Origin of the sequence: Mesorhizobium sp. 2RAF45, from assembly GCF_052115225.1 — a bacterium.
Classification (GTDB): Bacteria; Pseudomonadota; Alphaproteobacteria; order Rhizobiales; family Rhizobiaceae; genus Mesorhizobium; species Mesorhizobium jarvisii.
In genome coordinates, this window is the sequence record NZ_JBFRGG010000021.1 from 1 (window position 1) to 82,680 (window position 82,680).

The 82,680-nt window shown below is 65.6% G+C and carries 87 protein-coding genes and 1 pseudogene; 46 read left to right on the forward strand and 42 right to left on the reverse strand.

Annotated features, from left to right (window positions below; genetic code table 11):
• Nucleotides 1-155 precede the first annotated feature (155 nt).
• Complete coding sequence (locus AB4Z43_RS31285; RefSeq protein ID WP_069092578.1) at nucleotides 156-911, reverse strand: pyridoxamine 5'-phosphate oxidase family protein; 756 nt, start codon at nucleotides 909-911, stop codon at nucleotides 156-158.
• A gap of 5 nt (nucleotides 912-916) precedes the next feature.
• On the opposite strand from AB4Z43_RS31285, the gene pdxR reads away from it, so the two are divergent.
• On the forward strand, nucleotides 917-2,359 hold the full coding sequence (pdxR, locus tag AB4Z43_RS31290) for a MocR-like pyridoxine biosynthesis transcription factor PdxR (protein ID WP_441940612.1): 1,443 nt from the start codon (nucleotides 917-919) through the stop codon (nucleotides 2,357-2,359).
• 4 nt (nucleotides 2,360-2,363) lie between these two features.
• Here the strand turns inward: pdxR and AB4Z43_RS31295 are convergent, their stop codons facing one another.
• The gene (locus tag AB4Z43_RS31295; protein WP_441940614.1) at nucleotides 2,364-2,861 is read right to left on the reverse strand and encodes a hypothetical protein; all 498 of its coding nucleotides are present in this window, start codon (nucleotides 2,859-2,861) and stop codon (nucleotides 2,364-2,366) included.
• Between the two features lie 106 nt (nucleotides 2,862-2,967).
• Here AB4Z43_RS31295 and AB4Z43_RS31300 point away from each other — a divergent pair, with 106 nt between their 5' ends.
• Nucleotides 2,968-3,561 (forward strand): DUF922 domain-containing protein, encoded by a 594-nt coding sequence (locus tag AB4Z43_RS31300; RefSeq protein ID WP_038652985.1) that lies wholly within the window; start codon nucleotides 2,968-2,970, stop codon nucleotides 3,559-3,561.
• 10 nt (nucleotides 3,562-3,571) lie between these two features.
• Here AB4Z43_RS31300 and AB4Z43_RS31305 read toward each other — a convergent pair whose 3' ends face one another.
• Entirely contained in the window at nucleotides 3,572-4,105 is a 534-nt protein-coding gene (locus tag AB4Z43_RS31305; RefSeq protein ID WP_441940616.1) for an RBBP9/YdeN family alpha/beta hydrolase, read from the reverse strand.
• A 109-nt stretch (nucleotides 4,106-4,214) separates the two neighbouring features.
• Between AB4Z43_RS31305 and AB4Z43_RS31310 the strand changes: the two genes are divergently transcribed.
• The 3 genes from AB4Z43_RS31310 (at nucleotide 4,215) to AB4Z43_RS31320 (ending at nucleotide 8,643) form a co-directional block, all read left to right on the forward strand.
• Entirely contained in the window at nucleotides 4,215-4,697 is a 483-nt protein-coding gene (locus tag AB4Z43_RS31310) for an Lrp/AsnC family transcriptional regulator (RefSeq protein ID WP_019859338.1), read from the forward strand.
• Between the two features lie 67 nt (nucleotides 4,698-4,764).
• Nucleotides 4,765-6,045 carry a cytochrome-c peroxidase gene (locus tag AB4Z43_RS31315; RefSeq protein WP_441940618.1) on the forward strand — a complete coding sequence of 427 codons (1,281 nt, stop codon included), beginning with the start codon at nucleotides 4,765-4,767 and terminating at the stop codon, nucleotides 6,043-6,045.
• A 162-nt stretch (nucleotides 6,046-6,207) separates the two neighbouring features.
• A complete protein-coding gene (locus AB4Z43_RS31320) occupies nucleotides 6,208-8,643 on the forward strand; it encodes a putative bifunctional diguanylate cyclase/phosphodiesterase (protein ID WP_441940620.1) in 2,436 nt (811 codons plus the stop codon).
• 39 nt (nucleotides 8,644-8,682) lie between these two features.
• On the opposite strand, the gene add is transcribed toward AB4Z43_RS31320, so the two are convergent.
• The gene (gene add / locus AB4Z43_RS31325) at nucleotides 8,683-9,675 is read right to left on the reverse strand and encodes an adenosine deaminase (protein ID WP_441940622.1); all 993 of its coding nucleotides are present in this window, start codon (nucleotides 9,673-9,675) and stop codon (nucleotides 8,683-8,685) included.
• Between the two features lie 112 nt (nucleotides 9,676-9,787).
• On the reverse strand, nucleotides 9,788-10,492 hold the full coding sequence (locus AB4Z43_RS31330; RefSeq protein ID WP_019859341.1) for an SDR family oxidoreductase: 705 nt from the start codon (nucleotides 10,490-10,492) through the stop codon (nucleotides 9,788-9,790).
• A 127-nt stretch (nucleotides 10,493-10,619) separates the two neighbouring features.
• Here AB4Z43_RS31330 and gcvA point away from each other — a divergent pair, with 127 nt between their 5' ends.
• On the forward strand, nucleotides 10,620-11,519 hold the full coding sequence (gene gcvA / locus AB4Z43_RS31335; protein ID WP_441940624.1) for a transcriptional regulator GcvA: 900 nt from the start codon (nucleotides 10,620-10,622) through the stop codon (nucleotides 11,517-11,519).
• A gap of 187 nt (nucleotides 11,520-11,706) precedes the next feature.
• Complete coding sequence (locus AB4Z43_RS31340) at nucleotides 11,707-12,216, forward strand: DUF2867 domain-containing protein (RefSeq protein WP_441940626.1); 510 nt, start codon at nucleotides 11,707-11,709, stop codon at nucleotides 12,214-12,216.
• 91 nt (nucleotides 12,217-12,307) lie between these two features.
• Here the strand turns inward: AB4Z43_RS31340 and AB4Z43_RS31345 are convergent, their stop codons facing one another.
• Entirely contained in the window at nucleotides 12,308-12,769 is a 462-nt protein-coding gene (locus tag AB4Z43_RS31345; protein WP_019859344.1) for an Lrp/AsnC ligand binding domain-containing protein, read from the reverse strand.
• A 131-nt stretch (nucleotides 12,770-12,900) separates the two neighbouring features.
• Here AB4Z43_RS31345 and AB4Z43_RS31350 point away from each other — a divergent pair, with 131 nt between their 5' ends.
• The 3 genes from AB4Z43_RS31350 to AB4Z43_RS31360 all read left to right on the forward strand — a co-directional run bounded on the left by AB4Z43_RS31350 (nucleotide 12,901) and on the right by AB4Z43_RS31360 (nucleotide 15,857).
• Complete coding sequence (locus tag AB4Z43_RS31350; protein ID WP_441940628.1) at nucleotides 12,901-13,896, forward strand: ornithine cyclodeaminase family protein; 996 nt, start codon at nucleotides 12,901-12,903, stop codon at nucleotides 13,894-13,896.
• 147 nt (nucleotides 13,897-14,043) lie between these two features.
• Entirely contained in the window at nucleotides 14,044-15,177 is a 1,134-nt protein-coding gene (locus AB4Z43_RS31355; protein ID WP_441940630.1) for an NAD(P)/FAD-dependent oxidoreductase, read from the forward strand.
• Entirely contained in the window at nucleotides 15,174-15,857 is a 684-nt protein-coding gene (locus AB4Z43_RS31360) for a YoaK family protein (protein ID WP_441940632.1), read from the forward strand. Before AB4Z43_RS31355 ends, AB4Z43_RS31360 begins: the two co-directional genes overlap by 4 nt.
• A gap of 3 nt (nucleotides 15,858-15,860) precedes the next feature.
• On the opposite strand, the gene AB4Z43_RS31365 is transcribed toward AB4Z43_RS31360, so the two are convergent.
• Complete coding sequence (locus AB4Z43_RS31365) at nucleotides 15,861-16,325, reverse strand: MarR family winged helix-turn-helix transcriptional regulator (protein WP_019859348.1); 465 nt, start codon at nucleotides 16,323-16,325, stop codon at nucleotides 15,861-15,863.
• 140 nt (nucleotides 16,326-16,465) lie between these two features.
• Here AB4Z43_RS31365 and AB4Z43_RS31370 point away from each other — a divergent pair, with 140 nt between their 5' ends.
• Together AB4Z43_RS31370 and AB4Z43_RS31375 are read left to right on the forward strand one after the other, a co-directional pair.
• Nucleotides 16,466-17,281: a p-hydroxycinnamoyl CoA hydratase/lyase gene (locus AB4Z43_RS31370; RefSeq protein ID WP_019859350.1), complete on the forward strand. Its 816-nt coding sequence runs from the start codon at nucleotides 16,466-16,468 to the stop codon at nucleotides 17,279-17,281.
• A 45-nt stretch (nucleotides 17,282-17,326) separates the two neighbouring features.
• Nucleotides 17,327-18,847, forward strand: a complete 1,521-nt coding sequence (locus AB4Z43_RS31375; protein ID WP_441940635.1) for an AMP-binding protein — start codon at nucleotides 17,327-17,329, stop codon at nucleotides 18,845-18,847.
• A gap of 13 nt (nucleotides 18,848-18,860) precedes the next feature.
• Here AB4Z43_RS31375 and AB4Z43_RS31380 read toward each other — a convergent pair whose 3' ends face one another.
• Nucleotides 18,861-19,586, reverse strand: coding sequence for a 3-keto-5-aminohexanoate cleavage protein (locus AB4Z43_RS31380; protein WP_441940637.1), 726 nt, complete (start codon nucleotides 19,584-19,586; stop codon nucleotides 18,861-18,863).
• 190 nt (nucleotides 19,587-19,776) lie between these two features.
• Here AB4Z43_RS31380 and AB4Z43_RS31385 point away from each other — a divergent pair, with 190 nt between their 5' ends.
• A complete protein-coding gene (locus AB4Z43_RS31385; protein ID WP_019859353.1) occupies nucleotides 19,777-19,968 on the forward strand; it encodes a hypothetical protein in 192 nt (63 codons plus the stop codon).
• Here AB4Z43_RS31385 and AB4Z43_RS31390 read toward each other — a convergent pair whose 3' ends face one another.
• Complete coding sequence (locus tag AB4Z43_RS31390; RefSeq protein ID WP_441940639.1) at nucleotides 19,969-22,068, reverse strand: EAL domain-containing protein; 2,100 nt, start codon at nucleotides 22,066-22,068, stop codon at nucleotides 19,969-19,971.
• Nucleotides 22,069-22,301: 233 nt separating this feature from the next.
• Between AB4Z43_RS31390 and AB4Z43_RS31395 the strand changes: the two genes are divergently transcribed.
• Together AB4Z43_RS31395 and AB4Z43_RS31400 are read left to right on the forward strand one after the other, a co-directional pair.
• A complete protein-coding gene (locus AB4Z43_RS31395) occupies nucleotides 22,302-22,751 on the forward strand; it encodes an ester cyclase (RefSeq protein ID WP_027047062.1) in 450 nt (149 codons plus the stop codon).
• A gap of 265 nt (nucleotides 22,752-23,016) precedes the next feature.
• On the forward strand, nucleotides 23,017-24,087 hold the full coding sequence (locus AB4Z43_RS31400) for a phosphatase PAP2 family protein (RefSeq protein ID WP_064981822.1): 1,071 nt from the start codon (nucleotides 23,017-23,019) through the stop codon (nucleotides 24,085-24,087).
• An 81-nt stretch (nucleotides 24,088-24,168) separates the two neighbouring features.
• Here the strand turns inward: AB4Z43_RS31400 and AB4Z43_RS31405 are convergent, their stop codons facing one another.
• Together AB4Z43_RS31405 and AB4Z43_RS31410 are read right to left on the reverse strand one after the other, a co-directional pair.
• The gene (locus AB4Z43_RS31405) at nucleotides 24,169-24,705 is read right to left on the reverse strand and encodes a hypothetical protein (RefSeq protein WP_171880376.1); all 537 of its coding nucleotides are present in this window, start codon (nucleotides 24,703-24,705) and stop codon (nucleotides 24,169-24,171) included.
• 121 nt (nucleotides 24,706-24,826) lie between these two features.
• Entirely contained in the window at nucleotides 24,827-25,153 is a 327-nt protein-coding gene (locus AB4Z43_RS31410; protein ID WP_027047064.1) for a DUF1330 domain-containing protein, read from the reverse strand.
• 176 nt (nucleotides 25,154-25,329) lie between these two features.
• Between AB4Z43_RS31410 and AB4Z43_RS31415 the strand changes: the two genes are divergently transcribed.
• The 5 genes from AB4Z43_RS31415 to AB4Z43_RS31435 all read left to right on the forward strand — a co-directional run bounded on the left by AB4Z43_RS31415 (nucleotide 25,330) and on the right by AB4Z43_RS31435 (nucleotide 29,323).
• Complete coding sequence (locus AB4Z43_RS31415; protein WP_064981824.1) at nucleotides 25,330-26,022, forward strand: winged helix-turn-helix transcriptional regulator; 693 nt, start codon at nucleotides 25,330-25,332, stop codon at nucleotides 26,020-26,022.
• A gap of 339 nt (nucleotides 26,023-26,361) precedes the next feature.
• Entirely contained in the window at nucleotides 26,362-27,489 is a 1,128-nt protein-coding gene (ada, locus tag AB4Z43_RS31420; RefSeq protein WP_064981825.1) for a bifunctional DNA-binding transcriptional regulator/O6-methylguanine-DNA methyltransferase Ada, read from the forward strand.
• Between the two features lie 18 nt (nucleotides 27,490-27,507).
• Nucleotides 27,508-27,717, forward strand: coding sequence for a hypothetical protein (locus AB4Z43_RS31425; protein WP_223217704.1), 210 nt, complete (start codon nucleotides 27,508-27,510; stop codon nucleotides 27,715-27,717).
• Between the two features lie 311 nt (nucleotides 27,718-28,028).
• Complete coding sequence (locus AB4Z43_RS31430) at nucleotides 28,029-28,583, forward strand: methylated-DNA--[protein]-cysteine S-methyltransferase (RefSeq protein ID WP_069092596.1); 555 nt, start codon at nucleotides 28,029-28,031, stop codon at nucleotides 28,581-28,583.
• On the forward strand, nucleotides 28,580-29,323 hold the full coding sequence (locus tag AB4Z43_RS31435; protein WP_019859364.1) for a 2OG-Fe(II) oxygenase: 744 nt from the start codon (nucleotides 28,580-28,582) through the stop codon (nucleotides 29,321-29,323). The genes AB4Z43_RS31430 and AB4Z43_RS31435 overlap by 4 nt, the downstream gene beginning before the upstream one ends.
• On the opposite strand, the gene AB4Z43_RS31440 is transcribed toward AB4Z43_RS31435, so the two are convergent.
• The 4 genes from AB4Z43_RS31440 to AB4Z43_RS31455 form a co-directional block, all read right to left on the reverse strand.
• Nucleotides 29,276-30,301: a sigma-70 family RNA polymerase sigma factor gene (locus AB4Z43_RS31440; RefSeq protein WP_223217703.1), complete on the reverse strand. Its 1,026-nt coding sequence runs from the start codon at nucleotides 30,299-30,301 to the stop codon at nucleotides 29,276-29,278. The genes AB4Z43_RS31435 and AB4Z43_RS31440 overlap by 48 nt on opposite strands.
• Before the next feature lie 88 nt (nucleotides 30,302-30,389).
• The gene (locus AB4Z43_RS31445) at nucleotides 30,390-31,343 is read right to left on the reverse strand and encodes an alpha/beta hydrolase (RefSeq protein ID WP_019859366.1); all 954 of its coding nucleotides are present in this window, start codon (nucleotides 31,341-31,343) and stop codon (nucleotides 30,390-30,392) included.
• 105 nt (nucleotides 31,344-31,448) lie between these two features.
• Complete coding sequence (locus tag AB4Z43_RS31450) at nucleotides 31,449-32,330, reverse strand: SDR family oxidoreductase (RefSeq protein ID WP_038647980.1); 882 nt, start codon at nucleotides 32,328-32,330, stop codon at nucleotides 31,449-31,451.
• 122 nt (nucleotides 32,331-32,452) lie between these two features.
• Nucleotides 32,453-33,040: a dihydrofolate reductase family protein gene (locus AB4Z43_RS31455; protein ID WP_064981831.1), complete on the reverse strand. Its 588-nt coding sequence runs from the start codon at nucleotides 33,038-33,040 to the stop codon at nucleotides 32,453-32,455.
• A gap of 111 nt (nucleotides 33,041-33,151) precedes the next feature.
• Between AB4Z43_RS31455 and AB4Z43_RS31460 the strand changes: the two genes are divergently transcribed.
• Nucleotides 33,152-33,574: a winged helix-turn-helix transcriptional regulator gene (locus tag AB4Z43_RS31460; protein ID WP_064981832.1), complete on the forward strand. Its 423-nt coding sequence runs from the start codon at nucleotides 33,152-33,154 to the stop codon at nucleotides 33,572-33,574.
• A 65-nt stretch (nucleotides 33,575-33,639) separates the two neighbouring features.
• Here the strand turns inward: AB4Z43_RS31460 and AB4Z43_RS31465 are convergent, their stop codons facing one another.
• On the reverse strand, nucleotides 33,640-34,350 hold the full coding sequence (locus AB4Z43_RS31465; RefSeq protein ID WP_064981975.1) for a DUF899 domain-containing protein: 711 nt from the start codon (nucleotides 34,348-34,350) through the stop codon (nucleotides 33,640-33,642).
• 207 nt (nucleotides 34,351-34,557) lie between these two features.
• Between AB4Z43_RS31465 and dinB the strand changes: the two genes are divergently transcribed.
• On the forward strand, nucleotides 34,558-35,805 hold the full coding sequence (gene dinB, locus AB4Z43_RS31470; RefSeq protein WP_202379920.1) for a DNA polymerase IV: 1,248 nt from the start codon (nucleotides 34,558-34,560) through the stop codon (nucleotides 35,803-35,805).
• A gap of 1 nt (nucleotide 35,806) precedes the next feature.
• Here the strand turns inward: dinB and AB4Z43_RS31475 are convergent, their stop codons facing one another.
• Nucleotides 35,807-36,139, reverse strand: a complete 333-nt coding sequence (locus AB4Z43_RS31475; protein WP_441940646.1) for an excalibur calcium-binding domain-containing protein — start codon at nucleotides 36,137-36,139, stop codon at nucleotides 35,807-35,809.
• 183 nt (nucleotides 36,140-36,322) lie between these two features.
• On the opposite strand from AB4Z43_RS31475, the gene rsgA reads away from it, so the two are divergent.
• Nucleotides 36,323-37,363, forward strand: coding sequence for a ribosome small subunit-dependent GTPase A (gene rsgA, locus AB4Z43_RS31480; protein ID WP_019859375.1), 1,041 nt, complete (start codon nucleotides 36,323-36,325; stop codon nucleotides 37,361-37,363).
• A gap of 26 nt (nucleotides 37,364-37,389) precedes the next feature.
• Here rsgA and AB4Z43_RS31485 read toward each other — a convergent pair whose 3' ends face one another.
• Nucleotides 37,390-37,920, reverse strand: coding sequence for a sterol desaturase family protein (locus AB4Z43_RS31485; protein ID WP_441940648.1), 531 nt, complete (start codon nucleotides 37,918-37,920; stop codon nucleotides 37,390-37,392).
• 186 nt (nucleotides 37,921-38,106) lie between these two features.
• Here AB4Z43_RS31485 and AB4Z43_RS31490 point away from each other — a divergent pair, with 186 nt between their 5' ends.
• Entirely contained in the window at nucleotides 38,107-38,577 is a 471-nt protein-coding gene (locus AB4Z43_RS31490) for an NUDIX domain-containing protein (RefSeq protein WP_027047067.1), read from the forward strand.
• Between the two features lie 48 nt (nucleotides 38,578-38,625).
• Here the strand turns inward: AB4Z43_RS31490 and AB4Z43_RS31495 are convergent, their stop codons facing one another.
• Entirely contained in the window at nucleotides 38,626-39,813 is a 1,188-nt protein-coding gene (locus AB4Z43_RS31495) for a Gfo/Idh/MocA family protein (protein WP_202379916.1), read from the reverse strand.
• Between the two features lie 158 nt (nucleotides 39,814-39,971).
• On the opposite strand from AB4Z43_RS31495, the gene AB4Z43_RS31500 reads away from it, so the two are divergent.
• The 9 genes from AB4Z43_RS31500 to AB4Z43_RS31540 all read left to right on the forward strand — a co-directional run bounded on the left by AB4Z43_RS31500 (nucleotide 39,972) and on the right by AB4Z43_RS31540 (nucleotide 50,475).
• Nucleotides 39,972-40,865 carry a MurR/RpiR family transcriptional regulator gene (locus AB4Z43_RS31500; protein WP_064981839.1) on the forward strand — a complete coding sequence of 298 codons (894 nt, stop codon included), beginning with the start codon at nucleotides 39,972-39,974 and terminating at the stop codon, nucleotides 40,863-40,865.
• 78 nt (nucleotides 40,866-40,943) lie between these two features.
• Entirely contained in the window at nucleotides 40,944-41,726 is a 783-nt protein-coding gene (locus tag AB4Z43_RS31505; RefSeq protein WP_441940651.1) for an SDR family oxidoreductase, read from the forward strand.
• Complete coding sequence (locus AB4Z43_RS31510) at nucleotides 41,723-43,258, forward strand: mannitol dehydrogenase family protein (RefSeq protein WP_441940653.1); 1,536 nt, start codon at nucleotides 41,723-41,725, stop codon at nucleotides 43,256-43,258. The genes AB4Z43_RS31505 and AB4Z43_RS31510 overlap by 4 nt, the downstream gene beginning before the upstream one ends.
• Nucleotides 43,259-43,302: 44 nt before the next feature.
• Complete coding sequence (locus tag AB4Z43_RS31515) at nucleotides 43,303-44,217, forward strand: sugar phosphate isomerase/epimerase family protein (protein WP_441940655.1); 915 nt, start codon at nucleotides 43,303-43,305, stop codon at nucleotides 44,215-44,217.
• A 119-nt stretch (nucleotides 44,218-44,336) separates the two neighbouring features.
• Entirely contained in the window at nucleotides 44,337-45,371 is a 1,035-nt protein-coding gene (locus tag AB4Z43_RS31520; RefSeq protein WP_441940657.1) for an ABC transporter substrate-binding protein, read from the forward strand.
• A gap of 239 nt (nucleotides 45,372-45,610) precedes the next feature.
• The gene (locus AB4Z43_RS31525; RefSeq protein WP_038648003.1) at nucleotides 45,611-47,152 is read left to right on the forward strand and encodes a sugar ABC transporter ATP-binding protein; all 1,542 of its coding nucleotides are present in this window, start codon (nucleotides 45,611-45,613) and stop codon (nucleotides 47,150-47,152) included.
• Nucleotides 47,149-48,120, forward strand: a complete 972-nt coding sequence (locus tag AB4Z43_RS31530) for an ABC transporter permease (RefSeq protein WP_019859386.1) — start codon at nucleotides 47,149-47,151, stop codon at nucleotides 48,118-48,120. The genes AB4Z43_RS31525 and AB4Z43_RS31530 overlap by 4 nt, the downstream gene beginning before the upstream one ends.
• A 247-nt stretch (nucleotides 48,121-48,367) precedes the next feature.
• A complete protein-coding gene (locus tag AB4Z43_RS31535) occupies nucleotides 48,368-49,354 on the forward strand; it encodes an ABC transporter permease (RefSeq protein WP_441940659.1) in 987 nt (328 codons plus the stop codon).
• Nucleotides 49,355-49,602: 248 nt separating this feature from the next.
• Entirely contained in the window at nucleotides 49,603-50,475 is an 873-nt protein-coding gene (locus AB4Z43_RS31540) for a hypothetical protein (protein ID WP_441940661.1), read from the forward strand.
• 257 nt (nucleotides 50,476-50,732) lie between these two features.
• Here the strand turns inward: AB4Z43_RS31540 and AB4Z43_RS31545 are convergent, their stop codons facing one another.
• Entirely contained in the window at nucleotides 50,733-52,265 is a 1,533-nt protein-coding gene (locus tag AB4Z43_RS31545) for an alpha/beta hydrolase (RefSeq protein ID WP_240564488.1), read from the reverse strand.
• A gap of 190 nt (nucleotides 52,266-52,455) precedes the next feature.
• Here AB4Z43_RS31545 and AB4Z43_RS31550 point away from each other — a divergent pair, with 190 nt between their 5' ends.
• Complete coding sequence (locus tag AB4Z43_RS31550; protein ID WP_019859390.1) at nucleotides 52,456-53,091, forward strand: class I SAM-dependent methyltransferase; 636 nt, start codon at nucleotides 52,456-52,458, stop codon at nucleotides 53,089-53,091.
• A gap of 66 nt (nucleotides 53,092-53,157) precedes the next feature.
• Here the strand turns inward: AB4Z43_RS31550 and AB4Z43_RS31555 are convergent, their stop codons facing one another.
• Nucleotides 53,158-54,660: an ATP-binding protein gene (locus tag AB4Z43_RS31555; RefSeq protein ID WP_027047069.1), complete on the reverse strand. Its 1,503-nt coding sequence runs from the start codon at nucleotides 54,658-54,660 to the stop codon at nucleotides 53,158-53,160.
• Between the two features lie 311 nt (nucleotides 54,661-54,971).
• A complete protein-coding gene (locus AB4Z43_RS31560) occupies nucleotides 54,972-55,625 on the reverse strand; it encodes a glutathione S-transferase family protein (protein WP_027047070.1) in 654 nt (217 codons plus the stop codon).
• A gap of 167 nt (nucleotides 55,626-55,792) precedes the next feature.
• Between AB4Z43_RS31560 and AB4Z43_RS31565 the strand changes: the two genes are divergently transcribed.
• Nucleotides 55,793-56,101, forward strand: a complete 309-nt coding sequence (locus AB4Z43_RS31565) for a hypothetical protein (protein WP_019859393.1) — start codon at nucleotides 55,793-55,795, stop codon at nucleotides 56,099-56,101.
• 192 nt (nucleotides 56,102-56,293) lie between these two features.
• On the opposite strand, the gene AB4Z43_RS31570 is transcribed toward AB4Z43_RS31565, so the two are convergent.
• The 4 genes from AB4Z43_RS31570 to AB4Z43_RS31585 all read right to left on the reverse strand — a co-directional run bounded on the left by AB4Z43_RS31570 (nucleotide 56,294) and on the right by AB4Z43_RS31585 (nucleotide 59,792).
• The gene (locus tag AB4Z43_RS31570) at nucleotides 56,294-56,617 is read right to left on the reverse strand and encodes an endonuclease domain-containing protein (RefSeq protein WP_019859394.1); all 324 of its coding nucleotides are present in this window, start codon (nucleotides 56,615-56,617) and stop codon (nucleotides 56,294-56,296) included.
• Nucleotides 56,618-56,779: 162 nt separating this feature from the next.
• A complete protein-coding gene (locus AB4Z43_RS31575) occupies nucleotides 56,780-57,610 on the reverse strand; it encodes an aldo/keto reductase (RefSeq protein WP_441940664.1) in 831 nt (276 codons plus the stop codon).
• A 140-nt stretch (nucleotides 57,611-57,750) separates the two neighbouring features.
• A complete protein-coding gene (locus AB4Z43_RS31580) occupies nucleotides 57,751-58,383 on the reverse strand; it encodes a Vgb family protein (protein ID WP_019859397.1) in 633 nt (210 codons plus the stop codon).
• 188 nt (nucleotides 58,384-58,571) lie between these two features.
• The gene (locus tag AB4Z43_RS31585; RefSeq protein WP_441940666.1) at nucleotides 58,572-59,792 is read right to left on the reverse strand and encodes a helix-turn-helix domain-containing protein; all 1,221 of its coding nucleotides are present in this window, start codon (nucleotides 59,790-59,792) and stop codon (nucleotides 58,572-58,574) included.
• A gap of 387 nt (nucleotides 59,793-60,179) precedes the next feature.
• Here AB4Z43_RS31585 and AB4Z43_RS31590 point away from each other — a divergent pair, with 387 nt between their 5' ends.
• From AB4Z43_RS31590 to AB4Z43_RS31600, 3 genes are all read left to right on the forward strand, one after another.
• Nucleotides 60,180-60,929, forward strand: coding sequence for a DUF899 domain-containing protein (locus tag AB4Z43_RS31590; protein WP_010910518.1), 750 nt, complete (start codon nucleotides 60,180-60,182; stop codon nucleotides 60,927-60,929).
• A 96-nt stretch (nucleotides 60,930-61,025) separates the two neighbouring features.
• On the forward strand, nucleotides 61,026-61,298 hold the full coding sequence (locus tag AB4Z43_RS31595) for a hypothetical protein (protein WP_064981861.1): 273 nt from the start codon (nucleotides 61,026-61,028) through the stop codon (nucleotides 61,296-61,298).
• A 45-nt stretch (nucleotides 61,299-61,343) separates the two neighbouring features.
• The gene (locus AB4Z43_RS31600; RefSeq protein ID WP_441940668.1) at nucleotides 61,344-62,348 is read left to right on the forward strand and encodes a zinc-dependent alcohol dehydrogenase family protein; all 1,005 of its coding nucleotides are present in this window, start codon (nucleotides 61,344-61,346) and stop codon (nucleotides 62,346-62,348) included.
• Between the two features lie 63 nt (nucleotides 62,349-62,411).
• On the opposite strand, the gene AB4Z43_RS31605 is transcribed toward AB4Z43_RS31600, so the two are convergent.
• The 7 genes from AB4Z43_RS31605 to AB4Z43_RS31635 all read right to left on the reverse strand — a co-directional run bounded on the left by AB4Z43_RS31605 (nucleotide 62,412) and on the right by AB4Z43_RS31635 (nucleotide 66,777).
• A complete protein-coding gene (locus AB4Z43_RS31605) occupies nucleotides 62,412-63,170 on the reverse strand; it encodes an ATP-binding cassette domain-containing protein (RefSeq protein ID WP_064981865.1) in 759 nt (252 codons plus the stop codon).
• Nucleotides 63,163-64,323, reverse strand: a complete 1,161-nt coding sequence (locus AB4Z43_RS31610) for a hypothetical protein (RefSeq protein ID WP_038648029.1) — start codon at nucleotides 64,321-64,323, stop codon at nucleotides 63,163-63,165. The genes AB4Z43_RS31605 and AB4Z43_RS31610 overlap by 8 nt, the downstream gene beginning before the upstream one ends.
• Before the next feature lie 81 nt (nucleotides 64,324-64,404).
• Nucleotides 64,405-64,773, reverse strand: coding sequence for a periplasmic heavy metal sensor (locus AB4Z43_RS31615; RefSeq protein ID WP_236951998.1), 369 nt, complete (start codon nucleotides 64,771-64,773; stop codon nucleotides 64,405-64,407).
• A gap of 29 nt (nucleotides 64,774-64,802) precedes the next feature.
• Nucleotides 64,803-65,234, reverse strand: coding sequence for a hypothetical protein (locus AB4Z43_RS31620; protein ID WP_038648032.1), 432 nt, complete (start codon nucleotides 65,232-65,234; stop codon nucleotides 64,803-64,805).
• On the reverse strand, nucleotides 65,231-65,827 hold the full coding sequence (locus AB4Z43_RS31625; RefSeq protein ID WP_038648034.1) for an RNA polymerase sigma factor: 597 nt from the start codon (nucleotides 65,825-65,827) through the stop codon (nucleotides 65,231-65,233). The genes AB4Z43_RS31620 and AB4Z43_RS31625 overlap by 4 nt, the downstream gene beginning before the upstream one ends.
• Nucleotides 65,828-65,918: 91 nt before the next feature.
• Nucleotides 65,919-66,302, reverse strand: a complete 384-nt coding sequence (locus AB4Z43_RS31630) for a hypothetical protein (protein ID WP_038648036.1) — start codon at nucleotides 66,300-66,302, stop codon at nucleotides 65,919-65,921.
• 40 nt (nucleotides 66,303-66,342) lie between these two features.
• Complete coding sequence (locus AB4Z43_RS31635) at nucleotides 66,343-66,777, reverse strand: EF-hand domain-containing protein (RefSeq protein WP_019859406.1); 435 nt, start codon at nucleotides 66,775-66,777, stop codon at nucleotides 66,343-66,345.
• A 253-nt stretch (nucleotides 66,778-67,030) separates the two neighbouring features.
• Between AB4Z43_RS31635 and AB4Z43_RS31640 the strand changes: the two genes are divergently transcribed.
• The 4 genes from AB4Z43_RS31640 (at nucleotide 67,031) to AB4Z43_RS31655 (ending at nucleotide 68,937) form a co-directional block, all read left to right on the forward strand.
• Nucleotides 67,031-67,456 carry an EF-hand domain-containing protein gene (locus tag AB4Z43_RS31640; protein WP_441940671.1) on the forward strand — a complete coding sequence of 142 codons (426 nt, stop codon included), beginning with the start codon at nucleotides 67,031-67,033 and terminating at the stop codon, nucleotides 67,454-67,456.
• A gap of 31 nt (nucleotides 67,457-67,487) precedes the next feature.
• On the forward strand, nucleotides 67,488-67,913 hold the full coding sequence (locus AB4Z43_RS31645; RefSeq protein WP_064981870.1) for a BA14K family protein: 426 nt from the start codon (nucleotides 67,488-67,490) through the stop codon (nucleotides 67,911-67,913).
• Between the two features lie 60 nt (nucleotides 67,914-67,973).
• A complete protein-coding gene (locus AB4Z43_RS31650; RefSeq protein WP_441940674.1) occupies nucleotides 67,974-68,414 on the forward strand; it encodes a VOC family protein in 441 nt (146 codons plus the stop codon).
• A gap of 250 nt (nucleotides 68,415-68,664) precedes the next feature.
• Complete coding sequence (locus AB4Z43_RS31655; RefSeq protein WP_019859410.1) at nucleotides 68,665-68,937, forward strand: hypothetical protein; 273 nt, start codon at nucleotides 68,665-68,667, stop codon at nucleotides 68,935-68,937.
• A gap of 19 nt (nucleotides 68,938-68,956) precedes the next feature.
• Here AB4Z43_RS31655 and AB4Z43_RS31660 read toward each other — a convergent pair whose 3' ends face one another.
• The 6 genes from AB4Z43_RS31660 to AB4Z43_RS31685 form a co-directional block, all read right to left on the reverse strand.
• Nucleotides 68,957-69,955 carry a bestrophin family protein gene (locus AB4Z43_RS31660; protein ID WP_441940676.1) on the reverse strand — a complete coding sequence of 333 codons (999 nt, stop codon included), beginning with the start codon at nucleotides 69,953-69,955 and terminating at the stop codon, nucleotides 68,957-68,959.
• A 128-nt stretch (nucleotides 69,956-70,083) separates the two neighbouring features.
• Nucleotides 70,084-71,232 (reverse strand): substrate-binding domain-containing protein, encoded by a 1,149-nt coding sequence (locus AB4Z43_RS31665; RefSeq protein WP_038648049.1) that lies wholly within the window; start codon nucleotides 71,230-71,232, stop codon nucleotides 70,084-70,086.
• Nucleotides 71,233-71,306: 74 nt separating this feature from the next.
• Nucleotides 71,307-72,293 carry an ABC transporter permease gene (locus AB4Z43_RS31670; protein WP_441940678.1) on the reverse strand — a complete coding sequence of 329 codons (987 nt, stop codon included), beginning with the start codon at nucleotides 72,291-72,293 and terminating at the stop codon, nucleotides 71,307-71,309.
• On the reverse strand, nucleotides 72,290-73,861 hold the full coding sequence (locus AB4Z43_RS31675) for a sugar ABC transporter ATP-binding protein (RefSeq protein ID WP_202362171.1): 1,572 nt from the start codon (nucleotides 73,859-73,861) through the stop codon (nucleotides 72,290-72,292). Before AB4Z43_RS31675 ends, AB4Z43_RS31670 begins: the two co-directional genes overlap by 4 nt.
• A 112-nt stretch (nucleotides 73,862-73,973) precedes the next feature.
• Nucleotides 73,974-74,717, reverse strand: a complete 744-nt coding sequence (locus AB4Z43_RS31680) for a DeoR/GlpR family DNA-binding transcription regulator (RefSeq protein ID WP_019859415.1) — start codon at nucleotides 74,715-74,717, stop codon at nucleotides 73,974-73,976.
• 148 nt (nucleotides 74,718-74,865) lie between these two features.
• Nucleotides 74,866-75,492: a TetR/AcrR family transcriptional regulator gene (locus AB4Z43_RS31685; protein WP_019859416.1), complete on the reverse strand. Its 627-nt coding sequence runs from the start codon at nucleotides 75,490-75,492 to the stop codon at nucleotides 74,866-74,868.
• Nucleotides 75,493-75,767: 275 nt separating this feature from the next.
• Between AB4Z43_RS31685 and AB4Z43_RS31690 the strand changes: the two genes are divergently transcribed.
• Genes AB4Z43_RS31690 through AB4Z43_RS31700 form a run of 3 tightly spaced genes read left to right on the forward strand, consistent with a single transcriptional unit; the run spans nucleotide 75,768 to nucleotide 79,530 of the window.
• Nucleotides 75,768-76,241, forward strand: a complete 474-nt coding sequence (locus AB4Z43_RS31690; RefSeq protein ID WP_081295939.1) for a (2Fe-2S)-binding protein — start codon at nucleotides 75,768-75,770, stop codon at nucleotides 76,239-76,241.
• Nucleotides 76,238-77,221, forward strand: a complete 984-nt coding sequence (locus AB4Z43_RS31695) for an FAD binding domain-containing protein (RefSeq protein WP_441940681.1) — start codon at nucleotides 76,238-76,240, stop codon at nucleotides 77,219-77,221. Before AB4Z43_RS31690 ends, AB4Z43_RS31695 begins: the two co-directional genes overlap by 4 nt.
• Nucleotides 77,218-79,530 (forward strand): xanthine dehydrogenase family protein molybdopterin-binding subunit, encoded by a 2,313-nt coding sequence (locus AB4Z43_RS31700; protein WP_441940683.1) that lies wholly within the window; start codon nucleotides 77,218-77,220, stop codon nucleotides 79,528-79,530. The genes AB4Z43_RS31695 and AB4Z43_RS31700 overlap by 4 nt, the downstream gene beginning before the upstream one ends.
• 58 nt (nucleotides 79,531-79,588) lie before the next feature.
• Here AB4Z43_RS31700 and AB4Z43_RS31705 read toward each other — a convergent pair whose 3' ends face one another.
• Nucleotides 79,589-80,599, reverse strand: a complete 1,011-nt coding sequence (locus tag AB4Z43_RS31705; protein ID WP_441940685.1) for a zinc-dependent alcohol dehydrogenase family protein — start codon at nucleotides 80,597-80,599, stop codon at nucleotides 79,589-79,591.
• A gap of 97 nt (nucleotides 80,600-80,696) precedes the next feature.
• On the opposite strand from AB4Z43_RS31705, the gene AB4Z43_RS31710 reads away from it, so the two are divergent.
• Nucleotides 80,697-81,626: a LysR family transcriptional regulator gene (locus tag AB4Z43_RS31710; protein WP_019859421.1), complete on the forward strand. Its 930-nt coding sequence runs from the start codon at nucleotides 80,697-80,699 to the stop codon at nucleotides 81,624-81,626.
• A 28-nt stretch (nucleotides 81,627-81,654) separates the two neighbouring features.
• Here the strand turns inward: AB4Z43_RS31710 and AB4Z43_RS31715 are convergent, their stop codons facing one another.
• A complete protein-coding gene (locus AB4Z43_RS31715; protein ID WP_441940687.1) occupies nucleotides 81,655-82,590 on the reverse strand; it encodes a hypothetical protein in 936 nt (311 codons plus the stop codon).
• Nucleotides 82,542-82,680 (reverse strand): annotated as a pseudogene (locus AB4Z43_RS31720) (IS630 family transposase); the annotation flags it as partial. The gene AB4Z43_RS31715 and the pseudogene AB4Z43_RS31720, both read right to left, overlap by 49 nt.

Sequence of the window (82,680 nt, forward strand, 5' to 3'; positions counted from 1 at the left end):
TGCGCTCGCCCGCAAGCTGCTCGTCATTCTCAATGCAAAAGCACGCGACGCGAGTGACGAATTCGCAAATGCAACTTGACACCTCAGATAGTCGCTCATCCGTCTCGGCGCTGCGCGCCGATCCACCTTCCCCACAAGGGGGGAAGGAAGAGGTGCTAACTAACCTCGCCCTCATACACCGCCTGCGCCTGCATCAACGCCGCGTCCAACCCTTCTCCTTCTGCATACCCAGCCAGATTCCCCGGCCGCTCGATGCCGGGCAGCAGCCTCGGACACGGCTCGGCCGCGCCGATCACGGTCCGCACCGGGATGATCCCGGCCCACACCGGGTGACCATAATCCTCCTCGTCGTCGGCGACGCCCTTGGCGCGCACTTTGGCCGATGCCTCCTCGATGCGCATGCCGATGACCATGGTCGCCTTGGCTTCCTGCGCCGAGATGGGCCGCAAGGTTTCGCTGCGGCCGGGGTAGAAGCGGTCGACGACGCCGGCCAGCGCCTTCATCTTCTCCTCCGGCTCGTCAACGATCCGCGCGGTGCCGAAGCACATCGCCGAGCGGTAGTTGGCCGAATGGTTGAAGCCGGTGCGCGCCAGCACCAGCCCGTCGAGATGCGACACGGTGAGACAGGCCGGCGTACCGCCGCGCAATTGGCGCAGCATGCGGCTGGCCGACGAGCCGTGCCAGTAGAGCATGTCACCCTCGCGCCAGTGGATGGTCGGCGTGCAGTAGGGCTGGCCGTCGAAGGTGTACGCGACGTGGCACAGCAGCCCGGCATCCAGCACCGCGAAGACGGCCGCATGGTCGTAGCTGCCGCGCTCATGCAGGCGCTTGACCCGGTTGCGGCTGGTGGTCGGAAAGCTGGCGGCAACGTCGTTCACGGCTTGCATCCTCGGCTGTTGTCTGCCAACCATGCGCCATGGCATTGGTCGAGAAAAGAACCAATCACAGCAACAAAAATCAGACCAATCCGCCGGATTGGTCGGCGCTGATCCCGGTTCTGCCCGGGGACGGACCGCGCAGCCGCGAGCTTTACGCCGCGCTCAGGCGGCTGATCGAGACCGGCGCGCTGGCTGCCGGCGCAAAGCTGCCGACCACCCGCGACCTTGCAAAGCGCTTCGGCCTGTCGCGTTCGGCGGCGGTCGCCTGTTTCGAGATGCTGATCTCGGAAGGCTTTGCCGTGGCCAAGGTCGGCGCCGGCACCTTCGTCGCTCCCGACGTGCCGTATTTGCCGACAACGCTGGTCAAGGCGCGCCCGCCGGAGATCGACGCCGCCATCTCGCTGCCTTGCGGCCTTGGCGTGGCGGTGTCCGACCCGCGCACGCTTGATGTGTTCCGCATCCTGCTGTCGCGCCACCTCGCCCGCCCCGGCCCCGAGCATTTCCGCTACGGCGATCCGCGCGGCGGCCTGCCGCTGCGAACCGCGATTGCCACGTATCTACGAACCGCGCGCGGCGTGCGCTGCGACGCCGGCCAGATCCTGCTGACCTCGGGCACGCAACAGGGGCTCGACCTCCTGGCGCGTGCGGCACTTCGCCCCGGCGACGCCGTGTGGCTGGAAAACCCCTGCTATCCCATGGCGCACGCAGTGCTGGCCGGCAGCGGCGCCAGGATTGTCGCCGTGCCGGTCGATAGCGAAGGGCTCGATCCCGAGATCGGCGAACGTCTCTGCCCAAAGGCGCGCGCGGCCTATGTCACGCCCTCGCATCAATATCCGCTCGGCGTGACGATGACGATGCGCCGGCGGCTTGCCTTGCTCGACTGGGCGCGGCGCAACGATGCCTGGATCATCGAGGACGATTACGACAGCGAGTTCCGCTATGCCGGCCCGCCACTGACCTCGCTGCAAGGCATGGATGGCGCGAACCGCGTCGCCTATCTCGGGACCTTCTCCAAAGTGCTCTTCCCCGGCCTGCGCATCGGCTATGTCGTGGTGCCGGAGCCGTTGCTCGATGCGGTCATGGCGATCAGGGCGCGCTCCGACCGTTACCCCTCGACGCTGGCCGAGGGCGCGCTGACCGACCTGTTGAACGAAGGCCACTTCGCCGCCCATCTCAGGCGCGTGCGCCGCCGCGTGCAAGCCGCGCGCGACGTGCTGGCCGCGGGCCTGCAGGCGCATTGCGGCGACAGGCTCGATGTGACGGCGCCCGAGCAGGGGCTGCATCTGATGGCGATGCTAAGGGGCAACGGGCCGGACACGGCCATTGTCGAAGCGGCGAAGGCCGTAGGGGTCGGCGCGCGGGCGCTGTCCGCGATGTTCATCGACGGCGCGCCCAAGCATGGGCTAGTGCTGGGCTTTTCCGGGTTTTCGGATGAGGAATTGAGGGCGGCGGCGGTAAGGTTGGGCGGGGTGATGCGGTAGCCGCTCAATCCGCATCAGCGGCAGGCTTCGCCTTCCCGCACTGCGCCAGCACCTTGCCGATGGCCCCCTTCGAACCCTTTAGCGCAAAACTGTTCGAACCATACTTGGCCGAACCGACAGACACATCGCCCTTCCCCCGCAACAGATCGAGCAGCGGATCGGCTTTCTCCAGGTCCACCACGAAGTAATTGTACATTGCCTCCAGCTGCAGGGTCTTGGTCACCGTCCTGCCGTCGGCCTTGAAATCGAACGCGCCGCTGAGGCCGGGCTCCAGCTGCTGGCCGCTCGCACCGAGGTCGTAGCTCAGCACCGGCTTGTCGAAACAGGCCAGCATCAGATACGCGTCGCCCTTCGGGCCGCCGCAGACCGAAGCGGTCAGCACGCTGCCGCCCTCGTCTTCCTCCATCTTCGCGCTCCAGCCGCTGCACGACGCGGCAAACGCCGGCTGCGCGGCCTGCAATGCGGCCACGGCACCGGCGACGACAAGATATCCAGCTTTCATGACTTCCCCCTGACAATTGCGGCACCCGCAACCAGCATATAGGAAAAGCGATCCCGTGACATTGCCCGTTGCGGCAAGGTCGTGTGGTCCGGGTTTGGAGAGCGTTGTGTCGAGAGTTCGTCTGTGTCTTCTGCTGGCCGCCCTGGTGGCCTTGCCTGTCACCGCCCATGCGCAGTGGAAGCCGGTCGAGAAGGTCGAAACCTATGCCATTTCGGGTCAGTCCGGGCCCGAACTCTATCGCTCGATCGGCGAGAACGGGCCGAATGTCGGCGTCGCCCGCGCCATCGCCCACACCAATTTCAAGCTGACCTGGACCAGGGACTATCAGGCACGGGCCGGCGCCTGCGTGCTGGTGTCGGCGAAGCCGAAATTGATCATCACCTACACCTTGCCCAGCCCCACTTCACCGCTGCCATCCGCTGTCCAGAAGAACTGGGAGGTTTTTCTCGCCGGCGTCAGTGCCCATGAAAAGGTCCATGGCGCCACCATTGTCGACATGGTGCGCAAGATCGAGGCGGCGACCGTCGGCCTGACGGTTGCCGACGACCCCAAATGCAGCAAGATCCGGAGCGAGATGACCAAGCGTCTGTCCGCACTCTCGCAGGCGCAGCGCCAGGCCAGCCGCGATTTCGACCGCGTCGAACTGGGCCCGGGCGGCAATCTGCAGAAGCTTATCCTCGCTTTGGTGAATGGCGGCTGAGCCACCACCTTCAAGCCTCGGACACCAGCCCGTCGAGAAGCGCAAAACCTTCCGGCCAGTCGCCCAGGCCGCTTTCGGCATTGATGTGGCCGAACGGCCCGATGACGACAATGCGGCTGCCCCATTGCGTCGCCCGCGCCTCGGCATACTCCGCCGAACCATAGGGGTCGTTGGTGCTGGTCACCACAAGCGAAGCAAAGCGCAGCTTGCCCTCGGGAAGTTTGGCGAAAGCCATACCGTATTCGGGAAAGACCGCCGACGCCGAATCGGGAACGCCGACCAGCAAGGCCGCCTTCACGGGCCTTTGCGAAATCTTCTGCCAGTGCGCGATAAGCAGGCAGGACAGGCTGTGCGCGACCAGCACCGGCGGCTCGGGCGCGGCGATCACCGCGGCCTCCAGAGCCGCCAGCCAGTCGGTGAAATCGGGCAGGTCCCAGCTTGAGGGCCGGAAGCGCCGCATCGCCGGATTGGCGTCTTCCCACCGCGATTGCCAATGCGCCGGGCCGGAACCGCCGCTCCCCGGCAGGATGATGAAATGTGTCATGTCGCCTTGCTCCTATCGATGATGGTGCATGGTGGCGTCTTGAATTGGCACGGGGAATGGGAAATCATCGGAAAGATCATGTCCTTGCCGATGGATTCAAAGTGACACCATGAGGACCAGCGATGAGCGCGCGCCGCTCGACCCGACCGACATCGCCATCATCGAGGCCATGCAGGAGAATGGCCGCATCGGCATATCGGAGCTCGGCCGGCGGGTCGGCCTGTCGCAGCCGGCCACCTCCGAGCGGGTCAAGCGGCTGGAGGAGCGCGGCGTCATTGCCGGCTACACCGCGGTGATCGACCCGGCCGCCCTTGGCCTCGGCATGATGGCCATCATCCGCGTGCGCACCACGCATGAGCACATCCGCCCCTGCCTGAAACAGTTCGCCGAAATGCCCGAGATTACCGAGGTTCACCGACTGACCGGCGAGGATTGCTTCATCCTGAAAGTGGTGGTGCCCTCGCCCGCCCACCTTGAAACCATCGTCGACGCCGTCGCGCGCCATGGCGCGGTCACCACGGCACTGGTGCTGCGCAGCGAGACGCCGAAGCCGATCGGCCGCGAACTGATCCGCGCGAACACGGTTTCGTGAGGGCCGAACCAGTCATCAATCCGTTGCAGTGCGAACCTAACTGCTGAGCGAAATGGACCTGGAACGCATGACGACAGGACGAGGCAAACGCCTGATGATCGCGGCCGCTGCCGCATCGTTGTTCGGCTTTGCCATCGCTTTGCCGGCAACTCTTGTTCGCGCCGGAACCGGCAGCGTCCAACCCGGCCCCCTATCGCGCGCCGACGCTTTTGCCCGGGCGCAAGCGCTGACCGCCCTTGGCCGCAAAATGTTCTTCGATCCCGCTCTCTCGGCTTCGGGCAAGCAGGCCTGCTCGTCCTGTCATGACCCGCGCCACGCCTTCGGTCCGGCGTCGGCAGATCCGGTCGAGATGGGCGGTCCAAACCTCGACCGACCGGGCGTGCGCGCCGTGCCGTCGCTGCGCTATCTCCAGGCGGCGCCCTCTTTCACCGAGCATTTCTACGATTCCGAGGACGAGGGCGACGAGAGCGTCGACAATGGTCCGACCGGCGGCCTGACCTGGGACGGCCGCGCCGACCATGGCAAGGACCAGGCGAAAATCCCCCTGCTCTCGCCCTTCGAGATGGCCAACAAGGATGAGGCCGCCGTCACCGCCGCCTTGCGCAAGGCCGCCTATGCCGATGAGTTCAAGGCGGCCTTCGGCGACGACGTGTTCGACCACGCGAGCGATGCCTTCGACGCCGCCGCCGAGGCGCTCGGCACGTTCGAGCAGAGCGCTGCTGACTTCTACCCCTATTCCAGCCGCTACGACGCCTTCCTCGCCGGCAAGGCTGAGCTGACGGCGCAGGAATTGCGCGGCCGCGCGCTGTTCGAGGACGAGACCAAGGGCAATTGCGCCAGTTGCCACTTGAGCGAACCGGCCAATGACGGCGAGCCGCCGCAATTCACCGATTTCGGCCTGATCGCCATCGCCGTGCCGCGCAACGCGGCGCTTCCCGCCAATGCCGACCCCGCCTATGCCGATCTCGGCCTGTGCGGCCCGCTGCGCACCGATTTCAAGGGACGGACTGAGTATTGCGGCCTGTTCAAGACGCCGACCCTGCGCAACGTCGCGCTGCGCAAGAGCTTCTTCCACAATGGCGCCTTGCACACGCTGCGCGACGCGGTCGCCTTCTATGCCAGCCGCGACACCGATCCGGGCCATTGGTATCCCAGGAATGCCGACGGCACGGTCAGGAAATATGACGACCTGCCAAAGGCTTACTGGGGAAACTTGAATCGGGATCCACCCTTCAACGGCAAAAAGCCCGGCGACAAACCGGCGCTCAACGACGCCGAAATCGACGACATCGTCGCCTTCCTGGGCACGCTTACCGACGCCGACCAGCAGGCGGGGCCAGCGAACTGAACCGCCCTAACCGGTTTGGCCTGTTCGCCGGTGAAAAGAAGGTGCCTCGATCTACCGGATCCGATGCGCCGCAACGCCTGGGACCGGTAAAGAAAGACACATCCCATTAGCGCTTCCTAAACCGCCTTGCGGTATTCCTCGTCACTCGATGGTGGGACGCAGATGAACGCATTCAGGCGAGCGGCCGGATTTGTTGTGATCCTGTTGACCGGGGCGGCGACGCTGGCGGCGTTGCATATCGATGCCCAGCGAAACTTCGCGCTGGCCAAGGAGCGCTATGTCGAGAACTCCCAGGCAGCTTCCAGAGCGACGGCCAAGACCGTCGAAGACGCCTTGCGGGCCGTCTACGAGAATGTGCGCACCCTGAGCTATCTGCCGAGCGTGCGCAACCTCGACCGGCATGGCACGAACCTTGGCGATGAGGGCCGCGCGACGATCCAGCAGATCTACAACAACCTCGCCAACAACGTCTCCATTTCCGAGGTTTACTTCCTGCCGGTGGATTTCAGCCCGGACCGCTTCGATGCCGCGACCGGCAAGCTCGAGGAGCCGATCCTCCAGTTCGACCAGTTGATCGTGAACGCCAAGGCGAGATCCGATGCCGCCGGCAGCGACAAACAGGCGAAGCTGGACGAGAATGCACTGACCCGCCCGCCGGAGGAGATCGAGACCTACGAATACCATGAGCTGGCCAAACAGCTCGCCTGGCTGAAGACGAACTATCCGAATTCGAGCGCCATCGACGGGTTGAACGTGCCGATCATCGGCACGAAGGAGCTCATCACCTGCGACAACACCGATTTCATCCATACCGGCAATGACGCCGATCGCTCAGGCTTCATCCTTTCGGTCCCGGTCTTCGGCCAGGATGGCAGCCTGCGCGGCTCCGTCTCGGCGATCATGCTTACCTCGGCGCTGCGGAAACTGTTGCCGGGCAGCGACTATGTCATCGTCAATTCAGGCTACGGTTTTGAATCCGACCAGCACAGGATGTCGACGGCCCTGGCGGCGGATTCCCGTGCCTTCACGGCGGCCGACCCCAATCTGATCTATTCCGAAGTCATTCCGCTCTCGCTCAACGATCCCAGGAGCGCATGGCGTCTTTGGGCCGGTTTCCCCAACAGCCGGTTCGACAACAACATGGACGTCCAGTCCGTAAGGGAATTCGAACTGGCCGGTTATGCGGCGGTCGCGTTGGTCACGCTGCTGGCGCTGGCATGCTGGTACGCTATCGGGCGCACGATGACGATGCAGGTCGAGGCCGCCGAGACCCTTGAGCGTCGGGTCGAGCAGCGCACCGCCCAGATCCAGCATCTGGCCACGCATGACATTCTCACCGGCCTGCCCAACCGAGGCCTCCTGGCCGACACGATGGACGAGGCATTGCGAAGCCTCAGGGACGACGAGAAGCTGGCCGTCCATTGCGTCGATCTCGACCGTTTCAAGCCGGTCAACGACACGCTCGGCCATCCGGTCGGCGATGAGCTTCTCGGCGCGGTGGCGAAGCGGTTGAAACACCATGCCGGCGAAACCGCCATGGTCGCCAGAATTGGCGGGGACGAGTTCGTCATCCTTCAGCTCCTGCTCGACGGCGACGACGAGGCCGGCGTGCTGGCAAGCCGTGTCATTCATGCCCTGTCCGACGAAGTCTCCATCCAGGGCCACAAGATCAACATCGGCGGCAGCATCGGCATCGCCGTCTTCCCCGACGACGGGCAAAGTTCGGAAACCCTTATCCGCAATGCCGACCTTGCCTTGTACAAGGCCAAGATGGAGGGGCGCGGGACCTGCAGGTCGTTCGAGCCGGGAATGGACGCAAGGCTGCAGGAGCGGCGCCAACTCGAGTCCGAACTGGCGCTCGGCGTGAAGAAAGAACAGTTCGTCCTGCATTATCAACCGCTGCACGATGCAAAGACCTCGCAGCTCACCGGCTTCGAAGCGCTGGTAAGATGGAACCATCCGCGCCTCGGCCTGCTGCCGCCGTCGGAGTTCATCCAATTGGCCGAGGAGACAGGCGCCATCGACGCGCTTGGCGAGTGGATCATGCGGCGTGCCTGCGCCGACGCCGTGAAATGGCCCCTCCCCGTCAAGGTCGCGGTCAATCTTTCGCCGGCCCAGTTCAAACAGCAGGGGCTGTCGCTTCAGGTTGCCGCGGCGCTCGCGGCTTCAGGCCTGCTGCCGTCACGGCTCGAACTGGAGATCACCGAGTCGGTGCTGTTGGCGAACAACGAAAACACGCTGAACACGCTGTACAGTCTGCGCGACCTCGGCATCTCCATAGCCATGGACGATTTCGGCACCGGCTACTCCTCGCTGAGCTATCTCAGGTCGTTCCCGTTCAACCGCATCAAGATCGACCGCAGCTTCGTCAGCCTGATGTGCGAGAGCAGCGAAAGCCGGGCGATCGTCAAGGCCGTCGCCGAACTCGGCACCACGCTTGGCATGACGACGACCGCCGAAGGCGTCGAGACAGAGGACCAGTACAGGCTGGTCAAGGAGAATGGCTGCACGGATGTCCAGGGCTGGTATTTTGGCCGCCCTATGCCGGTCTCCGAGCTTCATGCGCTATTCGACCAGCCGGAAGCCCTGACCGCGTAATCAGCCAGACGGCATGATGGCGAAAATCGGCAGCGGCCGCTACCTCCGCCAGGCCGCCAGATCGGTCAGGATCCGCGCCTTCAGCGCCGGATCGGCGTAGCTCGCCTGCACCGATGTCGCGGCGAGATGGCGGATGGTCTCGTCGTCCCAGCCGAAGGTCTCGGCGCAGGCGGCGTAGGAGGCTTCGAGCGTGGTGTCGAGCAGCGACGGGTCGTCGGTGTTGATCGAAACCGGGACGCCGGCCTTGCGTAAGGCATCGATCGGATGTTGTGCAAGCGAGGGGTAGACGCCGAGCGCCAGATTGGAGACCGGACAGATGCCCAGGAGGATCTGTTTGCGCGCCAGCAAGTCGACGAGTTCCGGGTCCTCGATCGCCCGCACCCCATGGTCGATGCGGTCGGCGCCCAGCAATTCGATGGCGTCGCGAACCCCTTCCGGGCCGCTCGACTCGCCGGCATGAACGGTGCGCCGCAAACCCGCCGCGCCGGCACGGCGAAACGCCTCGGCGAAGCGCGGGCCGGTGCGGCCGGCGGCCGCTTCGTTGCCGTCGATCGACAGGGCGACGACGCGCCTGTGCCTGATCCTGCTCAGCAACGCCACCAGCTCGAGTGATTCCGCCGCCGACTGGGTGCGCAGCAGGCTGACGCAAAGCCCGACCGGCGGGTGACCATCCTGTTCGGCGGCCGCGAAACCCGCATCGAACGCGTCGATCATCCCCGCAATGTCCTTATGCCAGTGCGGCCAGTGCGTCGGGTTGACGATGACGTCGGCGTAGCGCACGCCGCTCCGGCCCATGCGCTGCGCGAACTTGTAGGCCGTGGTGGCGAGCTGCTCGCGGGTACGAAAAGTCCCGCACAACCAGTCGAGCATTTCGAGGAAGCTCTTGAGGTCATGGGCTTCGAACAGCCTGTCGCGCGGCGCGCGTAGCGGAATGCCGGCTTGCTGGCAGTTCGCGATCACATCGTCGGCCTCGAAGCAGCCCTCGATGTGGATGTGCACTTCGGCTTTCGGCAGTCCGATGAAGTCGGTCAAAGACGTCTCCCCTCTTGGCCGGAAGCATCAAACCATGAAACGGCTGGTACCGATTTCAAGAAATGATTGAAAGAATTGCGCATGGGCCACCAGAGAGGCGAGCTCCGAAGCTTCACAGCGCCCGGATAACACCCCCATCCACGCGGATGTTCTGGCCGGTGATATAGCCCGCCCCCTCCGAAGCCAGGAACGCAATCGTCGCGGCGACCTCCTCTGATGTGCCGTAGCGCTGCATCGGCACGTTGTCGCGGCGTTCTTCGGTGGCCGGCAGGCTGTCGATCCAGCCCGGCAGCACATTGTTCATGCGCACATTGTCCGGTGCGTAAGTGTTGGCGAAGATCTTGGTGTAGGCGGTCACTCCGGCGCGGAACACGGCGGACGTCGGGAACATCGCGTTCGGCTCGGCCACCCAGGCCGTCGAGATGTTGATGATGGCGCCGCCCTTCTGCTTGATCATGTGCGGCGCCATGATGCGCACCGGCCGGATGACGTTCATCAGATAGACATCCATGCCGGTGCGCCACTGCTCGTCCGTGATCTCCAGGATCGGCGCGCGCGGCCCGTGGCCGCCGCTGTTGACCAGAACGTCGATGCGGCCAAAACGCTCCAGCGTCAGGTCGGCGAGGCGCTGCAGATCGTCATTCGATTGGTTGGAGCCGGTGACGCCGAGCCCGCCCAACTCCTTGGCCAGGGCCTCGCCCTTGCCCGAGGATGAGAGAATGGCGACCTTGAACCCATCCGCCGCCAGGCGCTTGGCCGCCGCCGCCCCCATGCCGCTGCCACCGGCCACGACAACAGCCACTTTTTCTACACTCATCGGATTTTCCTCTCAGGGTTGGCAGGCACCGCAACCGGTGTTTTCGGTATTTGGACGGTGATATAACTGGTCTTGTCACCCGATTCGAACCAGAATGCCTGAAATCAACCAGTAGAAAAACTCCTGCATGCCCGAAGCCTTCCTCAGCCTGCCGCCGCTGAATGCGCTGCGCGCCTTCGAGGCCTCGGCGCGCCATCTCAACTTCCGCATCGCCGCCGAGGAGTTGAACGTCACGCAAGGTGCGGTAGCCCAGCACATTCGCGGCCTGGAGACCCATCTCGGCGCGAAACTGTTCGAGCGGCTGCCGCGCGGCCTGGCGCTGACCGATCAGGGCCGCGCCTATGTGCCCAACATCCGCCGCGCCTTCGACCTGATCTCGGAGGCAACCCAGCTGTTGCGCCCCGAACCGGCACGTCTGACGATCAGCGTGACGCCGAGTTTCGCCACCAAATGGCTGATCCCCAGGCTGCAGGATTTCATGGCCGACAATCCGCTGGTCGACCTGCGCGTGCTGGCCAGCGAGAGCCTGTCGAGCTTCCAGGCCGACGGCGTCGACGTCGCGGTGCGGCAAGGCCGCCCGCCCTTCGGCGCCGGCCTGATCGTCGACCTGTTGTTTCCCCAGCAGATCATCGCAATCTGCAGCCCGGCTCTGCTGCCTATCGGGACCGCCGAAATCCCGGCGGCCGAAATCCAGCATCACGTGCTGCTGCACGACGCGCACAATCTGTGGCCGGAATTCATGGAAAAGGCGGTCGGCCTGAAGATGACGGCCGAGCTCAAGCGCATGCGCTTCAACCAGACCAGCCTCGCCATCGACGCGGCCATCGCCGGCCAGGGCATAGCGCTGGCCAGCCGCTTCCTCGTCGCAGCCGATCTCGCCGCCGGCCGCCTGGTCCAGCCGGTCAGCGGCGATATGCGCGGCACGCAGGATTTTTATGTCGTCATGCCGAGAAAGCAGCGCCATCCCGAACCGACACAGGCCGTGCGGCAATGGCTGCTGGATGCGGGGGAACGGCCGCTGGTCTAGGGCGTGTACTCATCAAGCGGCTTGCCGACTTATGTCCGCTCACCCCCAAGCTGCGGAAGAGCGGACGTTACCCGAGGTCGCGGAAGGGTCATCAGCAGAAGTTCCTCGACACGTTTGATGGAGAGCCCTTTCGTGCTATTGGAACGCACCACCTCTTCGCTTCCATTCAGTCCGGGGCGGAACATCTTTGACGCGCGTTGCTCGAGTCGATTTGCCGCAACATTCCGCGCTTAGGCCGCTCTACGCCGAGGCAGGCTTCGCTGACGCATTCGCGATCGATCTGCCAAGCAATGCGACCGGCGACGCCGAGCGCCTCGCCGCCCACATGCTTATGGGTCAGGCGCGGTGGGTTGGCTGGCTAATAGCTCTAAGGGACACTTTGGTTGCGGGGTTTGGTCTCAAGACATCGTCTGCGTTGCGCGATGACGTTGCGACCGACAGGATCGATTTCTTTCGGGCCTACGATCGGCGGCGTCACGAGATTATTCTTGGCGAGGACGATCGCCATCTCGACTTCCGTTTGTCCGTTTTGGTTGAAGAGTCCGCTTTGCGCCGTCGACTTGTCGCAACAACGGTCGTGACCTTCAATCATTTGGGAGGGCGGGCCTATATCGCGGGAATTGCGCCTTTCCATCGCCTGATCGTAAAATCGTCTTTGCGTCGAGCCGAGCGATCGGGCTGGCCATCTGAGCTGTGAGGTCGCGCGCCGCCGGCTGGACCAAATTCGGTACGTCTGCTTTCGGGCGTATAGCGTCCAGGCTACGGCTCGGCGCTAGCGAGTCCGCGTCCTAGATCGGAAGCAGCGCGTCCGGCTTCACATTGGCGATCGAGGCGTAGGTATGCGTCTCCCTGACGCCGGGCAGCGGCAGGATCACCCGCTGCAGGAAATCCTGGAACATCGCCATATCGGCGATGCGCGCCTTGACCAGATAGTCGAAGCCGCCGACCACCATGTGGCATTCGATGATCTCGGGCGCCCGCACAACCGCCTCGGCGAAGCGGTCGAAGACATGCGGCGCCGTATGATCGAGCCGCACCTCGATGAAGACGAGTTGTGCCTGCCCGATCCGGGCCGGGTCGAGAACGGCCCGCACCGCCCGGATGAAGCCTTCGGCGAACAGCCGCTTGATGCGTTGCGCCGCCCCGGTCGGCGACAGGCCGACGCGGCGGGCCAGATCGAGCGTCGTGCGACGGCCATCCTCCTGCAGCAAGCGCAACAGCGAGCGGTCGATACGGTCGAGATCGTCCATTTTTTGAATTCACACTTTCCAGCCACGGATAGCGCGATTATCACGCAAAAATCGCGAAAACAGCATATTTCATCACGCTGTCGAGTGGCAATACCGTTGGCGGGCAACGCAACCCGACCAAGGTAAATCCCATGACATCGACCATACGAACCACCCGCAGTGCCCAGACCAAGGGCGACACAGCTGTGCTCATCCTGAGCGAAGGCGAGGTGAAAACATGCATCGACCTGCGCCGGCTTCTCGATGCGTTGGCGGAGGGCTTCAAGGCATTGTCCCGCGGCGAGATCGTCAATCCGGCGCGGCCACAGCTCGACATTCCGCAAGCCGGCTATTCGCTGGCGATGCCGGCCTGGATGGCGGGCATGCATCTGACGGTGAAGATCGTCAACGTCTTCGAAGGCAACATCGCCCGCGCGATCCCCAGCCATCTCGCCACCATCCACCTGTTCGACCCGCAAACGGGCATGCCGGTCTGCGTCATGGACGGCACCTATATCACCGCCGTGCGCACCTCCGGCTCGGCCGTGCTCTCGGTGCGGGAACTGGCCCGCCGCGACGCCAGGGTGGCGACGGTGGTCGGCGCCGGCGTGCAGGCCCGTCAGCATTTGCACCTTCTGCCGCTGGTGCGGGACTTCACCGAAATCCGCGTTGCCTCGAAGGAGTTCGCGGACGCGCAGGCACTGGCAGCGCTGCATCCGGGCGTCGTCGCCGTCAGCGATCTGGAGGCCGCGGTGCGCTCGTCGGATGTCGTGTGCCTGGCCACGCATTCCTACCAGCCGGTGATCGCCACCGAATGGCTGCGGCCCGGCACGCATGTCTCGTCGGTGGGCGTCGCCCCGCCCGGGGGCGAACTGCCGGTCGAGCTTGTCGGCCGGGCCAGCCTGTTCGTCGAGACCAGGGACGCCTTCGCCCCTACCCCGGTCGGCTCTTGCGAACTCGATGGCATCGATCCGCAAACCGGAACCGAGCTTGGCGAGATGCTGCTTGGGCTGCGGCCGGGAAGGACCAGCGCCGACCAGATCACCGTCTACAAGGCCATGGGTGTTGCCATGGAGGACCTGGTGGCGGCCGACCTTGCTTATCGCGAGGCGGTTCGTCGAGGATTGGGGCGGGCTGTGACCTTGTAGAGGACGCTGCCGATCATCGGAGCCAGCGCTGCCCTCATTGCCCTGCCGGCCATTTCTCTCCTTGGAACGGGAAGAAATGGCTGCGCAAACGACCAAGGGCTGGTCGCACCGTTTGACTGGATACGAAATCATTTTTACGACTGCTGCATGCAGTCGAATCCTCCCCAAAAAATCGTCGTCATCGGTGGTGGCATTGCCGGCCTGTCGCTTGCGGCGGCCTTGCGGGATTGGGCTGAGGTCACCGTCCTCGAGCGCGAGCCACATCTTGGCTATCACGCCAGCGGCCGCTCCGCCGCTTTGTTCACCGAGACCTACGGCAACCGGCTGGTGCGCGCGCTGACGCTGGCCAGCCGGCAGGCAATCGTCGAAGGCGGCTTCATCGCCCATCGGCGCGGCGCGCTGCATGTCGGCTGGAAAGGCGACGGCGCCGCGATCGACAAGCTGGCCGATGAATTGCAGGCGCTGGTACCCAGCGTGCGCCGCCTGTCGTCGGCCGAACTCCACGCGCTGGTTCCCGCCATTGCCGCTGAAGCCACTTGCGGCGGCGCCTATGAGCCGGACGCCGTGGATATCGACACCGGCAAGATGCTGGCGGCCTGCGCCTCGGCGCTGAAGGCCGGCGGCGGCACAATCCGCACCGGCGAGGAGGTGCGCGCCATTTCGCAAGACGGCGGCGGCCTGCGCGTGGAAACGAGCGCCGGTGTCTATCCAGCCGACATCGTCGTCAACGCCGCCGGCGCCTGGGTCGATGTCGTCGCTGGCCTGGCGGGGCTTTCCGGCCTCGGCTTCCAGCCCAAGCGACGCACCGCCTTCCTGTTCGATCCGCCCGCCGGCACCGACATCGCCAGTTGGCCGCTGGTGGTCGACTTGCACGAACAATTCTACTTCAAGCCCGACGCCGGCAGGCTGATCGGCTCGCTCGCCGACGAGACCGATTCCGAGCCTTGCGACGCCTGGCCGGAAGATATCGATGTCGCCATCGCCGTCGACCGCATCGAGCAGGCGACGACGATGCGCATCGGCCGTCCGTCGACGCCATGGGCGGGCCTGCGCACCTTCGCGCCGGACCGCACGCCGGTCGCCGGCTTCGACCCGCGCCTGCCCGGCTTCTTCTGGCTCGGCGGCCAGGGCGGCTATGGTTTCCAGGTGTCGCTGACCTTGGCCAGGCTGAGCGCGGCGCTGATGCGCGGCGAGCCCCTGCCGGAGGATGTCACGGCACTCGGCGTCACCGCCGCGGCGCTGGCGCCCTACCGCTTCCTGGTTCCGGCGACGGCGCCATGAAGCCCACACTGCCGCTGCTGCTGAGCCTCAATGGCGGCTATGTCGACACGGCCGGCTTCCTGGCGCTGCAGGGCCTGTTCACCGCGCATGTGACGGGGAATTTCGTCACCCTCGGTGCTTCCCTTGTGCTCGGCATTTCGGGCGTTCTGGCAAAGCTGCTGGCGCTGCCGGTGTTCTGCATCGTCGTCATCCTGACCCGGCTGGCCGGCGAGCATTTGCGCCGGCGCGGACATCAGGCGCTCGGGGTCCTGTTAGGAACCAAACTGGCGCTGCTCGTCATCGGCGCCGCCCTGGCGATCCGCTTTGGCCCCTTTGCCAGCGGCGACAGCGCGGCCGCCATCGTAACCGGCATGGTGCTGGTCGCCGCCATGGCGATCCAGAACGCGGTGCACCGGGTCCACCTGGCGGCCGCCCCGCCCTCGACGCTGATGACCGGCACCACCACCCAGATCATGATCGACCTCGCCGACCTCATCGGGGGTCCGGTACCGGAGGGCCGCCCGGCACTCATTGCCCGCCTGCGGCGCATGGCGGCGGCGGTCGCCGTCTTCGCCGCCGGCTGCGCGGCCGCCGCCCTCGGCTATGCCTACGCCAATGTCTGGTGTTTTATCGTTCCGCCGGTGATCGCACTGCTCGCCCTGATGCTGCGGCTTTCCGCGCCGGACGAGGAAGCCAACTAGCCCTCACCCTTCCTCCGTCCAGATCAGGCGCAGCAGGCGCAGCAGCGTCGCCCGCTCCTTCTTCGTCAGCCTTTGCAGGAACCTGTCCTCGTGCCGGCGAACCTGTCGCCGCCAGCCAGGCATGGCCTGTCTGGCCGCCGGCGTCAGGGTCAGCATCCGCACGCGCCTGTCCTCGGCATGGTCGTCGCGCTCGACCAGCCCGCGCTCTTCCAGTTCGGCAAGCAGCGGCGCCATGTTGGCACTCTTCATGCCGAGAAGACGGCACAGTTCCGCGGCGCGGATGCCAGGCCGCTCGTCGATCAGCGCCAGCATGCCGTAGGTGACCGGGCGCAGGCCCGCTTCGGTCAGTTCGACCGCGAAATCATTGAGCGCGAAAGCCGAGGCCCGCTTGAGATTGTAGCCGACCTGCGCATCGAGCGCGTCGTCGGGCATCATTTCTGGCCCGGTGTGAGGCTGGGTTTCGTCCATGCCAACCGATCGCCGCGACGCCGGCTCTTGTCAAGCGAAAAAGACTATGCGACATAGCAATTGAGATCGCTATGCTCCATAGCAATTTCCATGACTATAGCAATTGCCCATGACTGTGATGGAGCGGGAGGAGACCGACCATGACCGACGAAACCGTGGCCTTCGACGTCGAGAACGGCATCGCCTGGGTGCGCTTCAACCGACCGGACAAGCGCAATTGCATGAATCCGGCGCTCAACCGACGCATGATGGAGGTTCTCGACGAACTCGAGTATCGCGCCGATGTCGGTGTGCTCGTGCTGTCGGGCGAAGGCAGCGCCTGGTCGGCGGGCATGGACCTCAAGGAGTATTTCCGCGAGACCGAAGCCAAGGGGCTCGGCGCCATCCGCAAGGCGCAATCCGAAGCCTATGGCTGGTGGCGGCGCCTGCGCTGGTACGGCAAGCCGACCATCGCCATGGTCAATGGCTGGTGTTTTGGCGGCGGCTATGGCCCGCTCTTCGCCTGCGACCTCGCCTTTGCCGCCGACGAGGCGCAGTTCGCTCTGTCCGAGATCAACTGGGGCATCCTGCCCGGCGGCGGCGCCACCAAGGTGGTGGTCGACCTGCTGTCGATGCGCGATGCCATGTACCACGCGCTGACCGGCGAACTCATCGATGGCAGGAAGGCCGCCGCCTGGAAGCTGGTCAATGAAAGCCTGCCGCTGGCGCGGTTGAAGGCGCGGGTCACCGAGGTCGCCAACATCCTTCTGAAGAAGAACCCGATCGCGCTGAAGGCCACCAAGGACGCCATCCGCCGCGTCGGCGAAATGACCTATGACAATGCCGAGGACTATCTGGTCCGCGCCCAGGAGGCGGCCAACTCGCACGACAATGAGGGCCGCAAGGAAGGCATCCGCCAGTTCATCGACGAGAAGAGCTACAAGCCGGGCCTCGGCACTTACGACAAGGCCAGATGACGCGACAAGCCAACGACGCGAGCCATCGACGCAATCTGGGAGGAGATGCGCATGCCGGCCTTGACGACTTCAGACCCGGTGGCCCTGCATGCCGGCGCGCAGCCAAACCGTGTTGGCTGCGTCGACCTGGCCTCCGGCCGGCGCTGGACCTATGCCGCGCTTGACGAAGCCATCCAGCGCACTGTGCGCGTTCTCGAAACCGGCTACGGCGTCAAGCCTGGGCAACGGATCGCCACGCTGGCCCGCAACAGCGCCGACCTCCTGATCCTGCAGCAGGCCGCAATGCGGCTCGGCGCCATCTTCGTGCCGGTCAACTGGCGCCTTGCAAGTGCCGAACAGCAGGCGATCCTTGCCGATTGCGATCCGGCGCTGCTGTTGCATGACGCCGTCCCGCAGGCGGCATTGCCCGGGCGCTGCATCCCTGTCGATGTCGCCGCCTTCGCGGTGGCGGTCGAGGCAGCGGCGCCGGCGCCGCGCCGTCCCCTGCCCGCCGACGATGCGCCCTCGATAATCCTCTACACATCGGGCACGTCGGGCCGGCCAAAGGGCGTCATCGTCACCGAGCGCAATGCCTTCGCCACGGCGGTCAATTTCGGCGTGCTGGGCCGGGTCGGCAATGCCAGCATCTTCCTCTGCGACGCGCCGATGTTCCATGTCATCGGCCTCATCACCAGCCTGCGCCCGACGCTGCTTCAGGGCGGCACCGTGCTGATCTCACCCGGCTTCGATGCCGGTGCCACCAATCGCCGCCTCGCCGATCCCGCCCTCGGCGTCACTCATTATTTCTGCGTGCCGCAGATGGCCAGGATGCTGCGTGACCACCCCGACTTCGCGCCGTCGCGCTGGACCTCGCTCACCGCCATCTTCACCGGCGGCGCGCCAAATCCGGCCACGGATATCCGCTGGTGGCTGGCCCAGGGCGTGCGCATGGCCGACGGCTTCGGCATGACCGAGGCAGGCACGGTGCTTGGCATGCCGGTCGAGGCCGGCCGCATCGCCGGCAAGGCAGGCTCGGCCGGCTTGCCGGCGCCGACGATCGGCCTGCGCCTCGTCGACGACGATGGCCGCGACGTCGCGGCCGGCGAGCCCGGCGAGATATGGCTGTCCGGCCCCTCGATCACGCCGGGCTATTGGAACCGGCCGGAAGAAACGCAGCGCGCCTTCACCGCCGATGGCTGGTTCCGCACCGGCGATATAGCGCGGCGCGACGGGGAAGGCTTCGTCACCCTCGTCGACCGCCGCAAGGACATGTTCATTTCCGGCGGCGAGAACGTCTATCCCGTCGAGATCGAAACCGTGCTGCTCGACCATCCCGGCATCGCCGAAGCCGCCGTGATCGGCATCGCCGATGCGCGCTGGGGCGAAGTCGGGCGCGCCTTCGTCGTGGTGAAACCCGGATGCGCCGTCGATCCGGCCGATCTGGCAAGCCATTGCGGCGCCCGCATCGCCCGCTACAAGGTGCCGAAAGAGTTCCTGCTCACCGATGCACTGCCGCGCACCGCATCCGGCAAGATCCAGAAACACATTTTGCGCAGCTGGACAGCACCTGTCCGCAAGCAGAGCTGAGGCAGACCGCCATTCAGCCGGCGGACGCGGAGCGGAAAACCGACGCCGCAGTCGCGACGATCTCCGCATTGTCCTTCGCCACCGTTCCATCCGCCAGCGTCCTGCCGTCTTCCAGCCCGACGCGCGTCGACCAGCGCTTTTGGCGGGCCAACTCGACGAACGGCCAGACGGTGGCGTCCACGCCGTGCAGCAGGGTCGGCCGCCGCACTTCGGCGCGCTCGAGCACGGCGGCGATGCCGCTTGCCTCGTCAAGTGCTGCGGCGAGGTCCTGTATGTCGATCTCGATCAGGATGCGCAGCACCCGGTCGTGATCGGCAAGCGCCACGAACCGCTCGGCATCGGCAACGGTGGCAAGCCCGGCCTCGATGCCGACGCCGCGCTGGCGCAGCAGCTCCATCACGGCGGGCGCATCGGCCTCGGAGAGGTTGACCGAGGCGTAGTCGGGCAGCTCCCGCCAGCCGGCGATCGCCGCGCGGGTGCGTGCGACATCGTTCTCGATCCAGGCGCCAGTCGACACGCCGACCAGCGTGCCCGGGCAGGCCCGGCGCACGGCCAGCACCGTTGCATCGACGGCGGCCAGGCTTTCGCGCCCGTCGGCGTCGCGCGGATGGATGTGCAGCTCGGCGGCACCGGCCGCGACGCAGGCAGCGGCATCGCTGGCCATGGCCTGCGCCGTCAGCGGCAGCTTCGGGTGAAAGTCGCGCGGACGCACGCCGTTGATGCAGGCCTGGACGATCATCAATGTCACCTCGGACAAGGGAAGCCGCAGTCTAGACGCACGACAAGGCAGGGCAAAGCGTTGCGCGCTGTCTCTCCTGACAGCGCGGCCATGATTCCTCGGCATTTGAATAAAACCCGCCTGTGGATATTTACCCCTCATTCCGCCGGAGCGGCCAAGATAAATTAGGGCGGGATCATGGAGGGAACCATTGACCAGCGATTTTTCAGCCGCCCGCATCCATCTCGAACGCGCTTATCATTATCTGCGCGGCAATGATGAGACGAGCCGCTCGGCATGCGAGGCCCTCGACCTCCTGATCGAGACGGTGGCGGAAGCCCAGCATAGGCGGCCCGAGACCGGCGTGCTGGAATTTCCGCAAGCGATGGTGCGGCAAATCTGACTAGGACGCCTTGCGGGCCGGCGCCGCGCTTGCCGTCCCGGTGGCGCGCGCGACGATCTGCTCCAGCGGCTCGGGCCGGTGCAGCAGGAAACCCTGGCCGAAATCGACGCCCATCGCCTGCAGGATGTCGAGCGTCTCGGCTTGCTCGATCTTCTCGGCCACGACGGCGCAGCCGACGCTGCGGGCAATGCCTGATATGGCCGAGACGATCTCGCGGTCGAAGCGGCTCTCGGCGATGTGCTCGATGAAGGAACCGTCGATCTTGATGGCATCGACCGGAAAGCGCCTGAGATATTCGAACGAGCTCATGCCGGCGCCGAAATCGTCGAGGCTGACCTTGCAGCGCCGCTCGCGCGCCTTGCGCACGAACGTCTCGGCGGCGTCGAAATTGGTGACGGCGGCGGTTTCGGTGATCTCGAAGCCGATGCCGGAATGCGGCGCCCCGGTCTCCTCGATGATGCTGTCGACGAAATCCCACAGTCCGGGATCGCTCAGTGTCTGCGCCGACAGGTTGAAGCCGAGCGTGATCGCGCCGGACTTCATCGCCGCGCCATGCCGCGACAGCGCGGTGCGGATGATCCAGCGATCGAGCCTGGCGGCGATGCCGAAGCGCTCCGCCGCCGGGATAAATTCGCTGGGCGGGATGAGTTTGCCGCCGCGTCCGGCGAGCCGCGCCAGCACCTCGACATGGCGGGTCTCCTGCCAAGGCCGGCCCAGCCGGTGGATCTCCTGGCCGAACAGTTTCAGCCGGCCGTCCTCCATGGCGTCGACCGTGTCGGCGGCGAGCCGCGCCGCGTTGAGGCCGCCGGTGGCGGCCTCGGCCGAAAACACCGCGAAGCGATCGCGCCCGGCGGCCTTGGCCGCGTAGCAGGCATCGTCGGCGCAGGCCAGCGCATCGGCGACCGTGGTCGCCCGGTCGTCGACAATGGCGATGCCGATGCTCGCCGCGAGCCGCCGCGCGGTCGCGGCAAGGCCGAGATCGGCGCCGCGCACGGCCGCCAGTATGGCTCCGGCCAGCCGCTCGGCCTGCGCGGGATCGCAATGGGGCACCAGCAGGGCGAACTCGTCGCCGCCGAGCCGCGCCGCATGCGCCGATGGCGGCAGGCAGCGGCTAATCCCCGCCGACACGCTCTTCAGCGCCAGATCGCCTGCGGCGTGGCCGGCGAAGTCGTTGAGCGCCTTGAAGTAGTCGAGATCGACGTAGAACACCGCCAGCGGCACGCCCGCGGCGATGTGGTCGGCCAGCAGCCTGTCGAAGGCGGCGCGGTTCCACAGGCCGGTCAGCGCATCGTGGCGGGCGGCGAACGCAAGCTCCTGTTCGCGCAGCTTGTCCTCGGTGATGTCGCGCACCGTGCCGAGGACCTGGCCGGCGGCACCCGCAGCTGCGACGAAGCGCACCAGCGATTCGACATGGCGGATCTCACCGTCACGCTTGATGATGCGGTATTGCCAGGCGGTGACCGCGTCCGAGCCCGGAGGCGGCAAATGCGCCCGCTCGGTGGCTTCCTTGTCGTCCGGGTGCAGAAAGCTGTGCCAAAGGTCGGCCGTCACCTCGTCGGTATCGGCAACGAGCCCGAATATGTCCCTGGTGCGGGCATCCCAATAGCTCTTGTGGGTGGCGATGTCGTGGTGCCAGATTCCGGTGCCGCTGGCGGCGAGTGCCAGGCGGAAGCGCATGGTGACCTGTTCGAGCGCGGCCTCGGCCGCCTTCTGCTTCGAAATATCGGTCTGCACGCCCATCAGCCGCAGCGGCCGCCCATCGGCGCCGCGTTCGACGATGCCGCCGCGGTCGAGCACCGACACCCAGTGGCCCTGCTTGTGCTTCAGCCGAAGTTCGGTCTCGATGGCATCGGTCAGCCCGGCAATGTGGCGGTCGCCGCTGGCCAGCGCCCGCTCGCGGTCGTCGGGATGGGTGAGCTGCAGCCACAGATCGCTGGTGTTGGCGAGTTCATCTTCCTCGTAGCCCAGCATTCGCGCCCAGGTCGGCGAATAGAAGCAGTCGCCGGTGCGAAGATCCCAATCCCAGACGCCAAGATGGGCCCGCTCCAGGGCCTTGGCCCAGAACGCTCCATTGCGACTTTTCTTGCCCTGACGCGCCATCGTCTGTTTTCGCCTGCTCCACCCGCGGGCAATCTGCGACAAAACCAGAGAAGAAACAGTTACCGGGCCCCGGCAGGCATGCCTTCCCGCCTGCAATATTTCGTGGCGCCTCGTCTTTCGATTGGCCGGCAAGAACCGGAGTTTTGCGCTCCCCCGATGGTCCTAGGGATGGCTCAGGTCATCAGCGACACTGGTACGCGGATGACCCAGCAAAACACGAAAGGACGCTCCCAATGACCAAACAGGAAGACAACAAGGCCGTCGTCGTCAGATGGTTCACCGACTTCTGGGGTGAAACCTGCGATCTGTCCGTCGTCGACGACATCGCCGCGCCCGACATGCTGCTCAAATATTCGCTGCATGAGCCACGCCGGGGCCGCGACGACATCAAGGCCTTCATGACCGATTTCCGCGCCGCCTTCCCGGATCTCAACTTCTGGGCCACCGCCGATCTCATCGCCGAGGGCGATTTTGTCGTCGGCCAGTGGGAGGGCGGCGGCACGCATACCGGCCCGGCTTTCGGCGATTTCCTCGCCGGTTCGCTGCCCGCCGCCACCGGCCGCGCCATGCGCTTCACCGGCACCACGGTGCTGAAGGTGATCGACGGCAGGATCGTTGAGGAGATCGGCCTCGACGACGGCGTCGCGGCGCTGACCCAACTCGGCCTGATCAGGGCCGCCTGATCCGCAGGGCCATCGCCGACCAGGCGATGGCCCGCTTCGACTGCGGCCGAAGCCCGGCAACCTTTCGGGTTTGGAAACCGCTCCGGCGCAGACACTACTTCTGCATTCAACGATGACATCTTCGTCAACGAATCCTTGACGGAAAGGGAAGAAATATAAGCATTCAATATTTGTATTTTTTATCCACCCCAAAGTGTAATCGAATAGTAATACTTCATCGACGAAATACCCCTGTTAATGCTTGGGCAGTTGGCGGGTTTCCTCAATGAGTGCGCACACCGCGCAGCGGAACGGCAAACGCCGCCCGCTTGGCGTTTTTGACCTGGACATCGCCGCGACCAGGAGCGGCTGGCTGCTGACCGCATTGTGCCTGGCCTATTCCCTGGCCGCGCTTTGCCTGCAGCCGGGCCGCTATATGCACCTGGCGCAATCCTACGCGGAGCCATTCGTCTTCTTCCTGCCGACGCTTCTTGCCGCCGGCCTCGGCGTCATGGCGCTGACATTTGCCAGGCATAGCCCGACACGGTTCATGCTCGACATGCTCAGGCAGCGCTGGCTTGGCGCCGCACCGGTGATCCTCCTGTCCTTTCTCGGCATAACCGCCTTTACCGCCTTCAAGATCGCCATCCCCGACATCGTGCCATTCTATGCCGACCGCATGCTGGTGGAGCTCGATGTTGGGCTGCATGGCGCCGATCCCTGGACATGGGCTCATCGCGTCGTTCCCGAATCCATTTCGGCTGTCATCTTCATCGCTTACGGATATGGCTGGCACGTGCAATGGTTCGGCACCTTGCTGTTCGTCGCCTTCTGGAACAGCCCGGCAGCGCGTCTGCGTTATCTCTGGGCGCTCGCGCTGACCACGATCCTGTGCGGCACCGTTCTGGCCATGGCGCTGTCTTCCGCCGGCCCGATATTTCACGACCAGTTCTACGGCGGCGACCGGTTTGCCGGATTGCGGACCGCCCTGGCGCGGAACGGCTACGCCGCGCCGGTCCGTATGTATGCCAGCTATCTGCTCACAGCCTACACAAGCGGCCGCCCCGATCTGGGCGGCGGCATCTCCGCCATGCCAAGCATGCATGTCGCCTTCGTCACGCTCAACGCGTTCTTCCTGAGCGGTTTCGGCCGCCGCTGGGCCGTCGCCGGCTGGTCTTTCGCGGCGCTCATCCTGTTCGGCTCGGTCTACACAGGCTGGCATTATGCCGTGGACGGCTACCTTTCGATCCTTGTCGTGTCCGTGATCTGGTACCTGACCGGCCGTTTCGTTCTGCCGCGGACGAGCCGCGACACCATCGGGATGCGCCTGCCTCTGCCCGAACCGGCGCCGCAATGACCGGGCCTGGCTGAGGCCGGGCGAACAACCCCACCGCCTTTCGGAAGGCCAGACGGCATTGGCGCCGCCTGACCTTGCCGGCTACTGGCTCGGCGCCATCGTGTGTTCGCACGACACTTTCGGGTTCATGTCGGCGAACGTGCCGGTCGGGTTGCCCTTCCAGGCCCAGACATGCAGCTCGTAGAATTCACCCAGGCCATAGCGATTGGGGGCGCTGTTGAAGTTGAACAGCTGGCCTTCCAGTGACGCCGGCCCCTTCGAGGTGATGTATTCGACCGCCACCAGCTTCAGCGTACCATCGGCCATCGGCTCGTACATCACGGCCTCGGGACGGGCGATGTCGATCTTGTCGTCCTTCAGATACTGGCCGTTGACGTAGTGGATGCCCATGGCGCCGCCGCTGATGCCGCTGGCGCAGGGAATGGGCGCGTAGCCCTCGGCCGTCGCCGCCTTGACGTCGAGGAACCGGCTGTTGGCCGCCCGTACCTTCTCGGCCAGCGGATTCGAACCCGTCTCGGTGCTGGCCGCTTCCTGATGCGCCTGTGCGAAGGTGGCGCAGACTGCCAGCATGGCCCCCGCCATGACGAGCCTGTTGCGAAGATTTGACATCATGTCCATTCCATTCTTCTTGAAAAAGCACAGCTGGCCGGCCGCCGGAAATACGGAGGCCCGGCAGGCAAGCGCTGTGGCTGTTGTTGCTTGGAGATCCCGAAATCGCTGAGAGGAATGCCGGGGAGGATCATCCCTTCGGCAGATACGGAATCGTTCCGGCCAGATCGGTATCGTCGATCAGCTGGAAGCGGCTGTCGCTGCCGCCCCGGCGCGCCGAAACGAAAGGCGCATAGGCCGGATCGTTGGTGAAGGCGCGCGCCGCCGCTTCCGACGGGAACGCCATCAGGGCGATCAGCGTGGTCTCGAGCGGCTTGCCTTCAAGCGTCTTCACATTGCCGCTGCGCGACAGATATTTGCCGCCATGCTTATGGACGATGTCGTGCACCGAGGCCGCGTAGGCCGGCACCCATTTCGGATCGTTCATCTTGATGTCCGCGATAACGTAGGCAGTCATGGTCGTCTCCTGGTTGCGGCGCACAGAGGTATCCCGTGCAACCGGCCAAAGGGCTCGCATGGCCGGCCCCTCGCCAACCAGTCCGCGATCTGTACTGGGGTGGTACAGTTTCCGTACTGGCCGCTTCATTCATGAAGGCCTAATGTTCGGCCAGCTTCGAGGAAGGAGCACCGATCATGGCCCAGCACGGATACAAGCAGTTCTGCCCGCTATCGATGGCCGCCGAGGTGCTGTGCACCCGCTGGACGATGGTGCTGATGCGCGAATTGGTGGCGGGTTCGACCCGCTTCAACGATTTGCGCCGCGGTGTCCCCAAAATGTCGCCGACCCTTCTGTCGCAACGGTTGAAGGAGCTCGAGCTGGCGGGGATCGTCGAGCGCAAGGAGGTGCCGGGCGAGAAAGGCATCTTCGACTACCGGCTGACCGAGGCCGGCCGCGATTTGCGCCCCGTCGTCGAAGCAATGGGGTTCTGGGGGCAGAAATGGGTCGAGTCCCGGCTGTCGCTCAAGAACCTCGATCCGTCGCTGCTGATGTGGGACATGCGCCGCAATCTGAACCCCTCGCCGCTCCCTGAAGGACGCACGGTGATACAATTTCTGTATCAGGATCTGCCGGCGTCCAAACGCTCATGGTGGCTGATCGTCGAAAAGCACGGCGAGGTCGATTTGTGCTGGTACGATCCGGGCTTTGATGTCGACCTTTACGTCGCGACGGACCTGCACACGATGACGGCAATCTGGATGGGGTTGCTGACCGTCGAGAAGGCCGGCGCGAAGGTTTCCCTGACCGGCGACCAGGCTATCGGCAAGAAAATGCAGACCTGGCTCGGGCTCAGCCCGTTCGCTGTGGAGCCCAAGCGGGCAGCGTAGGAGAACCGGTCCATGCCGCGAAAACAAAGGCTTACAGCGAGTCTTTGAATCCGGCTGGGACGCGACCCGTCATCGGGATCGGATGCCTCAATCAGGTAGCGCTTGTTCTCATATGTCTCGATCAGGGTCGCGAGAACATCGAAGCGGTCACCATCGAGCGAGCCGACCTCCGGCTCGTTATCGAAATATCTTGTGATTTCGACGATCGCCCAATCGTAATCGGCTTCGGTCTTAAGGGATCGAATGTTTTCCATCGCACCTTCTCCGGGTCGATCTTGTCATATTCTTTGTTGGCAGGAAACGGGTGGCGGGGCCGGCTTCCAGCGGCTCCAATGCGGCATGTTCATCACTCTCGCCAAAGACCTGAAATCCACGCCGCTGCCGGTCACCGACGACCCGCGCTGGGCGCGCATCGTGGCGCGCGACAAATCCGCGGACGGACAATTCTGGTATTCGGTGGCGACGACCGGCGTCTACTGCCGGCCCTCCTGCCCCTCGCGGCGCGCCAACCCTGCCAATGTGCAACTGCACGACACGCTGGCTCGGGCGAAGGCGACCGGCTTTCGCGCCTGCCGGCGCTGCAACCCGGATGGCCCTTCGCTGGAGGCCGGCAATGCCGCGATGGTCGCCGATGCCTGCCGCAGGATCGAACAGAGCGAGGAAGAGCCCTCGCTCGTTGAACTGGCTGATGCCGCCGGCCGCAGCGCCGGCTATTTCCACCGCGTATTCAAGGCAATCACCGGGCTGACGCCGAAGGACTATGCCGCCGCACACCGTGCCGCCCGGGTTCGCCAGGGCCTGGAAGACGGCGCCAGCGTCACAGTGGCGATCTACGATGCCGGCTTCAATTCGAGCGGGCGCTTCTACGAGAAATCCACCGGCATGCTCGGCATGACGCCGACGCGCTATCGTGCGGGCGGCGCCAATGAGGACATACGCTTTGCCGTCGGCGAGACCTCGCTCGGCGCCATACTGGTCGCGTCGAGCCGCAAGGGCGTCGCCTCGATCCTGCTCGGCGACGATCCGGACACGCTGGTGCGCGACCTGCAGGACCGTTTCCCCAAGGCGCGGCTGATCGGCGGCGACCAAGACTACGAGGCGCTGGTCGCCCGCGTCGTCGGCTTCGTCGAGGCCCCACAGCTCGGCCTCGACCTGCCGCTCGACGTGCGCGGCACCGCCTTCCAGCAGCGCGTCTGGCAGGCCTTGCAGGACATACCGGTCGGCAACACGGTTTCCTATGCAGAGATCGCCGAGCGCATCGGCGCTCCCAAGGCAACCCGCGCCATCGCCGCCGCCTGCGCCGCCAACGCCCATGCGGTCGCGATTCCCTGCCACCGCGTGATCCGCAAGGACGGCGCGCTGTCCGGCTACGCCTGGGGCGCCGAGCGCAAGCGCGCGCTGCTCGACCGCGAGGCCCACGGGTCGGCGAAGGCCGCCGACAGGGCCTACCGGTCTTCGCGGGCGTGACGACCGGCGATGCGCACGATGGCAAGGCCTTCCGCCGCCGGTGCGAACATCGAGATCGCCAACGGTGCTGCCATAGACGCGAAGACACAGGTCTTGGCCGCCATCGGCAGGCTTGTCGCCGATGGCAAGGCCGAGTGGAGCCGCACCGCGAGTGGCGAGGTTGAGCTGCGGTTGTTGAGTGGCGAGGTGTTCGTGCTGGGTGAGGTGTCCGTCACGCGTGTTGCCTGACATTCTCGGTGAAATGCGAAATAGTCCAAATCAGCGCTCTACGGCGCCCCCCTCTGTCCTGCCGGACATCTCCCCCACGAGGGGGGGAGATCGGCTGTGATCACGGCTTCGCCAATTTTCAACGTTGCAGCAAGGAGCGTGGCGCCAAAGCTGCCAATCTCCCCACCCGTGGGGGAGATGTCCGGCAGGACAGAGGGGGGCGCCGTAGGGTGCTTACCTCAAACCCGAGATTTGAATTTGAAAGCAAGCATCGGAGTGAGGGACGCAAGGCACACAGCTAGGGTTCAGCCACAGACACAGGAGTGAAGACAATGAACCCGATGCAAACCCACATGCCCGCGACAGCCAGCAACGCTGCCACCCTCGACGCCATCGCCTACGCCGTCGGCCAATCCGCGATCGGCAAGATCCTCGCGGCGCGCAGCGCGATCGGCGTCTGCGCCATCCTGATCGGCTCGGACGCCGACGCGCTGGAGCAGGACCTCGCCGACCGCTTTCCCGGCAAGGTGCTGGTCGAAGACAAGGGTGCCCTCCACGATGATCTCGCCGCGATTGCCCGCTTCATCGAAACGCCGGGCGCCGGCCTCGACCTGCCGTTCGACATACGCCACGGCACGCCATTCCAGCAAAGGGTGTGGGAGGTGCTGCGCGCCATCCCTTGCGGCGCCACCATCACCTACACCGCGCTTGCCCGGCGCCTTGGCCAGCCGTACGGCGCGCGCGCCGTGGCGACCGCCTGCGCCGCCAACGCCATCGCGCTCGGCATTCCCTGCCACCGCGTGGTCCGCGCCGACGGCACGCTGTCGGGCTACCGCTGGGGCATCGAACGCAAGCGCGCTCTGCTCGACAAGGAGGCCGCGATATGAACGCCCATGCCAAGGTTGCCACAGCGGCGGTGGAAGCCGCCGAAACACGCGTCGCCATTTACGACTGGCCAGCGCTGGCCGCCGAGCTCGACGGCTTCGGCTGCGCGGTGATGCAAAAACTGCTCTCGCCTGAGGAGTGCCGGCAGATCGCCGGCCTCTACATCAAGGAAGAGCATTTCCGCAGCCACATCCACATGGCCAGGCACGGTTTCGGCAAGGGCGAATACCGCTACTTCCGCTATCCCTTGCCCGACCTCGTCGGCGGCCTGCGCAGCGCGCTCTATCCCAGGCTGGCCGAGGTCGCCAACCGCTGGAACGAGCGCATGGCGATCCCCCTGCGCTACCCCGCCACGCATGCCGAATTTCTCGACCAGTGCCACGCCGCGGGCCAGGTCAGGCCGACGCCGCTTTTGCTGCAATATGTCCCCGGCGACTTCAACTGCCTGCACCAGGATCTCTATGGCGACCTCGCCTTTCCCCTGCAGGTGGCGATCCTGCTCTCCGAGCCGGGCAAGGATTTCACCGGCGGCGAATTCGTGCTGACCGAACAGCGGCCGCGCATGCAGAGCCGGGTCGAGGTGGTGCCCTTGCGCCAGGGCGACGCCGTGGCCTTCGCCGTCCACAACCGGCCGGTGCAGGGAACCAAGGGCAACTACCGCGTCAACCTGCGCCACGGTGTCAGCCGCCTGCGCTCAGGCATGCGCCACACGGTCGGCATTATCTTTCACGATGCGAAGTGAGCGTTTCTTACCTTCCCCCCCTTGTGGAGAAGGGAAAGCGCCGCCTCGTTCCGCGTCGCCGAAGACCATCTCCAGGATCCACGGGCACGCGTAATAATCGGCGATGCGGTCGATGACGCCGCCGTCGGCATGGACGCGCACGAAATAGGCTGGCCGCCAGAGCTCGCCATGGCGCCTGTCGACGACCAGCACGGCCTCCCCTTCGATCGTGTCTGGCCGCATGCGCCAGGGCTCGCCGTGCTCATACTCGACGAAATAGGGCGAGTCGGAGAGCAGGCCGTTGTAGCAGTCCGAAACCCGCAGCCGGGCGTCGGCGCTGGTCAGCGCCCGCACCCCGTCCCAGTCCCTGGCATTGAAGAGCTCGACATAGCGGCTAAGCAGCCGCTCCAGTTCGGGATCGTGCGCCGGCGCCGCGACCGGTTGCGCCGGCAAGGCGGCGAGCTTGGCCCGGCCGCGATTGAGTGCCGACTTGACGCCCCCCGATGTCGAACCGACCAGGCCGGCAATCTCCTCCAGCGAATGGTCGAAGACATCCTTGAGCAGCACGCAGGCGCGCTCCTTCGGCGGCAGGTGCACCACCAGCCTTTCGATGGCGCGGCCGGCGCCCGCACCGGCGGGTTCGACCGGCAGCACGATCTCATCGCTGGCATAGCCAGCTTCGGCCTTGAGCCGCGTGCGGCGGGTGCGGATGAAGTCGATGCACTTGTTATGTGCGATGCGGAACAGCCACGGCCGCAGCGCCTGTGTGTCGTCGAGCAGCCCGATCTTGCGATAGGCCTCGAACAGCGCCTCCTGCATGATGTCCTCGCCATCGAGGGCCGAGCCGGTCATGCGCGCGCAATAGCGGTGCAGACGGACGCGCAAATGCGAGACCGTCTCCAGGAACGCCCTGTAGCGCAGGTCGAACAGGCCTTCGGGGTCGAGGCGCGGCTCGATGCCTTGCCTCGTCTCAGGGGAATTGCGGATCTGCTGGTTCATCGCGGCACGTCGCTCAGCGTCACCGCAGCATTGCGCAAGCGCTGCGCATCCACAAGCCCGAAGTGCGACCCGATCGGCCCTCTCATGCCTACGCCGCCTTGCCGCCGGCGACCTTGCCGCTGACGGCATTGTCACCGGCATCCGGCAGCCCGAGCCTCGGCCGCACCCAGGCGGCGAGGCGGCCGATCGCGTCGTCGGCCTCCGGCGCCCGGCCGGCCATCATCTGGAAGGAGTGCAGCATGTCGTCGAAGACGTCGAGGCGCGTCTCGACGCCAGCCTGCCGCGCGCGCTCGGCGAACATGCGGCTTTCGTCGACCAGCGTCTCGTCGGCGCCGGCCTGCAGGAAGACCGGCGGAAAGCCACTCAAATCGGCATAGAGCGGGCTGACCTCCGGATCGAGCCGATCGTAGTCGCCGATGAAGTTGGTCACCAGCCAGTCGACGCCTCCCTTGGCGAAGAAGGGATCCTTTTCACGGTTGGTTTCGTAACTGGTGGCGGTCAGCGCCATGTCGAACCAGCCGGAGATGATCAGCGTGGCGGCCGGCAGCGGCCGCTCCCGCGCGCGCAGCCGCTGCAGGACGCCATAGGTCAGCACCGCGCCGCAGGAATCCGCGGCAAGCGCGATCCGCCTGGTATCGAAGTCCTGGTCGATGAGCCAGTCCCAGGCTGTCATCGCCGCCTCGAGCTGGGCCGGATACTTGGCCTGGTCGGCCAGCGGATAGCCATAGAGCAAGGCCCGGCAGCCGACGGCCTTGGCCAGATGGCCGACCAGCTTGCGATGGGTGTAGATCGAGCCGCCGACGAAGCCGCCGCCATGCGCATAAAACAGCACCCGCCGCTCGTCCGCGCCCTTCGGCACGACCCATAGCGCAGGCACGCCGCCGGCATCCACCTCGACATAGTCGACGCCGCCGGGTTCGCCGGTCAGCGCCGTCCAACTGGCATCGTTGAACTCGACGAATGCCTGCGGGCTCATTTTGCCGGCATTGGCGCCGATCGCCGCGTAGTGGTTCCTGTTTGCTTCGCTCTCGATGCTCGCCATGATGCTCTCCTGGGTTACGGATCGCGGACCGCGCGACCTTTCGAGAAGCAGAGACGGATGGGCCGACAAAAAGGATACGTCGCCGCGGACGATTTTCCGCCCCGGCTAGCCCTCACCCCGAAACATCGCGGCGTGGCGTTGGGCGAATTCGACGAACGGCGTCGGCCGCACACCGAACATGTCGTGCGTCACCAGATGCACCCGCGATTTCGGCCGTCGCAGCCGCTCGGCCAGTTGTTCGTCCAGCGCATCGGCAAAGCCGGCCGGGACGCCGCTGGCCAGCAGGTTGCGCCGCCGCTCTGCGGGGCTGACATCGATATAGCGAACCGGCTTGCCGATCGCCTGCGATATCAGTGCGGCGATATCGCTCATCGTCAGCGCCTGCGGCCCGGTCATATCGAGACTCTCGCCTTCATGGCCGCCATCGCGCAGCAGCCGGAAGGCCACCTTGGCGATATCCTCGACATCGACCGGCGACAGTTCGGTCTCGCCGAGCGCGAGATAGAAGGCGCCCTCGGCGGCAATGGTCGGTGCATCGCGCAGGTACACCTGCATGAACTGGCTGGGGCGCAGATGCGTCCATGCCATGCCGGCCCCCTCCAGATAGCGTTCGACCTCCTCATGCATGCGGGTGAAGCGGAACCTCTTCGCATCGTAGCCGATGTTGGATTCGGCGCCGGAGAACTTCACCACATGCGCGACGCCGGCCCGGCCGCAGGCATCGATGAAACGGCACTGCGTTTCCGTCATGTCGTCGGCGGCGGTCGAAATCATCAGCACGCGGTCGATGCCGTCGAGTGCCGCGCCAAGTGTGTCCGCCAGGCGCATGTCGCCCTCGACCAGTTCGACGCCGACAAGGCCGCCGAGCCCCGCCACTGACGCCCGGTCCGCATCGCGCACCAGCGCCCTCACCTCATGCCCCTGCCGCGCGAACTCGTGCACGATCGCCTTGCCGTTCAGCCCCGTGGCACCCGTCACCAGGATCATCGTCATCTCTCCGTCTGCAGTGAGGCGGCCGCCCCACCGGCGACCGCGCCTTGAAGACGAAGAGACGAGGGCAAAGGATTCTGCCCACACAGTTTTTTGACGGGAACCTTCGCCGTGCCCCCTCACCGCGCCGGGGCGTAGCGGTTGACCACCATGCCGCAGGCATAGGCTTTCGAGCCGAGCAGCCGGAGGTTACGAAAACCGCCCTGGTCGAAGATGCGGCGGCCGGCACCCAGCACGGCCGGATTGATGAACAGCTGGAACTCGTCGACCAGTCCGGCCGCGATCAGCGACGAGGCAAAGCCGGCGCCGCCGAAGACGATGATGTCGCCGCCCTCGCCTCCCTTCAGCGCCTCGACTTGGCGCGGCAGGTCGCCGCTCACCACCGCCGTGCGCTCCCAGCGCGAGGTTTTCAACCTGTCGCTCGGCACCACCTTCCGGACCTCCACGACGCGCCGGGCGAAGGCGTAGAACGGATCGCGTGGAAACTTCTTCGCCGCATTGCCCCAATGGCTGAGATAGCCCTCCTCGGCCATCTTGCGGCTGAGCAGGATGGTGTCGATGCCGGCGAAGACTGTGTTGAAATCCTGCTTCAGCTCCTGGTCCCAGCCGATGTCGTCGCCCCATTCCCAGAGCTGCCAGCGATGGTCGTCATTGGCGCCGACAAAACCGTCGACCGACATCTGCATCTGCAAGATAAGCTTCTTCATCGTCGTCTCCTCGTCTGTCCGGCTCAAAGAAAATTGCTTTACTTTTGGAACCATTGACGCAAGGCAAAAATGGGGTCAAGAGTAAAGTGATTTAAAAATGGAACCATAGACATGTCGACGCGCGAAAGGTCCGGCTGCCCGATCAGCCTGTCGCTGGAACTGCTCGGCGACCGTTGGACGCTGCTCATCATCCGCGATCTGGTCTTCGCCGGGAAAACGCATTTTCGCGAATTCCTGCAATCAGATGAAGGCATCTCCTCGCGCACGCTGGCCGAGCGGCTGCAGACCCTGCAGGACGAAGGCATCCTCACCCGCAGCGACGATCCGAGCCACGGGCTGAAGGCGATCTACCGGCTGACGGAAGCCGGCATCGACCTGTTGCCGGTGCTGGCCACGCTCGGCGCCTGGGGCAGCAAGCACCGCAAGGCCGACGATCAGCTCGCCCGCACCGCCGACGAACTGGCGGCCGGCGGCGAGCCGGCGCTGGAACGGATGAAGGCGGCGCTGCGGGCCGAACATCTGGCGAACACATGATCGCCGAAACTCTTGAAGGATGCCGCGAGGCCGAGGCGCCCCAACCGCGCGGCGATAACGGATCGTCAGCCATCATACTCGTCGTGAAGGCGAACCCAATCGCCCAGCGTATGTGACGGCCCGTTTTCATTGCGGCCGATTGGAGTGAGGTCGAGATAGCTATAGGTCCCGATCAGGTTCTCGCCGCCCCGGCTCCGCACCTGGAAAGTGCAGTAGATCGTGCCATCGTCATCCCTGTAGAAAACGGTCGCGCCGCCGCGATCCCTGCCTTTCATCGCGACCTCTTCGAAATTGAACAGCACCTTGCCCGACTTGATCTGGTCCTCGGTGAACGACACCTGGAAGTCGAAATTGAAATCGCTGCCGAATGACGAAACCCAATCGAACTGCCAATTCATCCGCGCCTTGAAATCCATGAACTCGGCCAGGGGAGCGCGCGCGCAGACGACCAGGGAGACGTCGTGATGCCTGAGATGCTGGTTGGCGGCGTCGATGTGGTCGCAAAGGAATGAACAGCCGGTGCAGCGATAGTCCGCATTGGGCGGAAACATGAAGTGATAAATGATCAACTGGCTGCGCCCCCCGAAGAGATCGGCCAGCGATTTCCTGCCCTGGGTCGTATCGAACTCGTAGAGCTTGTCGATGCGCAGCCACGGCAGCGCGCGCCGCTCCGCCGCGAGTTGTTGACGCTGTCGGGTCAACGCCTTCTCCTTTGCGAGATGCGATTTGTGCGCTTCAAACCAATCCGAGTAAGGCGCGATGATGTGGTCGGTCATGTCGTGCTCCTTCCGCATTCAGGCATGCTGACAGCCTCGTTGCCCGTCTTGAAGACGTAGTTGAAAACCGCGATCCGACATGGGCCGCGCAATTTTCGCGGGAAGAGAGCAGGCGATACAGCCGGACGCGGACATGCCGCTTGACAGATGTACATGTTATGTTCTCTATTCGTTCCGATCCATCAGCAACCGCGGATATGCAGCCGGATGGAAACGACAGCCACCATCCTGCATGCCGATCTCGATGCCTTCTATGCCTCGGTCGAGCAGTTGCTCGACCCGTCGCTACGCGGCAAGCCGATCGCGGTCGGCGGCGGCGTGGTGCTCGCCGCCTCCTATGAAGCGCGCGCCTTCGGCGTGCGCGGCGGCATGCCGGGGCGCAAGGCGCGCGAGCTTTGCCCGCAACTGATCTTCGTTGGCGGCAATTTCAGCCACTACCAGCGGCTGGGCGACGCGGCGATCAAGGTGCTCGACGATTTCACGCCGGTGGTCGAGCGCATTTCCATCGACGAGGCCTTCGCCGATGTCGCCGGCTGCACGCATCTGTTCGGGCAGCCGCAAGAGATCGCCACGGAGATCCGCCGCCGCGTGCGGGCCGAACTCGGCCTGCCGATCTCGATCGGCGTCGCCCGCACCAAGCATCTGGCCAAGATCGCCTCGCAGGTCGCCAAGCCCGACGGGCTGGTGGTGGTCGACCCCGGCAACGAACTCGCCTTCCTGCACGATTTGCCGGTCTCGTTGATGTGGGGCGTCGGTCCGGCGACCAAGGCGCGGCTGGCCGAAATCGGCATCGAGACCATCGGCGAGCTGGCCAGGACGCATAGCGGCGCGCTGACGCGGCTGCTCGGTCCCGCCGCCGGCGAAAAGCTCGCCGCTCTCGCATGGAACCGCGATCCGCGGAAACTGGAGACCGGGCGCCGGGCACACTCGGCCGGCGCGCAATCGGCGCTTGGGCAAAAGCCTGCCGTGGCGCAGGTGATCGTGCCGACGCTGCTGCATCTGGCCGACCGCGTCGCCAGCCGGCTACGCGCCAAGGCGCGGCCGGGCCGCACGGTGACGGTGCGCGTGCGCTTTGCCGATCTCAGCGCCGTCACGCGTTCGATCACGCTGGATCAGCCTATCTCGGCGACCACCATGCTGGCCGAGATCGCCGGCGACCTTGTGCGCGGCGTGCTCGCCGACCATTCACGCGAAAAGACCATCTCGCTGCTGGCGATCTCGGTCTCGCATCTGGAGGAAAGCGCGGAACTGCAGCTCGACCTGCCGCTTGGCCTCGCCGACGAGAAGCGCCGGCCCGGCAGCAAAAAAGGCCTCGCCCGCTTCGGCGCCGACCGCGCCATCGACAAGATCCGCGAACGCTTCGGCAAGCAGGCCGTCGGCTACGGCACGGTGGCGCTGGAAGCGGCGCGCTCCGTGCCCGACGAATTCAGGGAACTGGCGGAAAAGGAACTGTGAGCTATCTGCCGGTCCGCCAATAGCGATGCACGCTGACGCCGCTGCCGCTTCCCCCATGCCAAGGCTCACAGGCGATCCCGTCCTTGTCGGCATCATGCGTCGGCCAATAGCCCGGCTGTCCCCTGCGCGCGGGGGCAAGCCCGACGGCGCGGGCGGCCGCACAGTTGGGGAACGCGGCAAAGTGCCTTAAGGCGGCGAGCGGCGAGTCAATCTGGATGCCGACAAAGCCATAGGCGATGTAGCCGGACAAGAGGATGAACGGCGCGAAAAGAGCCAGATATTTCAGCCTGCCGTGGCGACGAGTTGCAGGCCAATGCAAGAATGGCAGAAGCATTCCCGGCGCGCCCCCTGCTTCAGACCCCGACACAAATCTATCTTCACCAGGCTGTTGCGACAACCGGCAACGCTTGCCAAACCCCGCCGTGCCGCCCATACAGCGGGACGGGCGGATCGCCCATCCCGAGAGGTCCGCGCCTCTCCCATCCTGCCGGGAACACTGTCCGATGTCAGCGACGCCGTGCCCTTGGTCGAAGCCGTGACGGCCTCTTCCCCCTCCCTTGCCGGCCTTGGATGGTCGGAATTTTTCGGCGACCAGCTTGAACCGGGCGATGCAGACCTCATCCCGACCCGCATTGCCATGGTCCATCGAGACCGGCTGAGCGGCCTGTCGCAGACGGGACAAACCGACCTGTCCCTGGCGCCGCAGGCCACCACCGGCGACTACGCCGTCGGCGACTGGGTGCTGGTCGAGCCGCACAGTCACCTTCTGCGGCGTCGCCTGACCCGCAAGACGGTTCTGGAGCGCCGCGTCCAGGGCGGCAGGGGGCCACAGCTGGCAGCGGCCAATGTCGACACGCTGTTCATCGTCACGTCCTGCAATGCCGACTTCAACATCGCCCGGCTCGAACGCTATCTGGCGCTGGCCAACGAGGCCGGAACGACACCCGTGATCCTGTTGACCAAGGCCGATACGGCCGAGGACGCCGAGGCGTACCAAAGCCAGGCCGCCGCGCTGCAGCGCGGATTGGCCGTGGTGACGCTGAACCCGCGCATCGCGGACGCCGCGGGCGCACTCGCGGCCTGGTGCGGCGCGGGGCAGACGGTGGCGCTGATCGGTTCCTCCGGCGTCGGCAAATCGACACTGGTCAACACGTTGGCCGGATCCGCGCAGCAATCACCGCAGCAGACCGGCGCCATTCGCGAACACGACGCCAAGGGACGCCACACCACCACGGCGCGGTCGCTGCATGCCATTGCCGGTGGCGGCTGGGTGATCGACACGCCGGGCATGCGCACGCTGCAGGTCAGCGACGTCGCCTACGGCATCGACACGCTGTTCGCCGAAATCACCGAGTTGGCGCCGCTGTGCAAGTTCCGCGACTGCACGCATATGCACGAGCCGGGCTGCGCGGTGCAGGCAGCGTCGAAGGCCGGCACGCTCGATCCGGAGCGCCTGGCCCGCTGGCGCAAACTGTCCGACGAAAACCAGAACAACACGCCGGTTCAGACGGGACCTCGCGGCGCCAAGTCACCCGCCGGCCGCGGCAAGCGACGTTGAACGGCTGCCCTACTGCCCTACTGCCCTCAAAGCCGGGCCGTGCCGAAAACCCGATCCCAGAACAGCGACGTCACGCCGAAATTGGCGTTGTCGTCGATATGGTGATGCACCGCGTGGCGGCGCTTGAGCGTGTAGAGATAGCTGGGATGGGCGGGATGCCAGTGGTGGATCATGTGGTGGACGCTGATGTACCAGAGATAGCCCAGCATCAGCCCGCAGCCGACCGCGCTGGCGGTCGCGAAATCCGAGAGCAACCAGATGGGCAGCGCGATCAACGCATGCACGCCCAGGCTGAGCCAGGTCGGCGTGCCCACCGGACTGCGCTCTTCGACGTGATGACGGTCGTGCAGTTCCCTGATGTAGGGAACATGATGCAGGACGAAGCGGTGCAGGACGTATTCGATCAACGTCCAAAGGCCGAGACAGATCACCACCGTGCCGATCCAGTCCGGCGCACTCTCCTCCCCGGCCTCGATCAGCCCAGCCACGCCCAGAAGGGCGATCACCAGCGGATAGACCACGAAATCGCTATAGTAGCCGATCAGACCGAGTTGCATTCCGGACGCCCCAACTGATTTCGACGCCGCCCCAGAATCGATGCTATCAGATTGCCGAACTCGCGGATGAGGTGCAATGCAGATGCATCTGACATAGCGTCGCAATTTCCCGGTGCAAGTTCAGCACGCATGATCGACTCAAGAATCGGCGGGCCTCGCACCGGCGCCGCAAACGGACATGCAAAAATGGCAAAACGCAGTGCGGGCCTGCTGATTTATCGTCGAAACGATGGGGATATCCAGGTGCTTCTGGTTCACCCGGGCGGCCCGTTCTGGGCAAAGAAGGACGACGGCGCCTGGTCGATCCCGAAAGGCCTCGTCGACGAGGACGAGGACGAACTGGCGGCAGCGCAACGCGAGACCGGGGAAGAGCTCGGCATCACAATCGACGGCCCCTTCGCGCGCCTCGGCGACTACAAGCAACCGGGCGGCAAGATCGTCATTGCCTGGTCGGTCGAGGCTAGCACCGAGATCGATGTCGCCACGATCAAGAGCAACAGCTTCACCATGGAATGGCCGCCGCGATCTGGGTCGATGAAAGAATTTCCGGAGGTCGACAGGGCCGGCTGGTTCAGCCTGCCGGAGGCGGAGGTAAAACTTCTGCAGGGCCAGCGCCCGATGCTGTCGGATCTGGCGAAGCGGCTGGGGATCGGGTGATTGCCGGCGGCAAAGCTGCCAATCTCCCTTCGTAGGGGAGATCGGCTGTCACCCCGCAAACCGCGCCGCAGTCCACGCGCCACCCGCCGCATTCGACTCCACCGCCGCCGCGACGAACTTCACGCCGCGCGCGCCATCGACAACGTCCGGCACCCGCGCCGCACGCGCGGCATCGACCACGCCACCGGAGCGATGCGCGCGGATGATGTCGGCGGCGTCGCGGTAGAAATTGGCGAAGGCCTCGATATAGCCTTCCGGATGCGCCGCCGGCATGCGCGAGACGCGCCGGCTTTCTTCGGTCGAACCATGGCCGCCGCGCACCAGCGTGCGGGTTTCCTCGCCATAGCGCGAGAAGCGCAGTTCCTCCGCCCGCCCGCCCGACCATTCGAGCCCGGCTTTGTCGCCATAGATGCGAACGGACAGATCGTTGTAGTGGCCGGGCGAGGTCTGGCTGGCCAGGATCGTGCCGCGTGCTCCATCCGCCCAGCGCACCATGACATGCGCATTGTCGTCGAGCCGGCGTCCGGGCACCGCGGTGAACAGGTCCGCCGACACCGCCTCGGCTTCGCAGCCTGAGATATAGCTCGCCAGATTGAAGGCATGCACACCGATATCGGCCAGCACCGCCGACTGCCCTGCCCGCGCCGGATCGGTGCGCCATTCCGCCTGCTTCTGGCCCTCGGCGTCGATCGGCTTGGTCAGCCAGTCCTGGATGTAGGCGCCATGCACCGACACGATCCGCCCGAGTTCGCCCGCCATCACCATTTCGCGCGCCTGCCGGACCATGGCGTAGCCGGTGTTGTTCAGCGTCACGACGAAGCGGCGTTTTTTGGCGCGCGCCAGCGTCACCAGCGCCTCGGCGTCGCTGAGCGTCGTCGACAGCGGCTTGTCGCAGATCACATCGATGCCCGCCTCGAGGAAGGCGGTGGCAATCGGTGCGTGCAGATGGTTGGGCGTGACGATGACGACCGCCTCGATGCCATCAGGGCGCCCGGCTTCCGCCAGCGCCATGGCGTGATAATCGGCATAGCTGCGCTCCGGCGCGATGCCGATCTCGGCGGCCGAGGCGGCGGCGTTCTCCGGGTCGGAGGACAGCGCACCGGCCACCAGCACGATCTGGTCGTCGAGTCGCATGGCGAGCCGATGCACGGCGCCGATGAAGGCATTGCGGCCGCCGCCGACCATGCCGACCCTCAGGCGCTTGCCCGCCGACCCATCCGATGTTGCGTAGACCATGTTTTCTCCTCCACCTATCACTTCGTCATCCTGGGGCGGAGCAAGGAGCGCAGCGACGCGGCGCAGACCCCAGGATGACGACGGTGAGGCCTAACACTTTCGAACACAATTTCCAATTTCCGTATTGTAATACGATTGTGCCACGCTAGCCTGCGATCATGAGTGGGGCGGGCAAATCTTCGGGACGATCTCATGCCGACGAGGCGGCGACGCGCAAGCGCGGGCGCTCGCTGGCGGCGTTGGGCTACATCAAGCCGCAGACCTATGAGGAACTGCGCGCCGTGCTCTCCTCCGGCACCGTGCATTTTCCCAAGCGGCTGCGCCAGGTGGCGATCTTCATGTGGCAGCATCCGAGCGATGTCGCACTCGGCACCATCGCCCAGGTGGCGGCACAGGCGGGCGTGCAGCCCTCGACGCTGGTGCGCTTTGCCCAGATCTTCGGCTATTCCGGCTTTTCCGATTTCCAGGGCCTGTTCAAGGAACACGTAAAGGGCTCCTGGCCGGAAGCGCGCGGCGAGCCGCGCGCCGAGGTCGAACCCAACGCCGCCATGCATTTCCTGCGCGGCATGGTCGGCGCCTCGCAGGCCTCGCTCGGCCGTATCGAGACCGGCTTCGACGTCGAGAGCTTCGAGAAGATGGTGACGCTGCTGGCGGCGGCCGAGCTGATCTATGTCATCGGCTCCAAGCGCGCCTTCCCGGTCACCGCCTATCTGTCGCTGACCTTGTCGCAGCAAGGCGTGCGCAATGTGCTGGTCGACAATGTCGGCTCCTCCGCGCTCGACCAGGTCGGCTGCATCGGCGGCCGAGATGCCGTGCTGGCCGTTTCCTTCAGCCCCTACAATTCGATCACGCCCGACCTTGTCGCGGTGGCGCATGAACGCAAGGCCCGCATCGTCACCATCACCGACAGCACCTTCAGCCCGCTGATCGCTTTGTCGGACAGTTGGCTGGAAGTCGTGGAATCCGACTTCGCCGGCTTCCGCTCGCTGGCGGCGTCTCTGGCGGTCGGCATGGCGCTGGTCCAAGGCGTCGCGGCAAAACGCGGCGCATGAGGCGCTGCTGGCACAATTGACTATCGGGAATTGCCGTTCCATATCTTAAAAAATAGAAACTTTGTTCCGGGAGGAGGAATGGAGCTTCATCTCCAAGGTAAGGTCGTGCTGGTCACCGGCGCGACGCAAGGCATCGGCCGCGCCATCGCCGAGGCGCTGGCGCACGCCGGCGCCGGCGGGCTGCTGATCACCGGACGCGACGGCAAGCGCGGCGACGCCGTGGCGGCGGAACTGTCGGCCATCGGGACGCCGACCGTCTTCGTCGCCGCCGACCTTGGAGACCCGCAGGCCCCTGTCCTGCTGGCGCAGGCCTGCATCGACCGCTTCGGCCGCATCGATGGCCTCGTCAACGCCGCCGGCCTGACCGACCGCGCTTCCTTCCTCGATGCCAGCCTCGACGACTGGGCTTCGCTGTTCGCCGTCAATGCGCGCGCGCCGTTCTTCCTGATGCAGGCGGCGATTGCCGACATGAGGAAGCGCGGGGGGCCCGGCGCCATCGTCAACATCCTGTCGGTCAACGCCCATTGCGGCTCCCCCGAACTCGCCGTCTATTCCGCCACCAAGGGTGCGCTTGCGACGCTGACCAAGAACGCCGCCAACGCCCACCGTTTCGACCGCATCCGCGTCAACGGCATCAATGTCGGGTGGACCGACACGCCGGCCGAACGCGTGATGCAGTCCGAGACGCTGGGCCACGGTCCGGGCTGGCTCGACGCCGCCAATGCCGCGCAGCCTTTCGGCAGGCTGCTCAAGCCGGACGATATCGCCAACCTTGCCGTCTTCCTGCTTTCCGACGCGGCCGGGCCGATGACCGGCGCCGTGATCGACCAGGAGCAGTCGGTGATCGGGGCGAACCGGTGAACGCCGCTTCGACAGCGCCGGAAACGCTCGGGCCGGCCTTGCTGGATCAGCTTCCGGCCGCTGTCCGGACGCCTGGATATGACCGGGCAACTCTTGCGCCTGGCATGGCGCATCTCGGCGTCGGCGCGTTCCACCGCTGCCACCAGGCCGAATACACCGATGATTTGCTGGCGCGCCAGTTCGACCGCTGGGGCGTTGTCGGCATCAATATCCGTCCGCCCACCCTTGCCGACACGCTCGGCCGGCAGAGCGGGCTCTACACAAGGCTGATTCGCGAAAACAGCCATATCGAGGCTCGCGTCATCGGCAGCATCGTGAAGGTGGTGGACAGCCAGGCAAGTGCCGCACCGGCACTCACGGTGCTGTCCTCGCGCGATATCGAACTGGTGACGATGACCGTGACGGAGAAAGGCTATTGCCACATCCCGTCGAGCGGCGCGCTCGATCTCGATCATCCCGACATCGTCCATGATCTCGCCAACCCTCATGCGCCGCGCAGCGTGCCCGGCATCCTCGCGCGGGCGCTGGAGCTGCGGCGGGCCACGCATGGCCGGCCCCTGACGCTGCTCTCCTGCGACAACATCGCGGCCAACGGCGTCATCCTGGAAACCGTCGTGCGGAGCTTTGCCGAACGGCGCGGCAATGGCCTTGCCGACTGGATCGCGGCCAATGCCGCCTTCCCGTCGGCCATGGTCGACCGCATCGCGCCGGCGGTGACGCAGGATGATATCGACAGTGTCGAGCAATGGTTCGGCTACCGCGACGCCGCCGTCGCCGTCGGCGAGCCGTTCCGGCAATGGGTGATCGAGCAGAAATTCGCCGGCCGCGTGCCGCGCTGGGACCTGGTCGGCGCGACCTTCGTCGACGACGTCACGCCGTTCGAGCATCTCAAGATGCGGGTGCTGAACGGCGCCCAGACGACGCTCGCCACGCTCGGCGTGCTGGCCGGGCTGGAGCATACATCGGATGCCATCGCCGACCCGCTGCTGTCGGCCTTCATCAGGCGCATGCTGGTCGAGCAGACGCTGCCGACGCTGATGCCGGTGCCCGGCATGGATCCACCGGCCTATGTCGAGCAGAGCCTCGGCCGGCTGAAGAACACGGCGATCCGCCACCGCAACCACCAGATCGCCACCGATGGCTCCCAGAAGATCGTGCAACGCCTGCTCAACCCGATCCGCGACCGGCTGCGCCAGGGCGCCTCCATCGGCTTGCTGTCGGTGCCGGTCGCCGGCTGGATGGCCTATCTGATCCAGGCCTCGGACCGCTTCGGCAAACGCTGGCCGGTGTCGGATCCCTATGCCGGCAAAGTCGCCAAGATCGCCGACGCCACTGGCCGCGATGCACCGGCTCTGGCTTCGGCCATCCTTGCCATCGACACGATCTTCGACCCTGGCCTTGCCGCGAACGCTGCGTTTCGCGCGGCCGTGACTTCGGCGCTGGGCGAGCTGCTTTCGGACGATCCGATGGCGGCTGTCCGGCACAGTCTCGAACATGATGAGGCCGCAAGGTTGAAACGATCCAAACAATAGGCATTATAAACATCGACCGTGAAGACACGGCCAGGGGAGGCACTATGAAACTTGGACTGCTCACCGCACCCTTCGCGGAGACGCCGCTTGCCGATGTCGCCGCCTGGGCCAGCTCTGCCGGCTTCGAGGCGCTGGAAATCGCCTGCTGGCCGAAAACCTCCGGTGCGACGCGGCGCTATGCCGGTACCAGCCATATCGACGCTGCCTCCACCTCGCCCGCAAAGGCGAAAGAAATCACCGCCTCGCTGGCGGAAAGGCACCTGACCATCTCAGGCCTCGGCTACTATCCCAATCCGCTGCATCCCGACGCCGCGCATCGCGAGGCGGTCATCGGCCATCTGAAGAAGGTGATCGTGCTGGCCGCCAATATGGGCGTGCCCGTCGTCAACACATTCTGCGGCGGCGATGCCGCCAAGACCGTCGACGTCAACTGGCAGGACGCGCTGAAAGTCTGGCCCGAAATCGTCGCTTTTGCGCGCGGCCATGGCATCAAGCTTGCCTTCGAGAATTGCCCGATGATCTTCAGCTATGACGAATGGCCGGGCGGGCACAACATCGCCTATTCGCCGCATGTCTGGCGCCGCATCCTGGAGACCTGGGGCGGCGATATCGGCATGAATTTCGACCCCTCGCACCTGGTCTGGCAGATGATCGACCAGGCCCGCTTCATCAGGGAATTCGGCCCCTACATGCTGCATGTCCACGCCAAGGATTTGATGATTGATCATGATGGTTTGTACGAGCGCGGAATCCTCTCGGCCGGGATAGGCTGGCAGGTGCCGCGCATGCCGGGGCTGGGCGATGTCGACTGGAGCGGCTTCTTCTCCGGCCTCTACCGCGCAGGCTATGACGGATCGGTCATCATCGAACATGAGGACAGGCGGTTTGAAGGCAGCGACGAGCAGGTGAAGCGGGGTTTTCTGCTCGCCCGCGACGTTCTGCGACCCTACGTCAAGTGAAAAGCATGCCGGTAACGACATGCGGAGAACAACGAGTTGAGCCGCCTGACTCTCTTTCTGAACGGCATGCCTCAACGACTTGGAACTGAAACTGAAAAACAATGTGGAGGAAGTCTGAAATGAAGAAAATCCTGACCATGGTCCCGCTCCTTGCGGGCGCTGCCTTGCTGGCCTCAATGGGCGTCTCGTCGGCCGCCGGCAAATACACGATCGGCATTTCCAACACCGTGCAGGGCAATGGCTGGCGCGAGGAGATGGTGTGCGCCATGAAGGCGCAGGCGCTGGCTTCCGGCGAAGTGGCGAAACTCAACATCGCCCACCGCAACACCGATGCCGCCGGCCAGTTGGAAGACATCCGCAACCTGATCAGCGCCAAGGTCGACGCCATCGTCGTCAACCCGGCCGATCCGGCCGGCATCAAGGCGGGCCTGGAAGAAGCCACCAAGGCCGGCATCGTCGTCGTTGCCGTCGACCAGGCCGTCACCGAGCGATCGGCCTACATCATCTCCAACAACCAGGAGGAATATGCCTATCTCGGCGCCAAGTGGCTGTTCCAGCAGATGGGTGGCAAGGGCGAGGTGTTTTACATGCGCGGCGCCGCCGGCGCTTCGGCCGATAGCGATCGCGACAAAGGCTTCAAGAAGGCGCTGGCCGAATTCCCCGACGTGAAGGTGGCGCAGGAAGTCTTCACCGGCTGGCAGCAGGACCAGGCCAAGCAGCAGATCCTCTCCTTCCTGTCGACGGGAACGCCGATCAACGGCATCTGGACGTCCGGCATCGACAACGTCATCGTCGACGCGCTGGTGGAATCGCAGGCGCCGCTGGTGCCGATCGTCGGTGCCGACAATGCCGGCTTCGTCGGCCAGCTGAGCTCGGTAAAGGGCCTCGTCGGCGCTGCCGTCACCAACCCCGGCTCGATCGGCGGCGCGGGCGTGACGCTGGCGCTGCAGATCCTCGACGGCAAGAAGCCGGCACAGCAGACCGTTCTGGTGCAGCCGCAGCTCTGGGAAAACGCCACCGAGGAAGGCAAGGCCAAGCTGAAGGCCGCCGCCGACCCGTCGCTCAGCCCCGAATGGCCGGTCTCGATCTCGATCCCGGACTGGACGACGTATACGAAGGACCAGATCGTCGCCTGCAAGGGGCCGGGCGAGTAAGGGCTGGACGCGCTTCTTCCTTCTCCCCTTGTGGGAGAAGGTGGCCTCGCGAAGCGAGGTCGGATGACGGGTGCTCCAGGGAATGCCGACGTCTCACTCCGCTGGAACACCCCTCATCCGTCTCGGCGCTACGCGCCGATCCACCTTCCCCCACAAGGGGGGAAGGAAAGTCGCCGCCTTCGGCCGACTTGCCGCACCGCCGCAGAGATCGAGAACCACACATTTTGACAACAAACCCGTTGCCGCAAAGCCCCCTCCTCGACGCCACTGGCGTCGCCAAGAACTACGGCGCGGTTGCCGCCCTTCGCAACGCGTCGCTCTCCGTCCTGCCGGGCGAAGTGCATGCGCTGATGGGCGCCAATGGCGCCGGCAAGTCGACGCTGGTGAAGATCCTGACCGGCGCGATATCGGCCAATGCCGGACGCATCCTGATCCGGGGCGAGGCGCGCGACATACGCTCGCCCGCCGCCGCCCGCCGCGCGGGCCTGCTGCCCGTCTACCAGGAGCCGTCGCTGATCCCCGATCTCGACGTTCTGTCCAATCTGCGGCTGACCGGCACGCCGGTCGAGCCGTTCCGCGCCTGGGTGCGCGAGCTCGGCATTGCGGACCTCGACCTGCGCGACACCGCGCGCGACATCCCGCTGGCCGTGCTGCGCGTGCTCGACCTCGCCCGTGCGCTCGCCGTCGAGCCCGACGTGCTGCTGCTCGACGAGATGACGGCGGCGCTGCCCGCCAACCTTGCCGAAAAAGTGCTGGAAGTGGTGCGCCGCCAGGGCGATGCCGGTCGCGCCGTCATCTTCATCTCGCACCGCTTCGTCGAGATCTCGGCGCTGTGCGACCGCGCCACCGTGCTGCGCGACGGCGAGACCGTCGGCGTCGTCGACATCGTGCCCGGCGTCGAGGAAAAGATCGTCGAGCTGATGCTCGGCACCCGCATCGTGAAAACCCATGTCGCCGCCCGCAGCGCCGCCGAGAAGGCGGCACCCACCCCTGCCCGGCCGCGGCTCTCCGTGCACAATCTGCGCGTCGGCGCCAAGCTCAACGACGTCTCCTTCGATCTCAGGGATGGCGAAGTCGCCGGCGTCGTGGCGCTCGAAGGCCAGGGCCAGGACGAATTGTTCGCAGCCCTTGCCGGCTCGATCCGCCCCTCGGGCGGCACGATCGAGGTCGATGGCAGCCCAGTGAAGTTTTCGCACCCGATCGACGCCATCCGCTCGGGCATCGCCTATGTGCCGGGCGACCGGTCCGAGGCGCTCGCCATGCAGCGCTCGGTGCGTGAAAACATCGCGCTGCCCTTCAGTGCGGCGCTGCGCAACTGGGGACCTATCCCCATGCGCCGCGAGCGCGCAAAGGTGCTCAGCGCCATCGAGCGGCTGCAGATCGACACCCGCGCGCAGGGCGAGGTGCAGCGCCTGTCGGGCGGCAACCAGCAGAAGGTGACCATCGCCCGCTGGATCGCGGCGGATGCCCGCACCATCCTGTGCTTCGACCCGACGCGCGGCATCGATGTCGGCACCAAGCAGGAGATCTACAAGCTGCTGCGCGAGCTCGCCGGCCACGGCAAGTCGGTGCTGTTCTACACCTCGGAACTGGAAGAGGTGCAGCGCGTCTGCGACCGCGTCATCGTCATCTTCGGCGGCCGTCTCGTCGACATTTTCGCCGTGGAGGAGGCCGACGAGCCGGCACTGATGCGCGCCGCCTACGGCCTGCCGCGCGGCGCCAAGGCCGATATCGGTATATTGGCCGATCCTCAGTCCCCGTCTTCGGGGACGGCGCCATGAGCCATTTCCTACGCCGCCAGGGCTGGGTCATCGGCCTGTTCGCCCTGCTCATCGTGCTGTTCATCGCCACCAGGATCATCCAGCCCGGCTATGGCAGCGGCGATTTCGGCTCGCTGGCGCGGGCCGTGCTGCCCTATGCCTTCGCCGTCGCGGCGCAGACGGTGGTGGTCATCGCCGGCGGCATCGACCTGTCGGTCGCCGCCATGATGGCGCTGACCAGCGTCACCGCCGCCTCGATGATGGCGGGCGCTAGCGAGGAATACGCGCTGTTCGTGGTGCCCTTCGTGCTCGCCATGGGTCTCGTCCTCGGCGCGCTCAACGGCCTCTTGATCGTCGTCACCCGCGTGCCCGACATCGTCGTCACGCTCGCCATGCTGTTCGTGCTGCAGGGCGCCGCCCTGCTGGTGCTCGACGCGCCGGGCGGCGCCGCCGCCGAATGGCTGAAGGCGCTGATCTCAGGCACCGTGCCGATCCCGGGCCTGCCCGACGCCATCGACGCCTGGGTCCCGAAGGCACTGCTGGTGCTGATCGTCTGCCTCTGCGTGATATGGATACCGCTCAGGCGCTCGCGCCTTGGCCTGTCCATCTATGCCATCGGCTCGAGCGAGCTGGCGGCGTTCCGCTCAGGCGTGCCGGTCAAGCGCACCCGCATCATCGCCTATGCGCTGTCGGGCCTGTTCGCCGCCTTTGGCGGCTTGGCGCTGACCATGAGCACCGGCATCGGCGCGCCCATCCCCGGCCCCTATCTCCTGGCCAGCGTTGCCGCCGTGGTGCTGGGCGGCGTGGCGCTCGGCGGCGGCAAGGGCGGCCTGCTCGGCCCCATCGTCGCCGTCTTCGTGCTGCGCCTGGTGCGCACCGACCTCACCCTGCTCGCCATCGACCCCAACGTCACCGCCATCATCGAAGGCGCCATCATGGTGGCCGTGGTGATGTTCGGGGCGTTTATTACGATGCGGGGGCGGCAATGAGGGGTGGGTATGAAATGAAGCGCTGCGCCCTACGACGCCCCCCTCTGTCCTGCCGGACATCTCCCCCACGAGGGGGGAGATCAGCAGCTTTGGCGCCCCACTCTTCTCAGCAACGTTGGAGATTGGCGAAAGCCGCGACAACAGCCGATCTCCCCACCCGTGGGGGAGATGGCCGGCAGGCCAGAGGGGGGCGCCGTAGGGCGCTAGCCTCGCAGAACATCACCCCATCGCGAACCGGACCCACCCCATGAGCACCACCGCGATTACGCCTCCCCCCGTCCCCCTCGGCCGCCGCATAAAACGCTTCATGGCCGACCGGCCGCTCGTCCCGCTGATCATCCTGCTCGTCATCCTGGTGGTGATCCTGCAGATCCTGCGCCCCGGCATCGTCAACGAGCGCTGGATCGCCAACACCATCAAATTCGCCATTCCGCTGGCGATCCTCGCCGGCTGCCAGACCATGACCATGCTGACCGGCGGCATCGACCTGTCGGTCGGCACGGTGGCGACGATGAGCGCCTTCATCATGGCCACGCAAATCGTCAACCAGGACCCGGCTGTCGCCTTCCTGCTGGCGATGATGCCGGCGGTGCTGATCGGCCTGGTCAACGGCATCGGCGTCGGCGTCTTCCGCGTCCACCCGCTGATCATGACGCTGGGCACCAGCCTGATCGGCACAGGCTGCCTGCAGGTCTACCAGCGCACGGTGATCGCCTCGGGCGCGAAAATCCCCGACTTCCTCGCCTGGCTCGGCACCGGCGTCACATCAGGCTTCCCCAACGCTCTGCTGCTGTTCGTGCCGCTGGCGGCACTCATCGTCTTCACGCTCGCCCGCACCGGCTTCGGCCGCCTGCTCTACGCCGTCGGCGACAATGAGCACGCGACGCGCCTCTCGGGTGTGCAATACTGGCAGGTCATCACGGCGCTCTACGTCACTTCCAGCCTGCTCGCCGGCATAACCGGCCTGCTCTATATCGGCCTGATCAAGGCCCCGTCCCTCTCACTCGCCGAACCGCTGGTCCTGCCCTCGGTCGCCGCCGCCGTCATCGGCGGCACCTCCATCTTCGGCGGCCGCGGCGGCTACACCGGCACCATCGTCGGCGCTCTGATCCTGACCGTGCTGACGACGCTGCTGACGATCCTGCAGATGCCGGAGGGGGCAAGGCGCATCCTGTTCGGGCTGATCGTGCTGTTCGTGACGGCGGCTTATTTGCGGATCGTGGAGGAGCGGTGACAGTAACCTTGAGCGGCAGGCCATGAATTTATCGCCTGCACGCGTCCAGATCTCGTCGCAATACAATCAGCTTCCAGAAAATCGTCGCTTCAGCGGATTTGCCAATTATATTAGTTGTCGTTGAATTATATTTGGCGAGCGCTACTGGTGTCAGAATAACTATTTCCTTCCGGCACTCACTTTCAACCCTTGCTTAACGGCCATGCTTCATTCTGCGAATCGCAGGCAAGGCATTCAAGGATTGCTCGATGCAGATCAGTTCCGACCTCACCGTTACGATACAGAAGCTGCTGTCGGCCAGGAGCGGCCTTGTTGGCACCAACCAGCAGACATTCGCCAAAGCGGGCACGGCGTTGCGGACCGAGGCCCCGGTCATTCGTCCGGGCGCGACCGGCGACGAGGATGGCACCGAATACGATCTGTTCGGCAGCTTCGGCCAGGCCCCCGATGTGCCGGCGGCTTCGTCCGCCTCCTCCACCACCACGGCGGACGACCCCTACATGCATGCCGGCAAGGCCAATTATGGCGAGCTCTATGCCGAGTATACGCGCTTCATCGCCTCGATGGTCGAGGCGGACCGCCAGCATAAGGACTCCACCGTCGAGCGCCACTTCATCCCTGCCGGCGAGACGCGGGAGACGGTGATGGCCATGGACGAACATGCCTATATGTGGGCCGTCCAGGACGAGATGGAGGCCGCCGCCGACCGCAGCCCGCAGGCGCAGGCCAACAAGACGATTGCCAACCAGGGCCTGAACTATGGCGACGCCACCAGGATGGCATCCGATGCCTTGATTAGCCTGCAAAAGGCGTTGCCGGCTCTGAACGACACGCTCGCGCGTCTGACCCCCAAGGCAGTTGAGGAGCGCATGCAAAGTGTCGGCGACGACCCGAAGCTGCAACGTCTGGCGCAACAGGTGGCCAAGAACGACATGCTTTCCGCCAGGAGCAGCCTTCGCTACGTCGACAGGATCGTCAGAAGCGTCGAGAGCGGCTCCAACAAGGTCGATGGCGCCATTCTGGTCAAGAACGGCCAGGGCCAGTACCAGCTTGGTGATTTCTCGATCTCATTCAACGGCCAAGTGATGTTGACCTTCAGGGATACTTTCAAGGCATTCTGAACGCCGCGCGTCGGCGGCTTCCCCGGCGTTGAGCACGAGACCCGCCGTCCGGCGTGAAATACTGGCAGGCCGTCACGGCGCTCCACGTCACCTCGAGCCTGCTCGTGGGCGGACTGCTCCTATCGGCCTGATCAAGGCCCGTCCCTGTCACTCGCCGAACCCCTGGTGCTGCCCTCGGCGGCGGGCGTCATCGCCGGCAACACCCATCATTGGCGAATTACGGTGACAGTGCACTTTTACATCGCCTTGCCGCCCCCTCACCCACCCCTTACCATCCCCCCAATCCCCTCCAACAACACCCCCTGCTCCCCCACCCAGAACCAGTGATCCTCCCCCTCCACCTCGACAAATCGTGCCCCCGCAATCTTCGCGGCCAGATACCGCCCGGCCTCGACCCGCACCGCCCGGTCACCCCTGCGGTGCAGCACCAGCGTCGGCGCCCTGACTTTTGACAACAGCGGGCGCACGTCGGCGTCGCGCAGCGCCTGCAGCAGGCCGGCGACGGCGCCGGGGCTGGAGGCGGCCCGGAGCAGGCCGGCCCACCAGGCGCGCGCCTGGCGGTCTTGGGCGACGCTCGGCGCGAAGGTTTCGATTTCCGCCGGGCCGCCCCAGCCGGCAAGCAGGCGCTGTTGCCAGAGGTCGTACTGCGCCGAGGTGAGCGCGAAGGGGTAGTCGGGCGCGCGGCTGCCCTTGGCGAGCGAGCCCCACAGGACCAGGCCGCTCAGCCGGTCGGGGTGGTCGACGGCAAAGCGGATGCAGCCCGGCCCGCCCTCCGAGGCGCCGACCAGCACGGCTTTGCGGCTGCCGGCCGCATCCATGACAGCCAATATGTCGCGCGCGGTCGCCTCGACGGTCGGGCGGGCGCCGACGCGGTCGGACAGGCCCATGCCGCGCCGGTCGAACAGGATCAGCCGGCCGAGCCGTGACACGGCGCTGAGCCAGGCGCGGCAGCTCCTGTCTTCCCAGATCCGCTCGACATGCGAGATGAAGCCCGGAACCAGCACGATATCGGCCGGGCCGCTGCCTATGGTCTGGTAGGCGATATGGATGCCGTCCACGGCGACATAGCGGGTTCTGGGCATCTCCGCTTCGGCGTCGCTGGCGCGCAGCAGAGCGAGCGTGGCGGGGTCGGGCGCCACGCCGAGTTCGTCGCGCAGCAGCCGCACGCAGGTCTCGCCCTGGCGCTCGGCCGCCGCCCGGTCGCCGGCCGCCAGATGGGCGCGGATCAAATGGCGGTGCGCGCTTTCGCTCAACGGGTCGAGGGCGGCGAGGCGCGTCGCGTGCAGCACGGCAGTCCGCGCAGCGCCGCCGGCGATCCTGGCTTCCACCAGCCGCTCCAGCGCCTGCACCAGCCGGCTCCGCAAGGCCTCGCGGCGAAAAAACACCCATTCCTCGAATTCGGGACAATCCGGCAGCGAAAAGCCGGCGAGGTAGTCGCCGCTGTAGAGGCCGGCGGCCTCGTCGAGACGCCCGGCGTCGCAGGCATGGTCGAAGGCGATGGCGTCGGCCTCGACTGCCGGGCGCAGGCTGAGCGATGCCGCGCTGGCTGATATGATCTCCTCGCCGAAGGCGACGCGGATCTTGTAGAGCGTGCGCCGCAGGCGGGCGCGGGCGGCTTCCGCGTCCGCCTCGGGCCACAGCAGCGTGGCGGCGACGTCGCGCGCCACCGGTCCGCCGGCCTCGGCGAGGTAGATGACGAGCGCGGCCGCCTTGCGCAAGGCGAGCTCTATCCGCCGCCCGTCCAGCCGGAACTCCGGAAAACCCAGAAGCCTGAGTTGTATCAGCTCCATCGATCCGCACGCGGCCGCGCAAGGAGAGGACGTTGAGGGGACGCCGGCCTTCTATCCATCCCCGCGAAATCGCGCCGATCCGGCCCGATCAACTCCCTTGGAGCGAGAAATGTCACCGGTCAATACATCAAGCCATCACACGCCAGAACGGCTTACCTTAGGCGCCAACACCAGACATGGAGGCTGAGCCATGTGCCAGACCTGCCTCTCCTGGTACGCGCGCTGCGTCGCGCCGTATTTCGTCCATGCCGGCTGTTCGGCCGGCGCCTTCACGCAAATGCGCAAGCGGGTCATCCCGCTTGCGCAAGGCGTCGTTGTGGAGGTCGGCTTCGGCTCGGGCCTCAACCTGCCCTATTACGACGCCGCCAGGGTCGAGCGGCTGGTCGGCATCGACCCCGACGGCACCATGCTCGGCCTCGCAGCACCCAAGAGCCGCGCCATGCCCTTCGCCGTCGAATGCATCCGCGCAGGTGGTGAAAGCCTGCCCCTGGCCGATGGCATCGCCGACACGGTGGTCGTCACCTATGCCTTCTGCACCATTCCGGACCCTCAGGCGGCGCTGAGCGAAATCCGCCGCGTCCTGAAGCCGACCGGCCGGCTGATCTTCATCGAGCACGGCCAGGCCGAGGGCCCGCGCTGCCGCCGCTGGCAGGAGCGGCTGAACCGGCTGTGGGGATCGATCGCCGGCGGCTGCCACCTCAACCGCGATCCGCTGCGGCTGATCGGCGGGGCCGGATTCCGCCTGCTCGAAGTGCAGCACGGCCGCTTCCCCCTGCCCCTATGGCAGCTGGGCAGCCACCACGCCGGCATTGCGGCGGCGGGCTGACCGGTCAGCCTTGTCTTGCCCCGTGCATCGATGTCGCACCAGGAGTCGCACGCGCCAACGCCCCCCTCACAGCGCCAGGCTCCCCTGCTCCGCCTCCTCGGCGTTGGGGTCGCCGGGGGCGGTGGCCCAGGCGAGTTCGACCAGCGTCACGGTGCGCTTGCCCGTGCCGTCGAGCTGGCAGACGATCAGGCCCTGCTCCTCGATATAGGTCAGGAGGCGGCGGGCGCGGCGCAGCGAGTGCGAACCATAGGCGCGCGCGATCGCGGCGTCGCTCGGGCACGGCCAGCCCTCCTTGGCCGCGCGCGCGATCATCATGAACACGCCCTGCATGTCGTCGGGCAGCAGCGAGGCGCGCACGGAAACGTCCCGCCACGCATCGTCCTGCGTCGTCTCGGAGCCGAGGCCGGCGCGGGCGCGCGTCAGCATGCGGCGGAATTCGGCGAGGTCCGGCACCACCGAGGCGAGGCCCTCGATGCGGCAGCGCACCACGAATTCCTGGTAGAGCACGCCAATGACGCGAAAACCCGCATCGGGCTGCGCCAGGATGGCGCGCAGCACGCGGTCGACCCGCTCGCGCCGCTCCGCCAGGTCCTCGGCGCTGATTTGCGGTTCCGCCGGTTCGGGGCGGATTTCCAGCGCCGCCGACTTTGCCGCCATCAGCTGGTCGAGCAGGTCGGGTGACGCCACCCGGCGCGGCGTGCGCACCGTCTCGGGCGGCGGCGCCGCCAGGATGATCGCGCGGGCGTCCTCCAGCGCCGCCTCCGGCATCGCCATCAGCCGCGGCGTGCCGTTGCGCGGGCTGGTGTCGGTCGGGCCGATGCGCAGGCCGAGCGGCCGCCGCGACAGCGCCGGCCCCAGCGCCATGAACTGCCCGCGCTCGAGGTCGCGAAACGCTTCCGCCTGGCGCCGCTCCATGCCCAAGAGGTCGGCGGCACGCGCCATGTCGATGTCGAGGAAGGTGCGGCCCATGAGGAAATTGGAGGCTTCGGCCGCGACATTCTTGGCGAGCTTGGCCAAACGCTGCGTGGCGATGATGCCGGCGAGCCCGCGTTTGCGGCCGCGGCACATCAGGTTGGTCATGGCGCCGAGCGAGAGCTTGCGCGCCTCGTCGGAAACCTCGCCGGCCACCGCCGGCGCGAACAGCTGCGCCTCGTCGACCACCACCAGCATCGGGTACCAGTGGTCGCGGGCAACCTCGAACAGCCCGCCGAGGAAGGCGGCGGCGCGCCGCATCTGGTTTTCGGCGTCGAGCCCTTCGAGGTTGAGCACGGTGGAGACACGGTGGATGCGCGCCCGCTCGCCGGCCGCCTGCAGGCCGCGCTCGGTGTGCTCCTCGGCATCGATCACCAGATGGCCGTAGCGCTCGCCGAGCGAGACGAAGTCGCCTTCGGGATCGACAATGGTCTGCTGCACCCAGGGCGCGCTCTGCTCGAGCAGGCGGCGCAGCAGATGCGACTTGCCGGAGCCCGAATTGCCCTGCACCAGAAGGCGGGTCGCCAGCAGTTCCTCGAGATCGAGGTTCGCTGGGGCGCCCGCCGTGGTGTGTCCCATCTCGATCGCAACGGTCATGTCTCGACTCAAAAAGGTCTCCTGCGCGGCATGGGGCTTAGCAACCCAGGCGCGGCCCGTCGAGCACCGATGGCCGGCAGCCCGGTGTTGCGCACAGTTGTGAGGGAAGGGTCGGCAGGAACGGCCGCCATCAGCCGCCCCTGTGGATAGTAACCAGCTGTTCACCATGGGCCGGCGTTGCGGTTGCGGAGGCCGGCCATCCGTTTAGCCTGACCTTGCATCGCGCCCCAACGAGATGCACCCCAACGCCCCAAATGGCGGCCGGCGTCTTCAAGTTTAGTTTCTGTATGCGCCGGTCGTCAGCCTACCCGTTACAGCGCCGCAGCTTGCCTCGGCACCGGTGCCAGGGGCGGTGCATCCAGGCCCTTGAACGGGTCGCGCCAGGCCTCGATGGCTTCGAGCCGGCGATACCAGCGGACGAGCGCGGGATAGTCGCCGAGCGGCAGGCCGGCGACATCGTTGAAGGGCAGGAAGGCCGCCATGCGGAAATCGGCATAGGAAAGCGACGTTCCGACCAGCCATTGCCGGTCGGCCAGTTCCGCCTCCAGGATCGCGGCTCCCTGGTGGAAGTCACGCAGCCCCTCTTTGACCTTGCCTTCATCGATCGGCCCGATGCCATAGCGCTGCTTGGTGCCGCGCTCGAAATGCACGGTGTCGCAGGCGCGCATGAAATTCTCCTTGCCCCAGCTCAGCCAGCGAATCATCTCGGGCTCGTCCTCGCCGGTGCGCCAGAAATCGGAACGCGCCGCGCGCGACAGCCGGCAGGCGATGGCGTCGGCCTCCCACAGGCTGCCGCCAGGCCATGCCAGGATGGGAATGGAGAGATTGGGATTGAGCGGCCGGAATCGCTCCGCTTGCCCCGGCGCAAAGGGTGAGGCGAATTCGAAAGTCACCTGCGCCTTGAGATGACGCGCCACCGCGACCGCCAGGCGCGGATTGGGATTGCGGCTGAAATAGAGTTTCATTCCGCCCGGCTTCGGCTCGACCTTGTCATTCATGAGTGTCACTCCTGGTCCTGGCGAACATGCCAGACCAAGGACGCGTCCGGCAGGTGCAATCCGACAAAGTGTGGGTTGACCACCATCGATGGCAAGGCGACACTTCATCTCGCACCAAAGCAGGAGGAATTGCGATGGACGAGCCCGAACGGTGGCGCCACATGTCGACGGCACCCAAGGACGGCAGCCGGATCCTGGTCACGGTCCGACCCTCCGAACAGGGGCCTGCGGAAGTCGACCTCGCCTACTGGTCGCGCGGCGACCAGTTCGCCGGTGAAGGCTGGCGCGCATCGGATTCCTCGCCCGGCCGCGTCGTCGAATATGCCGAACCCGAGCTGAAATGCTGGATGCCCATGCCCTCGGCCAACCTCAGCCGCGGCGGCTCGATGCCCGCCCCCTGGGAAGGCGACGACGCGCAACAACTGGACGGGTCTGGGATTTAGCGCAAAGGCGTAAGCGGCCGATCTGTCCCCTAGGATGGGTCGGAATTTAGCGAGCGCGGACGGTGAAGCCGCCGATCTCCCCCCTCGTGGGGGTTGAGGAGTGGTCCGCGTAGCGGACAGAAAGCCAATCGCTTGGCTTTCTGAACGACGAACGTCCGGCAGGACAGAGGGGGGCGCTGGCCCGCCGGCCTGTCAGGGCGTGCCAGCTAGCCCTGCAACGATGATGATATGCTGGCAGACATTGTCGATGTCGCGGATGACATCGTCGTTCCAGAACCGCAAAACAGTCCAGCCGTCCTGTTCCAGGCGCTTTGTCCTTGACGCGTCGGCGGCGGCAAGGTCTGCATCAGCATGCTGAGAGCCATCGAGCTCCACGATGAGCTTTTTCTGCGGACAGGCAAAATCGACGACATAGCCGGCGATCGGGAGTTGCCGGCGAAAGCCAAGCCCCATCAACCGATGTGCGCGAAGTGCATTCCAGAGCTTTAACTCGGCATCGGTCATGGCTTTGCGCATGGACCGTGCGTGCAATCGATTCTGTGAAGGCAATGGAGTATGAGGCATGGCGGCCTTTTAGATTGACGCTAGCGCCCTACGGCGCCCCCCTCTGCCCTGCCGAGCATCTCCCCCACTAGGGGGAGATCGACAGCTTCGCAGCCGGCTCCTTCAGATCTACCCTCAAAACAAAAACGCCGCCGTCGCCGGGTTCGGTCCATCCCGTCCGTCGGCCGAATCCATGCCCGCGATCGTCTTCAGGTCCTGCGCGTCCAGTTCGAAGTCGAAGACGTCGAAATTGGCCGCGATGCGGTCCTGGTGGATCGATTTGGGGATGACGATCAGCCCTTGCTGGAGATGCCAGCGGATGATCGTCTGCGCGGCGGACTTGCCATGCTTCGCTGCAATGCCCGCGATCGTCGGGTCGCCGAGCAGCCGGCCGCTGCCGAGCGGGCTCCAGCTCTCGGTTTGGATGTCATGCCCGGCATGAAATTCCCTGAGCGCGCGCTGCTGGAAACGCGGATGCAGCTCGATCTGGTTGGCCACCGGGACCACGCCGGTCTCGCCGATAATGCGTTCCAGATGATCCCTGTTGAAATTCGAAACGCCGATCGACTTGATGCGGCCGGCCTGCTTCAGCTCGATCAGGGTCTTCCAGGCCTCGACATATTTGTCGCGGCTGGGCACCGGCCAGTGGATCAGGAACAGGTCAAGCTGCTCGATGCCGAGTTTTTCCATCGTGTCGTCGAAAGCGCGGAGCGCCGCGTCGCACTCATGCGCGCCGTTGCGCAGCTTCGAGGTGATGTACAGCTCGCTTCTCGGCACATCGGCGGCGCGGATCGCCTCGCCGACGCCTTCCTCGTTCCGGTAGCCCTGCGCGGTGTCGATCAGCCGGTAGCCGGCCTTGATCGCCCAGCCCACCACATCGGCGGTGATGCCGTGATCGACCTGCCACACGCCAAGGCCTAGCTGGGGAATGGCGGTGCCGTCGTTCAACGTCATCAGTTCTGGCATGGTCGGATCCTTTGCGAAGAAATGTCCGGGCGGTCGCCCGACCCAGCCTATCTAGGCACGTGCCGGGACGACGACCAGTCGCCGGCGGACAAATTCGCCGGCGACTTCACAGACTTGATATCTTCGTCAGGGGAACCGGCTCATTTCGGCCGGCGCACCGCCCGCACCACCGGAGTGGATGTGCTGCCGCAGAACAGGCGGTCGGCGCCGTCGGATTCCAGCCCCGAGACGCTCATGCCGGCCGGCATGTCGAGCCTCTCCAGAAGCTTGCCGGTTCTCGGGTCGACGCGGCGCAGATCGCTCTCGTCGCCCTCCCAGGTGGCGTGCCACAATTCGCCATCCACCCAGGTCACACCGGTGACGAAGCGGCTGGATTCGATGCTGCGCAGGATTTTTCCGGTCTCGGGGTCGATCTGGTGGATCTTGCGCTCGCGGTACTGCCCCACCCACAGCGTGCCTTCGGCCCAGGTCAGCCCGGAGTCACGGCCGCCGCCGGGCGCCGGGATCGTGGCGAGCACCGCGCCCGTATCGGGATCGATCTTCTGGATGCGATCATTGGCGAGCTGGAAGAAATGCCGGCCGTCAAAGGCGGTGCCGGCGTGTGCGGCGACATCGATCGAACGCAGCGTCTGCCCGCTTTGCGGATCGAAGGCGTTCAGCCTGTCGCCCGAGGCAAACCAGACGTTCTCGCCGTCGAAGCTCACCCCATGTATCCGCTCCACGCCGGGAAAGGGTCCGTATTCGCGCAGGATTTCGGCCGGTGAATGCTTCATGTCTTGATCCTCGTGGTCGTCATCCGCTGATCTACGTTACGGGATTTAGGTGTGTCGAGATTCAGGTCAGGCCGAGTCGAAAATGGTGGCTTCCGAGAACCGGAGCGGAGCGTACTTTTCGTACGTGAGCACCGGAAGCGCAGGAAGCCGCCGTTTGCAGACCGGCCTCACCTGAATATCGCCACACCTTAGCCGTTTGGCAGCGGCGCAGGGAGTAACAAGGTGGTCGTGAATCCGGCGACCGGCGGTGTCATCCAGCGACGCGCCCGGCCATGGCCGAAAGACTGCACCTTGCCGGCTTCGGCAAGCGGCTCGAGCGCCCGCTGCACGCTGCGCTGGCCGGTTCCGAGCGCCAGCGCGAGCGCCGAGCTCGACCAGGCTTCGCCATCGGCGAGCAAGGCCAGCACGGCGGCGTGCCGTTCCTCGATCGGCCGCGCCAGCACCATCACCGCGCGCGCCAGGCCCGGCGCCAGCGTGAAACCGCGCTTGGTGGCGCTGATGTCGGCAAGTGCTGCAAGCTCGGCGCGCAGCCGGCCGATCTCGACGCGCAGCCGGGCGCGGTGCGATTCATCGGCATGCTTGCCGCCAAAGGCCCGCGCCACGAGCTCCTCTCGCGACACATCCCCGGGCCAGGCTTCAGCGAGTGCGCGCGCCAGCGCGAACAGCACCGGCCGGCTCGCCAGCGAGACTGTTCGGTCGCCGGCGCGCACGGTGTAGCGAAAGGCATCGACGACCAGCGCCGGCGATGCCTGCAGCGCCTCGACCTCTTCGAGCAGCAGCGGCTGCTCCCTGCCTTGCGTGATCAGCCGCGCCGCCGGCGTTTCCAGCGCCAGGGATGCGGTGGCGACCTCGGCCATAAGGCCTGGAATGCCGGCCTGGCGGGCGGCGTTGCGTGCCCATTCCAGCGCCGCGCGCGCCGGCCGGGTCCTGAGCCGCCGCATGGCGATGCCGGCGACGGCAAGCTCATGCGCGGCCCGCGCGGCCGGTGGCAGCGGCGTCGGGTCGAGCCCGGCCAGCACATGCTCGGCCTCATCGAGCCGGCCGATTAGCAGCAGGCGCCGCACCTTGAGGTGTCCGGCATGCGCCGCGTTCAGCCGGTCGCCATGCTTTTCCAGCGTCGTGCGCGCCGCGTCGAGCGCCTTGGCCGGCCAGCCCAAATGACGCGAGACCAGCGCGATCTCGGCCTCGGCGACGACGCATCTGGCGCGCGCGACAGCCTCTTTCGGGCTGAAGGCGCGCGCGGCCCGCCGCAACAGAAGCTTGGCGCGATCGAAGTCGCCGAGCTGCGCCATGGCGATGCCGCGCAGCGCCAGCGCCGGCGCGTCCTCGCGCAGGGCGACGCGGTCGAGCGCCCCGAGCGGATCACCCGCCGCCAGCGCCAGCGCCGCCGCGGTGATCAGCGAGTCCATTCAAATCCCGTCACACTTGTAACTCCCACCCCGGCACGTTTGCGCCCTAACTTAAATCACCACCGCCGGTCAGCAAGCGGCGTTGGCCCGATGGAGACCTAGCCATGTGGCTGAGGCCGCCATCGGCACCGTTGACGCCAATTCCGGCACTCGTTAGCCTGAGCATCTCAGGTATTAATAGTAAGCATCTCATTAGGGATAGTTGAAAATGCCTGCAACCGACAATCTCGAACACACCGCACGCCCCCGCCACCCCTGCTGCGCCGTGCCGGATGATTCAAATCCCGTCGCAGATGTAACTCACCTCACCCAGCCTCATCGCTCTAGCCTGGATCCCAAGGCGATCACGGCCCGCGACGGCACCATGACTGACAAAGGAGAAGACCAATGACCAAGCACATGACGATGAAGACCCCACCGATCGTTTCGCGGCAGGAATGGGACGCTGCCCGCGAAAAGATGCTGGTGAAGGAGAAGGCGACGCTGCGCGCCAAGGACGCGCTCGCCGCCGAACGCCGGCGCATGCCGTGGATGGAAGTGGACAAGGCCTATGTATTCGAAGGCCCCAACGGCAAGGCAAGCCTGCTCGACCTGTTCGAAGGCCGCCGCCAGCTGATCGTCTACCGCGCCTTCTTCGAGCCGGGCGTCTATGGCTGGCCCGATCATGCCTGCCGCGGCTGCTCACTCGGCGCCGACCAGGTCGGCCACCTCGCCCATCTCAACGCCCGCAACACCACGCTGGCCTACGCCTCACGGGCACCGCAGGCCGACATTGTCAGGCTGAAGGCGCGGATGGGCTGGGAGATGCCCTGGTACACGATCACCGACAGCTTCGACAAGGATTTCGGCGTCGACGAGTGGCACGGCCACAACGTCTTCATCCATGACGGCGACCGCGTCTTCCGCACCTATCTCATCAACAGCCGCGGCGACGAGCAGATGGGCACGGTCTGGAGCTATCTCGACGCTACCCCGCTCGGCCGCCAGGAGATCTGGGAGGATTCGCCCGAAGGCTATCCCCAGACCCCGCTCTACAGCTGGTGGAACTGGCACGACAATTACGAAGCCGGGGCGGACAAGAAATGGGCCGAAGTGGCCGCCGCCGGCGAAGCCGCCTTCAGGGATAAGGGTGAGTAAGCAGGGACTGGACAGGAAAGCGCTCCTCTCCCTCGCTCTTGGCGAGGGAGGGGAGCCCAAATCCTGAAGGACCGCGACCATCAAGGAATTAAGATCATGAGCGATACCCACATAAGCACCGCCAGCGCGACCCGTGAAAGCACCACCACCCTTGGCGTCGCCGACTGGCTCTGCCTCGCCGCGGCGCCCACCTTCGCCCTGATGGCCCTGCTGTCCTGCCTGCAAGGCGGCGACGCGGCCATGCTGTGCATGGGCGCCTCCCCGCTCACCGGCCCGTCTTTAACCGGGATGCCGGCCATGTATCTCTTGATGAGCGCCTTTCATCTGGCACCCTGGCTGCGGGTGATTTCCGGCCGCCAGGTCCGATAGAGCCGGCGCGCCTGCATCAAACATCCCCACACATCGGAGAAGACAATGAGGCTTGTCAGGCTGAGAGCGCCAGGTGGCTTGGACAGGCTCGACCTGGTCGAGGAAGATCCGCCCCAGCCGGGGCCGGGTGACGTGATGGTCAGGATCCGCGCCTGCTCGCTGAACATGCGCGACGATTTCGCGGTGCAGGGCAAGACAAAGCTGGCCGACCGCCGCGTGCCGCTGTCCGACGGTGCGGGTGAAGTGATTGCCGTCGGCGGCAATGTCGACGTGCTCAAGCCCGGCGACAGCGTCGTCAGTGTCTTCTATCCCCGGTGGCTTGACGGCGACATGACGCCCGCCACCAGGCGCGACATTCCAGGAGAGAGTTTCGACGGCTTCGCCAGCGAATATGTCTGCATGCCCGCGCAGGCCTTCACCAAAGCTCCCGCGGGCTATACGCACGGGGAAGCCGCGGCGCTGACCTGCACCGGCGTCACCGCCTGGCGAGGCCTGGTCGTATCCGGCAAGGTCAGGCCCGGCGACACGGTGCTGGTTCTGGGCACCGGCAGCGTGTCGTTGTTTGCGCTGCAATTCGCCAAGGCCGCCGGCGCCCGGGTCATCGCCACCTCCTCCGACGAGGAAAAGCTGGAGCGGCTGAGCCGCCTCGGCGCCGACGCCGTCATCAACTACAAGGCCGTGCCGGACTGGAGCCGCAAGGTTCGGGAGCTGACGAATGGCCGCGGCGTCGATCACGTGATCGAAGTCGGCGGCCCCGCCACGCTGGCGCAATCCATAAGCGCCTGCCGGACAGGCGGCCACATCGCCCTGATTGGCGTGCTGACCGGCTTTGCGGCAGATGTCTCGATCCCGGCCATATTCTCGAACCAGATCCGCATCAGCGGCATTTCGATCGGCAGCCGGGCGGACCAGGAGGACATGATCCGCGCCATAGACGTCAATCGCATCAAGCCCGTCATCGACCGTCGCTTCCCGCTGCGCGAGATAGCCGCCGCCTTCACGCACTACGCAGCGCGGAAGCATTTCGGCAAGGTCTGCCTGGAGGTTTGAGCCCTGCGTGACCGCAGCCGTTGCGAAACGCCTGGGTTTCAGCCGTCCAGGCGCGACGTGCCATCACCCATCGGCCGCCTGGACCGCCAGCGCCTGCATGACTTCGGCTTCGAAGGCGCCGGGCATCTGGCCGGCCTCGGCCAGTTGCCTTGCGTGCCACGCGCGTGCCATGCGGCCATCGGCCAGGAGGATGGCGCGGTTGCACAGGCCCGGCACTGCTTCCACGACATGGGTGGAGATGATGACGGCATGGCGGCCATTGGAAGCCAGGGCCAGGATGATGCGCTTCACCTCGAAGGCGGCAAGCGGATCGAGGCCGTTCAGGGACTCATCGAGGATCAGTAGCGGTGGCGTGCCGAGCAGGGCCGCGGCAATGGCGATCTTGGCCCGCGTGCCGAGCGAATATTCGGCTATCGGCCGTTCGATCCAGCGATTGAGCCCAAGCCGATCAGTGACATCGACGCCAGGCCAGTCGTCTTCGGCGCAGCCGCGGATCGAGGCGACGAGTTGGAGATATTGCCGCCCGCTCAGCGCCGCCGGCAGGTCGAATGGATCCACGGCAAGGCCGAAGCCTGACTTGGCGCGTTCCGGTGCCCTGACAAGGTCGGCGCCATCGATCGCCACGGTCCCCCCGAGCGGCCGAATCTGGCCGGTGATGGCCCTGAGCAAGGTGGACTTGCCCGAACCGTTGGCGCCGAGCAGGCCGAGGATGTCGCCCCTGTCGAGCGACAGGTCGATGCCGCTGACGACCGCGCGGCCAGCATAGCCGGCGCTGAGCCCGCGAACCGCGAGGATTTCGGCAGGATCGATGCTGCTATCCATGGCGATATCTCCGTTGCGCCTGGTGCCACAGAAACAGCACAAGGGCGGCAAAACCGATCAGCACCGTGCGCCCATATTCGAGCGTCTCGTAGCTGGCGTAGGCGATGGCGCTGAGGAAGCTCAGCGCCGCGACGAACGGCGCGGTCATGAAATAGGCGGCAAACACCGCATAGGCGCCGTTCAGCGCCAGCAGCCAGAAGCCGCTGGCGAGCGGCATCGCCCAGGCCGACGGTTCCGCCGCCAGGGCGGCTCCCGCCGGCAGGAGGAAGAAGGCGAGCGACAATTGCAGCGGCAGCCGCGCCAGGCGCAGCCAGGCCCTGACGAAGCCGAGCGGAGCCGTGCGCAGCACCGGCGAGCCGAGTGGATGGAACCGCGCGCTCAACATGAACACCAGAAGGCCGCCGGTCAGCCCGGCCATCGCCGCCGGCACGGCATCATGGCGGGCAAGGCTGATGGAGCCGGCAACGACTGCCGCGAGGCCGAACAGGATGGCTGCCCCCGCCAGCCGCCATGAAAGCCTTACGCGCCCGGCGGGCAGGTCCCAGGCCCAGCTTGAGAGCCAGGCCGGCGTCGAACGATCGAAGGCGCCGAGCCAAGGCTTGCGCCCGCCCGGATCGCTCACCGGATCGGCACTATCGCTGAGGACCAGGTCGCGAGCGCTCCGCAGGCGCAGCACCGCCGCCGCGCCAAAGCCGGCGCCAAACAGCATCACGGCACCGAGACCCCAGGCCGGCGCCAGTGGTTTTGCGATGACGAAACACCCAAGGCCCACGGCCGCCGCCGCGATGAAGGCAAGGGGAACGCCCAGCGCACATGCCGCCACGGCCGCCATGCGCCGGCGCTCCATGAGTGAAAGAGGCAATGCTTTCAGGAACGGCGCGAAGGCGCGCGACAGGCAAAGTCTTGCGATCGCGCTGCCGGCGAAGCCGCCAAGGCAAAGAAGCACCCCCGGCAAGCCGACCGCCCACAGCGCCTGCGCCTGACGCAGAGTGGCGGATACCGCATGCAAGGCGACGACGATGTCGGCAATGGCGTAGGCGAGCAACGCCCCACCGCCAGCGACGATCCAAACGAGATCGCGTCGGCGCATCGAGCGCAGGCCAGCCGAGAGCTCGCGCCAAATCAGGGTCAGGACAAGCCTGTCGTGCCGCATTGTTCCATCTTTGCGATCGCAAGCCGGTTGGACATCGACATAGGTCGGCGACGATTGTGCCGTCAGTAGGGCCGTCGCGGCTTAGCCTCCCGCGGCGGGCTTGGCGTTAACGTTCTTCAGCGCGGTCAGGAGATAATCCTGCATGGTCGCCTGAAGGTTGGTCGTTGCGCTGCGCACCGCCGCCATCGCGTCCTTCACCGCCGCTTCATCAAAGGGTTTGGCGGTTTGTGCCGCCGCCAGATTGGCGCGAGCACTGCGCAAGTCGCGCAACGCCTGGAAGGTGCGCGAGCGGTTGTCGCGCAGAATGCCGCGGAACTCCTTCCTCACCTCGGGCGGATAGCTGCTGGCAATTTCCGACAACAGTACGCGCGCCGCCGCGCCCTGGCGCAACCCGTGCATGGCATAACCGACCAGGAAGAAGTTGACGGCGAGCGAAAGGGCGAGCAGCACCAGCGTCGCCGTCCATATCCAGGGACGCTTCAAAGCGAGCCCTCCCCTTCCGCGTCGGCCGCGATACCGCCATCGGCCAGCGACGAACCGGACGCCAGCGCCAGAAGCTCCGTATCGGACGGATCATCCTGTAGCCGCGCCACCTGGTAGCCTGCCAACGTTGCCGCCACCAGCACGGCAGCGACGCAGGCCGCGAACCCGGCCGGACTGAAGAGCAGGCGCGGCAAGAGAGACGGGCGTGCCGAGCCGGCTTCGATACGGGCCAGCACCTTGCGCGCCAGTGCCTGGTCGTCGCCATCGGTCAGCGCCGCTTCGAGCACGAGACGATCGAGCGCGGCATCCGGGTCGTCCTTGCGCTCGGCCGCCAGCAGCGCCAGCGCCTGCTGGCGGAAAGGCGCCGGCCATGTCTCGACCGCAGCGCCAAAGCGCAGGCTGTGTCGTTCGAATTCGTCCCGTGTCATGAGGACTCCCTTTCGCGGCTCACGGCCGCCATTGCCAAATGATCCCTGAGCGCACGCCGTCCGCGCACCAGCAATTGCTCGGCCGAGCCGATGCTGCCGCCCATCACCTCGGCGATCGCCGCGATGTCGAGGTCGCCGACGGCTCTCAGCAGTACCGCCATGCGCTGCCGTTCCGGCAGGCGCGAGAGCCCGTCGCGGACGATCGCCAGTTCCTGCCGCGCCGCGGTCGTCGCCTCGGCGTCCGCCTCCGGCGCGGCGACCTCATCCCTTATGTCGTCCAGCCCGATGAAGCTGCGTAGCGCCCTGCGTCGACGCTGGTCAATGCATCGGTTGGCGGTGATCCGGTAGAGCCAGGTCGAAGCCCGCCCCTTGGCCGGATCAAACCGCGCGGCCTGTTTCCAGACGGTCACGAACACCTCCTGCACCACATCCTCGGCGTCGCCGGCATTGCCGAGATAACGCGCCGCGAACATTCGCAACCCGCGGCCATGGCGAGCGATGAGCTCGGACAGCGCGCTTTGGTTGCCCCCGGCGATGCGGGCCAGAAGCTCGTCGTCGCCTCTGGGCTCGTCATGCTGCACGGTGGCGGCCACCGGTTGGCAAGACTTCGATGGCGAGTCCGAACCTCGCATCGATCCGGATCGGCGCAGAAACGAATTTCGGGCTCAAATCCATCACCAGATGTCAGCGGCGCCAGCGGCGAATGCCGTAGACGGTCTTGCCGTTAGGACCGGTGAAGCTACCTGCCGAACGGCCTCGAAACGGCCCCGCCGCCGATACACGCTTGCCGGAGAAGGTCTGCCCATTCGGGCCGGTGCCAGAATAGCTTCTGGCGCAGCGATCAACAACGCCACCAATGCATTTGGAGCTCGATGTGTAGGCACCGCCATTGGCCCCGGTGCGGGTGGTCGAGCCGGTATAGACATTGCCGTCCCGGGTCACGCTGCGGCTGATCTCGCCGCCATGCGCGGTCGGACGCCGCCACTCCTCGGCCGAGGCCGGCGAAGCGGCCGACCAGGCAAGCACCGCGCCGATACAGAGCGCCGGAATCTTTACTGAAAACAACATGTCGTACTCCTTGTTTTGTAAAGGGAATGATCGCTGCCGATTAGTTGGCACGCTCGGCTATCAGCTTGCGGATGGTTGCGATCTCGTCCGCGGAAAGCCTGCCGTCACCGTTGCGATCAATGAGGTCGAACAACGGCATGCTGCTGGCAAATTCCTGTTGCGACACCTTGCCGTCGCCATTCGTGTCGAGGCGGCGCCAGCGATTGCCGAGCCGCGCCTGCGCCACCTCGGCGCGATCCTCGATCGCCTGGCGGGCGCTGTCGATCTCCTTCTCGTCGATGACGCCGTCGCCATTGCGGTCGAGCCGCCTGAACAGCCGCTCGCGGGCGGCCGTCATCTCGTCCTTGGAGATGGCGCCGTCGCCATTGGTATCGATGCGTTGCAGGATGCGCTGGCCCGGCATGTCTTGTGCCTGCGCCGCACGGAGCGGCACAAGTCCGACAAGCAAGGCCGCAATGAGTGCTGAACGTTTCATGATGATGATCCTTTCGTGGTCGGGTCGCGGGGGGCGACTGCTGACCGATACGCAGCACCGGGCCGGACCCTACGCTCGACACGGGAGATTCTTTTCGAACGCGCCAATCTGCGTCGCGGCATCGCTCGGCAGTTGCGCCCGCAGCATCTCGAGAAAAATCTCCCGATCGCGCGTAGGAGCACAAAAGGGCCTGCGTAGAAGGCTCTGTAAGGACGGTCCGCGGCGGACCATCCGACCCAATGCGGAGACCAGCATGAACAAGATCGTCATAGCCCTTGCCGGCCTGCTGCTTGGCGCTGGCAGCGCCTGTGCGGCGGACGGCAGCGGCGCCAGGGAACTCTTCCGGCGTATCGACACCAACGGCGACCGAAAGCTGGAGTTCAGCGAAATCCAGGCCGCGCGGGCGCGGATTCTCGACCGGATGGATGCCAACCACAATGGTCTGCTCGACGCGGGCGAAGTGCGCACTGCCGTCGAGCAGGTGAAGTCGAAGCGAGACTTCCAGGCCGCGCAATTCGCCGACTTCCGAGCACAGGCCAGCCGCATCGACCGCAATGGCGATGGCAAGATTTCGCGCGACGAGTTTGCCGCCTTCATTCCCGACCGGTTGCTGCGGGCGGACACGAATGGCGACGGTGCGCTTTCCATCTCCGAACTGCGGGCGCTCCGGCGCCAGTGATCCCCTAGACAACCCATCCCACAGGAGAGACATGATGAAACGGACGCTTGCGGCATTTTGCGGTTTGATGATTGGCGCCTCGGTGCTGGCCTCGCCGGCTCAGGCCCTGCCGGTCGTGCCGGCCTCTGCCCCGGCATCGGCCACCACAGCGCCGACGCCGGTGTGGTTCCGGCGCGGCTTCTACGTCGTCGGCGGCGGCTACTACTATAACGGCTATCGCGGCTATGTCCGCGTGCGGCCGGGCTACCGCTACTACAACGGCTACTGGTTCCCCGCCGCCGCCTTTGCCGCCGGTGTCGCGGCGGCGACTGTCGCGCCATTGCCGCGTCCCGCGGTGCGTCTGGAAGCGGCGCACGTACGCTGGTGCCATGAGCGCTACGTTTCCTACCGCGCCTGGGACAACAGCTATCAGCCTTATAGCGGGCCCCGCCAGCAGTGCTGGTCGCCCTATAGTTGAGGCGCTGGGCGCTTCGCGCACAGCCTTCATGCCCTTGCACCAAACGCGACGGGAGATGACATGATCGCCAATCGGTCGATGCCCGCGAGCACGATTATACCAGTGCTCGCCTATCCCGATGTCGAGACGGCCAGCCGCTGGCTCTGCCACGTCTTCGGGTTCGAACAGAGGCTAATCATCGGCAACCACCGCCACCAACTCGACTTCGGTGAGGGAGCGTTGATTGTCGCCGGATCGAAGAAGGGCGAACCGATACCGGAGCAGGCCGGCGCGCCGTTAGCGGTGATGGTGCGTGTCATGGATGTCGATGCCCATCACAAGCGAGCTGTGCGCCACGGTGCCGTGATCCTGAGCCCGCCGGTCAGCTTCCCCTATGGCGAGCGGCAATATTCCTGTCGCGACTTCGCCGGCCACCACTGGACGTTCTCCCAGTCGATCGCCGACGTCGCGCCTGAGGACTGGGGTGGCGTCGCGATCGGCAATCGAGCAATCTCGGAATAGGCGTCAGTCCGGCCTAGGTTTCGATATCCTCAACCGGCAGCAATGGCTTACAATTCATAACTCCAGGCGCGGGTGGAACGCACGCCACATCGTTCGCAGCCCTGATCAGTCAGTGACTCCACGTCGCGACAGCTCCATCAGCAACAGCTAATTGACAGTCTACGGGAAACGGCGCTCACTGGCCCGTACAGGTGGATCGCAGCATCAGGCGGGCGATATCGACCGCCGGCGTCACCCTGGGGAGGATGCCATGCCAACCGTAATCGGCCATCACAACATCTCGAAAGACAGCAAGCACTGGCTCAGTTCACCCAAGCGCAAGGAGCTTTTCGGCTCGCTGGGGATCACCAACATCCGCACCTTCGTCGATCCGCAGAACCCGAAACGGGTGGCCGTGATGATGGACGTGCCGGATATGGATAAGATGGCCGCGCTAATGCAGAGCAAGGCGGCCGCCGACGCCATGGCGCACGATGGCGTGGTGCCGGAATCGCTGGTGATCCTCGTCGAAGCGAAAGCGTAGCCGCGCCGGATCAGGCACTTCAGGTCGCGATATCGTTGACGGGCAGCAAGGGCTTCGGCAGGTCAGCCTCGCCAAGGCTCGCGCGCAGCTCGATCTCGATGTCGCGGCAGATCTGCGAGATCGGAACGTCGTTGGCATTGCCCTCGAACGGGTTGGCGCTGCTTTCGCCGACCTGGTCGAGAGACATGTAGGCCCAGCCCAGCAGCGTGCTGAACGGGATCGTCAGCCAGATGCCGAATCTGCCGAGCGCACCGCCCAGCTTGCCCATCTCCGCGAAGACCGGAACGACGCCGAACGGCAGCAGCGTGCAGAAGATCATCACGAACATGGAACTGACGATGGCGTATTGGCGCGGATAGGGATTGTTCTTGATGCGGTCGCAACGCGCCTGCTGATCGTGGAAGTCGCGGATCAGCTTCGTCAGTTCGACGTATATCTGCGGGGGGAGCTTGGCGTCCTTGAACAGCGCGTTGACCTGGACCGATTGCATTTCGAGCAGGGCCAGCGCCGGCTGCGGCGATTTCAGCACCTTGTTGGCCTGTTCGGCCAGCAGCGGTGGCAATTCCTCGGCGAGCGAGCCCTTGTCCTCCCGGATGCGGTAGCGCCGCATATACTCGATATTGGCCGCCTTCCCCATCGATTCCCAGGGCATCGGCCGCCGCAGCGAAAAGCGCAGCGCCGTCATCCAGGCGATATGGCGGTAGATGAGCTCTCTGGCAGTCGGCGCGTCGAGGAAGTCGCGGCAGAAATTGGACCACATCCGGCTGCTGGCGATGATTTGCGTGAAGGCCTGCAGCGCCTCGCCGCTGCGGGTCAGCACCTGCGAATTCTTGAAGCCGGCGACGAGAGACACGGTGGTGCCGAGCACGAGCACGACAGACCATGGCACCGAGAACCCGGCAATGCCCGGAAGACGGTAGGCCGCGACGGCCAGTCCGCTCACCATCACCATGTAGATGACGCTGCGCCGCGACCACAGCGCGAAATCGATCAGTTTGTAGGAACGGCCTACATACATCGCATGTCCTCGAAAACGTGGATAACAGGCAAATCAAGCTATTGACGCCTAGCATGCCCCACGCCCGGGATGAATGGCCGTTCCGGCTATTGTGGGCGCGGGATCTCTCCCGCGCCCATGCCGCTATCTCAATTGCACTTCGGCTTGGCGCTGTTGCAGGCGTCGACGAGTTCGGCCGGCGGATCCTTGTGGAAGACAGTCTTGAAGGATTCCAGCACGTTGGACTGCACCACCGGCAGCGACTGCACGCCGACCCAAGCGGGCGTGGGTTGCCCGATCAGCGCCTTCATCATCGCCAGCGCCTCGGCGACGCCCTGGTCATAGGGGCGCTGCGAGCCGGTTGCCTTGAGCGGTCCGCCCTTGGCGATCTCGATCGCCGACTGCAGACCGAGATCGACGGTGGTGATCGGAATGTCGATGCCTTGCGCGCGCATCGAGGACAGCGTGTCCAGCGCCGGCTGGTCCCATACCGCGAACAGCCCCTTCACATCGGGATTGCCGGTGAGGAAATCGCCGGAGATCTGCGAGACCTTGGAGGGATCGGTGAAGTCGACCTGCTTCATGACGATGTCGGGACGGTTCTTTTTCATCCACTCACCGACGCCCTTGGTGCGCTCATTGGTGCTGAAATAGTCGACGCCGAAATTGACCAGGCCGATCGTGCCGCCCTTGGGCATGCAGGACGCCAGGATCTGCGCCGCGATCTGGCCGTTGCCCTGGCTGTCGGCCGAGATCATCGAGGCAAAATCCTTGGGAGATGAGAGGCCAACGGGGATGCTGTCCATGAACACCAGCTTGATGCCGGCCTCGCCCACCTTCTTGTAGGTCGGCGCCGTCGCCGTGAAATCGACGGGAATGGAGATGATGCCGTCCGGATGCTGCTGGATGGTGTTCTCGATATCGGCGATCTGCTTGTCGACCTGATACTCGGCCGACGCCACGCCGGTGACGGTGACGCCATATTTTGCCAGCGTTTCGCTGATGCCTTGCACCTGCAATTGCGACCAGTCGAGGTTCACCGTCTGCATGGAAATGCCGACCTTGAACTTGCCGGCCTTGACCTTGGCGGCCTCTTCGTCCGTCAATTTCAGCTCGTCGGGCGAGGCTGCCTTCTCGCCATGCGGGCCTTGGCCGACAATGCCCTTGGGACCGAGTGTCGCCATGTCGACGCCGGTAACGCAAGTGTCCGGCGTTTGCGCCACGCTCAGGGACGTCGACAGCGCGAAGGCGCTGGCGGCGAGGCTCAATGTGCAGAAAAGCGAGTGAACCGATTTCATGACTTCCTCCGTTGATTGTTGATATTTGTTTTGCCGTTTGGAGTCGGCGGCTTCTGCTGATTTCCGCGTGCGCCTTACCTCCTCGTGAACGCGACCGCGGCGACGATGATTGCTCCCTTGATGACGAGTTGCAGTGACGAGCTGACGCCGAGCAGCACCAGTCCGTTGTTGAGCGTGCCGATGATCAGGCTGCCGAGCAGCGTGCCGAGCACGAAGCCACGGCCGCCGAACAGGCTGCAGCCGCCGAGGATGACCGAGGCGATGACGTCGAGCTCCATGCCTTGCACCACATCGGGCCGCGCCGCGTGCGAGCGCGCCGACAGGATGAGCGACGCCAGCCCGGCGAGCGTGCCGGTCAGCACGAAGGCGAGCGTCGTGACCTGCTTGATATGGACGCCGGAATAGAGTGCTGCCGTCGGGTTGCCGCCCGCCGCGTAAACCCGCCGCCCATAGACGCTGTAGTGCAGCAGCAAGATGCCGGCGATGGTGACGCCGAGCGTCCACAGGATCGGCGCCGGTATGCCGAGCACCGAGCCTTCGCCGAAGATCGCGAAATAATACTCGTTGGTGATGATGACCGGCTTGGTGTTGGTGACCATCAGCGCCAGGCCGCGCGCGCCGCTCAGCGTGCCCAGCGTCACCAGGAAGGACGGGATTTCCAGGCGCGTGGTCAAGACACCGTTGAGCAGCCCCATCAGCGCCCCGGTGCCCAGCCCCGCCACGGCGCCGACGACCCAGCTGTTGGCGACAAAGGCCATGGCCAGCGATGCGCTCATGCCCGAAAGTGCCAGCGTCGAGGCGACGGACAGGTCGATCTGCCTGGAGATGATGACGAATGTCATGCCCACCGCGATGATCGAGACCAGTGTCGTCTGGCGACCGATGTTGAGAAAATTGTCGATCGACAGGAACCAGGGCGACGCCAGGCTGAAGACGATCAGCATGATGGCGAAGGCGACATAGAGCATGTAGGGCCGGTCGCCCTGGAGCAGATGCTGCAAGGCCGAGCGACCGTTCGGTTGGTTGGCGGCAGCTTTCGCCGGGCTTTGTGTGTCGGTCATGCCGCGTGCTCTTCCGATGGCTGCGAAAGTTGAATGAGGTGATGAAGATCCTCGGCGCTGCCGAAGTCCGGCCGCGCGATCGTCCTGGTGATCCGGCCATCGACGACGATGGAGATGCGGTCGCAAAGCTGCAGCAGTTCGGAGAGGTCCGAAGACACCAGCAGCACGCCGCTGCCGGCCGCTGCCGCGGCGCGAATGACGCCGTAAATCTCCTCGCGCGCGCCGACATCGACCCCGACCGTCGGCTCGTCGAGCAGCAGCACGCGCGGCCGTGGTTCGTTCCATTTGCCGAACACCACTTTCTGCTGGTTGCCGCCCGACAGGTTCTTCACCATGGTCGACGCGCTCGGCGCCTTCACGGCCAGCCGGCGCATCGCCGCATTGGCATGTTCGCTCGCCGGCCGCCGCTGCAGCCAGCCAAGGCGCGAGAAATAAGGCAGGCGGGGCAAGGTCAGATTGCGCTCGATCGAATGTTCGAGGACCAGGCCCTGGACGTGCCGGTCCTCCGGCACAAGCGCGATGCCCAGCCCGATCGCCGCCGCCGGGTCTGTGCCCTTCAGCGAGACACCGTCCAGGCTGGCCTCGCCCGATTGAACGGATCGCAGGCCGAAGATGGTCTGCAGGATTTCGGTGCGTCCGCTGCCGATCAGCCCTGCAAGGCCATGGATTTCGCCGGCGCGCAATTCGAGACTGGCCCCGTCGAGCCGGTCATTGCTGACACCTTTCAATTCGAGCACGGGCTTTTCAGATGAACCGGCCGATGACGCCGTGTCTTGCCCAGGTGCATCGCCATCTGCTTTCAGCACAGCGTGATCCGGCCCGACGATCGCGCCGACCAATTGCCGCATATTGGTTTGCGCCGTGAAGAAGGTGCCGGCGTTCTGCCCGTCGCGGAAGACGGTCACCCGGTTGGAAATGCGGAACACTTCGTTGAGGCGATGCGTGACATAGATCACCCCGACGCCCCGCGCCGCGACCGCCCGGATCGCCTCGAACAGGATCTTCTCCTCATCATCGGTCAGCGCCGAGGTCGGCTCGTCCAAAATGAGCAGGCGGACATCGCCCATCAGCGCCTTGGCGATCTCGGTCATCTGGCGATAGGCGAAGGGCAGCGAGCCGACCATGGCACGGGCATCGAGCGGGATGTTCTGCGATTTGAGGAAAGCCTCGGCCTGCGCCACCAGCTGGCGTTTTTTCAGGAAGCCGAGCCGCGTCTTCGGCTCTCGCCCCAGAAGCAGATTGTCGGCCACCGACAGCGACTCGACCAGGCTCAGATCCTGATAGACGACGGCCACGCCGGCATCGCGCGACTGGGCCGGCGAAGAAAACGAGACAGGCTTGCCGTCGATTTCGATCGAGCCGCCATCATGCACATGCACGCCGCTCAGGATCTTGATCAGCGTCGACTTGCCGGCGCCGTTTTCACCGAGCAGTGCGTGCACTTCACCGGCGCGGATTTCGAGACTGACGCCGCGCAGCGCATTGACGCCGCCGAACCGCTTCCTGACGCCCTCGACGCGCAGCAAGGGCGTCCCGGAAAATGGCGCAATCGAACCCTGTTCGATCATGACGCCCGCACTTCCTCCCGTTGACGCGTCCCCTACCCTTGTCGAGCCCTTTTGGGACTTCTCTTACTTTTTTTGTGACTTTTCCATCAGACCAGTGAAATGTCAAACGGAGTCAGGCCTGCGGCAGGAATGAATCCGGCCCGACCTCGCCGTGCTCGGTAATGATGGCGTCGAAGCCGTCCATGGCTGAGAAGAAGGCGCGCTTGAGCTTGCCGATCTTGCTCGAGTCGATGACCAGGTAATTTTCGCGCGCCAGGCTCATCACCTTCTGCTTCACCACCGCCTCGTGGAAATGCTCGCAGGTGGCACCGCGCTTGGCATCGACGCCGGCGGCCGACAGGAAGGCCGCGTTGATGCCGACGCTGTTCAAAATGTCGAAATCATGCGTGCCCGAGAATGACGCCGACGCTGGATGATAGACGCCGCCCAGCATGATGATGGTGACATTGGGCCTGCGGCTCAGCCGCTCCGCGACATTCATGGCGTAACATATTGCCGTTATTTGATAATTTTCGGGAATGAGATCGATCAGATGGATCAGCGTCGTGCCGCAGTCGATGAAGATCGTCTCGTCGGGCCGTATCTTGCGCACCGCATGCGCGCAGGCTTCGCGCTTGGCCACCGCATGGCTGTCGGCCGCGGTCGCCAGTTCATAGGGGATATCGGCCTCGATCTCGGCCGCCGCCAATATGTGTCCGCCGAGATAGGCGATCTGCCCCTGGTTGGTGGCGATGTCGCGCCGCACCGTCATCTCGGAGACGCCAAGCAGCGCCGCCGCTTCGCTGAGATGGATGACCCGCCGCTGCGACAGCAGATCTATCAACCGTGCCGTCCTTTGCGCCTTGCGAGCTGTCATGCGTGGGCCTGTTGGTCACCTGAATGTGAGGATTTTAACAACCGCTCGCATTCATATGCAAGTGCGGCGCACGGGCTTGGCCTGCCATGGCTAACGGAGGCGCTTGTTTACGAGGTTTTTGCTTCGCTGAGACCGGTCTTGGAGACCGTCAGGCCTTGGCGGGGTTCCCCGCCCCGAACCGCAAGCCATCCATCAACAGCTTGACCAGCCGCCGCGAACGGTCACGCCACTCCGGCGTATCGGGCGCGGAATAGATGCCCGACAGGGCGTGCAGCACATCGGAGGCATCGACATCGCCGCGGATGGTGCCGTCGGCCACCGCCGCCTCGACCAGTTGCCGCAAGGCCTGCGAGACCCGCCCCGACGTGTCGGAAAACAGCGTCGAATTGGTGGTGAGCAGGATGCGCAGGCTGGTCGCCAGGCCGCGCTTGGTGGCGATGTAGTCGACGAAGCGCCGCATCCACTCCTCCAGGGCGACATCGGACGGATGCCTTGCCGCAAGCTCGCCGGCGGCGGCGCAAAGCGCCTCCACCTCGCGGCGGTAGACCACCTCGACCAGATGCTCGCGCGTCGGGAAATGCCGGTAGAGCGTGCCGATGCCGACGCCGGCGCGGCGCGCGATCTCCTCCAGCGAGGCATCGATGCCGCGCTCGGCAAACACCGAGGCCGCCACCTCGACCAGCCGGTCGCGGTTGCGCTGGGCATCCGCGCGCAGCGGTTTGGTTTCCGCGGCGGCGTCTTCAGCGATGACGGCTTCGGCCAATTTTTTCTCCACGGACAAAATATGGGGACTTGAACCCGGCCAGGCCAGCCCCCACGTAATAAACGGAGGCACCTCCGCTTTAAGTGGAGTGCTTTCATCATATAGGCAGGGAACCCCGTATGTCACCTCTTTCGAACCCGCAAGACAAAGCGGTTACCCACTGGAGACTGGCGAAGGCCGCCAACATCTAGCCTCCGCGCCCCTTGCCCTCCTCCGCGCCCCTTGCCCTCCTCCGCCCCGACACCAATTCATTCCCCTCAGCGTCAAGCAACTGGAGCCAGACGCCCATGACAAAAATCCCCGTCCACCTCGACATCAACGGCCAGCATCACGAATTGCAGCTCGAGCCGCGCGTCACGCTGCTCGATGCCTTGCGCGAGCGGCTCGGCTTGACCGGCACCAAGAAAGGCTGCGACCACGGCCAGTGCGGCGCCTGCACCGTGCACATAGACGGCGAGCGCGTGCTGGCGTGCCTGACGCTGGCCGCGCAAGCCGAAGGCCGCGCCATCACCACCATTGAGGGGCTTGCACGGGCGGGCGAACTGCATCCCGTGCAGGCTGCCTTCCTCGAGCAGGACGCCTTCCAGTGCGGTTATTGCACGCCGGGCCAGATCATGTCGGCGGTGGCCTGCATCCGCGAGGGCCATGCCGGCTCGGATGAGGAAATCCGCGAATACATGGCCGGTAATCTCTGCCGCTGCGGCGCCTATCCGCACATCGTCGCCGCCGTGCGCCAGGCAGCTCAGGAGTTCGCATCATGAGGGATTTTTCCTATCTTCGCGCCACGTCTGCCGATGCCGCACGCCAGGCGGCCGCCCTGCCCGGCGCCATGCTGCTGGCCGGCGGCACCACGCTGATCGACCTCGCCAAATGCGGCGTCGCCGAGCCCGACACGCTGGTCGACATCACCCATCTCAAGGGGCTCGACCGGATCGACGTGAGCGAACGCGGCGCCACCATCGGCGCGCTCGCCAAAATGGGCCGTGTCGCCGACCACGCCGATATCAAGAGCCGCTTCCCCGCCATCTCCGAAGCGCTGTGGCAGGCGGCGTCGGCGCAGATCCGCAACATGGCGACCATCGGCGGCAATCTTATGCAGCGCACGCGCTGCCCCTATTTCCGCGATCCCTCCAACTTCTCCGCCTGCAACAAGCGTGATCCCGGCAGCGGCTGTTCGGCGATCGGCGGCGTCACCCGCGGACACGCCGTGCTCGGCACCAGCGAGGCCTGTATCGCCATGTATCCCGGCGACCTCGCCACCGCTTTGGTCGCCTTCGACGCAACAGTTCATCTGGGCGAGCGCAACCTTCTGGTCGACGACTTTTTCCTGCTGCCCGGCGCCACGCCCGACAGGGAACACGCCATCGAGCCGGGCGAGATGATCACCGCCATCGAAATCCCCGGCTCCGCCGCCGCCCGCCGCTCGACCTATCTGAAGGTCCGCGACCGGCAATCCTATGAATTCGCTGCGGCAAGTGCGGCGGTTGGTATCGAATTCGAAGCCGATGGCCGCACCATCCGCGACCTGCGCGTGGCGCTCGGCGGCGTCGCGACCAAGCCCTGGCGTGTCCGTGCCGTGGAAGACGCCCTGAAGGGCAAGGCACTGGAGCCGGAAACCGTCCGTGCCGCGAGCCTGCTCGCCGTCGAAGGCGCCGTCGACCATGGCGCCAACCACTACAAGATCGAACTCGCGCCGCGCGTTGTCGCGCGCGCCATCCTCAAATTGGGAGAGACGGCATGACCGTTCACAACATCAGAGTTGGTGAATCGAAACGGGGCGACGCCTCCGACGGCGCATTGACGGAAGCCGTCGGCGGCAGGCTGTCGCGCGTCGACGGCCCGGCCAAGATCACCGGTGCCGCGAAATACGCGGTCGAACAGCAGCTCGAAGGTCTGGCCTACGCCGTGCTGGTCGAAAGCACGATCGCCTCGGGCAAGGTGCGCGCGATCGACACGGCAATCGCTGAAGCCTCGCCGGGCGTCCTGCAAGTGCTGACCCCTGACACCATCATCAGCCTCCGGACCGCGTCGGACTGGTTCGGCACGCCGCCGCCGGACAAGCCCTACTGCCCGCTGGCGCGCGACATCACCTTCTCGGGCCAGCACGTCGCGGCGGTCGTCGCCGATACCTTCGAGCAGGCGGTCGCCGCGGCGGCCTTGGTCAAGGTCAGCTATGACGAGACGCCCGCCATCGTCGACCTCAGCGACGGCAAGGCCGGCGACGGCATTCCGATCGATGCCATGACCAAGGAATGGGGCGACGCGCCTGCCGCCTTCGCCGCCGCGCCGGTGCGCATCTGCGCCGCCTACAACACGCCGCGCGAATATCAGGCGCCGATGGAGCCGCATGGGCTGATCGCGCACTGGCAAAGCGATCATCTCACCGTGTGGGAGCCGAGCCAGTGGCTGGACGGTATGGCCCGCACCTATGCCGAATGGTTCGAAGTGCCGTTCGAGAATGTGCGGCTGGTCTCGCCCTATATTGGCGGCGGCTTCGGCTCCAAGGCGCTGGCGCTCAGCCATAGCGCGGTGGCGGCAAGTGCCGCCAAGATGCTGGGACGGCCGGTGAAGCTGGTGATGACGCGGCCGCAGACCTTTACCGGCTATGGCGGCCGCGCCGCGACGCGCCAGACGGTGACGATCGGCGCCGACCGCGACGGCATGATCCAGTCGATCGTGCATCGCGGCGTCAATGAAACATCCATCGACGGCATGTGGGTCGAGCCGCTGGGCTCGGTCACCTCGATCATGTATGCGACGCCGAATTTCTCCTCGAAGCAGAATGTCGTGCGGGTCAATTCCGTGGTGCCGGGCGCCATGCGCGCGCCGGGCGAAAACCCCTCGGCCTTCGGCATCGAAAGCGCCATCGACGAGCTTGCCTATGAGGTCGGCATCGATCCGCTGGAAATCCGCCTGCGCAACTATGCCGAACAGGACCCGCACGCCAGAAAAGCCTGGTCGACCAGGCAGTTGCGCGAGGCTTTTGCTGCCGGTGCGGAGCGCTTCGGCTGGTCCAGGCGCTCGCCAAAACCGCGTTCGATGCGGGACGGCAACCAGCTGATCGGCTGGGGCGTGGCCGCCGGCACCTATCCGGTGCGGCGCGCCTATGGCGAGGCTGTCGTGCGCATCCTGGCCGACGGCTCGGTCGAGGTCGAAAGCTCCTCGATCGACATGGGCCAGGGCACCTACACCATCCTTGCGCAGACCGCCGCCGAGACGGTCGGCGTGCCGGCCGACGATGTGGTGGTGAAACTCGGCGATTCCCGCTTTGCCCGAGCCGGCGTCAGCGGCGGCTCGCGGCTGGCCGGCGTGATGACGGGTGCGGTTCATAAGGCGGCGACCTCGGCGCTCGACCAGCTGGTCGGGCTTGCCATCAGCGATCCGCGCTCGCCCTTCCACGCGCTGCAGGCCAACACTTTGGTAGTCGCAAAGGGCCGCATCGCTTCGCCGCGCGGCGACGGCCCGGATGTCTCGATCGCCGAACTGCTCAAAAGCGTCGGCCGCGACCGCATCGAGGCGACCGGCGACACCATGCCGGCCAACTCGACCGCCGAGGACCGCTACAAGAACTACACCACCATCGCCATGGCGCTGCCACACACCGAGGGCGACTATTCGCGCTATTCCTGGTGCGCGCATTTCATCGAGGTGCGCGTCGACGAGGATTTCGGTACGGTGCGCGTCTCGCGCGTCGTGTCGGCACTGGATTCCGGCCGGCTCTACAACCCGAAGCTCGCCGAAAGCCAATGGAAGGGCGGCATCATCATGGGCATCGGCCAGGCGTTGCTGGAAGAAGGCATCATGGATCGTCGCTATGGCCGCATCGTCAACAACAACCTCGCCGATTACCTGGTGCCGACCAATGCCGACATCCCGGAAATCGAGGTGATCTCGGTGGGCATTCCCGACCTGCACTCCTCGGCGCTCGGCGGCAAGGGTGTCGGTGAACTCGGCATCGTCGGTGTCGCGCCCGCGATCGCCAATGCGGTGTTCCACGCGACGGGAAAGAGGGTGCGCGATTTGCCGATCACGCTGGAGAAGCTGATCTGAGGGTGGAGCGCGTAATCTCCCTTTGCGCTGGAGATTACGCGCTCGTCCGCTTTCGCCCCTACCACTCCAATCCGAACGCCAGCTTGCCGAAATGCAGGCCGCCGGCGGCCATGTGGGCGTAGGCTTCGGCCGCGTCACCAGGCGAAAACACCTTGTCGACGACCGGCTCGATCCCGGCCGCGCCGATGGCGCGGGCGGCGTCGCGAAGGTCGGACACCGACCCGGTGTTGTTGCCGATCACCTTCAGCGCCTTGATGATGATCGGCAACAGGTTGATCGTGGCCTCGGCGCCGGTGACGAAACCGATGGTGAACAGCGTGCCGCCGGGCGCGGTGGCGTTGATGGCGCGGGCGAAGGTGGCGGTGCCGCCGGTCTCGACGACGAGGTCGGCGCCGAGGCCGCCGGTCAGTTCCAGCACCTTGCCGTCCCAGTCTGATGTCGCGCGGTAGTTGATGAGATGATCGGCGCCCAGCGCCTTCGCCCGCTCCAGCTTCTCGTCCGATGACGAGGTGATGATGACGGTGGCGCCGGCGGCCTTGGCAAGCTGCAGGGTGAAGATCGAGACGCCGCCGGTGCCGAGCAGCACGACCACCGAGCCCGGCCCGACATTGGCGGTGCGCAGCGCGTTCCATGCCGTGGTGCCGGCGATCGGCAATGTCGATGCAGCCTCGAAGGAGAGATGCGCCGGGACCGGCACGAGCGAATTGGCCGGCAGCGCGACATATTCGGCCAGTGACCCCGGCAGCGAGACGCCACGCATCTGCGTCATCTCGTAGGGCCGCGGCCGGCCGCCGATCCAGCGCGGCTTGGCATGGGCGACGACGCGATCACCCGTGCTGAAACTCGTAACGCCCTCGCCCAGCGCGACGATCTCGCCGGCGCCGTCGGCGACCGGGATGAGCGGAAAGCTCGGTCCGGGATAATTGCCGCTCGCCACCGCGACATCGACGAAATTCAGGCTTGCCGCACGCTGGCGGATCAGCACCTCGCCGCGCTGCGGTTCGGGGGTGGCGACGGTGGCGGCGCTGAAGGCGTCGAGCCGGGGTTGGCTCAGTTCGATGGCTTTCATGGTTTTCACTCCGGTGGGACGATTGATGGTTGAGTGAACCTATCTGCTGCGCTATTCCTATATAATCGTTTCTTTTTGCATTTGAGTAATGCGGAAAATGCAGCAATCTCACGAACCGGCGGCCCTTGCCGAAATGGCGGCCTTCGCTGCCATCGCCGAGGCGCGCTCCTTCACCAGGGCAGCAGTGCGTGTCGGGCGCGACGCGACCATCCTGTCGCGGCGCCTGCAATCGCTGGAGGAGCGGCTGGGGGTCAGGCTGCTCTCCCGCACGACACGCAGCGTGTCGCTGACCGAAGCCGGTGCCGAATTCCTGGTACGCGTGCGCGCCATCCTCGCCTCCGTCGACGAGGCAGAGGCCGCCGCGTCGGCTCATGCCGACGGCAGCCCGCGCGGCCTGCTCAGGCTGGCGCTGCCCGGCACGTTCGGGCGCATGTGGATCGGACCGCTGCTGCCGCAATTCCTTGCCGAATATCCCGATATCCGCATCGAGGCCGAATTCTCCAACCGCTTCGCCGATCTGGTCGCCGAGAATTTCGACGTCGCCGTGCGGCTCGGCGCGCTGGAGGATTCGCGCCTGGTGGCGCGCAAGGTGGCGACGCGGCGCCGGCTGCTTTGCGCCGCCCCCGCCTATCTCGCCCGAAGAGGCAGGCCGCGGACGCCGCAGGCGCTGCTCGAGCATTCCTGCCTGGGCTTCAGCGGCTTCCAGACCTTTCCGGCCTGGGAGATGACCGACCGCGAGGGCCGGCGCGCACGCGTCGAGGTTTCCGGACCGTTGGTCAGCGACGATGCCGAGGTGCTGGTGGAGGCCGCCGTGCAGGGCCTCGGCCTGATGATGAGCACCGACTGGCTGATCGGCCGCGAGCTCGGCGACGGACGGCTGGTTCCTGTCCTGGAGGAGTGGACGCTGGCCGACGAAGGCGCGGTCTATGTCGTCGTGCCCTCCGCCAAGGGACAAGCCGCCAAGACCCGCGCCTTCGCCGACTGGATCAGCAAGCGCTTCGCGCCGGTGCCGCCCTGGCGGCAATGAAGTGGCGTCATCCTGTTTATCTCCCCGCCTATCCTGGAAAATCCCAGTTCGACCGGTTCAGGACATCGCTGGGTGGAAGAATCTCTTCGGGCTTGAGTTCTCGGCGCTGAACCTCATCGGCGACAAATTCCTCACGTGGCCCCCACGCTCCACCACTGCCGATTTTTAGCGGGATTTTGTCCTGCGTCAGACATTGCGAAAGGTTTATGTCAAACGTACCCGGAGCCATGTCGAACCAGTCGCACGCCTCGCCGAGAACACTGTCCGTGCGGCCCATGCTCTCCGGGATGACATTGCGGCCGAGGTGAATAGCCGGCGAATCTGCCGACTGACATTTCTCGCATATGGAGAGACGCTCAAACGCACCGCCCTTGGCGGCCCCGAAGGATAGTGCCTGCCCCGTTTGGTCGTTGCGGATATTTAGGGTTCGCCGTCCATCGGGATACGATGTTTCATCGTAGGTCCATGGATCGTGCCGCCGCAATGCCCTGACCGCACCTTGCCATTGCATGTGCATGGCAAAATCCGGTGGGCGCTTGACAGCGGTTGCAGCTTGGGGTGGCGGATGGTCGAAGTGCAGCCATTGGGCAACCTCCAGCAAATTGGCAGGCAGCTCGACCGCCTCGGCGGACACGGGGCGCCGTTCGAGTCTGACAATCGCCGTCGATTGAAACAGCGAGCCGTTCACAAACACCCTCGTGGCTATCTCGATACCATCAGCCGTCAGGCAACTCAGCCATTGCAGTTTAGGAACCTGCTTGTCTGGATCGCGCCGCACGACGTCCCGCACGTCGCATCGCTCGCCGGCATGCGTCTCGGTCTGGCCGGTTTCCGTTACTGCGCGAATTCGTTCGTAGGACGTCGACGTCCGACGGTTTACCGAAACAGAGGAATAGTTTGAATCCCTAGAGCCTTTCACGTTTTGACGGAAGCGTAGCCTGCGTTTTCGAAGTAGTTCTTGCATTCGGCTGCCTCGATGGTTTCGACGAGGTGGCCGATGTAGCGCCACGTGTCCTCGACGGTGCGTTTCTGAGCCTGGCGCATCCAGTGTTTG

What these genes read in the sequence shown, in the direction of transcription:
- AB4Z43_RS31285 (WP_069092578.1), bottom strand. Translation starts at nt 911, where the DNA reads ATGGTTGGCAGACAACAGCCGAGGATGCAAGCCGTGAACGACGTTGCC.
- pdxR (WP_441940612.1), top strand. Translation starts at nt 917, where the DNA reads ATGGCATTGGTCGAGAAAAGAACCAATCACAGCAACAAAAATCAGACC.
- AB4Z43_RS31295 (WP_441940614.1), bottom strand. Translation starts at nt 2,861, where the DNA reads ATGAAAGCTGGATATCTTGTCGTCGCCGGTGCCGTGGCCGCATTGCAG.
- AB4Z43_RS31305 (WP_441940616.1), bottom strand. Translation starts at nt 4,105, where the DNA reads ATGACACATTTCATCATCCTGCCGGGGAGCGGCGGTTCCGGCCCGGCG.
- AB4Z43_RS31310 (WP_019859338.1), top strand. Translation starts at nt 4,215, where the DNA reads ATGAGGACCAGCGATGAGCGCGCGCCGCTCGACCCGACCGACATCGCC.
- AB4Z43_RS31315 (WP_441940618.1), top strand. Translation starts at nt 4,765, where the DNA reads ATGACGACAGGACGAGGCAAACGCCTGATGATCGCGGCCGCTGCCGCA.
- AB4Z43_RS31320 (WP_441940620.1), top strand. Translation starts at nt 6,208, where the DNA reads ATGAACGCATTCAGGCGAGCGGCCGGATTTGTTGTGATCCTGTTGACC.
- AB4Z43_RS31330 (WP_019859341.1), bottom strand. Translation starts at nt 10,492, where the DNA reads ATGAGTGTAGAAAAAGTGGCTGTTGTCGTGGCCGGTGGCAGCGGCATG.
- gcvA (WP_441940624.1), top strand. Translation starts at nt 10,620, where the DNA reads ATGCCCGAAGCCTTCCTCAGCCTGCCGCCGCTGAATGCGCTGCGCGCC.
- AB4Z43_RS31345 (WP_019859344.1), bottom strand. Translation starts at nt 12,769, where the DNA reads ATGGACGATCTCGACCGTATCGACCGCTCGCTGTTGCGCTTGCTGCAG.
- AB4Z43_RS31350 (WP_441940628.1), top strand. Translation starts at nt 12,901, where the DNA reads ATGACATCGACCATACGAACCACCCGCAGTGCCCAGACCAAGGGCGAC.
- AB4Z43_RS31355 (WP_441940630.1), top strand. Translation starts at nt 14,044, where the DNA reads ATGCAGTCGAATCCTCCCCAAAAAATCGTCGTCATCGGTGGTGGCATT.
- AB4Z43_RS31360 (WP_441940632.1), top strand. Translation starts at nt 15,174, where the DNA reads ATGAAGCCCACACTGCCGCTGCTGCTGAGCCTCAATGGCGGCTATGTC.
- AB4Z43_RS31365 (WP_019859348.1), bottom strand. Translation starts at nt 16,325, where the DNA reads ATGGACGAAACCCAGCCTCACACCGGGCCAGAAATGATGCCCGACGAC.
- AB4Z43_RS31370 (WP_019859350.1), top strand. Translation starts at nt 16,466, where the DNA reads ATGACCGACGAAACCGTGGCCTTCGACGTCGAGAACGGCATCGCCTGG.
- AB4Z43_RS31375 (WP_441940635.1), top strand. Translation starts at nt 17,327, where the DNA reads ATGCGCATGCCGGCCTTGACGACTTCAGACCCGGTGGCCCTGCATGCC.
- AB4Z43_RS31380 (WP_441940637.1), bottom strand. Translation starts at nt 19,586, where the DNA reads ATGATCGTCCAGGCCTGCATCAACGGCGTGCGTCCGCGCGACTTTCAC.
- AB4Z43_RS31390 (WP_441940639.1), bottom strand. Translation starts at nt 22,068, where the DNA reads ATGGCGCGTCAGGGCAAGAAAAGTCGCAATGGAGCGTTCTGGGCCAAG.
- AB4Z43_RS31395 (WP_027047062.1), top strand. Translation starts at nt 22,302, where the DNA reads ATGACCAAACAGGAAGACAACAAGGCCGTCGTCGTCAGATGGTTCACC.
- AB4Z43_RS31400 (WP_064981822.1), top strand. Translation starts at nt 23,017, where the DNA reads ATGAGTGCGCACACCGCGCAGCGGAACGGCAAACGCCGCCCGCTTGGC.
- AB4Z43_RS31405 (WP_171880376.1), bottom strand. Translation starts at nt 24,705, where the DNA reads ATGGACATGATGTCAAATCTTCGCAACAGGCTCGTCATGGCGGGGGCC.
- AB4Z43_RS31410 (WP_027047064.1), bottom strand. Translation starts at nt 25,153, where the DNA reads ATGACTGCCTACGTTATCGCGGACATCAAGATGAACGATCCGAAATGG.
- AB4Z43_RS31415 (WP_064981824.1), top strand. Translation starts at nt 25,330, where the DNA reads ATGGCCCAGCACGGATACAAGCAGTTCTGCCCGCTATCGATGGCCGCC.
- ada (WP_064981825.1), top strand. Translation starts at nt 26,362, where the DNA reads ATGTTCATCACTCTCGCCAAAGACCTGAAATCCACGCCGCTGCCGGTC.
- AB4Z43_RS31425 (WP_223217704.1), top strand. Translation starts at nt 27,508, where the DNA reads ATGGCAAGGCCTTCCGCCGCCGGTGCGAACATCGAGATCGCCAACGGT.
- AB4Z43_RS31430 (WP_069092596.1), top strand. Translation starts at nt 28,029, where the DNA reads ATGAACCCGATGCAAACCCACATGCCCGCGACAGCCAGCAACGCTGCC.
- AB4Z43_RS31435 (WP_019859364.1), top strand. Translation starts at nt 28,580, where the DNA reads ATGAACGCCCATGCCAAGGTTGCCACAGCGGCGGTGGAAGCCGCCGAA.
- AB4Z43_RS31440 (WP_223217703.1), bottom strand. Translation starts at nt 30,301, where the DNA reads ATGAACCAGCAGATCCGCAATTCCCCTGAGACGAGGCAAGGCATCGAG.
- AB4Z43_RS31445 (WP_019859366.1), bottom strand. Translation starts at nt 31,343, where the DNA reads ATGGCGAGCATCGAGAGCGAAGCAAACAGGAACCACTACGCGGCGATC.
- AB4Z43_RS31450 (WP_038647980.1), bottom strand. Translation starts at nt 32,330, where the DNA reads ATGATCCTGGTGACGGGTGCCACGGGGCTGAACGGCAAGGCGATCGTG.
- AB4Z43_RS31455 (WP_064981831.1), bottom strand. Translation starts at nt 33,040, where the DNA reads ATGAAGAAGCTTATCTTGCAGATGCAGATGTCGGTCGACGGTTTTGTC.
- AB4Z43_RS31460 (WP_064981832.1), top strand. Translation starts at nt 33,152, where the DNA reads ATGTCGACGCGCGAAAGGTCCGGCTGCCCGATCAGCCTGTCGCTGGAA.
- AB4Z43_RS31465 (WP_064981975.1), bottom strand. Translation starts at nt 34,350, where the DNA reads ATGACCGACCACATCATCGCGCCTTACTCGGATTGGTTTGAAGCGCAC.
- dinB (WP_202379920.1), top strand. Translation starts at nt 34,558, where the DNA reads ATGGAAACGACAGCCACCATCCTGCATGCCGATCTCGATGCCTTCTAT.
- AB4Z43_RS31475 (WP_441940646.1), bottom strand. Translation starts at nt 36,139, where the DNA reads ATGCTTCTGCCATTCTTGCATTGGCCTGCAACTCGTCGCCACGGCAGG.
- AB4Z43_RS31485 (WP_441940648.1), bottom strand. Translation starts at nt 37,920, where the DNA reads ATGCAACTCGGTCTGATCGGCTACTATAGCGATTTCGTGGTCTATCCG.
- AB4Z43_RS31490 (WP_027047067.1), top strand. Translation starts at nt 38,107, where the DNA reads ATGGCAAAACGCAGTGCGGGCCTGCTGATTTATCGTCGAAACGATGGG.
- AB4Z43_RS31495 (WP_202379916.1), bottom strand. Translation starts at nt 39,813, where the DNA reads ATGGTCTACGCAACATCGGATGGGTCGGCGGGCAAGCGCCTGAGGGTC.
- AB4Z43_RS31500 (WP_064981839.1), top strand. Translation starts at nt 39,972, where the DNA reads ATGAGTGGGGCGGGCAAATCTTCGGGACGATCTCATGCCGACGAGGCG.
- AB4Z43_RS31505 (WP_441940651.1), top strand. Translation starts at nt 40,944, where the DNA reads ATGGAGCTTCATCTCCAAGGTAAGGTCGTGCTGGTCACCGGCGCGACG.
- AB4Z43_RS31515 (WP_441940655.1), top strand. Translation starts at nt 43,303, where the DNA reads ATGAAACTTGGACTGCTCACCGCACCCTTCGCGGAGACGCCGCTTGCC.
- AB4Z43_RS31520 (WP_441940657.1), top strand. Translation starts at nt 44,337, where the DNA reads ATGAAGAAAATCCTGACCATGGTCCCGCTCCTTGCGGGCGCTGCCTTG.
- AB4Z43_RS31530 (WP_019859386.1), top strand. Translation starts at nt 47,149, where the DNA reads ATGAGCCATTTCCTACGCCGCCAGGGCTGGGTCATCGGCCTGTTCGCC.
- AB4Z43_RS31535 (WP_441940659.1), top strand. Translation starts at nt 48,368, where the DNA reads ATGAGCACCACCGCGATTACGCCTCCCCCCGTCCCCCTCGGCCGCCGC.
- AB4Z43_RS31540 (WP_441940661.1), top strand. Translation starts at nt 49,603, where the DNA reads ATGCAGATCAGTTCCGACCTCACCGTTACGATACAGAAGCTGCTGTCG.
- AB4Z43_RS31545 (WP_240564488.1), bottom strand. Translation starts at nt 52,265, where the DNA reads ATGGAGCTGATACAACTCAGGCTTCTGGGTTTTCCGGAGTTCCGGCTG.
- AB4Z43_RS31550 (WP_019859390.1), top strand. Translation starts at nt 52,456, where the DNA reads ATGTGCCAGACCTGCCTCTCCTGGTACGCGCGCTGCGTCGCGCCGTAT.
- AB4Z43_RS31555 (WP_027047069.1), bottom strand. Translation starts at nt 54,660, where the DNA reads ATGACCGTTGCGATCGAGATGGGACACACCACGGCGGGCGCCCCAGCG.
- AB4Z43_RS31560 (WP_027047070.1), bottom strand. Translation starts at nt 55,625, where the DNA reads ATGAAACTCTATTTCAGCCGCAATCCCAATCCGCGCCTGGCGGTCGCG.
- AB4Z43_RS31565 (WP_019859393.1), top strand. Translation starts at nt 55,793, where the DNA reads ATGGACGAGCCCGAACGGTGGCGCCACATGTCGACGGCACCCAAGGAC.
- AB4Z43_RS31570 (WP_019859394.1), bottom strand. Translation starts at nt 56,617, where the DNA reads ATGCGCAAAGCCATGACCGATGCCGAGTTAAAGCTCTGGAATGCACTT.
- AB4Z43_RS31575 (WP_441940664.1), bottom strand. Translation starts at nt 57,610, where the DNA reads ATGCCAGAACTGATGACGTTGAACGACGGCACCGCCATTCCCCAGCTA.
- AB4Z43_RS31580 (WP_019859397.1), bottom strand. Translation starts at nt 58,383, where the DNA reads ATGAAGCATTCACCGGCCGAAATCCTGCGCGAATACGGACCCTTTCCC.
- AB4Z43_RS31585 (WP_441940666.1), bottom strand. Translation starts at nt 59,792, where the DNA reads ATGGACTCGCTGATCACCGCGGCGGCGCTGGCGCTGGCGGCGGGTGAT.
- AB4Z43_RS31590 (WP_010910518.1), top strand. Translation starts at nt 60,180, where the DNA reads ATGACCAAGCACATGACGATGAAGACCCCACCGATCGTTTCGCGGCAG.
- AB4Z43_RS31595 (WP_064981861.1), top strand. Translation starts at nt 61,026, where the DNA reads ATGAGCGATACCCACATAAGCACCGCCAGCGCGACCCGTGAAAGCACC.
- AB4Z43_RS31600 (WP_441940668.1), top strand. Translation starts at nt 61,344, where the DNA reads ATGAGGCTTGTCAGGCTGAGAGCGCCAGGTGGCTTGGACAGGCTCGAC.
- AB4Z43_RS31605 (WP_064981865.1), bottom strand. Translation starts at nt 63,170, where the DNA reads ATGGATAGCAGCATCGATCCTGCCGAAATCCTCGCGGTTCGCGGGCTC.
- AB4Z43_RS31610 (WP_038648029.1), bottom strand. Translation starts at nt 64,323, where the DNA reads ATGCGGCACGACAGGCTTGTCCTGACCCTGATTTGGCGCGAGCTCTCG.
- AB4Z43_RS31620 (WP_038648032.1), bottom strand. Translation starts at nt 65,234, where the DNA reads ATGACACGGGACGAATTCGAACGACACAGCCTGCGCTTTGGCGCTGCG.
- AB4Z43_RS31630 (WP_038648036.1), bottom strand. Translation starts at nt 66,302, where the DNA reads ATGTTGTTTTCAGTAAAGATTCCGGCGCTCTGTATCGGCGCGGTGCTT.
- AB4Z43_RS31635 (WP_019859406.1), bottom strand. Translation starts at nt 66,777, where the DNA reads ATGAAACGTTCAGCACTCATTGCGGCCTTGCTTGTCGGACTTGTGCCG.
- AB4Z43_RS31640 (WP_441940671.1), top strand. Translation starts at nt 67,031, where the DNA reads ATGAACAAGATCGTCATAGCCCTTGCCGGCCTGCTGCTTGGCGCTGGC.
- AB4Z43_RS31645 (WP_064981870.1), top strand. Translation starts at nt 67,488, where the DNA reads ATGATGAAACGGACGCTTGCGGCATTTTGCGGTTTGATGATTGGCGCC.
- AB4Z43_RS31650 (WP_441940674.1), top strand. Translation starts at nt 67,974, where the DNA reads ATGATCGCCAATCGGTCGATGCCCGCGAGCACGATTATACCAGTGCTC.
- AB4Z43_RS31655 (WP_019859410.1), top strand. Translation starts at nt 68,665, where the DNA reads ATGCCAACCGTAATCGGCCATCACAACATCTCGAAAGACAGCAAGCAC.
- AB4Z43_RS31660 (WP_441940676.1), bottom strand. Translation starts at nt 69,955, where the DNA reads ATGTATGTAGGCCGTTCCTACAAACTGATCGATTTCGCGCTGTGGTCG.
- AB4Z43_RS31665 (WP_038648049.1), bottom strand. Translation starts at nt 71,232, where the DNA reads ATGAAATCGGTTCACTCGCTTTTCTGCACATTGAGCCTCGCCGCCAGC.
- AB4Z43_RS31670 (WP_441940678.1), bottom strand. Translation starts at nt 72,293, where the DNA reads ATGACCGACACACAAAGCCCGGCGAAAGCTGCCGCCAACCAACCGAAC.
- AB4Z43_RS31675 (WP_202362171.1), bottom strand. Translation starts at nt 73,861, where the DNA reads ATGATCGAACAGGGTTCGATTGCGCCATTTTCCGGGACGCCCTTGCTG.
- AB4Z43_RS31680 (WP_019859415.1), bottom strand. Translation starts at nt 74,717, where the DNA reads ATGACAGCTCGCAAGGCGCAAAGGACGGCACGGTTGATAGATCTGCTG.
- AB4Z43_RS31690 (WP_081295939.1), top strand. Translation starts at nt 75,768, where the DNA reads ATGACAAAAATCCCCGTCCACCTCGACATCAACGGCCAGCATCACGAA.
- AB4Z43_RS31695 (WP_441940681.1), top strand. Translation starts at nt 76,238, where the DNA reads ATGAGGGATTTTTCCTATCTTCGCGCCACGTCTGCCGATGCCGCACGC.
- AB4Z43_RS31700 (WP_441940683.1), top strand. Translation starts at nt 77,218, where the DNA reads ATGACCGTTCACAACATCAGAGTTGGTGAATCGAAACGGGGCGACGCC.
- AB4Z43_RS31705 (WP_441940685.1), bottom strand. Translation starts at nt 80,599, where the DNA reads ATGAAAGCCATCGAACTGAGCCAACCCCGGCTCGACGCCTTCAGCGCC.
- AB4Z43_RS31710 (WP_019859421.1), top strand. Translation starts at nt 80,697, where the DNA reads ATGCAGCAATCTCACGAACCGGCGGCCCTTGCCGAAATGGCGGCCTTC.
- AB4Z43_RS31715 (WP_441940687.1), bottom strand. Translation starts at nt 82,590, where the DNA reads ATGCAAGAACTACTTCGAAAACGCAGGCTACGCTTCCGTCAAAACGTG.